The sequence below is a fragment of the Ruegeria sp. CDSC042 genome (assembly GCF_059610745.1).
The window spans coordinates 612,437-727,301 of record NZ_JBXWOF010000001.1; the positions used below are offsets into that span (position 1 = coordinate 612,437).

General features: G+C 54.8%; 107 protein-coding genes, 2 tRNA genes and 1 other RNA gene (2 of these 110 cut by a window edge). 47 read left to right on the plus strand and 63 right to left on the minus strand.

Annotation, left to right across the window (positions count from 1 at the left end; all coding sequences use genetic code 11):
- The 4 genes from phoU to AC2FHX_RS03175 all read left to right on the plus strand — a co-directional run.
- On the plus strand, positions 1-459 hold the 3' portion of the coding sequence (gene phoU / locus AC2FHX_RS03160; protein ID WP_271947126.1) for a phosphate signaling complex protein PhoU. Its footprint begins 243 nt before the window's first position; only the last 459 of its 702 coding nucleotides appear in the window; its start codon lies beyond the left edge, outside the window; the stop codon is at positions 457-459.
- A gap of 11 nt (positions 460-470) precedes the next feature.
- Positions 471-1,160: a phosphate regulon transcriptional regulator PhoB gene (phoB, locus tag AC2FHX_RS03165; RefSeq protein ID WP_142633798.1), complete on the plus strand. Its 690-nt coding sequence runs from the start codon at positions 471-473 to the stop codon at positions 1,158-1,160.
- A 121-nt stretch (positions 1,161-1,281) separates the two neighbouring features.
- A complete protein-coding gene (locus tag AC2FHX_RS03170) occupies positions 1,282-2,511 on the plus strand; it encodes an acyl-CoA dehydrogenase (protein ID WP_496700304.1) in 1,230 nt (409 codons plus the stop codon).
- A gap of 121 nt (positions 2,512-2,632) precedes the next feature.
- Positions 2,633-3,400, plus strand: coding sequence for an SDR family oxidoreductase (locus AC2FHX_RS03175; RefSeq protein ID WP_496700303.1), 768 nt, complete (start codon positions 2,633-2,635; stop codon positions 3,398-3,400).
- Here the strand turns inward: AC2FHX_RS03175 and AC2FHX_RS03180 are convergent.
- Entirely contained in the window at positions 3,397-4,266 is an 870-nt protein-coding gene (locus AC2FHX_RS03180; RefSeq protein ID WP_282021248.1) for an acyl-CoA thioesterase, read from the minus strand. The genes AC2FHX_RS03175 and AC2FHX_RS03180 overlap by 4 nt on opposite strands.
- A gap of 49 nt (positions 4,267-4,315) precedes the next feature.
- A complete protein-coding gene (locus AC2FHX_RS03185) occupies positions 4,316-5,533 on the minus strand; it encodes a serine hydrolase domain-containing protein (protein WP_496700302.1) in 1,218 nt (405 codons plus the stop codon).
- Between the two features lie 183 nt (positions 5,534-5,716).
- Here AC2FHX_RS03185 and AC2FHX_RS03190 point away from each other — a divergent pair, with 183 nt between their 5' ends.
- Positions 5,717-6,328, plus strand: a complete 612-nt coding sequence (locus tag AC2FHX_RS03190; RefSeq protein ID WP_496700301.1) for a 2-hydroxychromene-2-carboxylate isomerase — start codon at positions 5,717-5,719, stop codon at positions 6,326-6,328.
- A 6-nt stretch (positions 6,329-6,334) separates the two neighbouring features.
- Here AC2FHX_RS03190 and AC2FHX_RS03195 read toward each other — a convergent pair whose 3' ends face one another.
- Complete coding sequence (locus AC2FHX_RS03195; protein ID WP_496700300.1) at positions 6,335-7,360, minus strand: phosphotransferase family protein; 1,026 nt, start codon at positions 7,358-7,360, stop codon at positions 6,335-6,337.
- A gap of 25 nt (positions 7,361-7,385) precedes the next feature.
- Complete coding sequence (locus tag AC2FHX_RS03200; protein ID WP_496695446.1) at positions 7,386-8,204, minus strand: SDR family NAD(P)-dependent oxidoreductase; 819 nt, start codon at positions 8,202-8,204, stop codon at positions 7,386-7,388.
- A gap of 151 nt (positions 8,205-8,355) precedes the next feature.
- On the opposite strand from AC2FHX_RS03200, the gene AC2FHX_RS03205 reads away from it, so the two are divergent.
- The 3 genes from AC2FHX_RS03205 to AC2FHX_RS03215 all read left to right on the plus strand — a co-directional run bounded on the left by AC2FHX_RS03205 (position 8,356) and on the right by AC2FHX_RS03215 (position 10,676).
- On the plus strand, positions 8,356-9,351 hold the full coding sequence (locus AC2FHX_RS03205) for an NADPH:quinone oxidoreductase family protein (protein WP_496700299.1): 996 nt from the start codon (positions 8,356-8,358) through the stop codon (positions 9,349-9,351).
- Between the two features lie 123 nt (positions 9,352-9,474).
- Positions 9,475-9,915 carry a type II 3-dehydroquinate dehydratase gene (gene aroQ, locus AC2FHX_RS03210; RefSeq protein ID WP_496700298.1) on the plus strand — a complete coding sequence of 147 codons (441 nt, stop codon included), beginning with the start codon at positions 9,475-9,477 and terminating at the stop codon, positions 9,913-9,915.
- Between the two features lie 5 nt (positions 9,916-9,920).
- Positions 9,921-10,676 (plus strand): LuxR family transcriptional regulator, encoded by a 756-nt coding sequence (locus AC2FHX_RS03215; protein ID WP_142633818.1) that lies wholly within the window; start codon positions 9,921-9,923, stop codon positions 10,674-10,676.
- A gap of 394 nt (positions 10,677-11,070) precedes the next feature.
- On the opposite strand, the gene tsf is transcribed toward AC2FHX_RS03215, so the two are convergent.
- The 5 genes from tsf to AC2FHX_RS03240 all read right to left on the minus strand — a co-directional run bounded on the left by tsf (position 11,071) and on the right by AC2FHX_RS03240 (position 14,859).
- Positions 11,071-11,946 carry a translation elongation factor Ts gene (gene tsf, locus AC2FHX_RS03220; protein WP_142633819.1) on the minus strand — a complete coding sequence of 292 codons (876 nt, stop codon included), beginning with the start codon at positions 11,944-11,946 and terminating at the stop codon, positions 11,071-11,073.
- Between the two features lie 77 nt (positions 11,947-12,023).
- Positions 12,024-12,815, minus strand: a complete 792-nt coding sequence (gene rpsB, locus AC2FHX_RS03225) for a 30S ribosomal protein S2 (RefSeq protein WP_142633821.1) — start codon at positions 12,813-12,815, stop codon at positions 12,024-12,026.
- Positions 12,816-12,982: 167 nt separating this feature from the next.
- Positions 12,983-13,819, minus strand: coding sequence for a lyso-ornithine lipid O-acyltransferase (gene olsA / locus AC2FHX_RS03230; RefSeq protein ID WP_142635124.1), 837 nt, complete (start codon positions 13,817-13,819; stop codon positions 12,983-12,985).
- 4 nt (positions 13,820-13,823) lie between these two features.
- Positions 13,824-14,579: an L-ornithine N(alpha)-acyltransferase gene (gene olsB / locus AC2FHX_RS03235; protein ID WP_142633823.1), complete on the minus strand. Its 756-nt coding sequence runs from the start codon at positions 14,577-14,579 to the stop codon at positions 13,824-13,826.
- 97 nt (positions 14,580-14,676) lie between these two features.
- On the minus strand, positions 14,677-14,859 hold the full coding sequence (locus AC2FHX_RS03240; protein ID WP_008756567.1) for a DUF3553 domain-containing protein: 183 nt from the start codon (positions 14,857-14,859) through the stop codon (positions 14,677-14,679).
- A gap of 42 nt (positions 14,860-14,901) precedes the next feature.
- Between AC2FHX_RS03240 and AC2FHX_RS03245 the strand changes: the two genes are divergently transcribed.
- Positions 14,902-15,498 carry a histidine phosphotransferase family protein gene (locus AC2FHX_RS03245; RefSeq protein ID WP_282021254.1) on the plus strand — a complete coding sequence of 199 codons (597 nt, stop codon included), beginning with the start codon at positions 14,902-14,904 and terminating at the stop codon, positions 15,496-15,498.
- On the opposite strand, the gene AC2FHX_RS03250 is transcribed toward AC2FHX_RS03245, so the two are convergent.
- The 9 genes from AC2FHX_RS03250 to AC2FHX_RS03290 all read right to left on the minus strand — a co-directional run bounded on the left by AC2FHX_RS03250 (position 15,495) and on the right by AC2FHX_RS03290 (position 22,871).
- A complete protein-coding gene (locus AC2FHX_RS03250; RefSeq protein WP_496700297.1) occupies positions 15,495-16,757 on the minus strand; it encodes a glutamate-5-semialdehyde dehydrogenase in 1,263 nt (420 codons plus the stop codon). The genes AC2FHX_RS03245 and AC2FHX_RS03250 overlap by 4 nt on opposite strands.
- Positions 16,758-16,781: 24 nt before the next feature.
- Complete coding sequence (gene proB / locus AC2FHX_RS03255; protein WP_496700296.1) at positions 16,782-17,888, minus strand: glutamate 5-kinase; 1,107 nt, start codon at positions 17,886-17,888, stop codon at positions 16,782-16,784.
- Complete coding sequence (gene obgE, locus AC2FHX_RS03260) at positions 17,876-18,910, minus strand: GTPase ObgE (protein WP_496691244.1); 1,035 nt, start codon at positions 18,908-18,910, stop codon at positions 17,876-17,878. The genes proB and obgE overlap by 13 nt, the downstream gene beginning before the upstream one ends.
- Before the next feature lie 37 nt (positions 18,911-18,947).
- Positions 18,948-19,484: a GNAT family N-acetyltransferase gene (locus AC2FHX_RS03265; protein ID WP_496700295.1), complete on the minus strand. Its 537-nt coding sequence runs from the start codon at positions 19,482-19,484 to the stop codon at positions 18,948-18,950.
- Positions 19,481-20,089 carry a LysE family translocator gene (locus tag AC2FHX_RS03270; RefSeq protein WP_496688076.1) on the minus strand — a complete coding sequence of 203 codons (609 nt, stop codon included), beginning with the start codon at positions 20,087-20,089 and terminating at the stop codon, positions 19,481-19,483. The genes AC2FHX_RS03265 and AC2FHX_RS03270 overlap by 4 nt, the downstream gene beginning before the upstream one ends.
- Before the next feature lie 93 nt (positions 20,090-20,182).
- On the minus strand, positions 20,183-20,452 hold the full coding sequence (gene rpmA / locus AC2FHX_RS03275) for a 50S ribosomal protein L27 (RefSeq protein ID WP_120635433.1): 270 nt from the start codon (positions 20,450-20,452) through the stop codon (positions 20,183-20,185).
- Between the two features lie 11 nt (positions 20,453-20,463).
- Positions 20,464-21,081, minus strand: coding sequence for a 50S ribosomal protein L21 (locus AC2FHX_RS03280; RefSeq protein ID WP_271947092.1), 618 nt, complete (start codon positions 21,079-21,081; stop codon positions 20,464-20,466).
- A gap of 210 nt (positions 21,082-21,291) precedes the next feature.
- The gene (locus AC2FHX_RS03285; protein ID WP_281994622.1) at positions 21,292-22,089 is read right to left on the minus strand and encodes a DUF2059 domain-containing protein; all 798 of its coding nucleotides are present in this window, start codon (positions 22,087-22,089) and stop codon (positions 21,292-21,294) included.
- A complete protein-coding gene (locus AC2FHX_RS03290; protein WP_282021541.1) occupies positions 22,089-22,871 on the minus strand; it encodes a DUF2059 domain-containing protein in 783 nt (260 codons plus the stop codon). The genes AC2FHX_RS03285 and AC2FHX_RS03290 overlap by 1 nt, the downstream gene beginning before the upstream one ends.
- 183 nt (positions 22,872-23,054) lie before the next feature.
- On the opposite strand from AC2FHX_RS03290, the gene AC2FHX_RS03295 reads away from it, so the two are divergent.
- Positions 23,055-23,144, plus strand: a tRNA-Ser gene (locus tag AC2FHX_RS03295).
- Between the two features lie 256 nt (positions 23,145-23,400).
- Here AC2FHX_RS03295 and AC2FHX_RS03300 read toward each other — a convergent pair.
- The 7 genes from AC2FHX_RS03300 to AC2FHX_RS03330 form a co-directional block, all read right to left on the minus strand.
- A complete protein-coding gene (locus AC2FHX_RS03300; RefSeq protein ID WP_496700294.1) occupies positions 23,401-24,480 on the minus strand; it encodes a tyrosine-type recombinase/integrase in 1,080 nt (359 codons plus the stop codon).
- Positions 24,481-25,166: 686 nt separating this feature from the next.
- The gene (locus tag AC2FHX_RS03305; RefSeq protein WP_496700293.1) at positions 25,167-25,580 is read right to left on the minus strand and encodes a hypothetical protein; all 414 of its coding nucleotides are present in this window, start codon (positions 25,578-25,580) and stop codon (positions 25,167-25,169) included.
- Positions 25,581-25,590: 10 nt separating this feature from the next.
- Positions 25,591-25,965, minus strand: coding sequence for a hypothetical protein (locus tag AC2FHX_RS03310; RefSeq protein ID WP_496700292.1), 375 nt, complete (start codon positions 25,963-25,965; stop codon positions 25,591-25,593).
- Positions 25,966-26,252: 287 nt separating this feature from the next.
- Entirely contained in the window at positions 26,253-27,965 is a 1,713-nt protein-coding gene (locus AC2FHX_RS03315; protein ID WP_496700291.1) for a hypothetical protein, read from the minus strand.
- Complete coding sequence (locus AC2FHX_RS03320) at positions 27,962-29,731, minus strand: site-specific integrase (protein WP_496700290.1); 1,770 nt, start codon at positions 29,729-29,731, stop codon at positions 27,962-27,964. Before AC2FHX_RS03320 ends, AC2FHX_RS03315 begins: the two co-directional genes overlap by 4 nt.
- 224 nt (positions 29,732-29,955) lie before the next feature.
- Entirely contained in the window at positions 29,956-30,363 is a 408-nt protein-coding gene (locus AC2FHX_RS03325; protein WP_496700289.1) for a helix-turn-helix domain-containing protein, read from the minus strand.
- Between the two features lie 81 nt (positions 30,364-30,444).
- Entirely contained in the window at positions 30,445-31,236 is a 792-nt protein-coding gene (locus tag AC2FHX_RS03330; protein ID WP_496700288.1) for a hypothetical protein, read from the minus strand.
- A gap of 380 nt (positions 31,237-31,616) precedes the next feature.
- Between AC2FHX_RS03330 and AC2FHX_RS03335 the strand changes: the two genes are divergently transcribed.
- The gene (locus AC2FHX_RS03335; protein ID WP_496700287.1) at positions 31,617-32,006 is read left to right on the plus strand and encodes a hypothetical protein; all 390 of its coding nucleotides are present in this window, start codon (positions 31,617-31,619) and stop codon (positions 32,004-32,006) included.
- Positions 32,007-32,120: 114 nt separating this feature from the next.
- Here AC2FHX_RS03335 and AC2FHX_RS03340 read toward each other — a convergent pair whose 3' ends face one another.
- On the minus strand, positions 32,121-32,363 hold the full coding sequence (locus AC2FHX_RS03340; RefSeq protein ID WP_496700286.1) for a hypothetical protein: 243 nt from the start codon (positions 32,361-32,363) through the stop codon (positions 32,121-32,123).
- 76 nt (positions 32,364-32,439) lie between these two features.
- Between AC2FHX_RS03340 and AC2FHX_RS03345 the strand changes: the two genes are divergently transcribed.
- The gene (locus AC2FHX_RS03345; RefSeq protein WP_496700285.1) at positions 32,440-38,052 is read left to right on the plus strand and encodes a RecQ family ATP-dependent DNA helicase; all 5,613 of its coding nucleotides are present in this window, start codon (positions 32,440-32,442) and stop codon (positions 38,050-38,052) included.
- A 391-nt stretch (positions 38,053-38,443) separates the two neighbouring features.
- On the opposite strand, the gene AC2FHX_RS03350 is transcribed toward AC2FHX_RS03345, so the two are convergent.
- Positions 38,444-38,668 carry a hypothetical protein gene (locus AC2FHX_RS03350; RefSeq protein ID WP_496700284.1) on the minus strand — a complete coding sequence of 75 codons (225 nt, stop codon included), beginning with the start codon at positions 38,666-38,668 and terminating at the stop codon, positions 38,444-38,446.
- Between the two features lie 173 nt (positions 38,669-38,841).
- Here AC2FHX_RS03350 and AC2FHX_RS03355 point away from each other — a divergent pair, with 173 nt between their 5' ends.
- From AC2FHX_RS03355 to AC2FHX_RS03375, 5 genes are read left to right on the plus strand one after another with little or no spacing between them, the layout of a single operon-like run.
- Complete coding sequence (locus tag AC2FHX_RS03355; protein WP_496700283.1) at positions 38,842-41,898, plus strand: BPTD_3080 family restriction endonuclease; 3,057 nt, start codon at positions 38,842-38,844, stop codon at positions 41,896-41,898.
- Positions 41,895-42,623, plus strand: a complete 729-nt coding sequence (locus AC2FHX_RS03360; RefSeq protein WP_496700282.1) for a hypothetical protein — start codon at positions 41,895-41,897, stop codon at positions 42,621-42,623. Before AC2FHX_RS03355 ends, AC2FHX_RS03360 begins: the two co-directional genes overlap by 4 nt.
- Positions 42,620-45,760 carry a site-specific DNA-methyltransferase gene (locus AC2FHX_RS03365; protein WP_496700281.1) on the plus strand — a complete coding sequence of 1,047 codons (3,141 nt, stop codon included), beginning with the start codon at positions 42,620-42,622 and terminating at the stop codon, positions 45,758-45,760. The genes AC2FHX_RS03360 and AC2FHX_RS03365 overlap by 4 nt, the downstream gene beginning before the upstream one ends.
- Positions 45,761-45,763: 3 nt before the next feature.
- Positions 45,764-46,114: a hypothetical protein gene (locus AC2FHX_RS03370; RefSeq protein ID WP_496700280.1), complete on the plus strand. Its 351-nt coding sequence runs from the start codon at positions 45,764-45,766 to the stop codon at positions 46,112-46,114.
- On the plus strand, positions 46,111-48,117 hold the full coding sequence (locus tag AC2FHX_RS03375) for a 3'-5' exonuclease (RefSeq protein ID WP_496700279.1): 2,007 nt from the start codon (positions 46,111-46,113) through the stop codon (positions 48,115-48,117). The genes AC2FHX_RS03370 and AC2FHX_RS03375 overlap by 4 nt, the downstream gene beginning before the upstream one ends.
- Positions 48,118-48,515: 398 nt before the next feature.
- Here AC2FHX_RS03375 and AC2FHX_RS03380 read toward each other — a convergent pair whose 3' ends face one another.
- The 3 genes from AC2FHX_RS03380 to AC2FHX_RS03390 form a co-directional block, all read right to left on the minus strand.
- On the minus strand, positions 48,516-49,271 hold the full coding sequence (locus tag AC2FHX_RS03380; RefSeq protein ID WP_496700278.1) for a TIGR02391 family protein: 756 nt from the start codon (positions 49,269-49,271) through the stop codon (positions 48,516-48,518).
- Positions 49,272-49,441: 170 nt separating this feature from the next.
- A complete protein-coding gene (locus tag AC2FHX_RS03385; RefSeq protein ID WP_496700277.1) occupies positions 49,442-55,489 on the minus strand; it encodes a DEAD/DEAH box helicase in 6,048 nt (2,015 codons plus the stop codon).
- 21 nt (positions 55,490-55,510) lie between these two features.
- Positions 55,511-58,783 carry an STY4851/ECs_5259 family protein gene (locus AC2FHX_RS03390; protein WP_496700276.1) on the minus strand — a complete coding sequence of 1,091 codons (3,273 nt, stop codon included), beginning with the start codon at positions 58,781-58,783 and terminating at the stop codon, positions 55,511-55,513.
- A gap of 515 nt (positions 58,784-59,298) precedes the next feature.
- Here AC2FHX_RS03390 and AC2FHX_RS03395 point away from each other — a divergent pair.
- The 11 genes from AC2FHX_RS03395 (at position 59,299) to AC2FHX_RS03445 (ending at position 70,201) form a co-directional block, all read left to right on the plus strand.
- Positions 59,299-59,391 (plus strand) — tRNA-OTHER (locus AC2FHX_RS03395).
- A 344-nt stretch (positions 59,392-59,735) separates the two neighbouring features.
- Positions 59,736-60,257 carry a hypothetical protein gene (locus tag AC2FHX_RS03400; RefSeq protein WP_142633844.1) on the plus strand — a complete coding sequence of 174 codons (522 nt, stop codon included), beginning with the start codon at positions 59,736-59,738 and terminating at the stop codon, positions 60,255-60,257.
- A gap of 200 nt (positions 60,258-60,457) precedes the next feature.
- Positions 60,458-61,486, plus strand: coding sequence for a zinc-binding dehydrogenase (locus AC2FHX_RS03405; protein WP_142633846.1), 1,029 nt, complete (start codon positions 60,458-60,460; stop codon positions 61,484-61,486).
- Between the two features lie 74 nt (positions 61,487-61,560).
- Positions 61,561-62,436 (plus strand): branched-chain amino acid ABC transporter permease, encoded by an 876-nt coding sequence (locus AC2FHX_RS03410; RefSeq protein ID WP_282027411.1) that lies wholly within the window; start codon positions 61,561-61,563, stop codon positions 62,434-62,436.
- Between the two features lie 3 nt (positions 62,437-62,439).
- Positions 62,440-63,537, plus strand: coding sequence for a branched-chain amino acid ABC transporter permease (locus tag AC2FHX_RS03415; RefSeq protein WP_142633851.1), 1,098 nt, complete (start codon positions 62,440-62,442; stop codon positions 63,535-63,537).
- On the plus strand, positions 63,534-64,298 hold the full coding sequence (locus AC2FHX_RS03420; RefSeq protein ID WP_496691247.1) for an ABC transporter ATP-binding protein: 765 nt from the start codon (positions 63,534-63,536) through the stop codon (positions 64,296-64,298). The genes AC2FHX_RS03415 and AC2FHX_RS03420 overlap by 4 nt, the downstream gene beginning before the upstream one ends.
- Positions 64,295-65,068: an ABC transporter ATP-binding protein gene (locus AC2FHX_RS03425; RefSeq protein ID WP_496700275.1), complete on the plus strand. Its 774-nt coding sequence runs from the start codon at positions 64,295-64,297 to the stop codon at positions 65,066-65,068. The genes AC2FHX_RS03420 and AC2FHX_RS03425 overlap by 4 nt, the downstream gene beginning before the upstream one ends.
- 4 nt (positions 65,069-65,072) lie before the next feature.
- The gene (locus AC2FHX_RS03430; RefSeq protein WP_496700274.1) at positions 65,073-66,959 is read left to right on the plus strand and encodes an AMP-dependent synthetase/ligase; all 1,887 of its coding nucleotides are present in this window, start codon (positions 65,073-65,075) and stop codon (positions 66,957-66,959) included.
- 29 nt (positions 66,960-66,988) lie between these two features.
- Positions 66,989-68,149 carry an ABC transporter substrate-binding protein gene (locus tag AC2FHX_RS03435; protein ID WP_496700273.1) on the plus strand — a complete coding sequence of 387 codons (1,161 nt, stop codon included), beginning with the start codon at positions 66,989-66,991 and terminating at the stop codon, positions 68,147-68,149.
- Positions 68,150-68,293: 144 nt separating this feature from the next.
- Positions 68,294-68,959, plus strand: a complete 666-nt coding sequence (locus AC2FHX_RS03440) for a YrbL family protein (protein WP_496700272.1) — start codon at positions 68,294-68,296, stop codon at positions 68,957-68,959.
- Between the two features lie 153 nt (positions 68,960-69,112).
- Positions 69,113-70,201 (plus strand): SGNH/GDSL hydrolase family protein, encoded by a 1,089-nt coding sequence (locus tag AC2FHX_RS03445; protein WP_496700271.1) that lies wholly within the window; start codon positions 69,113-69,115, stop codon positions 70,199-70,201.
- Between the two features lie 102 nt (positions 70,202-70,303).
- Here AC2FHX_RS03445 and rpsI read toward each other — a convergent pair whose 3' ends face one another.
- The 4 genes from rpsI to AC2FHX_RS03465 form a co-directional block, all read right to left on the minus strand.
- Positions 70,304-70,789 carry a 30S ribosomal protein S9 gene (rpsI, locus tag AC2FHX_RS03450; protein WP_271947073.1) on the minus strand — a complete coding sequence of 162 codons (486 nt, stop codon included), beginning with the start codon at positions 70,787-70,789 and terminating at the stop codon, positions 70,304-70,306.
- A gap of 5 nt (positions 70,790-70,794) precedes the next feature.
- Positions 70,795-71,253, minus strand: a complete 459-nt coding sequence (gene rplM, locus AC2FHX_RS03455; protein WP_113790645.1) for a 50S ribosomal protein L13 — start codon at positions 71,251-71,253, stop codon at positions 70,795-70,797.
- A 147-nt stretch (positions 71,254-71,400) separates the two neighbouring features.
- The gene (locus tag AC2FHX_RS03460) at positions 71,401-71,931 is read right to left on the minus strand and encodes a GNAT family N-acetyltransferase (RefSeq protein ID WP_496700270.1); all 531 of its coding nucleotides are present in this window, start codon (positions 71,929-71,931) and stop codon (positions 71,401-71,403) included.
- 11 nt (positions 71,932-71,942) lie between these two features.
- Positions 71,943-73,346 carry an aminotransferase-like domain-containing protein gene (locus tag AC2FHX_RS03465; RefSeq protein WP_496700269.1) on the minus strand — a complete coding sequence of 468 codons (1,404 nt, stop codon included), beginning with the start codon at positions 73,344-73,346 and terminating at the stop codon, positions 71,943-71,945.
- Between the two features lie 99 nt (positions 73,347-73,445).
- Here AC2FHX_RS03465 and AC2FHX_RS03470 point away from each other — a divergent pair, with 99 nt between their 5' ends.
- Entirely contained in the window at positions 73,446-73,673 is a 228-nt protein-coding gene (locus AC2FHX_RS03470) for a DUF1127 domain-containing protein (RefSeq protein WP_142633870.1), read from the plus strand.
- 59 nt (positions 73,674-73,732) lie between these two features.
- Here the strand turns inward: AC2FHX_RS03470 and AC2FHX_RS03475 are convergent, their stop codons facing one another.
- Positions 73,733-74,176: a PaaI family thioesterase gene (locus tag AC2FHX_RS03475; RefSeq protein WP_496700268.1), complete on the minus strand. Its 444-nt coding sequence runs from the start codon at positions 74,174-74,176 to the stop codon at positions 73,733-73,735.
- A gap of 58 nt (positions 74,177-74,234) precedes the next feature.
- On the opposite strand from AC2FHX_RS03475, the gene AC2FHX_RS03480 reads away from it, so the two are divergent.
- The 4 genes from AC2FHX_RS03480 to gluQRS all read left to right on the plus strand — a co-directional run bounded on the left by AC2FHX_RS03480 (position 74,235) and on the right by gluQRS (position 78,167).
- Entirely contained in the window at positions 74,235-75,020 is a 786-nt protein-coding gene (locus tag AC2FHX_RS03480; protein ID WP_282021264.1) for an enoyl-CoA hydratase, read from the plus strand.
- Positions 75,021-75,281: 261 nt separating this feature from the next.
- A complete protein-coding gene (gene trmFO / locus AC2FHX_RS03485) occupies positions 75,282-76,622 on the plus strand; it encodes a methylenetetrahydrofolate--tRNA-(uracil(54)-C(5))-methyltransferase (FADH(2)-oxidizing) TrmFO (RefSeq protein ID WP_496730460.1) in 1,341 nt (446 codons plus the stop codon).
- A 37-nt stretch (positions 76,623-76,659) separates the two neighbouring features.
- Entirely contained in the window at positions 76,660-77,274 is a 615-nt protein-coding gene (locus tag AC2FHX_RS03490; protein ID WP_496700266.1) for a class I SAM-dependent DNA methyltransferase, read from the plus strand.
- Positions 77,271-78,167 (plus strand): tRNA glutamyl-Q(34) synthetase GluQRS, encoded by an 897-nt coding sequence (gene gluQRS, locus AC2FHX_RS03495; protein ID WP_496700265.1) that lies wholly within the window; start codon positions 77,271-77,273, stop codon positions 78,165-78,167. The genes AC2FHX_RS03490 and gluQRS overlap by 4 nt, the downstream gene beginning before the upstream one ends.
- 4 nt (positions 78,168-78,171) lie before the next feature.
- Here the strand turns inward: gluQRS and hisI are convergent, their stop codons facing one another.
- On the minus strand, positions 78,172-78,561 hold the full coding sequence (gene hisI / locus AC2FHX_RS03500; RefSeq protein WP_496700264.1) for a phosphoribosyl-AMP cyclohydrolase: 390 nt from the start codon (positions 78,559-78,561) through the stop codon (positions 78,172-78,174).
- Between the two features lie 48 nt (positions 78,562-78,609).
- Between hisI and AC2FHX_RS03505 the strand changes: the two genes are divergently transcribed.
- Both AC2FHX_RS03505 and AC2FHX_RS03510 read left to right on the plus strand, forming a co-directional pair.
- Positions 78,610-79,062: an iron-sulfur cluster assembly scaffold protein gene (locus AC2FHX_RS03505; protein ID WP_496700263.1), complete on the plus strand. Its 453-nt coding sequence runs from the start codon at positions 78,610-78,612 to the stop codon at positions 79,060-79,062.
- A 60-nt stretch (positions 79,063-79,122) separates the two neighbouring features.
- Positions 79,123-79,761, plus strand: coding sequence for a MarC family protein (locus AC2FHX_RS03510; RefSeq protein WP_496700262.1), 639 nt, complete (start codon positions 79,123-79,125; stop codon positions 79,759-79,761).
- A 185-nt stretch (positions 79,762-79,946) separates the two neighbouring features.
- On the opposite strand, the gene AC2FHX_RS03515 is transcribed toward AC2FHX_RS03510, so the two are convergent.
- The 5 genes from AC2FHX_RS03515 to sciP form a co-directional block, all read right to left on the minus strand.
- The gene (locus AC2FHX_RS03515) at positions 79,947-80,120 is read right to left on the minus strand and encodes a hypothetical protein (RefSeq protein ID WP_496676229.1); all 174 of its coding nucleotides are present in this window, start codon (positions 80,118-80,120) and stop codon (positions 79,947-79,949) included.
- Between the two features lie 62 nt (positions 80,121-80,182).
- On the minus strand, positions 80,183-82,273 hold the full coding sequence (recG, locus tag AC2FHX_RS03520; RefSeq protein ID WP_496700261.1) for an ATP-dependent DNA helicase RecG: 2,091 nt from the start codon (positions 82,271-82,273) through the stop codon (positions 80,183-80,185).
- Positions 82,270-84,396: an NAD-dependent DNA ligase LigA gene (gene ligA, locus AC2FHX_RS03525; RefSeq protein WP_496700260.1), complete on the minus strand. Its 2,127-nt coding sequence runs from the start codon at positions 84,394-84,396 to the stop codon at positions 82,270-82,272. The genes recG and ligA overlap by 4 nt, the downstream gene beginning before the upstream one ends.
- Before the next feature lie 123 nt (positions 84,397-84,519).
- Positions 84,520-85,236, minus strand: a complete 717-nt coding sequence (ctrA, locus tag AC2FHX_RS03530; protein WP_496691262.1) for a response regulator transcription factor CtrA — start codon at positions 85,234-85,236, stop codon at positions 84,520-84,522.
- Positions 85,237-85,318: 82 nt separating this feature from the next.
- Positions 85,319-85,612 (minus strand): CtrA inhibitor SciP, encoded by a 294-nt coding sequence (gene sciP, locus AC2FHX_RS03535; protein WP_281994636.1) that lies wholly within the window; start codon positions 85,610-85,612, stop codon positions 85,319-85,321.
- Between the two features lie 129 nt (positions 85,613-85,741).
- Between sciP and mnmA the strand changes: the two genes are divergently transcribed.
- Positions 85,742-86,887: a tRNA 2-thiouridine(34) synthase MnmA gene (mnmA, locus tag AC2FHX_RS03540; protein WP_142633898.1), complete on the plus strand. Its 1,146-nt coding sequence runs from the start codon at positions 85,742-85,744 to the stop codon at positions 86,885-86,887.
- On the opposite strand, the gene AC2FHX_RS03545 is transcribed toward mnmA, so the two are convergent.
- The 17 genes from AC2FHX_RS03545 to AC2FHX_RS03625 all read right to left on the minus strand — a co-directional run bounded on the left by AC2FHX_RS03545 (position 86,884) and on the right by AC2FHX_RS03625 (position 102,674).
- Entirely contained in the window at positions 86,884-87,465 is a 582-nt protein-coding gene (locus tag AC2FHX_RS03545; RefSeq protein WP_496691263.1) for a hypothetical protein, read from the minus strand. The genes mnmA and AC2FHX_RS03545 overlap by 4 nt on opposite strands.
- The gene (gene lpxB, locus AC2FHX_RS03550) at positions 87,465-88,622 is read right to left on the minus strand and encodes a lipid-A-disaccharide synthase (protein ID WP_496700259.1); all 1,158 of its coding nucleotides are present in this window, start codon (positions 88,620-88,622) and stop codon (positions 87,465-87,467) included. Before lpxB ends, AC2FHX_RS03545 begins: the two co-directional genes overlap by 1 nt.
- On the minus strand, positions 88,622-89,416 hold the full coding sequence (locus AC2FHX_RS03555; protein WP_496700258.1) for an LpxI family protein: 795 nt from the start codon (positions 89,414-89,416) through the stop codon (positions 88,622-88,624). Before AC2FHX_RS03555 ends, lpxB begins: the two co-directional genes overlap by 1 nt.
- 4 nt (positions 89,417-89,420) lie before the next feature.
- Entirely contained in the window at positions 89,421-90,206 is a 786-nt protein-coding gene (lpxA, locus tag AC2FHX_RS03560; RefSeq protein ID WP_271947043.1) for an acyl-ACP--UDP-N-acetylglucosamine O-acyltransferase, read from the minus strand.
- A complete protein-coding gene (gene fabZ, locus AC2FHX_RS03565) occupies positions 90,203-90,676 on the minus strand; it encodes a 3-hydroxyacyl-ACP dehydratase FabZ (RefSeq protein WP_496691266.1) in 474 nt (157 codons plus the stop codon). Before fabZ ends, lpxA begins: the two co-directional genes overlap by 4 nt.
- Positions 90,677-90,748: 72 nt before the next feature.
- Positions 90,749-91,231 (minus strand): OmpH family outer membrane protein, encoded by a 483-nt coding sequence (locus AC2FHX_RS03570; protein WP_496700257.1) that lies wholly within the window; start codon positions 91,229-91,231, stop codon positions 90,749-90,751.
- Positions 91,232-91,339: 108 nt separating this feature from the next.
- On the minus strand, positions 91,340-93,700 hold the full coding sequence (bamA, locus tag AC2FHX_RS03575) for an outer membrane protein assembly factor BamA (RefSeq protein ID WP_281972129.1): 2,361 nt from the start codon (positions 93,698-93,700) through the stop codon (positions 91,340-91,342).
- Positions 93,701-93,828: 128 nt separating this feature from the next.
- Positions 93,829-93,957: a hypothetical protein gene (locus tag AC2FHX_RS03580; RefSeq protein ID WP_271947040.1), complete on the minus strand. Its 129-nt coding sequence runs from the start codon at positions 93,955-93,957 to the stop codon at positions 93,829-93,831.
- A 92-nt stretch (positions 93,958-94,049) separates the two neighbouring features.
- Complete coding sequence (gene rseP, locus AC2FHX_RS03585; RefSeq protein WP_271947039.1) at positions 94,050-95,402, minus strand: RIP metalloprotease RseP; 1,353 nt, start codon at positions 95,400-95,402, stop codon at positions 94,050-94,052.
- Position 95,403: 1 nt separating this feature from the next.
- Positions 95,404-96,579, minus strand: a complete 1,176-nt coding sequence (dxr, locus tag AC2FHX_RS03590; protein WP_496700256.1) for a 1-deoxy-D-xylulose-5-phosphate reductoisomerase — start codon at positions 96,577-96,579, stop codon at positions 95,404-95,406.
- On the minus strand, positions 96,579-97,361 hold the full coding sequence (locus AC2FHX_RS03595) for a phosphatidate cytidylyltransferase (protein ID WP_281972132.1): 783 nt from the start codon (positions 97,359-97,361) through the stop codon (positions 96,579-96,581). The genes dxr and AC2FHX_RS03595 overlap by 1 nt, the downstream gene beginning before the upstream one ends.
- The gene (gene uppS / locus AC2FHX_RS03600) at positions 97,358-98,089 is read right to left on the minus strand and encodes an undecaprenyl pyrophosphate synthase (protein WP_271947031.1); all 732 of its coding nucleotides are present in this window, start codon (positions 98,087-98,089) and stop codon (positions 97,358-97,360) included. The genes AC2FHX_RS03595 and uppS overlap by 4 nt, the downstream gene beginning before the upstream one ends.
- A gap of 9 nt (positions 98,090-98,098) precedes the next feature.
- Complete coding sequence (gene frr / locus AC2FHX_RS03605; protein ID WP_142633921.1) at positions 98,099-98,662, minus strand: ribosome recycling factor; 564 nt, start codon at positions 98,660-98,662, stop codon at positions 98,099-98,101.
- A gap of 186 nt (positions 98,663-98,848) precedes the next feature.
- Entirely contained in the window at positions 98,849-99,844 is a 996-nt protein-coding gene (gene acuI / locus AC2FHX_RS03610) for an acryloyl-CoA reductase (RefSeq protein WP_496700255.1), read from the minus strand.
- Positions 99,845-99,929: 85 nt separating this feature from the next.
- A complete protein-coding gene (locus AC2FHX_RS03615; RefSeq protein ID WP_496700254.1) occupies positions 99,930-101,033 on the minus strand; it encodes a dimethylsulfoniopropionate demethylase in 1,104 nt (367 codons plus the stop codon).
- Between the two features lie 140 nt (positions 101,034-101,173).
- Positions 101,174-101,878, minus strand: coding sequence for a DUF1326 domain-containing protein (locus AC2FHX_RS03620; RefSeq protein ID WP_142633927.1), 705 nt, complete (start codon positions 101,876-101,878; stop codon positions 101,174-101,176).
- Positions 101,879-101,882: 4 nt separating this feature from the next.
- Positions 101,883-102,674, minus strand: a complete 792-nt coding sequence (locus tag AC2FHX_RS03625; protein WP_496700253.1) for a DUF2182 domain-containing protein — start codon at positions 102,672-102,674, stop codon at positions 101,883-101,885.
- Between the two features lie 87 nt (positions 102,675-102,761).
- Here AC2FHX_RS03625 and AC2FHX_RS03630 point away from each other — a divergent pair, with 87 nt between their 5' ends.
- From AC2FHX_RS03630 to AC2FHX_RS03660, 7 genes are all read left to right on the plus strand, one after another.
- Positions 102,762-103,496, plus strand: a complete 735-nt coding sequence (locus AC2FHX_RS03630) for a FadR/GntR family transcriptional regulator (protein ID WP_142633929.1) — start codon at positions 102,762-102,764, stop codon at positions 103,494-103,496.
- Positions 103,497-103,503: 7 nt separating this feature from the next.
- Positions 103,504-103,866 (plus strand): DUF4345 family protein, encoded by a 363-nt coding sequence (locus AC2FHX_RS03635; protein WP_496688002.1) that lies wholly within the window; start codon positions 103,504-103,506, stop codon positions 103,864-103,866.
- A 37-nt stretch (positions 103,867-103,903) separates the two neighbouring features.
- Positions 103,904-104,249, plus strand: a transfer-messenger RNA (tmRNA) gene (gene ssrA, locus AC2FHX_RS03640).
- Positions 104,250-104,349: 100 nt separating this feature from the next.
- A complete protein-coding gene (locus AC2FHX_RS03645; RefSeq protein ID WP_142633933.1) occupies positions 104,350-104,781 on the plus strand; it encodes an ester cyclase in 432 nt (143 codons plus the stop codon).
- Between the two features lie 129 nt (positions 104,782-104,910).
- Complete coding sequence (locus AC2FHX_RS03650) at positions 104,911-105,714, plus strand: chromate resistance protein ChrB domain-containing protein (protein WP_496700252.1); 804 nt, start codon at positions 104,911-104,913, stop codon at positions 105,712-105,714.
- Complete coding sequence (gene chrA / locus AC2FHX_RS03655; RefSeq protein WP_496700251.1) at positions 105,711-106,967, plus strand: chromate efflux transporter; 1,257 nt, start codon at positions 105,711-105,713, stop codon at positions 106,965-106,967. The genes AC2FHX_RS03650 and chrA overlap by 4 nt, the downstream gene beginning before the upstream one ends.
- A gap of 76 nt (positions 106,968-107,043) precedes the next feature.
- Positions 107,044-107,502 carry an SspB family protein gene (locus tag AC2FHX_RS03660; protein WP_496700250.1) on the plus strand — a complete coding sequence of 153 codons (459 nt, stop codon included), beginning with the start codon at positions 107,044-107,046 and terminating at the stop codon, positions 107,500-107,502.
- A 34-nt stretch (positions 107,503-107,536) separates the two neighbouring features.
- Here the strand turns inward: AC2FHX_RS03660 and AC2FHX_RS03665 are convergent, their stop codons facing one another.
- Positions 107,537-108,100: a hypothetical protein gene (locus AC2FHX_RS03665; protein ID WP_281972138.1), complete on the minus strand. Its 564-nt coding sequence runs from the start codon at positions 108,098-108,100 to the stop codon at positions 107,537-107,539.
- Positions 108,101-108,306: 206 nt separating this feature from the next.
- On the opposite strand from AC2FHX_RS03665, the gene fumC reads away from it, so the two are divergent.
- The 4 genes from fumC (at position 108,307) to AC2FHX_RS03685 (ending at position 110,760) form a co-directional block, all read left to right on the plus strand.
- Entirely contained in the window at positions 108,307-109,701 is a 1,395-nt protein-coding gene (gene fumC, locus AC2FHX_RS03670) for a class II fumarate hydratase (RefSeq protein WP_142633942.1), read from the plus strand.
- On the plus strand, positions 109,701-109,877 hold the full coding sequence (locus AC2FHX_RS03675) for a DUF4169 family protein (protein WP_281972139.1): 177 nt from the start codon (positions 109,701-109,703) through the stop codon (positions 109,875-109,877). Before fumC ends, AC2FHX_RS03675 begins: the two co-directional genes overlap by 1 nt.
- Entirely contained in the window at positions 109,874-110,089 is a 216-nt protein-coding gene (locus tag AC2FHX_RS03680; protein WP_271947000.1) for a ribbon-helix-helix domain-containing protein, read from the plus strand. Before AC2FHX_RS03675 ends, AC2FHX_RS03680 begins: the two co-directional genes overlap by 4 nt.
- 68 nt (positions 110,090-110,157) lie before the next feature.
- Positions 110,158-110,760: a DNA-3-methyladenine glycosylase I gene (locus AC2FHX_RS03685; RefSeq protein ID WP_496700249.1), complete on the plus strand. Its 603-nt coding sequence runs from the start codon at positions 110,158-110,160 to the stop codon at positions 110,758-110,760.
- Between the two features lie 6 nt (positions 110,761-110,766).
- Here AC2FHX_RS03685 and AC2FHX_RS03690 read toward each other — a convergent pair whose 3' ends face one another.
- The 4 genes from AC2FHX_RS03690 to AC2FHX_RS03705 form a co-directional block, all read right to left on the minus strand.
- Entirely contained in the window at positions 110,767-111,648 is an 882-nt protein-coding gene (locus AC2FHX_RS03690) for a fructose bisphosphate aldolase (RefSeq protein ID WP_496693197.1), read from the minus strand.
- Between the two features lie 72 nt (positions 111,649-111,720).
- Positions 111,721-113,070, minus strand: a complete 1,350-nt coding sequence (locus AC2FHX_RS03695) for a cytochrome P450 (RefSeq protein WP_496700248.1) — start codon at positions 113,068-113,070, stop codon at positions 111,721-111,723.
- Positions 113,067-114,281, minus strand: a complete 1,215-nt coding sequence (locus AC2FHX_RS03700; RefSeq protein WP_496700247.1) for a hypothetical protein — start codon at positions 114,279-114,281, stop codon at positions 113,067-113,069. Before AC2FHX_RS03700 ends, AC2FHX_RS03695 begins: the two co-directional genes overlap by 4 nt.
- Positions 114,282-114,344: 63 nt before the next feature.
- On the minus strand, positions 114,345-114,865 hold the 3' portion of the coding sequence (locus AC2FHX_RS03705; RefSeq protein ID WP_271946989.1) for a cytochrome c biogenesis CcdA family protein. 232 nt of this gene lie beyond the right edge of the window; 521 of the gene's 753 nt are visible here — the last part of the coding sequence; its start codon lies beyond the right edge, outside the window; it ends in the stop codon at positions 114,345-114,347.

A 114,865-nucleotide genomic window follows, 5' to 3' on the forward strand; every position in this document is an offset into this window, starting at 1 on the left:
CTTCGTCTGGTCCTATCGGTATTGAAGGTTTCCGCCAACCTGGAACGTATCGGCGACTATTCAAAGAACATAGCCAAACGCACGACCGTTCTGGTCAATACCAGTGAGATCAATGGCAGTGCCGCCGCCTTGCGACGTATGGCACGTGAGGTCGAGCGGATGCTCAGGGACGCTTTGGACGCCTATGTCCAGCGCGACGCTGAGCTGGCGGCGGATGTCATCGAACGTGATGAGGAAGTCGACCAGATGTATAATGGTCTGTTCCGAGAATTCCTGACTTTCATGGCAGAAGACCCGCGCAACATCTCATCCTGTATGCACCTGCATTTCATCGCCAAGAATATAGAACGTATGGGCGATCATGTGACGGCCATTGCCGAGCAGGTCGTCTATCTGGTGACCGGAGAGCGCCCGACAGAAGCGCGTCCCAAAGCCGATTTTACATCGCAATCCGTCTAGGAGATTTGAGAATGTCCGCTGATCAACCGACCGTTCTGGTTGTCGAGGATGAGCCGGCTCAGCGCGAAGTCCTGGCCTATAATCTCGAGGCAGAAGGCTTTCGCGTATCCAAAGCAGCCAATGGTGAAGAGGCCATGTTGCTGGTCGATGAAGACAGTCCGGACATTATCGTACTAGACTGGATGATGCCCAATCTTAGCGGGATCGAGGTTTGCCGCCGGCTGAAAACCCGCTCCGACACCCGGTCGATCCCAATTATCATGCTGTCGGCCCGGTCGGAAGAAATCGACAAAGTACGAGGTCTGGAAACCGGGGCTGATGACTATGTGGTCAAACCCTATTCGATTGTCGAGCTTATGGCCCGGGTACGCACCCAGTTGCGGCGTGTCCGGCCTGCGACTGTAGGAATTAGGCTGGAATTCGCAGACATCGTTTTGGATTCTGAAACTCATAAGGTCAGCCGCGACAGCAAACCACTAAAGCTTGGCCCAACCGAATTTCGCTTGCTGAGCACATTCATGGAAAAGCCGGGCCGCGTCTGGAGCCGAGAACAGCTATTGGATCGCGTCTGGGGGCGGGATATTTATGTCGATACGCGAACGGTCGACGTTCATATCGGCCGCTTACGCAAAGCACTAACGCAGTATGGTGGAGATGATCCGGTTCGCACTGTTCGCGGTGCGGGATACGCGCTGGGTTGAACGCGTGGGGCAGGTGGCTGCAAGCTATGAGTTTTACTCAAGGGTGGATGCGAAACTCTTACTGTTTTTTGACGGGCCGACGGGTTAGTTTGCCGCGAAGCTGACAAAGCGGAGACGCACCATGAATGCCCCTGACACCAAGCCGACATTACGCTCCAAAGATGCGCCTGACATGGGCCAGTTCGCCTGGGATGATCCGTTCCGCCTGTCAGACCAGCTAGACGAAGACGAGCGTATGATTGCGGCCAGTGCGCAAGCCTATGCGCAGGAAAAGCTTCAGCCGCGGGTGACAGAAGCATTTCAGAACGAAGAAACTGACCCCGAGATTTTTCGTGAAATGGGTGAAATGGGTCTGCTGGGCACTACGATCCCGGAAGAATACGGCGGGCTAGGGGGCGGATATGTCTCTTACGGCCTTGTCGCCCGAGAAGTGGAACGCGTGGATTCGGGCTATCGCTCGATGATGTCTGTACAAAGCTCGTTGGTGATGTATCCGATCTATGCCTATGGCAGCGAGGAGCAGCGCCGGAAATACCTTCCGAAACTGGCCAGCGGCGAATGGATCGGATGTTTTGGTCTGACCGAACCTGATGCGGGCTCTGATCCGGCAGGTATGAAAACGCGTGCGGAAAAGATCGACGGTGGATATCGTCTATCTGGCAGCAAGATGTGGATATCGAACGCCCCGATTGCGGATGTGTTTGTCGTTTGGGCCAAATCTGATGCACATGACGGAAAGATCCGTGGCTTTGTCCTTGAAAAAGGCCTCAAAGGTTTGAGCGCGCCGAAAATCCAGAACAAGCTGAGCCTACGCGCCTCGATCACCGGTGAAATTGTGCTGGAGGGTGTCGAAGTCACCGAGGATGCTTTGTTGCCTCATGTTCAAGGCCTGAAAGGCCCGTTTGGATGTCTTAACCGCGCACGCTACGGAATCAGCTGGGGTGTTATGGGCGCTGCCGAAAGCTGTTGGCATGCGGCACGCCAATATGGGTTGGACCGGAAACAATTTGACAAGCCATTGGCGCAGACGCAGCTTTTCCAGCGCAAATTGGCGGATATGCAAACAGAAATTGCTCTGGGTCTTCAGGCAAGCCTGCGTGTCGGGCGACTGATGGACAAGGCCGAAGCCGCGCCCGAGATGATATCGATCATTAAGCGCAACAATTGCGGCAAAGCCCTGGATATTTCACGTCATGCGCGTGACATGCACGGCGGCAACGGCATTTCGCTAGAGTTTCAGGTCATCCGACATATGGTGAACCTAGAAACGGTCAACACCTACGAGGGGACGCATGATGTTCACGCGTTGATCCTGGGGCGTGCACAGACGGGATTGCAGGCGTTTTACTAAGTTTCCAGAATTCGTGTAATTGGTATTATGTTAAAATAATTCCAATGCGCTTGGGAAACTTTTCAAATCCTCACAATACCTTACGATCTGTTCCTGACACCTACTGCATCATGAGGATCAAATGGAACTGAACGGAAAGATCGTTGTTGTGACCGGTGCCGCAGATGGCATCGGAAAAGGTTTGGCACTGCGATTTGCTCGTGAAGGTGCTACGGTTGTCTGCGCTGATATCAACAAAACCGGCGCAGACGCTGTCGCAAAAGAGATTGGCGGCCATTCATTCCATTGTGATGTTTCGCTTGAGGCTAATACAGCCGAGTTGATCGAAGCTGTAGAAAGCTCGGTTGGCCCTATCGATCTGTATTGTGCAAATGCCGGGATATTGACGATTGGTGGTTTGGAGGTTCCGGATGAAGACTGGGATCGCATCTGGAAAATCAACGTGATGTCACATGTTTGGACCGCGCGGCATCTGGTGCCCAGAATGCTCGAACGTGGCGGCGGCTATATCATGACAACGGCCTCAGCCGCTGGATTGCTGAACCAGCCAGGTGCAGCTCCATATGGTGTCACAAAGCACGCAGCCGTTGGGTTTGCTGAATGGTTGTCGCTTACATATGGGCATAAAGGTTTGCTGGTCTCGGTACTTTGCCCACAAGCCGTACGGTCCGATATGACGCGCGGGCACGAAACTTCCGTGGCTTCGATTGACGGAATGTTGGAACCTGAAGATGTTGCCGAGGCTTGCGTAAAGGCAATATCTTCTGAGCAATTTCTGGTACTGCCGCATCCAAAGGTTCTGGACTACATTCGCCATAAATCCGGAGATTATGACAGGTGGATTTCAGGAATGCAGAAGTTAAATCAAATGTTTATTGAAGAGACTTAACTTTTGTTCTGAGGGCGCCTCATCAGGCCTTCCTGGGCAACTGATGCGACCAGAACGCCATCTTCGGAATAGATTGATCCACGGTTGAAGTTGCGCCCTCGCCCGCCCCATGGCGAATCCATGGAATACAGATGCCAATTCTCGAACTTGAGCGGCGCGTGAAACCAAATCGCATGGTCCAGGCTGGCGCCGTTCACTTCACCAGTAAACCAACTTAGGCCGTGCGGGCGCATGCCCGAGCTCATGAGATACATATCTGAAGCATAGGCCAGCAACAGATGCTGCGTGACCGCATCGGCATTGGCCGCGGCGCCCATTCGGAACCAAATCTGGTTGCGGTCATCCGATTTCTCTGGGTTGAAAGGATCCAGATGGCCGACCTCGCGGACTTCGATCGGGCGCTCGCGTGTTAGTTCTCCGCGAAAGCTGGGCGGTACTTTGTCCAGATATTTCTTCTTGAGCTCTGATCGCGATGGGTAGGATTCGGGCGCTTCCATCTCAGGCATGTCGTGTTGATGATCCCAACCTTCGTCCTGAATGTGGAATGAGGCGGACATGTTTAAAATCTGCTTACCATGCTGAATTGCAACCACACGGCGCGTCGTGAACGAACCTCCGTCACGGGCCCTATCAACTTGATAAATTACGGGAATGCTTGGGTCGCCCGGGCGGATGAAATAGGCGTGCAGGGAATGACACAGGCGGTTGTCGACGGTGCGATATGCTGCGGCTAGTGCTTGTGCGATGACCTGACCGCCGAAAATTCGCATAGGTGTTTCGCCGCCCGACCCTGTTCCCCGAAACAGGTCTACTTCCAGTCTTTCAACGTCCAGAAGATCCAGAAGAACTTTCTCTGCTTCGGTCATATGCGGTACTCCGATTAATCTTGGCGAATGGGTATCAGCGCGCCGAATGTCATTCAATGATTGACCCGAGGGTGAGCGCCTTCAATTCTGCGCGGGAGGGATAAGAGCTGGATGGTGACAGTTGGGTGAAAAAGATCGCTGTAAAATCGTTCTGACGATCAACCCAAAAGAAGGTCGATGCCATACCACCCCAGCTGAAATCCCCCATGCTGCCCGGAACACAGGTTCTGCCGGGGTTAATGACGACAGCGCCACCAAGGCCAAAGCCCATGCCCTCCATGGGTTGTTCCGCAAAACTCTGCGGTCCCATCGAGGCAATATCGCCGGGTAAGTGGTTGTGAAGCATGAATTCTACAGTTTTTGGTGCAAGAATCTGTTGATCACCGAACCTTCCGCGATTTCGGAGCATCTCTGAAAATCTAGCAAAGTCATCAATGGTTGAAACCAACCCTCCGCCCCCAGAATACATTGATGCCGATTCAAAGGGCGATGCGTCGGCATTGTCGACCAGACGCAAAGTCTGCTCACCCGTACGGGCTTCGTTTAGCGCCATCGCATTGCCCGCCAAAGGCGTATAGAGCGAGGCAAACCGATCCCCTGCTCCCGCCGGAACCCTGAACCCGGTCTGGGACATGCCAAGAGGTCTGAAAATCTCTTTCGCAAGGAATTGCTCCAGAGATTGGCCAGAAATAACTTCTATCACGCGACCAATAACGTCTATCCCTACCGAATATTCCCATCGCGTTCCCGGCTGAAAGGCGAAAGGCAAAGTGGACAGCAAAGATACTCTTTCGGCCAAAGACCCTTCTTTAGGGCCGAAAACAAGATCAAGTTCGTCCATTGCCGATGCCAGGATTCCGGGGTTGAAAGGATAGCTCAGGCCACTTGTATGGGTCAGCAGCTGATGAAGCGTTGGTGCAGGTGCAGGTTCGGTCTGATCCAACCTTGTGGCGCCGGGTACCAGCGCCTGTGTTGCGGTGAAATCAGATATATATTCAGACACTTGAGCACCGAGGTGAACCTCACCGCGTTCAACAAGGATCATCAGAGCCGCAGTGGTTATCGGCTTGGTCATTGAATAGATGCGAACGAGGGTATCCCGCTCGAATGGCAGATTGTTCTCAACGCTTCTAAGCCCGCAGGAATGAAACAGAACCTCCCTGCCCTGATGCATCATCAAGAATGAGCTTCCGGCATATTTGCGATCATCCACATAGGATTGCATCCAATCGCAAATACGATCTAGCCGGGCTTGTTCGAACTTCATCTGTGTGTGCTCAACTTTGAGAAATTAACGTATCTTTCCCGGATATTGCGGGGTTAAGCGGAAAAAGGACAGCTAAATCACCTCAATCCAACGATGTCCCTGTACGCCAAAAGGGTTTTGCCTGCTAATGTGGTCGCAGATAGATTCGTGTCCGGTTCGACTCTCGCCTGATGGAGGAGAAATATGCCGCAACATATAGAATTTGTTTATGATTTTTGTAGTCCGAACGCCTTCCTCGCGCAGAAGATGATATCTGATATCGCTGCAAAGCACGAAGTCGGTGTTACATATGTTCCGGTTCTGCTGGCCACTGTTTTCAAAGCCACCAATAACCAAAGCCCGTTTAAGGCTTTTTCAGAGAACCGGCAGAAGACGGCCTATTTGACCCGCGATCTCCATCGCTTTGCGCGTCACCGTGGGTTGAGCTTTCATATGAGCCCACATTTCCCGATGAACACCAAATTCGCCATGCGCGGGGCTTTGTTAGCATCCGGTAAGTCATGGGAAAACAAATATATAGCGTCCATATTTGATGCTATTTGGGTGCATGGGCAAAAAGTGGATGATCTGGGTGTCCTTTGCGACATTCTTCAGGATAACGGCTTGCCTATACGAAAACTGCGCGAGGCCATGACCAATCTGAACGTAAAGCAAAACCTGAAAAACCAAACCAAGGCTATGGTCAAGCGGGGTGTTTTCGGTGTCCCCAGCATGTTTGTAGACACTGAGATGTTCTTTGGCAAAAACAGCCTGGCTAACCTTGAGCTTGAATTGTCGAGATTTCATGCGCCCTAGGCGGTTTCATCCTCTGCCCAATGCAGTCAGCCCTCGTTGTGCAAACTTAGGAACGTAACTACCAAAAATCTGAGCTCTTTTCGGATCAGAGGCGTTTCCGTCAAGCGCCCGCTTATAAACACCCTGCAAGATCGCGGCCATTCGGAAGAAATTGAACGCCAGATAGAACCCAAAGTTATCAATTCCGGGAAGGTCGCGGCGCTCGCAGTATTGATCAATGAAAGCCTGATCGGATGGCAGGCCGAGCGAGGACCGGTCTATACCAGCCAGACCCCGCCCCTCTCTTCCAGGTGGCATCTGCCATTGCATGATAACAGCTGCGAGATCGGCAAAGGGATGCCCGATTGTCGACAATTCCCAATCCAGTACGCCCAGACAGCGTGTGCCCTGCTTTTCGAACATCAGATTGTCGATGCGGTAATCGCCGTGAACTAGCGTTCTCTGACCATCATCCTTGGGGGTTGCGTTGGTCAAAGCCTCGATCAAGGCATCCATATCCGGAATCAGAGTGGTTTCGGACGCCCGAAATTGTTTCGTCCACCGCCCGATCTGACGCTCAAAATAGCTTCCCGGCGGGCCATAGTCGGACAGGCCAACAGAATCGATGTCGACCTTATGCAGCGCCGCCAGAACGCGGTTCATCTCGTCGATAATTGCCGTGCGGGTTTCGGTTCTTTCACCAAGCATTGTGGGTTCAAGAAAAGTCCTACCATCGAGATGCTCCATCACATAAAACGCCGACCCGATGACGTCATCATCCTCGCAAAGCAGCAGCATTTTGGGTACAGGCACATCGCTGTCGGCCAATGCGCTTTGAACCCTGAACTCGCGGTCAACGGCATGGGCGGATTTCAGCAACACTCCCGACGGCTTGCGGCGCAGGACATAGGAATTCTCAGGCGTTTTTAACTCAAAAGTTGGGTTTGATTGGCCAACCTCGAATTTTTTCGCCTCCAACGGACCCCGATACCCTTTGAGATGCGTGCCGAGATAGGCATCGACACGTTTCAGATCCAGAATTGCGCTGTCCATTTTGTGGCTCCCTTTGGCCGATGCTTCAGAGTGCTTCAGCAAAGATGTTGCCGGCGGTGACAACATTGATTCCGCCCGAAACCGGGATCACCGCGCCGGTGACATAGCTGCCGCCCAGACCGCACAGGAACAGCATACAGCCTGCGATATCCTCGTCACGTCCAACGCGACCCAAGGGCACGGATTTGCCGACTTTCTTGCGCGTCCCTTCGTCAGATGTGGCAAATGCCGTCATCCGGGAGACAAAGGGTCCAGGCGCCAGCGCATTGACGGTGATGTGATGCGGAGCAAGTTCTTTGGCCATGATTTTGGTTAGATGCAGCACAGCCGCCTTTGAAGCAGAGTAGCTATACGCACCGTCGCCCATAGGAACTTCGCCCATAACCGATCCAACATTGACGATGCGGGATGGATCTTCGGCAGTCCCGGAAGACATCAGAATCGGCAACAGTTTTTGGGTCAGTTCGAAGATTCCTGTCACGTTGACTGACATGACTTTTTCCCAGGCTTCGTAGGGAAACTGACCCATCGGTGCGCCCCAGGAAACACCGGCATTGTTCATGAGGATATCCAGCCGGTCCGTGCGCTTGAGCACTTCGGCCACCAGATTGTCGACACCCTCTTTTGATCCGACATCACCGGCAAACCCTTCGGCGGTTCCTATGGCGTCCAGTGCGTTCAATTCGGTCGCGACCGCCTCGCACGCGTCGCCTTTACGAGATGCCAACAGTACACGTGCACCCGCCCGGACCAGCGCCTCGGCCGCCATTCGGCCAATTCCGGTGGCCCCACCCGTGACCAGAGCGGTTTTGCCCTGCAATGAAAAAAGAGTTTCGGGGGTCATGACCTGCTCCTCGGTTTTTGATTTTGGCAAACTGTCTCATTTGTCGGTCAAGAGTAACGCCTAACCCGGTTGTGCCGGGTGGTTTCTTGACAACTCAGAACAGTACGCCAAAAGTTCCTCCTTACCGAATAACAGGGACATTAGCGTAAACATGCAAGCCTTACTCAGCGTCGCTCCGGGCGGGCCGGAAACATTGGAACTGACCACCCTGCCCAATCCGTCGCCAGGCAAGGGCGAATTGCTTGTTCGCGTGCGGGCCGCAGGTGTTAATTTCCCGGATACACTGATGATACGCGACCTGTATCAGATAAAGCCACCAAGACCGTTTGCCCCCGGAGGTGAGATCGCTGGCGAGGTTATCGGGCTGGGCGAAGGTGTTTCGGGCTTTAACGTTGGCGACCGTGTGCTGGCTCTGACCGGACACGGAGGTTTTGCCACACATCTGGCGGTCAAAGCGGCGACAGCTGTTAAATTCCCGAGCTCAATGCCATTTGAAGACGCGGCGAGCTTTATATTCACCTATGGCACCTCATATCACGCACTGAAGGACCGCGCTGCGCTGCAACAAAGGGAAACGGTCCTGATTCTGGGTGCCGCAGGCGGAGTTGGTACGGCTGCGATTGAGCTAGCCAATGCCATGGGGGCTCGGGTTATTGCGGCAGTCTCATCGCAGGACAAAGCAGATTTCTGTCGTCAGATCGGGGCGGACGAAACGATCATTTACGCGCGCGACATGGACAAACCGGCGCAGAAGGTCTTTGGATCGGACATCAAGGCCTTAGCCGGTGGTCAGGGCGTTGATGTCGTCTACGATGCCGTTGGCGGTGCCTATTCAGAGCCAGCGCTGCGCAGCTTGGGGTGGAAGGGGCGATTCCTGGTCGTCGGTTTCCCAGCCGGAATCCCTCAGATACCATTGAACCTCCCTCTGCTTAAGGGTTGTCAAATTGTCGGTGTTTTCTGGGGCGCCTCGGTGTTTCGCGACCCGAAAGGACATGGCAAAAACATGGAAGATTTGTTCGGGTTATACGCCAAAGGGCAGATCAAACCACAGATCAGTGCGCAAATCCCTCTGGATCAAGCCCAAAAGGCGCTAGACCTTCTGGCCAGCCGAAAGGCCCTTGGGAAAATTGTCGTGACCATGGCATAGCCAGCCAATATCTGAAACTTCAGCCTCGTGTCCTATAGGCCGCGGTTCTGACGCATGATCCAGGTTCGGTGGACATCTCTACCTGTTCACGTTTAAGAACCTTGTTATGGGGACAGTATAACAATGCATAAAGCTCTTATTCTGAATGGTCCGAACCTCAATCTGCTGGGCACGCGACAGCCCGAGGTTTACGGAAGCACAACGCTGCAAATGGTCGAGGATATGTGCCTCGAACACGGTAAGTCTATCGGGATGGAAGTGATTCATTTCCAATCCAACCACGAAGGCGCGTTGATTGATGCCATTCATGCCGCCAAAGGTGTGCAGGACGGCATTGTTTTGAACGCAGGTGCCTATACGCACAGCTCGATTGCCCTGATGGACGCAATCGCCTCGGTTGAGCTGCCGGTCATCGAGGTTCATTTGTCCAATATCCACGCGCGTGAGGAGTTTCGACACCGATCCTATATCTCACGTGTGGCTGTAGGCATGATTTGCGGATTGGGTCCGCAGGGATATGTGCTGGCGCTGGATGCGTTGCGGTTCCATTTACAGGGTGAATGATCGCTATGAAGCTTTCTGAGTATCTGAATTTCCTCAGCTATACCAAAACCCTGGAAGAGCTCTGGGATGCCCATTGCCGGCAAATGGCAGAATATGGGTTCGATCGTTTGCTGTACGGATATACGCGATATCGCACCGAAACGTCGCTGGGGGATCCCGAGGATTTTGTAATCCTGACCAATCACAGCAAAGATTACCTGGATGGGTTTCTGGGAGGCGGGTTGTATTTCCATGCTCCAATGCTGAAATGGGCTTTGCATAATGAAGGGGCCGCAAGCTGGAGGATCGCCCAGGATCTGATGACTGATGGCACCCTGACCGCAAAAGAGCGAGACGTCATCGAGTTCAACAAAACCAAAGGTGTCGTCGCCGGCTATACGGTCAGTTTCGACTCGGTTTCGGTTCGGTCGAAAGGGGCAATTTCGCTTTCAGCGCATGGATCGCGTACACAAGACGATGTGGACGCTGTCTGGGAGGAATTTGGCCAGGATATTCTTCTGATGAACAACGTTGCTCATCTGAAAATCCTCACCCTGCCCTATAACGCACCAAATCGCGCCCTGACAAAACGTCAGCGTGAGGCGCTTGAGTGGGTCGGCGACGGCAAAACAACTCAGGACATTGCGATTCTGATGGGGCTGACTTCGGCCACTGTCGAAAAGCATCTGCGTCTGGCGCGCGAGGCCCTCGTGGTCGAGACAACGGCGCAGGCAGTTTTGAAAGCATCTCTTCAAAATCAGATGTTCATCGTTGGGGTTTGACTCAGGGAGTGACGCGAATATGCGTCAATTTACCTAGGGTAAGGAAAACATGACTTTCCGAATCTAACGCTAAAGTTGCAAAGTGGTATTGTTCCGTGAGTGGTGGCTTTAGCCTGGGAACATTTGGTCGGATCTTTGCAATAACAAAGCTCTCCGATCGCTCTGACAATAGGGCGCCTATTTGTCCGCGTCTCTTTGTCGGAATTTTGGGGGGCCTCGTCCATCCCCATCTTTGCGGGGCCCCTCATTTAAACTAGGTTTAACTTGTGGACGCTTTCGGCGTCCTTTTTCGTTTCTAGGCATCATTTCTACACTAAGGGCAAAGAAAAACCGGATACGCATGGCGTACCCGGTTTCTCAGATTGATACAGGCCCTGTTCAGGGCCTGTGATGCTTAGCCCTGAACTGCTTTTGCAACTTCAGCGGCAAAGTCTTCTTTTTCGACAACGATGCCTTCGCCAACTTCCAGACGCACGAATCCGGTGACGGTCGCGCCTGCTTCTTTGGCAGCGGCCTCAACGGTCAGGTCAGGGTTTACTACGAACTGCTGGTTCAACAGGGTCGATTCAGCGACGAACTTCTTCATGCGACCAACGATCATCTTTTCGATGACCTGCTCCGGCTTGCCGGATTCGCGCGCGATGTCCATCTGGACCTGCTTTTCTTTCTCGACGATCGCCGGGTCCATGTCTGCCTCGGACAGAGCTGCCGGGTTCACAGCCGCGATATGCATCGCAATCTGCTTGCCGATGGCTTCGTCACCGCCGGTCAGAGCGACCAGAACGCCGATCTTGCCCATGCCGTTAGTGGCTGCGTTATGGACGTAAGATACAACAGTGTCGCCCGACAGTTTGGACATACGGCGCACCGACATGTTCTCACCGATGGTGGCGATCTTGTCGGTCAGCGTTTCCGCAACGGTTTTGCCACCCAGATCAGCTGCCAGCAGAGCTTCGACATTGTCGACGCCTTCTGCGGCATATGCGATCTTACCAACCATTTCCTGGAATTCGGCGTTTTTCCCGACGAAGTCGGTTTCCGAGTTCACTTCAACTGCAACACCATTGTTGCCGTTTACGTGAACGGCAACCAGACCTTCCGCCGCGGTACGACCCGATTTCTTGGCCGCTTTGGCCAGGCCTTTGGTGCGCAGCCAATCAACGGCTTCGTCCATGTTGCCGCCGGTTTCGGTCAGCGCTTTTTTCGCGTCCATCATGCCTGCGCCAGTGGTGTCGCGCAGTTCTTTTACCATTGCTGCTGTGATTGCCATCTTTTGGCTCTCCTCAATTCAAACGGAATTGGGGCAGGTCATACCCTGCCCCAGATGTCATTTACGTGACGGGCAGCTTACGCTTCGGCAGGTGTTTCTGCTGCTGCGGGTGCTTCTTCCGCAACGACTTCTTCAACCGGTGCTTCTTCGAATGCGCCAAGATCAACGCCTGCTGCACCCATCTGAGCGGTCATGCCGTCCAGAGCGGCACGTGCTGCCAGATCGCAGTACAGCGAGATCGCGCGGGCTGCGTCATCGTTGCCAGGGATGATGTAATCGACACCATCGGGCGAGCAGTTGGTGTCGACAACTGCCACGACCGGGATACCCAGCTTGTTGGCTTCGGCGATGGCCAGTGCTTCTTTTTTGACGTCGATGACGAACAGCAGGTCCGGGACGCCGCCCATTTCGCGGATACCGCCCAACGAAGCCTGCAGTTTGCCCTGGTCACGTTCCATGCCCAGACGCTCTTTCTTGGTCAGGCCTTCGGCGCCCGATTCCATGGCTTCGTCAATCTGGTTCAGACGGTTGATCGACTGGGAAACGGTTTTCCAGTTGGTCAGGGTGCCGCCCAGCCAGCGGTGGTTCATGTAGTACTGGGCTGACTTTTCAGCTGCTTCGGCGATTGGGCCTGCGGCCTGACGCTTGGTGCCAACGAACAGAATGCGGCCGCCCTTGGCAACAGTGTCACGAACAGCCTGCAGAGCCTGGTCCAGCATCGGAACGGTCTGGGTCAGGTCCATGATGTGGATGCCATTGCGCGAGCCGTAGATGAACGGGCCCATGCGGGGATTCCAACGCTGTGTCTGGTGACCAAAGTGAACGCCAGCTTCCAACAGCTGACGCATGGAGAACTCGGGAAGAGCCATGCTTTATTTCCTTTTTCCGGTTTACGCCTCGGCGGGGGTGAAAGAAGCGGATGCTCCAACCGGCGGGCCAGATAAGGATGTCTCCCCTATAAAGCCCAAACCCCGCCTGCGGGTTTGAATGGCGCGCGTATACGGCAGGTTTTCAGGCAGTGCAAGGGCCAATCGCCCTATTTTTCAAGCCGCGCAAGGCTGTGCGCCTGACGCACGGTATCTTCGCAATAGGCGGCCAGGGCTTTTCGGTTTTCAAAGTCGCTGACCTTGGCTGGCGAATGATAGATTAGCTCTACGCCACCTTGGCGACGCGCTCCCAAAGTCTTTAACAGATGCGGCGCAAAATCCATGTCACCCCACCAGCCATAAAACCGGTCAGGCTCACCCTTAGGTGCATGGTAAACGACCGACACCGGTTGAACATACATGAAATCGCGTAGATCTTCGGTGAAGAATGCCGCAAAAAGTGTTGTTTTAAATGGTAAAATCCGTAGACCGTCGGTCGACGTACCCTCTGGAAAAAACAGCAGCTTGTGACCGGCTGTCAGGCGCTCCTGAAACAGAAGTGTCTGTTCGCGTGCCTTCTTGCGGTCGCGCTCGATGAAAACAGTACCTGTCGCTCGCGCCAGCCAGCCTATACCTGGCCATTTGGCTACCTCGGCCTTCGAGACAAAATAGATCCTTTTACGGGCATTCAGCGCAAAAATATCAAGCCACGAGGAATGGTTCGCAACAACCGCACCACGCTGGGTCATAAGCTCGCCGGTTGTACGGTAGCTAATCCCGAGAATCCGGAACGCATTACGGCATACGAACTGCGTGATGAAGGGCGTGACCGGACGGTGAACCCCATAGAGCGGGCGCTCGATCATGCGAAGGATCAGCAGGACAATCAGCCCGCTGAATACAAATACAGCAAGTGGTAAACCCCGAAAGAAGACCAATAGCCAGCCGCAGACCCCCAGATTGATCGGGTCAGGTGCATCTTCACTGTGCCATGAGGCGTCACTCATCACGTTACGCTCCGCCATAGATGCGCCGTTGTCGCTCATTCATCCGCGCCGTGTCGAGGATAAGGCAAACATCGGTGGTATTGAACATATGGTCGATAAAGGCACCCTCGCCCACAAACCCGCCGAGACGCAGGTATGCTTTTATCAGTGCTGGAACCTGCACCATCGCTGCGCGCCGATCCAGTTTATCGCTATCCAGCATATCCATGGGCTGGAACACTTTGGGCTGAGCCCGAACCCGAAGGTCCGGAGGCGCAAGGTGATTGTGATGTAACATGGACAAAGGCTGAGCCAGAGCTTGAGGATCGGTTCCGTGGAAACTGGCGACGCCAAACAAGACCTCGATCTCGCGCTCGGCGACATAGGCGGCCAACCCGTTCCACAGGTGATACATTGCAGTGCCGCCGCGATAATCGGGATGTAGACATGAACGTCCCAACTCCAACAGCTTGCGTCCGCCTTGTTTCAAGATGGAAAGATCGTATTCATCTTCGGAATAGAACTGTCCGATTTCAGAAGCACGATCACCTGGTAACAGCCTGTAAACGCCAACAACTTTTCCAGATTGATCGTCAATCGCCAACATATGATCGAAATAGGGATCGAACCTGTCGCGCTCCAACCCGGCATCGTGGTCGACCATTTCCCCACCGCCGCCCAGTTCACGTATGAACACATCATAGCGTAACCGCTGTGCAGCCCGCAATTCGGTGTCATTTTCGGCGAGTTTGACGGTGAAAGAAGGGCCTGCGTCCGGCATCAGAGGTTCCGTATTGTTTCCGCGCTGATACCGCAGGTTTCAGGGGAATGGCAACATAGAGCGCTTCGATCAAACGTTAACCTTTCTTAAACCAGTTTCACGGATCAAAGACCGGCATCAGGGCGATGCGTGTCCCGTCGATTACCACTTTTCCCTGCTCGCGGAAGTTTACGGTGATCTTACCTGCGATGTTGGATTGTACCTGTCCAACGCCCCAATCGGGGAAATCGGGGTGGCGGACATACATGCCCGGTGCAAGAATGGCATTCAGATCTGTCATCAAGGGGCTCCGGTCCGGCGGCAGATACAGCAGGAGGTACGCATGAGCGACTTGGACGTCAACCTGGCCGAACTGATCGGCTCGCGGATCTGCCACGATCTGATCAGCCCGATCGGGGCGATCACCAACGGCTTGGAGCTGCTTGAAATGGTTGGCGCGGTGCAAGGCCCCGAGATGGAACTGATCGCAGGAAGTGTCGGCAGCGCCGGCGCACGCATCCGCTTTTTCAGGGTCGCTTTTGGGTCGGCCAGCGATCATCCCCTTGGGCGGGCCGAGGTTTTAGAGCTGTTGAATGATGTCGAACGCGCAGGTCGTGTTCGCGTCAACTGGAACCTGACCGAAGCGGTGCCGCGTAATCAGGTGAAACTGGCCTTTCTAGCGTTGATGTGCTGCGAAAGCGCGATGCCATTTGGCGGGGATGTAACGATCGTAAACGACGGGAAAAACTGGTCTGTGACAGGGACCGCGGACAAATTGAAGCTGGAAGCCGAGCTATGGAAGAACCTGCCCAGCGGACGGTTTACCAACAAGGTCACCCCAGCGCAGGTTCAATTTGCGCTGCTGCCGGAATCCGCATCGTCGATGGGACGGCGGGTCGCGACCGATACGGCCTCAACCCGCGTCGAAATCCGGTTCTAAGACCGAACAGTCCCTGAACCGCGCACCAGATACTGAAAACTGGTCAGTTGAGCCGCCCCTACGGGGCCGCGCGCGTGCATCTTTCCGGTGGCGATGCCAATCTCGGCCCCCATGCCAAACTCACCGCCATCGGCGAATTGGGTTGAGGCGTTATGCATCAGGATCGCGCTATCAAGCCGTTCAAAGAACCGGGCAGCTGCAGCGGGATCCTCGGTCATGATGCAATCGGTATGGTTCGACCCAAACCTGCGGATATGAGCAATGGCGGCGTCGATATCAGTCACCGGCTTGGCCGCGATGATACTATCCAGAAACTCTTTGCCCCAATCATCAGAAGTGGCCGCGATAGTGCCATCAACGGCCAAAGTACCTTCGGCGTGTACTTCGACACCTGCGGCCAGAAGCGCCGATATGACATCCCGTCCCAGCGTTTCAGCGATATCCTGATGGATCAGCAGACATTCGGCAGCACCGCAGATTCCGGTACGACGGGTTTTGGCGTTCAAAACCACCTCCAGCGTCTTTTGGGGGTCAGCGGCCTTGTCGATATAGATATGCACAATGCCTTCCAGATGGGCAAACACGGGCACGCGGGCCTCGCGCTGGACTAGCCCGACCAGCCCTTTGCCCCCACGGGGAACGATCACGTCGACATAATCGGTCATGGTCAGTAGTTCCTGAACCGCCGCCCGGTCGCGGGTTGGGATAAGCTGAACGGCATCCTCGGGCAGGTTCGCCGATTTCAAGCCCTGAACCAAACACGCGTGGATGGCTGACGAGGAATGAAAGCCTTCTGATCCACCGCGCAGGATGACCGCGTTCCCGGACTTCAGGCACAACGCTCCCGCATCCGCCGTAACATTTGGGCGGCTCTCATAAATCACGCCGATAACCCCCAAAGGTGTCCGCACACGCTGGATGTTCAACCCCGAGGGCATGTCCCATTCGGTCAGAACCTCACCAACAGGATCGGCCTGCTCTGCAACGGCGCGCAGCCCGTCGACCATGCCCTGAATGCGGGTCTCATCCAGCATCAGGCGATCCATCATCGCCGGGCTCAACCCTTTGTCGCGCCCGAATTCCATATCTTTCTTATTGGCCGCAATGATCTGTTCACGATTGGCCCAAACAGCCTCGGCGGCCCCAATCAGGGCAGCATGTTTACGCTCGGCGCTTGCAAATGCCAGCTCGGCAGCGGCGGCCTTGGCGCGTTTCCCAAGATCGGTCATCAGGTCGGGGATGCTGTCGAAATCCTTCATCTCAGGTGCCTTTCAGTCAATTTGTCAAACAGCCAGATCATCGCGGTGGATCAACACCGCGCGGCCAGGATAGCCTAGAGTGGCTTCGATTTCGGTCGATTTGCGCCCCTTGATAGCGTCTGCTTCTTGTGCGGTATAGCGGCTGAGCCCCTGCGCAAGCCGTCGCGCCTGTTGGTCCATGATCGAAACAGGATCACCGCGCCCGAAATCTCCGGATACTTCGACTATTCCTGCTGGCAAAAGGCTTTTGCCATTGCTCAGCGCCCGCGCGGCCCCCGCGTCCACAACGATCTCACCTCGGGGTTTCATCGCGGAAATCCAGCGTTTGCGGGCGGCATGCGGGTCAACTGTCGCTGTGAACCATGTGCAGTTCGCGCCGTTTTCAAGCGTTTTCAACGGGTTCAGAGGGGATCCTTCGGTGATCGCCATATCGCAACCAGCAGCCGTGGCCATTTTTCCCGCCAACAGTTTGGTCTTCATCCCGCCCTTTGATAGGCCGGAACCGGCATCACCCGCCATCGCCTCAATCTCGGGCGTGATGTTTTCGATGACGTCATACCGCCTGGCAGAGGCATCCTCATTTGGATTGGCCGAGTAGAAGCCATCAACATCCGACAGCAGGATCAGCTGATCAGCGCCAACAGTGACGGCGATCTGAGCGGCCAGACGATCATTGTCGCCATATCGGATCTCATCTGTGGCGACTGTATCGTTCTCGTTGACAATCGGAACGACTCCAAGCCCCAGCAGCGTTTCCAAGGTGGCGCGTGAATTCAGATAGCGGCGACGATCCGCGCTATCCTCCAGCGTGACGAGCACTTGTGCAGTGGTAATGTTGTGAGGCGTCAGGGCTTCTTCATAGGCGCGGGCCAGCCGGATTTGCCCGACAGCGGCGGCGGCTTGCGACTGTTCCAACGGAAGCGTGGCCATGGGCAGACCCAAAACGCCACGCCCCAACGCGATTGACCCCGATGAGACCAAAATGACGTCGGTCCCCTGCCCCTTCAGCCATGCGACGTCCTGAGCAAGCGAATGTAACCAATCAGATCGCAGCAACCCTGTGTTCCGATCCACCAGCAAGGCGGATCCGATCTTGACCACGAGGCGTTTGGCTGCGGTCAGGGTTGCCAAGGCAGTTCCTCCTCGGCGGGTTTCTGGCGCACGCGGTCATCGTCTATCCGACCGCGCAAAGCCCGCAGGACGTCGGTTACACCCAGATGTGCCACACCAGACATTGCCATTACGGAGCCTCCGACGGCCTCTTCAAGCTCGGTCTTGGCCAGTTCGCGTTCCTCGTCATCCAGGGCGTCGACCTTGTTCAAGACGGTGATGCGAGGCTTATCGGCCAACTCACCACCATAGGCTTCAAGCTCGTGAATGATCGTGCGATAGTCTTCGGCCACACTTTCCGAGGTGCCATCAACCAAATGCAGCAATACCGCGCAGCGTTCGACATGGCCCAGAAAACGGTCTCCGATGCCACGTCCTTCATGTGCGCCCTCGATCAGACCGGGGATGTCGGCCACCACGAATTCCACATTGTCGACACCCACCACGCCCAAATTGGGGTGCAAGGTGGTAAAGGGGTAATCGGCAATTTTGGGGCGTGCGTTCGATGTCGCAGCAAGAAAGGTCGATTTGCCGGCATTAGGCATTCCCAACAGGCCGACATCGGCAATCAGTTTCAGGCGCAGCCAGATCGTGCGGTCGATACCTGCCTGACCCGGATTAGCCCGACGAGGAGCCTGGTTGGTGGCCGATTTGAAGTGCAGGTTGCCAAAACCGCCATTGCCGCCCTTGGCCAGCAGGACCCTTTGGCCCACCTCTGTCAGATCGCAGATAACCGTTTCTTCGTCTTCGTCCAGGATCTCAGTGCCGACCGGGACGCGAAGAATGATGTCATCACCATCTTTTCCGGTGCGCTGCTGTCCTCGGCCAGGCTGACCGTTCTTGGCAAAGAAATGCTGCTGGTAGCGAAAGTCGATCAGGGTATTCAACCCATCCACAACTTCGACCCAGACAGAGCCACCTTTACCGCCGTCCCCGCCATCGGGACCGCCGTATTCAATGTACTTTTCGCGCCGAAAACTGACGCAGCCGCCACCGCCGGCCCCGGACCGGATGTAGACCTTTGCAAGATCGAGAAATTTCATGACTGTCCCCTACTGCAAAGGCCCCACCGGCCACAAGTCAGAGTTTTTTACTGTATGTCCAAGTGGGCACGTTCGCATCACGCGCCACCGAATAGATTTCGGCATCACCCAGGTATTCGAAACCACAATGCGTCAGCACCCTGGCTGAGGCTGGATTGTCCTGAAATACGCTTGCGAACATCGACGTGTTTTCAAGCGGATTGGCGACAACCAGTGTTTCGACCGCCAGAGATGCGATCCCGGTGTTCCAATAGACAGGAGCCACCCAATAGCCGACCTCGGATTGGTTGCGATCCAGGCGTTCCAAAGAGATCAGGCCTATCAGCTCCGGACCGCCATCCTTGGTCGCGTCCATCGCCCAGACATCCTCGCTGCGGTCTTCGGCCATGGACCGGGTCACAAAGGCCTCAACCGCGCCGGGCGGCAAAGGGTGCGCAATCCTTGTCGTCATACGCGCAACCCGCTCATCTCCGGCATAATGTTCGATGAGACCCAGATCCGACCGGCGCAGAGGGCGCAGATCGAACCGCTCGGTTTCTATGACCGGCTGGTTTATGATCGTCTCAAGTTTCATAGGTGCGTTCCTCCTCCGAACAACACAAAAAGTACAGACGCAACAGTGAGACCTGCTAACGTCCACATCAGATATTTTTCCATCGGCCGACCTTCAACCGCGTGGGCAATTCTATCCCCGGCAAATGTCCAGATTGGGTGAAGAATCACCTGACAAATCAACAAACAAGCCGCGATTGCGAGCGTTGCCTCAAAAGTTGGTGTTCCGACGGCGACAAACCCCGTGAACCCCGCAACGATCATGGCCCAGGCCTTGGGATTGAGCGGATGAACAATCAATCCAGCCAGAAACCCTGGCGCTGCGCCATCAGCCTCTTGCCGGGACAGCCGCGTGTTGGCGATCTTCCAAGCCAGCCACATGATATAGGCCGCCGAGGCGTATTTCAGAACAGCAAACACCGCCGGCGCCTGATCCGCCAATTGCAGCAACCCAAAGCCCACCGGCCAGATGATTAGCTGCTTGCCCAGAATGACGCCGCCCACAAAAGGCAGCGCTGCCCGAAACCCGTAACGCGCACCGGTTCCCAGCAGGACCATATTGGCCGGTCCCGGCGTGCCGACCTGACTGGCGGCAAAGATCAGGAAACTGGTGGTTGCGACTGTCATCGGACTGTTTGATCGAACCTGCGTTAAAACGAGAAAAGGGACCGGCATTTTCTGCCGGTCCCCCAAGAATTTTCAAACCTTATGGGTTTCGGCTTACTCTGCGGCCTCCGCCACTGGCAGGACCGAAATAAAGGTGCGGTTTTTGAGGCCTTTGTGGAACTTCACAGCGCCATCAACAGTTGCAAAGATGGTGTGATCTTTGCCAATGCCTACGCCTTCGCCCGGCCAGAACTTGGTGCCGCGCTGACGCACGATGATGTTGCCTGAAATGGCGGCCTGGCCACCATACAGTTTCACGCCAAGGCGGCGACCAGCTGAGTCGCGACCGTTACGGGAGGAACCGCCAGCTTTTTTATGTGCCATTCTCTCTCTCCTTAGCCTTTAGCAAGCTCTTTGGCCTGCTCAACCCATTCGGGTTTCACTTTGACCGTTTCGATAGCAGCAATCTGCTCGTCCGACAAGGCGGCCAGAGCGGCAAAGCTCTCGATACCGGCCTCGTTCAGCTTTTTGGCAGCGGCTGGGCCGACACCGTTCAGCGCGGTCAGATCGTCTGCAGCAGCAACAGCGGCGGGTGCCTCTGCTTTGGCTTCAGCTTTCTTGGCGGGCTTTTTCGCTGCGGGTGCAGCTTCGCCTGCCGGTGCAGAACCGGTTGCAGCTTTGATGCCCGACTTGTCAGCGCCCGACGACAGAATGTCGGTGATCTTGACCAGGGTCAGCTTCTGACGGTGGCCAACGGTACGCTTTGAGCTGTGCTTACGACGGCGCTTGACGAAGTTGATGACCTTGTCACCCTTGATCTGTTCGATCACGTCGGCCTGAACGGCTGCACCATCGACAAACGGTGCACCAACAACCGGAGCGTCACCGCCCAGCATCAGAACATCGTTGAATTGAACTTTTTCACCTGCGTCGGCAGCCAATTTTTCAACGCGGAGGATATCACCCGCCTGAACCTTGTACTGCTTGCCGCCAGTCTTGAGGACCGCAAACATGCGTCTTTCCTTTGTCTAACCCGCGTTCTGTGGTCCCCTTGCGGGTGTTTTCGGCCTCAGCCACCTCGAACAGCGCGCCCTTTTTCGGGCTGTGTGAATGACCCATGGATCAGCCCCTTGGGTCAATAATAACGATACCCGGCGCGGAGATTCCGGCCGGGATGGGCGCTTATCCAAAGATTGCAGAGGAAAGTCAACATGAAATGGCGACTAAAGATCAGAGCCCTGCAAGACAGCCGCAACCGCCTTTCCCAGATCGTAATAGATCTGATCATACATGCTGTCGAAGCTTTCGAACAGTGAGCTGTTCAGCGCTTGCCCTGTATCCGTTCGAGAAAACGCGATGTTCTTGCGCATTTGGGCGTTGCTCAAAGGGTTATAGGCCATCAACAGAAAGGAATACAGCCAGGTTTCTGTCTCTTGCTCGATCCCGTCCTTTTGCAGCAGAAGGTTGTCCAGAAGGTCGCTGTCATCGAGAACTTGGCCGTCATTTATCCCCCTGAAAAAGTTGTAATCCGCGCTCAAAGCGCTCCGCACGTTCTGTTTGATCAGGTCGTTGGCCAGTATGTACTCTTCGACCAGTTTGAACTGCATGCTGTCTTTGGTGTTTTCGAAATAGGCCTGTTTTGCCAAGTCTTCGATTGCCGGATCAACAAATGCAAGCCGTGCGGAATTCTCAAGGGAAACGATGGTCTGGCCAAGATCGCTTTCAAAAAAGGCGATGGCGCGTTCCAAATGCACTTCATCCAGGCTTTGCCGGAATCCCTGGACCAACTGATCATACATCCAATCGGGATCATAAATCGCCTCGACCCGAGTTTCGAACAGAGCGCCACCGTTGCCATCCAACAAAGTGGCGTCCATCTCTTGGCTCATCTTTCCGCCTTCGGACAGGAGGATTTCGATCAGGTTCTCCAGACGCATTGCTTGCGCCAGCCGATCCGCTTTTTCCACGGCGCCGGATGATGTGGCCCAGAAGATCAGGGCAAAAACGATCAGAATGCGCATCAGATGTCCTGTGCGGGGTGAAGCTCGGCCATTTTGGTTGCCAGGACTTCGAATTTCATAGCCATTATCTCATACTGAATGGCGTTCAAAAGTTCGTAGACTTCCTGCATTAAAGGCTGTTCCAACGCCTCGACATAGGTGATGACATCCGCATCCGAGAAATCCTGATAGGTATAAGCAGCACCGGCAAGTGCAGAAAGCTGTAAGGCCTGTCGCATCCCGGTTTCGTTCTGTTTCATCATTGCGCGCAATTCATCTGCATCCAACTGCAGTTCGATCACACCTGAAGCGCTGGCGGCGAGGAGGAACCGGATTTGTATTTCCTGAAGGGCGCGCAAAGAAGTACCGCTTGAGTCGATGGCAGTGTTCATCCTTTTTAGACTCTCAACACGTTGAGAGCCTTCGCGGACAAGTTGAGCGACTATCTCTTGCCCCTGCTGTTGTTTCGCTTCGTCATCCTCGATCAGATGGGAAGCGTTTTCAGCAGAGACCAGTCGTTGACCCAGATCTGATGCATAGAATTCTACCGCGTGATTTAGCGCCTGATCGCTGAGCGTCTGCTCTAAAATCGAAACTGCAGTTTCATGCATGTCTTTGGTATCGAAAACTTCTTCGGTCAGCCGCGCCCAGTCCGACCCGAATCCATCGGGGTCAAAACCCAGCATCTGAGGTGCCGAGGCCGAGGCCAGAGCAATACTTTCAAGGGCAACGTCGAAACCGGTTGTGGTCAAGAATGCCTCGATCCTATCGCGCCCGGCAGCGGATGCCGGGATTGGCAGCATGAATACTGTGAAAAGAAACAGCGAAAGGGCGGTGGTGATGTGGTGCGTAAAATGTCTCATGTACAGAAGCCTAGGGGTTTTGCGGCATCTGGCAACGGAAAATCCTGGGATTGCTAAATTATGAAACTTTCTGCTTGCACCCCCGGGTGTTCATCACTAAATCCCCCCCTCACAGACCCCCGCGGAGAGGTGCCGGAGTGGTCGAACGGGGCGGTCTCGAAAACCGTTGTGGGTGCAAGCCCACCCAGGGTTCGAATCCCTGTCTCTCCGCCACTATATCCCTGATAAGTAAGAATAGTTATCGCCGATGCGGCGACTCATCAGGTGCCCATGCCAGACCTCACAATCCCGAAACTTGACATACTATGTCACATTTCGAGCTCCGATTGCGCCGACTATGTCATCGGTCCACTCCAATTTTCACGGCAAACGCGTCGTTCAGACAGCCATTGCTTATCGCAGATCGACAATGGGAAACGGGCCCCGCAGATCTGCGAGACCCGTCTTCAGGTCATGAGCCAGCGAAGACTTACCGGAAGCCGTTGTCCCCATCGGAACTCGCGGCATCTTGCTCTTCCTGGGTCAGATACCGGAAGTAATAGCGCTCGGTCGTCCTCACCGACACATGGCCGATGTAGCGGCTGACCCGGTAGATGCTCCAGCCCTCCTGCAGACGTTCGATCGCGAACTTGTGCCGGATATCATGCAGGCGTGAGCCAAATCCAGTTTCTTGCCCGTATTCCCAGAACAGGTTCGAGGCATCCTTGTAGTAGCCGTGATCGCTCCGGTTCCAAAATAAATATGGGGACGAATTGGAGCGCGGAATGCGAAGGAGGATGTCGATCGCCGCTTGTCGCAATAATACGACCCGGATCTTGCCCCCTTTGGTTTTCCGATAGGTGACCTTAACGTTGCCTTCAGTCGGCTGCTCCAGTCCCTTTATGTCGGACCACTTGAGCATCGCAGTTTCGGTGACCCGCCCCCCGGTTTCGTTTAGGAACTCCGGAAAGAACGCCAGTGTTCCCGGTGCTCTGGCCCCCAATTTCCTGATTGCGTCATCCGTTGGAATTTCAATGTCTGGTAAATTCTCTTTCATTCCCTGTCGTTCATAGGACACGACTGGGTTCTCACTAACCCAACCTTGGTTTTTCATCTCAGCCATCAGGTGCCGGAACGCGGTCAGATCGCGGTTGATCGTAGACACAGTGACACCTTTGTCTTTCCTTCGCTCGACGAACTCGGATACCACGGCCGTTGTAATATCCGTTGCAAAGAGATCGCGAATATCACGGTCCTCATCTTCACAAAGCTCATCGAGGATGTTGAGTATTTGGCGCAGGCTTGTCTTGTAACGCTTGACGGTCTCGTCCGACCAAGCGGTGTCTCCCTGCCCCATTCCGTCGTAGAACTTGACGTAACCGACCTGAAACAACCAATCGTCTTCGCCCTTATCGGCTTTCGCCCGCAATTCCTTTATGCGGTCTTTCGCCTTCTTTTCCGCGACGCGCTTCGAAGTTGTTCGAAGCGACTCTCTGTGGCGGACACCGTCGATCGTGACACGGAGATGCCAGTTTTTGCTGCCCGATTGCTTGTAGATGTTGCTCGACATTTTTTGTTTCCCTCATTGAGCCAGATGTGAATTGCGTGTTGGTCAAAAAGCCAGAGACCTTCACGTTTTGTGGCGCCAGGGATTTCCTGCTTGCTTGCGAGGTCAGTGATCTTCCTTTGGGAGAATCCGCTGAGGCGCGCGACGACTGCTGTCTTGATGGGAGGAGGCCGGTTGGCCAGCCCATCAATCAGCTCAAGGTTTTCGAATGAAGCAGGGTTTCGGACTGCTCGTTTAGCCATTGTTTTCATGTCCCATTATTGTTTTTCGGGGCCCTATCCTGTGCCGTTGGTGGAAACTGAGAGGTTGAAGCGGCAGAGCTTGTGGCCAAGATGACCAACCTGGCGGAGCCGCTTCGATCACCTCGCGAACGCCCAATTAGATTCAGGCATCCCTGTCCCGAATTTTCTGGTGTTCTCTGGTGCACGAGTTTTCATTTTCTCCTCACAACTTCGTTTGGGTGTAAGGAGCAGTTAGGCGCGGCTACTCAAAGCTGGGAGATTGGTTTGAATCCCTATTTTGAGACCGAAACTGAAACGACTGGGTCAAATCCATCTCACGAAGATGGATTCGCGATGCCCGGGATCGTCGGTAAATTTCTGATTCAGCAGCCTGTGTGGAGCAATGGAGGTCGGTTGCCTGTTGGGATTTGCGAGCGGCGCAGTTGCACGGCGCCGCTCCGCATCTTGTCAGGACGATGCGCCAATCAGCAATTGCGCCTTCACCCGCGCCCTCAGGCGATTTCGGAGAAACTGAAACTGGCTCCATGCCAGAATTCGGAGACGCAGCCGCTCCAGTTCGCTGTCGATCAGAACATCTTCATCAGTGTCCATCTCGAGCACCTTGTTTCCGTAACCCGCGCACCGTGCATTTGCAGCGGAGACGAGATCCTTGCCGACCATTGCGATACACGCATCGTCCCGCTCATCGAGAACGTCGCCGCGTTCCAGCCGCTCCAGCATATGCGAAAAGCTGCGCCGCATCAGCCCGCGCGGAATTGGCCCATGCCGCGCGCAGTCGTCTGCAAAAGCGGCCGCTTGCGAGATCACGCAAGCACCCAGCTCCTCGAGCGTTTGTTCCCGGCGAATGTATTTGTAGCTCATTACGATCTCCTCACGCCGCCGCTTCAGTCTCAGCCACTACAGACGTGAGCTTTGGTTCATCAATTCTGGCGATCAAAGCTTCCAGCTGGTCAGTCAACCCGCAGATGACCAGCACCGCCGGATCTTCCGGTGAAATCTCAGCGAAAAATCCGCTTTCAATACGGTCCGGATCACCGACGTGCTCCAGAGTGAGCAGGTCGCGCAGCCATTCCAGGCCACGGCGATGCTGGACCGTGTAGGCGTTGGCAGTTGCGACCGACGCGCGCAGTCGCTGCAGGCGCATCAGGGCTGCGGATCCACCGAGCAGCAACACTGCATGTTGAAGATCGAGATCAGCAGATTCGAGGAACACGCCGACCTGCGTCAGGATTTGGTTGTTATTCATTGGGAATTACCCTGTGTTTACGCCGCCCCCATCGGACGACAAGCGCGCAGGCGGGGGCGTTCTCCTTTCACCCTGCACGTAGTTTCTGTTGATCTGAGCTCTGAGCTTTCTCTCATCTTGCTGCTCACAAAGACGTAGCAAGATGAGAGGAAGTCAGGGCCGGGATACTTCACACCCTATTAGGCACGCGACCGATCGAAGTGAGGAGTCGCCGAGGGCTATTGAGTAGATCTTGCCGCCTATGCCGCACTTGTTATCAATCTGGTGCGCGGTGAATTATATCGCGATCACGTTTGTATTGTCTGGGTCTTGCATTCTCGATCCAGCTGCGGAACCGCGTTTTCAACAAAGGCGCCGAAGGCTTTTTTGTTCGGTCTCGATTCAGCAATTTTCGCGAGGATGTCTTGCGCTTCCAATCGCCGGTAGCGATCTGCGTTCAGCTCATAGAAATGCCGGCTTGTCTCGTGGGCGTGACCGCAGAGCGCTTGCGCGACGCGTAGATCCAGATCGGGGTCCTCCACCACGGCATCATATGTGAGACTACGAGCGATATGTGGCCCGTGGCCGGTCAGTCGCCGCATGTTTTCCCATAACCAATTGTCACCGAATGGTTTCCAACCGCGAGCAGGATTGCCGAATAGTGCCGTTCCGACCCGCGCCTCATAGACGGTCCATAGATGTATGTCACCGACACCCATTAGTAGCGTCGCATCCAGGTAAGGGATCAGACAATCTGCAAGTCGACCGTTGATGAATGTTCCGGTCTTGGACGTCTCGATCTCCACGCTCCAACCTTCACTATCTCTATGGAATTCCTTACCGATCCGCCCGGTCCGCAGGTCGAGAGAGCGCAATGGCAGTTTCGCCAACAAAGCCATAGCGCCAGCAAGCGCGTAGTCCCGACGACGGGTACGGATATGATCCTGGTGAGGAGCCTGTTTAAGTCGCGCATGGGCAATTTCTGCGAGGTCAACGAGATTCAATGGGTTCTGTGCCAACGCCACCTCCTTCCGACGCAGATCAGACGAGGACTCCAGCTTCAATGCATTGTGCGTTTCCATAAGCGCCTCGCGAATTTCGCTGGGATAGTTGGCGTGTTTTGCAAAGCCCGCGAGTGCGTCGCAATAATTTGCTTTGCTTCGCGTTGTGATGTCGCTGTCGAAGACATCTTCGGCGAAGGCTTTCGCCGTCTCCATCGAAAGCTCCACTGGCTTTTGCCTGCTATTGGTGACCCGTACCAAGCGCCGCAGAGCGCAGGACAACAATTCGATCCGGGCACTGGACAGACCGTTGGGCTTATCGGACCGCGCGGCGATCCGAGCCATTTCCGTATGGAAAGGTTCCGGAAGGTCATGAAACGAGGGCTTCTTATGCGGAGGCGATATTGGGCGTGTAACCGTTCGACGTATGCGTTGACATTGTTGTAGGAGGATTGTGTCCGGGTTCTCCGGATCAATTTCCGACATCATTTCAGCCAGAAGCCCGAGGTTACGCGCGTCTGCTTTGAAGCTTTGCATTGTGGCATCATCAAGTCGAGGCACCGACTGACGCCAGCGCATCCAGCGATCGGCAAGACGGATCAGCGAAGGCTCGCAGACCTCCTGCAACTCCGATTGGATTGCGAGAAATCGCGACCAATGCGGTGCTCGAAAGACGAGTTCGAGAGGGCGGCGGTCAAATGCGCCGCTTGCGATCGCCCACTCCATGCCCTCGCCGGTTTCAAACGCGTATTTCCGAAGCAGCCCTGCCTGACTACTCAGGCTGTTTTCTTGCCATCCGTCCGCCCTCAGGCGATTAAAAAAAGCCACTCCAGTCTCCCGCGATAGCTTTTCCGCATAACCATGATGTCGCGCGGTCTCGATGAGACCGCGAAAGGCTGAGGAAAGAGCATGCCTGCTCTTGCGAAGACGTTTTGCATAATAGGCCCGTCCAGTATCGACGTCGGCGAGATACTGACGCATAGGTCGCGGCAATTCCTGTTCCGTGATCAGGTACTTCATCTGTTTTTCCCTTTTGTGAGTGCGTTGTTGACGGCATCCAACCCATCCTGGCCGCGTTCAATCGCTGCAGTTTGGTCAAAGAATGCGTAAGTCTTCGAAACCGTGGCTGGAGAATTGTTGAGAAGTGCGGCTATGACGTTCAGATCGGCGCCGGGCTGATTGATCAGGATCGAGGCGATGGCGTGACGCACCTGATGCAACTTCATGTATGAATCGGCCGATGCGGTGGCGTAACGCCAGGCATCAGCCGCATTGCTGTAACGGGCTCCCCCAAGCAGCAGATGTGGATCCGGGTTGTGAAGCCGCTTCATGAAGTATGGACGCGCTTCGTTCAGCCACCATTCCAAGACGCGACGAGGATCGACCTTGCCGCGTTTTTTGATAAACGCTGTCAAAGGTTTCTTGTTTTTCATCATTTCCTTTGGAATGGCGAAGCTGACAGTTCGCGAACCAATCGGGAAGGAAACATTGGCCTTCTCGCCAGTGACTGACAGGTTGACGAGCGTATCGACCCTCAGTGGCATAAAGGTCAAAACAGCGGCCATGGCAGCGGCCAGCGATAGCCTTACTGCACGAGCCTGATCGCCCATCAAAAGATCATTGTAGTTCTGGATCAGTGGAACAGCCTGGCAATGAAAATCACCTGCGAGCGTCAGAAACTTTTTGACACGCCGTGGTGACGTGACAAGGCGCCGACAGAACGCCTGGTTTGCCTCCGTCATTGTGTCCCAGTTTTGGAAGTACTCGGTCTCAAAGAACTCTTTTTGAACTTTTGAGAGTTCAGGGTGAAACTCACGCGCGAAGCGAAATGCTGCACCCATATTCTTCTTGAGAGTTCTGGCCCCGAGCGGCTTCCAATAGTATTCGCCGCCCACTTCCGCATCGAAGGCGGCAAACAGATTATCTGCCGTGGTCAATTCCGCGATGGATTGGCCACCGCCCAAATCCAATCGACCGAGTTCAGTGAGACAGGTGAAGTACCAGTTCAGATCGTCACCAGCAGATTTGACGGTCTGCGGCGAAAGCGGGGCGCGACGGCGGCCCGCCAAAAGCCCATCATAAGGTCGGCCAAGGCTCATCGTCGCCTGGTATTCTCGAATGGCTGACGTAACTTCGATTGGCAGTTGTGGCGTCATGCGATGGCGTGTGGCTTTCGGAATTTCACCGATCACAGCTGGCAACAGCGCTGGTTCGACTGTTTCCGGAAACTCATGCAGGCGATCCAGAAGACGCGCAGCTTTACGAACTGCGTTCTTGCGGCCCTGATCGTGACAGTCTTTCATCCAGAGGTGCAACATATCAACATTCAGCTGCGCCGGCTGTACGCCCTTGCTTCTTGCCAGGCTTGTCAGAACGGTCAGGGCAATAAGTTCTGGTGTTTGGATGTTATTTCCTTTTCTACGCGGTTGGATCAGAGCGGTCGCGGCTTTTTGGAGCTGCGACCAGCCGTCCTCCAGCCCGCGCAGACGCTTTTCCTCGGCGCGCAATCCTGACGCGTGCGCCATCAGGCTTTTTACGTTGCCGTGCCACGTTTCGAACTGCTTGAAAGTGTCGAAGCCTTCGGGCGCATCCTTGTTGGCGATGTGACTTGACCATCGCTTGACGAAGGCATCGACATCGACCGGGATCATCGCCAGCGGACAATTATACCCTGGCAGTTTCCTACATTTGTTTGCGGATCCCCGGATCTTCTTCGCGTTTGCTTGCGAATATGGGTAATCTCCGGCGTCGAGTTTTTCGACAGCTTGCTCGAGGGTCATCTGCATTAGTGCCTCCATCATTGGTGTTGTTTTTTGGCGTTAGTGACGCGGTTGTTCTTGGAAATCCGGGTGATCTTCAGAGATGCGTTTTGAGGTTCTTTTTTCGAATTTCGGCACTCTGGAAGCGAAATGAGGAAAAGGGCTCCAAAACGTATTTAAATGAGGTTTTGTGGGCGTATTCCTCACTTTTTCCAGATCTGGCAAAGGTGCGAATTGCGGTGTTTTCGGCCTCACACAACATCAAAGAGCCCCTCAATCTGGTGTTTCCGGAACCGGATCGAGCCACCGATGCGAAGGCTTGGAATGATGTTGTCGCGGGCGTAACTGCGGATGGTTGCCGGAACGCAGCCGAGTTCCTCAGCAAGGTCTTTGCCAGTCAGCAATGACTCAAGCAGCGCCGGATGTTGATCTTGATCCAGCATCTCGGCATGAGGCACGCCTTCGACCCGCCAGACATCCGTGATGGCATAGCGGGGCCGCTTCCATGGCCCGGGTGCAGGACGTATGCTGTATTCGCGCAGCACCCGGCGCACCGTGTCCGAATGCAGTTGCCATCGGTTCGATATCTGGGTCTGGGACAGGCTTGGCAGACCGGCCAGCGCCGCGGAGTGGGTTCTGAGTGTGGATAGTCGCTTCATAAAGAGCAGATGGTTCCACAACGCCGATCTGGGAAAAAATTGCCGAAACTTGTTTTGCTGCATCACGTTAAAGGCCGCCAACTAACAGTTGGTGCCTTTAGGGATCTTTACCAACTCGTCGCGGATGCAGACTTTGTAAAAACTGTTTTCGGACCACTTTGTTCTTGCGTGGCGAACACGAATGCGGACATCGGTGACGCCCGGACGTTCACCGTTTTGACAGATCACGGCAGCGTATTCATGAGACTTGAGAGCGCTCCACTTTCTCAGGAGCCGCTTCAGTTTAGGCTTGAATCCTCGCATGTCAGGTATGGGAGCGTCGCGAAAACCTTCCCAGCCACGATTATGGAGAACCGCTTTAAAGAGCGAGAACTCCGGCCAATCCATGTTTTCGTGCAGTGTCAACAAGGTGATGAAACCGGGCTCAAAATCGGTGTTCATGCGGGCGATGTCTCTGGTGTGCATGAGTGCATAGGGTCTTCGCATGGTCATCAATGCGGCGGCATAAATCGAAAACTGCCAGACAAGGACTGTTGGTTTGCCCGCCTGAACTTCCAACATGTCGAAGAGATCCGTCTTCATTCGCAGATCGTGGATCGCATTGTCGAGGAAACGAGCACTTTTGGACTTTGGCGCAAAACCCAATGTCCGAAATGTATTCAGCGTGTGGTAGTGCCGACAAAGGTACTTGTCTGAGTATTCATACCTGATCGGCTCCTTGTCGAGCACGACGGTCGGCCATTCATCCTCTTCAAGATGCTGCAGATATATCAGCGCAATCAGCAGCTTTTTTGAACTGGGTCCCAGCGGCGATAGTTTGATGTATTCAGCCATCGGACGAGAAATGATGAAGCGGCCATTGCATTCGGGCATGTCGTTCTCCGTGTTTCGTATGTCGAAAAATTCGTACCGACACGCTCGCTCCAAAGACGGTTTGATAGGTGTGTGAAAACACCGGATCGACGGTGCGCGAGACCCGGATCGTGATTTTGGTCACCCGGAGGATCGCTTCATCATCCCGGATCGATGCGACGAAAGGTTCTATAAACTACTGATGATAAACATATTTTATGACCGCGAAGTCTTGTAAGTGCCTGAAATCAGGAAATCAACAAATGGCCTGCGGCCCATTTGGATTTGGTTTTTTCGGGACTGACAATCGTCGAGCAAAAAATATCCAAAGAATTACTTCTCGCTTCCAGTTCTGATCCCACTTCCTGTTTACGAGGCAAACCGCAATCAAAGAGAAACCTATGACTTTAAAAGAGTATCTGTCGAAATCTATGGTTAATACCATTGCCAACGGAGCATTGCTCCTTGATCAAGATGGCCGGACCATTCGGTTCACACTATCAATGAATGAGTGTTCCGTTTTGGGAGTGCTTTTTTTCCGCGGCGATTGGAGCGATGACTTCGGCCGCCCTGGTCTGATGCCCGTGATTGAAAAAGTGAGCTTCGATGGAGTTGAAAACTTCTCGGTCGAACACTTCAAATTGCCGCCGGAGTTCATGAAAACCGTTTATGACGTTCTGCAACAACGTTTGGCACCCGAGAAACTCTATGTGCATGAGGAGGCAGGAGGCTGGATGTTAACATCCTTCAGTTCGAAGCCATTGGGCGGACTTGATGGAGCATTCGTTTAGCCCGCGGTTCTCCACTTCCGCCCTTTCAAACTTGGCACTATAGAAAGTGCAACTTGCCGAGGACACGATCGGCAAGTTGCTTTGTTTATTTGGATGTGACTGGCCCCAAGATTTTCACCCACCTGTTAAGCTCGACGAGCGATGCAATTGGCCTGAGGCCCAATCACCAAGACCCGCGTGGCCATCCCAAACCGACCGTTCAAAATAACCAGCATCACCGCTGCGCGGTTCCCGAAAACGGATAAAGACTAAAAGCAAAAAAATTGTCTGGTTTGTTGGAACCACACCGGCAAGGCCGTATCCAGACTTTGATTGATCGCCATCATTTGTGGCTTTGCAACCAATAGGTTTAGTCATCACTTCCCGCCCGGGTTGTACATGGTCTCAAAAAGGTATTCTCTGACTGCAATCTTGGAACAGTTGCGCATCACAAATGAACGGTCGACATAACGAGTTTCTTTCCAAATGTCTGTCCATCGATCTGGAGGTGGATCCCAAAACCTCGAAGGTATTTGCCTTTGCCGCCATCCGAAACGATGAGCAACCGGCTTTGAAATCGAAATCCAGCACGCTGGAGAAAGATCTCGACCGCCTGGAAGAGGCTATCGCAGGTGTCCCACATCCGATTGGTCACAATTTCCTGAACCACGATATGGAACACCTAATTGCTGCCAGACCACGTCTGACTCAGATCATGCGGGCACCAATTGATACACTGTGGCTGAACCCGCTGGCCTTCCCACGCAACCCGTACCACCATCTGGTCAAACACTATCAGGACGGGCGGCTGGCTGCGGGGCATATCAATGATCCAGAACTTGACGCTCGGCTTGTTTTTGAGGTGCTCGCTAATCAGTTCGATGCCTTTCAAAGCCTTGCCGACAGCGAACCAGATGCACTCGTAGCCTATCACTTCCTGACCACTCGAACGGAACAATCGGAAGGGTTCGATGCGGTTTTCAAGTACCTAAGAAAAGCCAGTTGCCCGCCGCAGGATGAAGCCGTTGCCGCCATTCGTCGGATGCTGGACGGTCGGGCTTGTAGTAAACGGGTCGAACAGGCTCTGGGAAGGCTTAGCAATCCCCGAAACGGATGGCCTATGGCCTATGCGCTATCCTGGATCACCGTAGCTGGTGGGGACTCGGTCATGCCGCCATGGGTTCGGGCGCAATTTCGCGAGGCATCTCTGATTGTCCGGCATCTCAGGGATACGTCTTGCAAAGATCCCGCCTGCCAGTGGTGTGCTGAACAGAATGACCCGGTCCGTGCGCTGAACAGGTGGTTCGGGTTCGACAGTTTCCGTCCACAGCCTGTGGACCCAGATGGTCGCCCTCTGCAGGAACGCATTGTCGGTGAGGCCATGTCCGGAACAAGCCTGCTCGGCATCCTACCAACAGGCACTGGAAAGTCCGTGTGTTATCAGGTGCCCGCTTTGTCGCGGTTCGACAAAATCGGGGCGTTGACTGTGGTCATTTCTCCGTTGGTCGCGCTGATGGCAGATCAGGTTCAGGGTATGGAGCGCGTAGGCATTTCCTGTTCCGTGACTGTGAATGGTCAGATGTCCATGCCCGAGCGGCAAGACGCCCTGGACAAAGTCCGCATGGGCGATGCGGGCATTTTGATAATCTCGCCCGAACAATTGCGCAGCACATCAATCCGGTCGGTACTGGCTCAGCGCGAAGTTGGCCTGTGGGCAATTGACGAGGCTCACTGCGTGTCGAAATGGGGTCATGATTTCAGGCCGGATTACAGATATCTGGGCAGGTTCATCAAAGAGTTCTCGGGCGATCAAGCCCCTGCCCCAATCCTATGTCTCACGGCCACCGCCAAACCAGAGGTCGTCGCCGATATCGTCGAGCATTTCCAGTCTCGCGCCGGGGTCGAGCTGCTCTCCCTTGATGGTGGAGCATCGCGGAAAAACCTGACATTTGATGTCAGGCCTACCACTAAGAACAGCAAACTAACCGATGTCCTGAACGTGATCGAAGAGCTGCTGCCCGCTGAGGGCCGATCTGGCGCCGTGATCTATTGCGCGACGCGTAAAGAGACCGAGCGCGTCGCTGAGTTTCTAAAATCACAAGGTATGGACGCGGCACATTTTCACGCTGGACTTGGGTCCGATGACAAACACGACGTCCAGGAACGGTTCCGGGTCGGAGACCTGCGGGTGATCGCAGCTACCAACGCGTTTGGCATGGGCATCGACAAACCCGACATCAGGCTGGTGGTGCACGCAGACATCCCAGGGTCCTTGGAAAACTACCTGCAGGAGGCTGGGCGCGCCGGACGCGACCGGGAAGTCGCCGATTGCGTGCTTCTGTACGCGGGGGATGATGTAGAACGACAGTTCAGGCTGTCCGCAGGTTCGCGTTTGGCACGGCATGAAATCGGAGCCATTCTCAAAGCCCTACGACGGATCGACGAGCGCACACGCAAAACTGGCAAGATCGTCGCCACTGCGGGTGAGATTGTCCGGTTCGAAAAAGATCAAGAATTTGAACGGGACAGTGCGACTGATGACACGCGCGTCAAGACGGCCGTATCTTGGCTTGAAGAAGCAACACTTGTTTCGCGAGAAGAGAACCGAGTTCGTATTTTCCCTTCGTCGCTAACAGTCCGCACACTGGACGAGGCGAAACAACGGCTTGCGGATGCGGAGATCACTCAAGCGCATCGCAAACAATTGCTGGCCATCGTGCAGCATCTGATTTTGGCCCCGGCGGATGAAGGGGTCTCAACCGATCAGCTCTGCGGCGTCAGCGGTTTGACACCCGGCGCACTGACCAAGGCGATGGCCAATCTCGAAAGCTTTGGCATCGCACGAAACGACGTTGCGATGACGCTCTTCATCCATGTCGGTGTGGCGCAGTCTTCCTCCGGGCGCCTCACAGAGGCTGCAAATCTTGAACGGGATTTGATCGCCTCGATGCGAGAGCTGGCACCGGATGCGGACAAAGAGACTCCAATACCGCTGAACCTGCAGGAAACCTGCCAGCATCTGCGCGATCAGGACCACGCCGATGCCCGCCCCGATGTCATCGACAAACTGATCCGGGGCATAGCGCGGGACGGCAAGGGACAGGATGGTGGCACCGGTAATATCAGGTTGCGCAAAATCAGCCGAAATACCATGAACGTGACTCGGGTAAGGACGTGGGACGTCATTGCCCAAACCGCTGAGGTTCGGTGGCAAGCGGCCGGGATTCTTTTGAAGTTTCTGACGGGTCGACTCGACAAAGGCGCACGCGGCAAAGACCTGCAAGTTGAAACCACTGTGGGTGACCTTCTGGCGCAGCTCACACAGGATGCTGTCTTAAAATCCAGCGGTCTGCGCGACATGACCAAGCTGTTAGAACGCTCCCTGCTGTGGATGCATGAACAGGGCGTGTTGACACTGGGCAAAGGGTTGACTGTATTCCGCCCCGCCATGACCGTATTCCTCAATCCCAAAGGTGGTCAGTTCACGCAATCGGACTTCCTTCCTCTGGAAGAGCATTACGCCGAACAGACGCTTCAGACCCATGTCATGGCAACTTACGCGGAAACCGGTCTCGAGAAGATCACAGACGCCGAACGCCTGTCTGAGGATTACTTCCTGCTCAACAAAGAGCAGTTCATGAAGCGTTGGATGCCGGGCATGGCACGTGAGGTCAAGCGACAGACAACAAGCAAGTCCTGGACCGCCATTGTCGAAGACCTGGGCAACAAGGTCCAACAGGACATTGTCGCGGACGATCGGGAACAGACCAATGTTTTGGTTCTGGCCGGCCCCGGATCTGGGAAGACCCGTGTTTTGGTGCACCGGATCGCATATCTATTGCGGATGAAGCGCGAAGACCCGCGCGGTATTCTGGTACTGGCTTATAATCGCCATGCCGCTGCCGAAATCCGCGTTCGTCTAAGGGCGCTGGTGGGCGATGATGCGGCGGGGGTTACGATCTCGACTTGCCATTCGCTTGCGATGAAGCTGGTTGGCGCCAGTTTTGCGGGGGTTCAGGCCGCGACAGAAGACTTCGACAATGTCATTATGGAGGCGGTGCGCCAGCTCAACCCCAAAGGCCTGGCAAAAGCCGAAGCAGAGGCGCAGCGCGAGAGTCTGATTCAGGGGTTTCGCTGGATATTGGTGGATGAATACCAGGACATTGGCCCAGAGGAATACGCGCTCATTTCCGCCGTGGCCGGTCGTTCTCTGGAAGATGCCGAGCTTAAACTGAGCCTGTTTGCCGTGGGCGACGACGACCAGAATATCTATGCTTTCAACGGGGCTTCTGTCGATTTCATCCGAAGATTTGAAGAGGACTATAAGGCCAGACCATCTTTTCTGATCGAAAACTACCGGTCGACAGCACATATTATCGAGGCCGCCAATCAGGTCATATCCAAAGCGCCTGAACGCATGAAAATTGATCACCAAATCAAGATCAATCAGGCGCGGCTCTCTCAACCCAGCGGCGGACGTCTGGAGGGTAAGGATTCCGTTGCCCATGGCCGAGTGCAGTTGCTGGACGTCCCAGCTGGCGCTATGCAGCAAGCTGCAGCAGCAATCGACGAGCTGATACGCCTTTCTCGTCTGGACCCCAATTGGAACTGGTCCCGCGTTGCTGTGATTTCCCGAGACTGGAAATCACTGGATGCAGTTCGGACCTATGCCGAAGCGCAAGATCTGCGCGTGGATATGGCCAACGAAGACCTTCCAAATGTTTGGCGACTTAGGGAGACCCAACGTCTGGTGTCCGGGCTGCGTGAGAAACAAGGCGCACTTCTGGGTATTCAGGACATCCTCACGGTCCTGAATGTTCAGCCTCGCAACAAATGGGTGGATTTGCTGGCAGAAGGTGTGGCGGAACTGGCCCGGGAGTTGGGCACCAAAACTATGCCGGTACCTGACATCATTGAATGGATCGCGGACTGGTCTCGGGATACTCGCGGTGAACAACGTGGACTGCTGTTGCTGACGGCGCATAGGGCCAAAGGCCTTGAATTTGACCATGTCGCCATTCTAAATGGCGGTTGGACTCGAGTGTCGAAAGAGGAGGATAACGAAGCCCCTCGTCGCCTATTCTATGTGGCAATGACCCGCGCACAGCAAAGCCTGACAGTGCTGACATCCGGAGCGCACCCCTTTCTGAAAACGGGTTCCGACTCAGTTCTGATCAGGCATGTGACGCCCGATCTCGACGAAACTTCGCTGCCTGCAACAAAATACCAGATGCCTGCGCTCGATATCGTAGATCTGTCGTTCGCCGGTCGCCAAAGGGATGCACATGAAGTGCACAACGCCGTACGCTCAGCCAACGTCGGGGACACTCTTTCCCTTGCGTTTCAACAACCTCATTGGGCTTTGTTGGACGCCCAAAAACGTGTTGTCGGACGTTTGGCCAAATCGTGGAAGCCACCCCGCGGGCATGTATTTGCGTCTGGCCAGATCGGGGCCATCATCAACTGGCGTAAGATCGATAGTGGCGAAGACTACGCCCACTACCATAAGCGCGATAGTTGGGAGACCATATTGCCAGAGTTGATCTTCCGACATGAGAATGCCGAAGCCTCGCATACTCAGCCGACACCAACAGCAGAAGAAGATGATCAGACGGGCCGTTTCAGAGACAATCCATATCGACAATCGGACCACCCTTCCGCAAAGGCATTGGATAACTCGGTTCCAGAACCCCGGGAGATTGATCGTCCGCTGAAACTCGACCTCAAAGCATTCATCCGCAAGTCTATTGACGATACACGCTCCTGGGACGATCTTTCGGCAGCGTTGAAACAGAAAGATTTAGCACTGGCGGCAAAGGGCGGCGGCCTTGTGGTCCAAAACGCCTCAACTGGCGAGGAGATCGGAAAGATTTCTGCGCTTGGTTTCAAATATATCGATCTGATCCGCCACTATAGCGAAGGTTTCCCTAATCACCCTGCTACATGGTTGGTCGAGAAAGCGTTAAACGACAATTACGTACCCAAAGGCCCAAGACGATCCAGGAAAGCAAAAAACCGTAAAAAAAAATCGGGCGATGGTGGCGATTTTTCTCTGATCGAAGACTGATCGACCTGACTAATGTTGGTATTTATGGTTTGCGACCTGACTATACCCGCTATTCACTATACCGAACATGCTCCAGTGCAGCTTTCCAAAAACGGCCGCAGGGTGAATCGTAGCATTCATGCAACCCCGATGTAATTTAACGAGACTTCGCGGTAGTAACCTTCTCTTGATAGCAAGCAGTGCGTTGTCCATCCATCTCAAGATAGCGTATCTCTAATTCGGGCGCCTTATGCACAACCCGAAATTATTCACAGGCCTCATCTCTGCCAGCCCATAACGGACACTCTGCGGCCCACTCGGATGCCGCGGTCGCCGCCCGTTTGCCTGCCACTCGATGGCGTTGCTTATTCAGAGACAGCACACAGTGCAGAACTTTTGCCTTCCAAGGCAATTAAGACTTCCCAAAATTATATTTAACAGCTTTCTCGCCGCACATATCGACATCTGCGTGAATGCGGCGGCTACAATGATGGCAGACAAACAGGGCGACCAGATTGGCGATGAAGACCGAGCCTCCCAAATCAAAGGCGACTTTTGTGTCGATTGTTCGCGAAATCGAGCGGCGAAAAAATTTTGCGTGCTTGGTTTCAATTTCCGCTTTCCATGGTGCTTCCATTTAATAACACGGCTACGACGTACTTCCGCTTACCGCACTTGGTCATTAAGCCTTGGCGAGATTGCTGGCCGGGTAATTCTCTTAATAATTGTCTGCTGTGCGAGTTGGATTCACTTGCAGTTATCAGCCTCTCCTGCTTTGTTGTCATAAAATTATCAACAGCGATTGCGGCTATGAGCTTTTTTGATCAACCCATTCTAAATTCACCATATTCTTTCCCGAACAAGCACTGGGAACTCGACGACGAAGGGCACCCCACGGACCGAGAAGTCTCCGCCAGGAGAAAGTCGGCCTTGTGGACGGCATTGCCGGGAGCGTCGTCAACATCCAACCGAATGCAGACCAGCATGGATCTTGGTGGAGAGGGCCTGTCCACTGACGCAACGGAGTTCAACCCCTCACCGATCGTAAATGATCTCCGAGCCGAATTGGATACATGGCGAAGTCTGCCTAATCCGTCTCAATGGAAAGTGACACCAATCACCCAGCGCCTCCTCCAGCACTGGCGCGCAATCCAGCAGGATGACAGCCAAACCATACGGCCCTTTTTCTGCCAGCTTGAAGCGGTGGAGGCTGCCATTTGGCTGGCCGAGGTGGCGCCGCAAATGGGCAAGCGCGGAAAGCGGTTTCTGAACTGGATCAACACGGCCAACAATTTTGCGGTCCAACCTGACGGCGCCGAGCCCTCGGAAACGAAACCCGACCTTACCCGGATCGCCTTCAAGCTGGCCACAGGCGCCGGCAAAACCACGGTAATGGCAATGCTCATAGCATGGCAGGCTCTCAATGCAGTTCGAGCGGCCAACAGCAAGCGGTTTTCCAAGGGATTTCTGATCGTTGCTCCCGGCATCACCATTCGAGACCGCCTGCGGGTGCTGCAACCCAATGATCCTGAAAGCTATTTTAACCGGCTCAACCTTGTGCCTCATGATCTAATTCCGGACCTGCACCGGGCCAAAATCGTCATCACGAATTATCACGCTTTCAAGCTGCGCGAGACGTTTGACGCTGCCACGGGCACCAGACGCGCTCTTGAGGGGCACGGGCCAGAACTCGTGACCACGGAAACCGAAGGCCAGATGATTCAACGCGTCATGGGCGATCTTATGGGGATGAAGAATGTTGTCGTCATCAATGACGAGGCCCATCATTGTTACCGCGAACGCCCCATATCCGAAGAATTGAAATTCACGGGTGATGAGAGAAAAGAAGCGGAGGCCAACAAGGAGGCTGCCCGGCTCTGGATATCAGGAATCGAGGCGCTGAACCGTCAGCAGGGTGTAAAAATAGTCTACGACCTCTCTGCGACACCTTTTTTTCTGTCGGGATCAAATTGGCCGGAAGGCACGCTGTTTCCGTGGGTCATGAGTGACTTTTCGCTCATGGATGCAATCGAATGCGGTATCGTTAAGCTGCCGCGGGTGCCCATCGCGGACAATCGGGCAGACGGAGAACAAGTTCTCTATCGCAATCTTTGGCCCGCGATCGGCAAACGAATGCCCAAGAAGCAGAAAGGCGAAACCAAGCCAGATCCTCAGAAACTTCCCATCGAGCTGAAGGTTGCTCTGGATGCCCTCTATGGCCACTACGAAAAAACCTTCCAGCTTTGGGAACAGGAAGGGGTTGGTGTTCCACCGGTCTTCATCGTCGTTTGCAACAACACGACCAATTCCGAAATGGTGCGGGATTACATCGCCGGCTACATACGCACCAATGAAAAGGATGAGGAAATCGTCGAACAGGGCGCATTGGACCTGTTTCGGAATTTTGATGACTACGACCAGAAGATGGAAAAACCCCGAACGATCCTGATCGACTCGGCCGCGCTCGAAAGCGGTGGTGAGGTCGACAAGGCTTTTCGGGATGCGCATGCTGATGAGATCGAAGCATTTCGCCGGGAGCGCGCCAAAAGAGGCGCCGGGGCAGATGAAATCACCGAGGCCGAAATCCTGCGCGAAGTCATGAACACCGTTGGGCGCAAGGGGCGCCTCGGCGAGCAGGTACGCTGCGTTGTGTCTGTATCGATGCTGACGGAAGGCTGGGATGCCAACAACGTCACCCATATTATGGGATTGCGCGCCTTCGGATCCCGCCTTATCTGCGAACAGGTCATCGGTCGGGCGCTGCGGCGTCTGTCCTACGATATCGACCCGGAAACCGGGCTCTTCCGAACCGAATACGCCGACATAATGGGGATCGACGGGCTAAATTTCGCGGACCAGGGCAAACCAGCTCCGCCACAACAACCACGCCCGATTGTTCATGTACACGCTGTCTCACCGGAACGCGATACCCTTGAGATTTCCTTTCCACGCGTCGAAGGCTATCGCGCGGACTTTCCCAAGGAACGGATTGATGTCGATCTGTCCAGGATGGAACCCTATGTCCTGACGACTGAGACGGTCAGTGCCACCAAAGTCCAAATGTCCGGTATCATTGGCGCGCGCCACGAGATCAATCTCGAGTATCTCGATGACCGGCGCCTTTCGACCATCGCTTTCCACATCGCAAACTACTGGGTTTCTTCGAAACTACGGGATCCAAATGGAGAACCCAAGACCCACCTGTTCCCCCATGCCAAGCGGATCGTTCTGCAATGGCTGAAGTCAGACCGGCTGGTGTGCAAGGATGGCACCAAGCGTGCGCAGCTGCTCTATCGGCAACTGACAGACGAAGTCTGTGATCTCCTCATGGGAGCACTTGTTGACCAGCCCGATGGGAAGGCCATCATCCGGGCAACGCTTGATCCGTTCGCGCCCGAGGGGTCGACCTCTGATGTCAATTTCACCACGTCTAAAGACACTCGCCACAAACCCCGCTCTGATAGAAGCCACGTCAATTGGATCGTCACGGACTCGGAATGGGAGGCGAAACTCGCCCAGATCCTGGACGAACATCCCGATGTGCTCGCCTACACCAAGAACCATAACCTTGGGTTCGAAGTGCCCTACAACATGGAAGGCGAAGCGCGCCGCTACTTGCCGGACTTCCTGATCCGCCTGAAATCACAGGAAGACCAGCCTGCAACCCTGGTAATCGAGGTCAAAGGGTTCCGCGGCCATGACGCCATACTCAAGGCAGAAACCATGCGCAACAAATGGATCCCGGCTGTGAACCGTCTTGAACGCTTCGGTCGCTGGGGCTTTGCTGAGCTTCGTTCGATCCACGATTTCAGGGAAGACCTCGACCTGGCAATTTCCGAGATGCTCAAAGCCGAGGTTCCGGCATGAAAGACATTCAACTATCAAACATCGTTGAAGAAGATCTTTTCCTCGCGATTTGTGAGGCGTTACGCTGGTGGCTGACCTTTGATGGGCCACAAACTGAACTGGTTAAGAGCAGGCCCACGCCTGGGCTCTCAATCAAAGACGTAAGAAATATCGCCTTCACCTATAATTTTTCCCGGAATCTGTCCGCCCATGACAGAGACGTCCAATACGTCGCCGATCGGGTAAACAAGTTTTCCGGAAGATCTTGGGATGACATGAACAGCCGTGCCGAGGAAATTGAGGAAGCCATAGCCGACATCCGGGAAAATGCGGGGCGGGATGTAAATCTCGTCTCAGGAACAACAAAGCTCTCCTGGTTCGTGACCCCCACCAACTGGACGCCGTTCGATCGGCTGGCGGCTCAAGCCGTCAGGGCAAGACACCCGAAAACGGTCAAACGGATGCGCCAGTTCTATACCATTCTCGATAATATCGGGTTTCTGAACTGTGCCGGAAACATTGAACATCACCTGGCAGACACCTTCTTCTCCAATCTGGGTGGCTGCCGGGTTCTCGACAAATTCCTCATGCTGAATGGTGAAGACGATTGGGCGAATGGCACCAAAGATTTCGCAAGATCTTTTGCAAATTCTCTTCCTGACACCATGAAGAAAGACCTATTCAGAGTCGGCGAGGCGATCCTGAGCGATCCTGCCTGCCAGCTCGACCTTGGAGCTTTGAAATGACCGACACCAAACCCATCGGCACCATCACCCATGACGAAACCCGCGCCAACATACCGACTGCCGAGCTGGAAAGCGTTTTGCACGCGGAAGACAAGGCGCCGATCAAGGTGGCCTACGAGCGGCGCAACCGGGACCTCGACCCGCAACTGATCTGGCGTGGCAAGGACATCGACCAGGAAGAGCTTACCGTCGATGCTCCGCCGATCTACATGCAGGAACAGGTGCACCCCAAGGCGCTGATCGACGATCTGCGCGCGGGCCGGGAAAAGGCCGACGATCTGTTCGGCCATTTCGGATTGACCGATGAAGACCGCGAGGCTGAAGTGGAATTCTACCGCCATTCCCGCAAATGGTCGAATCGGATGATCCTTGGCGACGGGTTGCAGGTGATGTCGTCCCTGTCCGAACGCGAAGGGCTGCGCGGTCAGGTGCAGGCGATCTATATCGACCCGCCCTACGGGATCAAATTCAACTCCAACTTCCAGTGGTCCACCACCTCGCGCGATGTGAAGGACGGTAAGATGGAGCATCTGACCCGCGAGCCGGAACAGGTGAAGGCCTTCCGGGACACCTGGCGCGATGGCATCCATTCCTATCTGAGCTATCTGCGCGACCGACTGGTGGTGGCACGGGAGCTTCTAACCGAGAGTGGGAGCTGCTTTGTCCAGATTGGGGATGAAAACGTCCACCGGGTGCGTGCGCTGATGGATGAAGTGTTTGGTGACGATAACTTCATTTCCTTGATCGCCTATCCGACTTCAATCGGACTCGGGGCTCAATTTCTTGAAAACGTAAACAATTTCATCGTCTGGTTTGCTAAAGACAAAGGGAGCGCCAAATCTAATCGTTTATTCAAAGGCCTCACACTGGGTGAAGAGGGAGCTACAAGATACACAAAGTTCAAAACTCCCGAAGGGGAACGAAAAAATGTAACGGAGTTGTCGGAAGCTGCACTCGAAAGCATGTTGAAACGCGGCGGCAGTTACTACACGGATCAAGGGCTTACTTCGAGGTCAGGCTCATCTACCACCTTGTTTCCTGTCGATTTCGAGGGCCGGCGCTTCCGACCTAAGGTGGGTGGTTGGCGAACCGCGACAACGGGTATGGACCGTGTTCTAAAAGCAGACCGCGTCCTTTCGACTACAGCCTCTCTCAGGTTTCAGAAGAATTTTGATGATTTTGGGGCCCTGTCATTTACGAACAATTGGAGCGATGTGGCAGGAGGTGTTCAAAGCCGGAATGATCCGAAAATCTATGTGGTTCAAACCGCGACAAGCATTGTTCAACGCTGCCTGCTTATGACGACCGACCCTGGCGATTTAGTGCTTGATCCGACATGCGGCTCCGGAACAACCGCATTTGTCGCCGAGCAATGGGGCCGACGCTGGATCACCATCGACACATCTCGGGTGTCGCTCGCACTCGCACGGGCCCGGATCATGGGGGCAAAGTATCCTTGGTTTCTGCTGGCTGATAGTCCTGAAGGGCAAAAGAAAGAGGCAGAGGTCACCCGCTCAACACCGGCCACCACTGCCACCCACAACGACATTCGCCACGGATTCGTTAATGAACGTGTCCCGCGAATTATGTTGAAGAGCATTGCCAACAACACCGAGATCGACACGATCTGGGAGCAGTTGCAGCCCGCCGTGGAAGAGGCGCTCAAAAAGCTGAACGATTACATGGATGCCTTTCCTTGCCGACATCCTGTCGAGCAAGGTGGGCGAAAAGGGCAGCTCATCGACTTTGTCGACCATCCGGACGTTACGCTTCCGTCCGGCGAAAAGATCGACGGCGGCACCTTCATGGAGTGGGAAGTCCCGCGCACGCCGGTAACGCCCATGGAAGGTCCCATTCTCGAAGCTTGGCATGGCGCCGTGCAGGCCCGCGAGAAGTTGGAAAAGGCGGAAAAAGGACGGGGTCGCAGAAGCGTGGATGCGGATGAGGTTTCCCGGCTCCGGTCCGGCTATCGTGAATATCTCGAAGCACTGAATGACGAGATCGAAGGCGCGGCAAATACCCTCGCCTCTCGGAAACGCGTGCAGCACTACTTCACCGAAGACGATCTCCTCGAATTCATTGACGAGAACGGTCAACCGATGCTTCCTTGGCCAAGAGAAGCTTGCGAGGCCCTTGACGCTTTCTGGACTGCCCGTATCGCCCGTCAGAAGGAAATCGACGCCTCCATCGCCGCCAAGGCGGAATTCGAATACCTCTATGACAAGCCATATGAGGACAAAAAGCGCGTCCGCGTCGCCGGGCCCTTCACCGTCGAAAGTCTCTCGCCACACCGCATGTCGCCGGTGGACGAGAATGGCGAGATCATCGATGAGGTCGATGCCGCCCGCGGCAATCGCGGCGGTCAGGAGCAGGAGGCCGAGAACTACCGCAAAGCGATCATGGAGAACCTCGCCAAGGCCGGTGTGCAGCAGGTAGGCCGAGAGGACGCCATCAAGTTCGACACGCTCACCCCCTGGCCCGGCGACTGGATTGCCGCCGAGGGTCGTTATATGGAGGGCGAGACCGAGCGCCGTGCCGGGATCTTCATCGGCCCGGAATATGGCACCGTCAGCCGCGCCGATCTGGTCGACACCGCCCGCGAGGCGGCGGACGCCGGGTTCGACATCGTCATCGCCTGCGCTTTCAACTTCGAAGCCATGGCGCAGGAATTCCACAAACTCGGCCGCATCCCGATCCTGCACGCCCGGATGAATGCCGATCTGCATATGGCCGGCGATCTGAAGGCCGGCGGTGGCAACCTGTTCGTCGTCTTCGGCGAGCCGGATATCGACCTGCAGGAGGATGGTGACAAACTGCGGGTGGAACTGTTGGGCGTCGATATCTTCAAGCCCTCGACCGGCGAGGTGGTGAGCTCCGAGGCAAGCGACATCGCCTGCTGGTTCATCGACACGGATTATTCAGGCGAGAGCTTCTTCGTGCGCCAAGCCTACTTCCCTGGCGCTGACGTGCCCTACAAGGCGCTTCGGACCACCCTGAAGGGGGAGATCGACGAGGAGGCCTGGGACAGCCTGAAACGCACCGTCTCGCGCCCCTTTGCGCGGCCGAAGTCAGGGAGGATCGCGGTGAAGGTGATCAACCACCTTGGCGATGAGGTGATGAAGGTGTTGGGGGTTTGAGCCATGGAAGTTGAAAAAATCAACAATGCCTTGGCTGAAGCCACTCGGGCTGCGTTTGAGGCAGCATGGGCAAGATCAAGATCCTCTATTGAGATTTCAAAACCCTCGATTGAAGAAGAAGGAATTGAGTATTTAACAGAGCTCTATGATCCTTTCTCGGGAACAGTTCGAGGAAGGTATATGTTTTGTTGGGAGGAGATTACCGACGTAATCCGTAATCCTTCAGATATTTCTTTTATTCATGAGTCTGTTTCCGAGTGGATTTCAGTCGAGGGAGAAACCGTAGGCGCGGGCGAACTCATGATGGACGATGACGGCAGAGTTCACTTTAGATCGGACCTGCTGGAAGAATGACCGTCCTCATCGCCAACAGTTTCACCAAATCCCTCGGCAAGTTGACCGGTCAGGAACAGTCCCAGGTCAAGATCACCGTATTCGACATTCAGACCAACCAGGAGAGTTCAGGTCTATCCATTCACCGAATAGACCGCTGTCGGGATCCAAATTTCTGGAGCGCAAGGGTGAACCGGGATATCCGGATCGTGCTTCACAAGCGCGACGGAAATACGCTGTTGTCCTATGTGGCCCATCATGATGATGCCTATGATTGGGCGACCCGACAGCGGCTGATCCAGCACCCCAAGACGGGCGCCATGCAGTTTGTCGAGGTCCGGGAAACCGTCGAGGAAGTTGTCATCCAGCGCTATGTCGAAGAGGCGGTTCGGAAGCCCCGGCTTTTCAAGGCGGAAACCGACGACACCCTCTTGAGCTGGGGCGTGCCCGAGGAATGGCTGGAGACGGTTCGCCAGGCAACCGAAGACACTGTTCTGGACATCGCCGGTCACCTACCGGATGAAGCGGCGGAGGCGCTGGTTTCAGCCGCCGTTGGCGAACGCCCAACGGTTCGGATAGATATGGCGAAGGAAACCGGTTTTGCGCACCCAGACGCGCGGCGGCGTTTCAAGCTCATCGGCGATCAGGCAGAGTTGGAAGCTGCCCTGGATGCCCCGTGGGACGACTGGGCGGTCTTCCTGCACCCGGCTCAGCGAGAATTTGTGGAGAGGGATTTCAACGGTCCGGCTCGGATCATAGGTTCTGCCGGCACCGGAAAGACCGTGGTCGCGCTACATCGGGCAATCCGGCTTGCTTCGGGCTCCAGCGACGCCCGGATCCTCCTGACGACATTTTCACCGGGGCTGGCCGAAGGGCTCTCGGAGAAACTGGACAGGCTGACCAGAGGGCATCCAGACCTTGCTGCTCGGATCACCGTAGGAACGCTGAGCGAAGTTTCTGAAGGGTTGGCGCGGGAGAGTTTTGGAGACCTGGTCGTTGCTGACGACATTGAAATTGCCACTCTCCTTGACACCGCGCGCTCTTCCGAGAACAGCCAGATCGATCCCGGATTCCTTTCAGATGAATGGCGGTTGGTTGTCGACGCATGGGATGTGCACGACGCCAAGACCTATCTGGAATTGCCACGCCTTGGCCGCAAGGTTCGCATGGCAGCGTCTCGTCGCGATGAGCTGTGGCGCATATTCTCGCGAGTGCGGTCTGCCCTCGAGGTTGCCGGCAAAGAAACCATCTCCAGCGTCATGCACCGCCTGGCGCGGGAGAGGCAGGACTTCCCGTTCTCCCATATCGTCGTTGACGAGGCACAGGACATTTCGGCACCGGAACTCGTTCTGCTTTCGAAAATGGCCGGCGACACCGCAAACGGGCTGTTCTTCGCCGGCGACATCGGACAGCGCATATTCCGATCGCCATTTCCCTGGAAGTCCGCTGGTGTGGATATTCGGGGCCGGTCCCGAAGCCTCAAGGTCAATTACCGGACCTCTCACCAGATACGCGAGAAATCCGATCAACTCCTGCCGATCCGCCTAATTGAAGCCGATGGCGAGGAAGACCGACGCCTTGGAATTACATCCGTGTTTCACGGTCCTGTCCCAGGAATCCATATTTTTGATACTCCAGAACAAGAAGCAGGTAGACTGGGTGCTTGGCTTCAAGAACGTTTACACGAAGGGTTTGAACACGAAAGTATGGCGATCCTTGTCCGATCAGAGGAGCAATTCGATCGCGCCCATCTGGCTCTGCCGGAAGGCGCCGCAATCCCAATCCTGGCAATGCATGATGCGAAAGGCCGGGAATTTCGAGCGGTCGCAGTCATGGCTTGTGATGCGGATGTGATCCCAAGCGAGAACCGGTTACTCGGTGCAACGGACGAACCGTCGTTAAAAGAGGTTTTCGACACTGAACGACATCTTCTTTACGTGGCAGCAACACGTGCAAGAGAGCGGCTTTGGATATCAGCCTGTAATCCTCCATCCGAATTTCTTGAGGACCTGATTGAGGTTTAGTGTTCGAGACGGGAAAACCCAACCCGACGAAAAAGGATACGCGCCTGTTACCAAGGGCATTTCATTGAGAGCAAACCCAGCAGGCGAACTGTGTCTATCACAAGGCGCATTACATGGAGGGTCAATTGAGCATCATCGGCTTGAGGGTTTTACTGGCCCTCAAGTCGTCGTTTCAATGCCTTTATGAAGTAAGGCCAAGCTTTCAGGCTTCAGCCTTCAGGCCTCGAAAGATCAAGGTTGGTCTCCTCTGAGACATCCACGAGTGCATCGGCGACAAACAAATGGCCATGTCGAATCTGAGCCCTTATCAGATCAATGTGGATAAGCAGTTCTTCTCTGAGCTCGTCCTCGACATTTTTTTCACCCGTCATCGATGGATATCTCCCTTATGGTCCATATCAATTACTCCCTGCCGGTCGACGGGCATCGACGATGCGCAGAAGGTGGCTGGCGAAAGTGACGATTTCGATTGCCTCGCCGGCATCCTCCATGGGGACGTTTCGGTGCGAGTGCGGATTTTTGTAGGAGCCCATGGCACCGATGAAGAGATGCATGAGTCCGTCCTCCTCCGCAGCATCGGCCTCGAAATCCCGGAGCGGACCGGCCTGACCAAAGGCAGCTTGCATGAGCTTTGTGCCGACCTGTTTCTGCGCAAAGCCTCCTGCCTCGCGCACAGCGACCTCCACCGCGCGCATCGAGGTGAAGACACCCTCTGCGAAATCGCCGCGCACGAATGCCAGCCAGACCTTCTCGGAGATTGCCGGGTGCAGAAGATCACGGTTCAGCCGCCGGGCCACCTCGAAATGTCGGAAATCTTCCTCCGTTTCAATCCGCTGTGCGCGCCGGCTTAGCATGCGACCTTCCGCGCGATATTCGGCTGGGAAGGGGATCAGCAACCCCTGTGCTTCCAGCCAAGAGAAAGCCTCTGTCAATGCGTAGGCAATTTGAACCCGATCGTCCCGTGGGTAACCCTCTCCTCCCTCTTCCGGAGTTGGTTCCGTCATCACCTCAGTAATGAAACTTGTCGGTTGGAGTTGATCAGGCTGTATTTCGAAGCGTTTTCGCATCAGAAACAAAAGTTTTGCTGCCAGTTCTTCAGGCTCGAGAGCAAGAATGGCGTCGGAGCTGGGGATGGCTGCGTGTAGTTCTTTCATGTTCTTTTCAATTAGCTCGTCTTGTCGGACATCAAAAAACACCATCGTGAGAGAGTGATTTCTTTTCGCGGCCCCTCTTTTGAAGGTGGATTTTCATCGCACCTCATACAGCCATAGCTTGGCAAACCATCACTTATGGCTAAATCTCTTTCAGATCGCGTCCGCCTGTCCTACCAACTCAGGATCAAAGGGGAAGGAAACTTTCCTTTCTCCTGGATTTCTATCTGCGTCGCTACTTTCTGAATCTCTGCGGCCTGGCGTATAGCCGATTTATCTCCATCGAAATCGTTGCGCCGCCCAGTTGCACGCCATGCACCAAACCCCTGATCTAAAGTAACTTTCAGCTTCTTCCCGCCTTCGAATTCCAGACGAAGCGATCTTGCATGAGGACACATGTGTCTCTGGCGGAGGTCGATCTTGGCGCCAGGAAACAACTCTCTCATGACTTCGGCGCGAATCCTCGGGTCCGGCCAGTTGTTGTGGAATGCCATGTACGAGTATGATGACGGATCGCTGACCTCAGATATGATCTGAATTTCACTGCTTGCATCCATACCGGGCGCCTTTCGCACGACCTCCCACAGCAACCGGAGGGTCAGTGGGTTCTTCAAATACCGATCTTCATAGGCCAAGCTAAGAATCTTGCTTCCCGGAGGAATTGCCTGTGGCCGAAGGCGTTTGATCTCCCTCCAGAACGCCGTCCCAAATTGGCCAATAGGACCGTCAAATTGGTGGATGATGTTTTCTTGGATTGAGTTTCCTTCTCCATGAATTGCGACTTTTTCGGCAGAAAGGCGTGGCGAAATGCGGACGGCGGAGATCTCACCACAAAGTGCTGGGCTTTCTCTCACTGAACCCCACTCCGGTCCTATTCTGGCGGCCCTGGGCGTGGATGTGGCGACGCCGACATGACGATCGGATAGCTGTAGTTGAGCCAACAACAAGCTTGAGCCCAGATCAGGTAGGTCTTCATGGAAATGCAGGCCGGAATCGCCACGAGACAGGACCCGAAGGAGATCCAGTTTTTGTGACAACTCCATTTCCAATATGGCTGACTTTGGAATAGCAAGTTTTGTGGAAACGCCGGAGCGCGCCGCATTAGCCAGAAGTCGGCTACCTGCCCACTCGCTCAGATCCCATTCACCCACAGGTTCGCCAAGAAACAAGGTCATTTCTTTCAAATCATCTGCAAGGATCATGCGGTTCACGTAATCTTCTACGGGTTCTGTGATTGCGTGAGTTTCATCACCGAAAATCTTGAGATCATCAGGCAGAGCCAAATGAGCCAGGACATGCTCTTTCAGGATTGAGTAGCCACCGGGTCGATCCAGCTTTTCTCGGTCAAACTGAGTGTCCCGGCGCAAAATGCACTCAGGGCATCCGTGTGCACAGCTTGCCGGGCATTCGAGAATCTTTGCAGCGCGCTCGATCAGTCCTGGTAAGTCCTGGGCGGCAGCAACGGAAAAGCCCGACCCACCTGACGTCTTGTCGAAAAGAAAGAGCGAGTGTCGCCGTGACCCGTCGCTGCGTTGGCTCGGAGCAACAGCGAAACCCATGTTTTCCGCATCGACACCAAGACGGGTAGCAACGGCTTCTCGCAATGCAGCTGCTATTGCCAACGCGTGAGATCGCCCGTTCTCCGTCGCTAAGAGACAATCGAGTTGAAGTTCATATACGTCTGTTTCGCTCTCGGTTCCCAGTTTGACATGGCGCCGGATTTTCCTGGCACCTTCATCATTTCCAGGGCAACGACCATCATGCCTTGGATTTTCCCTAAGTTTCTGTAGAGGAAAATGGTGTTTTAACCCTGGAAGAAGTGGGGCATTGTCTTCCCCTGTCACTTCTGCTTCCGCTCTTCCGCAGGCAATACAGATAGCATACCCAAACCCGTTGCTTCCTGACGCTGTTGTAAGCAATCGCCCTTGCCGGCTTGTTCTATGTCGGCCGATCGCCGGGTTTGGGAGAGATACCCAAGGATCATTGTCCGCTGAAACTCTCGGAGCGTCAGGGGGAACATAATCGAGCTTTTCATAGGCGCTATGCGGTTGCTTTGTGCCGAGAAATCCCGCTGGGCGAAGAAGCTCGCCAGACGAAATGATTTCACCACAGGAAGGGCATTCCTCAGGCGTGATCCTCGATGTGCCGAACGCGTTACAGGCACGACATGTCCAAAGTGTGCGAAGGTCCTCGATCGCACTTGGATCGTTTCGATTGCCCCAGCTTGGGCGGATGCCATCGCTTCGATGAACCAAACCGTCTATGACAACTTCGGCCCCAGGCGAATAATCTCGGATGGCAATATCCATAGGTCGGGAAGGACCTTCTTCACCTTTGCGTGCACCAACATGATCGAAGGTCACCACATCGACAGGAAAGCCATACGCTGGCGTAAAACCTCTGCGAGCCAGCTCCGTCATCATGAAATCTTCGCGCATTCTTCTCGCACGATTTCTGTAGAAATGATGGGCCGCGTCTGCATCAGGATAGGCGGTTTGCGCAGTCAGAATCTGTTCGTATTCCTGACGCCAGAGCCTTTGCATTCTTTCGAATGCTCGAAGCGTTCGTGTCGTCAACCCGAATGCATCCTGCAACGCCGTTCCCATGACCAAGACTTCCAATGCTTCCGCGACAGCCTCCTGCTCGACCCATTCTCCCTGCAGAGCGAGGAGAAATCCTTCGGCAGGATTTCCGGACAACCAGGGAGCAGTGGGATCATCTGTCGCCCCAAAAAAGGATCCGATGGATGTTTTAACATTTACCCCCCCTTGCTCGCGCAAATAAATGCCAAGAAGCAAGGCATTGACGTGCCTTTGAACAAGTGTTCCGCTGTCCATCTGCACTTGAGGGGCTTGAACTTCCGCTTGTAGCAAACTTGGCGGATTGCGGAAGATCATCCTATCAAGAGGCAATTCCTTACAGAAAGTAAATGCCATTGCCCAGGGTTCACCGCGGCGCCCTGCACGGCCTACCCGTTGACGGTAATTCGCTGGCGCGGGCGGAACGTTTGTATTTACCACCATTCCGACGTCTGGGATGTCGACGCCCATTTCCATGGTTGTCGAGCAGTTCAGGATATTGATTTGCCCGGCCTTGAAGCTTTCTTCATAGCGCTGCAGACTTCCCCGGTCGATCTGCGCTGAATGTTCCTGCGATCGAAGGAAGGGACTGAATTCTGCAACGCGGTCGTGCAAATCGGTCCATAGACCACTTTCTCTTAGGGCTTTGACAGTTCCGTCGCTCTTCAGCCATTCCCTGATGAGATTTCGATCTTCTCGACTTGGCCCTGTTGGAAATGCCTTTGGAAGCGAAGGCATATCAATGGTGTCGACTCTTTGCTCGGTTTCGATCGCATTCATCGAAATTCCAGCGGGAGCAAATGGCAAAATCCTCTGGGTGACAGGGCATCGAAAAGCTCTCTCCATCCCAACTATTTCGGCCTTGGAAATATCCAAACGCCATGCATACGGTTCGCTGCGCTTGATGGTCCTTGATCGCTCCAGGTTGGCCCAGATTGCACTCAGAACCGTTTGACAACGTTCTTGGTCGATTTCAGTCTCCGGCGAGCCGCCAATCAGCCGATAAATGAGGCGCACAAGATTGCTCGTCGATTTCGCTGTCGGGAAGCGGGAAATTTTCTTTCTTTCGCCGACATGGTCTGGAGGGGTGTTCGCCTCCAAGACAACCGAAAGCGCACTCTTAGGCGTTATCCAGTGGCGCATGTCCACGGGATCCGTGGGCAAATCGATGGCAAGATTGGCACGAAACACAATGTCCAACCCTGCGTGCATGAGGTCACTCCAGGCCTGTGCATCATGGCCTGCTTCTTTCAAAGGAGCTGGGACCTGCAGACCGGCCAGCTCGTCCAAACCAGAAAACACCAGGCGAGCGAGACCCAGTGTCTCAGCATTATTCTGCATTCGGGGTCTGCGAAAGAGTTCCCGCAACAGGAAAAGCTCTGCCAAGAGAACAGGATCGTCAGCCAGCTCGTCCCCTCCTCTCGGTCGGCCCCGCCACACCTCGCCTGCGAATTTTGACAGCTCGAAGTTTTTGGCGAGCAGCGATTTCATATCGCTCCATGAAACTCGACCAACTCCGGACTCAGCTGCCGACAGGTCGGAACGAAGCTTGTCCAAAGTTGGTTTGAGGTTTGGCGTGGTCTCTACCACAGTTTCCAAAGCCTGAACTTGCTTACGAAGGCTTTCTGCGGCTTCAGGGTCTCCTCCACCTGCCGCCTGGACCGCATGATAGATGGCCGCACGCGTCAAGGAGCGTTCGGCGTCCTGCTGAAGTTTCGCGGAAAACCGCGCCGTGCCTTGACGGCTATCGGTGAAGGATAGCAGTCTGCGCCCGCCACTCGGTCCATCAGGCGCTTCTTTGTTGATTGGCAAGGACTGAAGAAGCGCAGGCATTGCATTACCCATAAGGAATGGTGCGCCGAAACGTTGTGGAACCATGTTGGCAATATGGGCTCGATCACAGCAGTTGCGATCCTTGATGGCCTCAATCAGCTGAATTGGCGCGCATTTCTGACCATCCGTAACACTGGACAGAATTTCTGCACGATCAAATCGAAGGAACATTCCTCCATCCGCAGGGCCAATCAACACTTCATCCGAGGGAGTGCTCACAGCGCTCTCATCGGTGTCATCCGGTTCTACTTCGAGAACATATTCATCCTCGTCGTCGGTTCGCTGCGCCTGACGCAGATACTCGTGAGGGCCTTGAAAAAAGCGACTGGCTTTCAACCACGGCGTCCCACACTCACCGCATCCCGCCACCTCGAAAACAGGCGCACCGCAATCACAAGTTTCCCTTTCCTCAGTCCAAATCTGGCCGAACGGCCAATCTGATCCCTCGGCTGACAATTCCGGATCCTGATGCGTGCATTTATCATCGATGCACGCCCAATAACCGGGTTGAGCTCTGTGAAAGACGTGTAACCTCCAGGGTGCAAGCTGGAGTCCGCTGTCAGGGTCAACTGCCTGTGCGGCCGCCTCAAGAAGCCTCGTCGTTCGTTTGCGATCTTCCGAGCTCGTGGAATCCAAACCAAAAATTCTTGCCGCTTCGGAAAGCGTCAATCCACCTTCTCGCATCCTCTGTCGCGCCGATTGAACTTGAGGCAGCACTGCAAGTTTGTACCACAGTTGATCCTTTTTTTCAGGAATGTCCTCAAGATCGAGCACAGTCTCCGAAGCTGCAGGTGGAAGAACGGGCTGTTCCTCCTCGCCTTCAATGATTTCAACTTGATCACAGGAAATACCGCCAAGGTCGGCAACAAATTTCCTGAGAGTCTCGCGAGTATCTTCACCCTCACCGATCGTTGCAGAGGTTGCCGCGATGCGGACATCCTCAGGTTTCACACCGAAGGCCTGACGAACTCGTCGCAAAAGCAAGGCCATTTCTGCGGCTTGTGCTCCCACATAGCTATGCGCCTCGTCCAAAACGATCCACTTGAGCGTGCCCTGAGACTTTTCAAGAATCGGTTGATCCTGCGCCCGCATAAGAAGGTATTCCAACATGGTCGTGTTTGTTACGAGAACCGAAGCTGGATCTTCTCTCAGACGCTTACGATCAGGGACCTGCGCGCCACCCGGCCATTGATGACGCGGTAGTTCCTGCTTCATATGCCGATTGTAGAGCGCGTAACTCAGCCGCCCTGAAAAAGGCGCCATCCATTCCCCAAGTCGTTCCTTCTGGCTCTCGATCAGAGCATTCAGCGGATAAAGCACGATGGCCTGGATTCCATTGGCCTTGCGACCCCCAGATTGTTTCAGGAGGTCATTGAGCATGGGTACCATGAAGCACTCAGTCTTCCCGGATCCTGTGCCGCTGGTCACCATGTAGCTCTTTCCCTCTCGAGCAGCCTGCCAAGCCAGAACCTGATGATGATAGGGTGCAACATGCTGTGAAGTCTGACTGGGGCGCCGCGGCCATCCTTTGGTCGGAGCCTCATCAAGGGCGCTAACCAGTTCCTCCTCAAGAAAGCCCCCGGCCAGATCATCAAGCGTATTTTTGGATCTGCGCCAGACGCGTGCGGCCTCGAAAACAGGGTCGGCGATAAATGATTCACCCACCCCGGGTTCAACAGACAGTCTTCGGGACAAGGCCTTCCTCGCCGAAGATGACCGCAAACGGCCTTGCGAAATCACAGCAGATGCTGCTCGCTCAGAGACGAGGGCCAGAGATTCAGCAAATCCAGATGTAGAAACTTTAGTCATTCCACTATTTCCGTAGTCTTTTCAGGCATCAATCTTCGCGCCTTGCATCATTTTCCATGCCATGGCGGCCGGCAGGGCTTGTTCGTAGATGCCACTGTCCAAGTAGCGCGCTTGTAGCAATTGAACCCTCTGACGAAGTGTTGGAGGGGGTCTTTGTCCGAACGCAATCTCCGCAACAAATAGAGGCGCCTCGATCAACCCTCGCAAGTCCTCATCAAAGCCGGAAAAACGCTGAGGAGACGACCGAACCAACAAATCAGGCAAAGTCATTCCGTATGTTCCGTGACGCCGGACGATTTCCGTGGCTAAATCATTCAACGCCTTTTCCGGGTTTCCGAAACTCGCCGGCAAGCTACCAAGCCAATCAACGATTTCTCCAAAGCCGCACAGTCCGCCTCCCAGCAGGCCCAGCGCAACATGTCCGGCCAAATCAGGTCGCAGTCGCAGGATCTCTTTTAGTCGCATTGCCAGAGTTTCTCGCGCCTGAAAGTCCGCGCCTTCCGCCAAAGCAGGGATGGCGGCAAGCTGTTCAGAAACACTGGCAATATGAGCAACGAATGCAACTCCCCAATCTGCTGGGGATATGAAATCCCATCTCGGAGAACCATGAACTTCAAGCGACAGACGATCGAATAGGCTGTCAGATGCACATCGAAGTAGAAGCAAGACCGCCGATTGAGGCTGAGAATTCAACGCATGAATCGTATCAAGCACCGCCGGACTGATTCCCTGGCTCAGTAGCCAATCGATGGTAATCTCCAGAACCTGAAGATCCGCCTCAGCAGGTTTCACAAGCAGGGCTGAAAAGGCACCAATTCGATCTTCCCGCCTACGACGTCCTGAAGCGGAAATCATTTCAGGAGACGCAAGCGGCCCGATGGTTTCGATTTCGGCACCATCTGTAGGACTCGAGAGCGGCGGCGGTGGGCGCAGGGGCACATTGCCAATTTTAGGAATGAGGAACCACCGCCCGGGACCCAATCTGGAAGACAGGTTCGAGTTTTCTGATGCAGTCAGCGCCTTCTGTCTTTTCGGCGCATCCAAATCAATGGCCGAAATCACAAGGTCTCCCTCAATCTCCTCGAGAGATCCGTCGTGCCTGACGAAAAGCCGATCTTTTTCCAGAGCTGTTTCCTGCAAGTATCTTCGAACAACCAGTCTTGGAGACTGCTCCACGCCACACAAGGCTCGAAGTCGCAATTCTGAATCTGGTGACCCAAGAGAGAGAAAACTTTCAACGGTATTGCGGAACCCGGATAACGGTGTCGTTGCCGGGACATCGAAAGCAATCCTTGCGCCTAAACCGGAGGTGCTGCGGCCAAGAAAGTTCATTCCAAGCGATGATCGCCCATTTCCGCTCGCAACAAACTTCCACTTTCGCAAAGTCTCGATGGTTATGGATTCGTTCTGATTCAGAATATCGCCATCGAGATTAGAAAAGTCCGAGCGCGCTCGCGGCAACACCAACCACCACTCGAGTGTTTCGCGCCGATCAGGTGAAGACAAAACAAGCCTAAGTCTTTCCTTTTGCCATGCCCCATCTGAAAGGGTGATTTTGGTTTCGCCAATATCGCGGATGCACACCGGATCACCCTCTTCGACCCTCAGAAGCCAGCCTGCCGGAAACTCAAAAAAAGAAATTGTGTTGTCACGCCCAACAGACACTCTACCAAGCTCCGGCACGATCCTGGCTGTGACACGCGCACCTATTCCCCCATCTTCTTCAACAGCCACATCAAGAGTTCCCAAGAACGGCTGCGTCGGAACACGTCTTAGCCAGACGTGCGTTCCTCGAGGCCGGTATCTGACGGATCTTGGACTCGGAGCGTGGAACGAAAGGCCTGCCTTTCGGAACAAAAGATTTGGCATCCCGCGATAAACAGGAAGACCACTATTGTCACGTATCATGGTGCTCAAAGGACCATAGGCAACCAACTCATCGCGATCGGTGTTGTCCGCCTTTGTCTCTATCGCAGCATTCCAGTCTCGACTGGAAATACGACCTTTGCCTGAAACCCGCCAGAGCGTGCCCTCAAGAGCCCTGTCTTCCTCCACGGCTTCAATGCCTTCTCCATGGTTCAGCGGGAAGCCATCGGGAACATGAACCCAAATGTGGTCATCCAGTGATTTGAGGTTCGCATTACCTGCATGCTCCAACCTGATGGGTATACCATCCTCACCGCTTTCGGCCATCAGCCAAAGACTCGGCATCTGATGCGTTTGTATCGCCGCGCCACCCGGCAATTCGACCTGATTGAGAAACTTCCCGTCAGCCATGGCTACGAACTCGAGCGGTGTATCCAATGGGTAGGAAAACTCAGCGCTTCGACGACCGCTGATCCGCTTGCAGGACCACTGTCGACGATCAGCATCTGACTCAACCGACAACATCAGATCTGGGCAGACCTCTGCCAGCTTTCCCATACCAGAAACGCGAAACCTTGTCTGGTTGGACGTTTCAAGCTGCAGCAGGTTAAGTGGCAGGCTCGAACTGTCAGCGATAGAAACATGACCAACCCAGCCACCTTGGCTCCCCTTCTTGAGCTGCCGAAGAATGGGTGCATTGACCCTACCGATCGAAATGCTTTGCGCCAGAGCTTGCGAAAGCAGGCTCCTGGCCGCGGTTTCGTCCAGCCTCAGAACGAGGTCGTTACGCCAGCCAGGGCGCGTGTTGTCCAGCCAATTCTCAATTCCATTCGTATCGAGACCATCGGGCGCCTGCTGACGCAGCCCTGAGATTTCTCGTGCAAACTCAACGAAAAGATCCAGAAATTCTTCGGTGCGATACCCCAAGGGCAGCTTCAAAGTGCGACGCGAAGCGAACGCCTTTGCCTCCTCGTGAGGACATCCCGCTCCAAAGCGGTCCAAATCTGAAACCAACCCAAGAAGTGCCTGGCGATACCCACCTTTCTGAGAGAGCAGATGAATAGGGATTCCTCCCTCGGCAGCCAGCGCCCTCAGGTATTGGATACCACCGCCGGTCTTGAAGGGAGGTGGACGGCGAAAATGCCGGAGGCCGACCTCAGTCATTCCCCGGAGTTCAGACTGATCGATCGAGACGCACAGGGCATCGGTCAGGAAATGCCAGGAAAACGCGCCGCCCTCGAACTCGCGCCTGTATTGTTCCGACGCCCAGAGAACAAATGAAGGAGCTGCACTTCTGTAGTGCCTGCCCCTCAAATCTCGCATCAAGGAAAGATGAAGCCGGTCAAACAGTGCTTCTGAAATCCGGTATCGATGCAGTGGGCAACCGTCAATTTCAATGTCTGCAAGCGCGGAAATACCAAAATTCATTGTGAGATTTATACCTTAATAAGGGACAAAGCATATCATCCCAAAATAGTCTTTACCACAAAGGAATACACGTTCAGAGAGCGTTTTCAATTAGAAAAACCCTTGTTTTTTCAGCGCTTGCGCGAGGAAATTGTCAAATGCCAAGAAGAAAAATCTGGGGGCAAAGATACATATTTTATGACGTGAGACACAACTCCATGTAAACCGACCCCTCAGGGAAGCGAACGGCCACCTGGTCGGCTTCGGTTGCGCATCTTCCCCTCCTCTGAGAGGACCGCGTTCAAGCCCTTGGCATCGCCAGAAGTGAAGGGGCGGCAGACTTTTGGATCCAGCTCCTGCTCGACCTGATTGTCCAGACACTCCGGTCTAAAACAGTAGACTTTTGGTATTCCGAGAAACGTGAAATCCCACCACCATTGAAAGGTTGCAGAACTATGCTGTTTTTCTATGCCAACCTATGCCGCGGACCATACCGATTTTGCTTTTGACAGAACCGCCCTGCCCCTTGTTTTACTGGAGTCAAACTCACTGACAATCTGGCAAAAACGGTCTCGAAAACCGTTGTGGGTGCAAGCCCACCCAGGGTTCGAATCCCTGTCTCTCCGCCATCAGCCATTCAGCGCATGATTGGCAACCAGCTTTCCGGAATTTAGCTCAAGCACCTGAAATGCAGGCCTTTGTCGCCTTATTCGCTTTGCGCGCCTTCCTACGAGAATTCTTAGCCTCTGTGCTTTCCTGTCGAACAGGCATTTGTGCGACCCTGTGGGTTAGTTGACAAGAATGGCATCTCGGCCACTGGTTGTTCAACGTTGGCGTGTTATTGCCATGGGATCGGCCCAGATCGGCGTACACTGGCTCAATCCCTTGTTCTGAGAGGATGTTCCACGAATTCCCCTTTCCAGTCCGCTAGTTTCCCCCCATCTCGGCGACACATATTTCAAAGGAGAATCCCATGTCGCGTATAATCTTGCTAGGGGTCGTCGTCGCCGGCGTTGGCGCCGCAATCTATTACTATCTGAATCAACCTGCCGCTCCGGTCGAACAGCCGCAAGCCGCCGCTGAAGAAACCGGAAACGCTGTGTCCGAAGCCGTAGAATCGGTTACTGAACAGGCTAGCGAAGCTGCGTCTTCCGTTACGGAACAGGCGGCTGAAATCGTCGAACAGTCCAGTGAAGCCGCGTCTGACTTAGCCACTCAGGCTGGTGAAACAGCGACTGAGCTGGCCGATCAGGCTGGAGAAGAGGTCGCTGCCCTCACCAACCAGGGGCAAGAGCTGCTGAATTCCTGGGTTGAGAGCGGCGCTATGAGTGTTGATAACTTTGACTATGACGCGATGGTGGCCTCAGTTCAGGAAAGCACACTGGCAGAAGAACTGAAGGTAAAAGCGGTTGGTATTCTCGATGATATCAAAGCCTCACCTGCAACAATCGCGCTGAAAATTCAGGAACTTCAGGCCCTGTTGACTGGTCAGTAAGAATTAGAAAGACCGCCGAAAAGGCGGTCTTTCCCTACGTCAAAGAATAGTTCGATTGACGCGCCTTTGGCCATTTGCTTGGCTGATCTGAACACATATGCCACGGTTGATGTCGATCATGGCCATTATTTTCGAAATTGTTGGTTCGATGCAGTCAAGCAGGACCCGACAGTTTCCTATCGTTCAGAAAAGGTACGCTCATGACCCCCCTTCCCACTTCCATGTTTGCGATCGTTCAAACTCATCATGGGTATTCGGGCAAAGCCACTGGTCCCAGCATCCAAAATGCGTCTGATTGGCTGGCCGAAACGGAAATGCCTGTGCCCGAGCCGGGCGCAGGACAGGTTCTGATCCGCCTGAGGGCATCATCGGTTAATCCGTCCGACCTGCATTTTATCAAGGGTGAATACGGGCAGCCTAGGGTAAAGGGGTCTCCGGCCGGGTTTGAGGGATGTGGAGACGTCGTCGCCACCGGTGCCGGTGCCGAGGGTTTGCAGGGACAGCGCGTGGCATTCATGGCCACTCATTCCGGTGCCTGGGCCGAGTACGCTCTGACCGATGCACAAATGTGTATTCCACTGCGCCCGGATATCTCGGATGACGATGGGTCAGCACAGATTGTGAACCCGATGACGGCCATGGCGATGGTCGATCTGGCGCGTCAGGCCGGAGATGCTTTTATCGTATCTGCCGCAACCAGTCAGTTGGGCAAGCTTATGTGCAGCCTCGGTCGCGATCTTGGGCTTAAGCCGATTGCGATCGTGAGACGCGCTGAGACCGTTGCTGCATTGAAAGAGCTGGGCGCGCATGAGGTGCTGGTGACATCAGACCCCGACATGCTGCAGAAATTTTCAGCGCTTAGCAAAGAGCTTAAACCTCGGGTCTTTCTGGATGCCGTCGCCGACCAGATTTCCGAACAGATTTTCTGTGCGATGCCGAATGGTGCGCGCTGGGTGTGTTATGGCAAGCTCAGCCCTGAACTGCCCAAACTAACGCAGACGGGACAGCTCATCTTTATGGGTAAGAAAATCGAAGGGTTTTGGCTGACACAATGGATGACAGCGACGCCTCGCGAAGATGTGGTACGTGTCGTTGCCGAGGTTCAGGCCCGCTTTGCGGACGGGCGTTGGAAAACAGATGTTTCAGAAAAGCTCACATTAAAAAATGTTATGTCCGGGCTGGTCGATGCACTGCAAAAGAGTGACGGAAAGGTAATTATCACGCCATAGTAGTACAAACCCCGGGCTAAGGAGGAGGCCCGGGATCTAAATGAACCCGGAGCAACCGGTATAGGGAGGTGAGTTTGGATAATGCGCAGCTGCTGATTAGCGGGCTGGCGAATGGCTGTGTCTATGGGCTGATCGCGCTCGGATTTGTTCTGATTTACAAGGCGACCGAGGCAGTGAACTTCGCACAGGGTGACCTCATGATGCTGGGCGCCTTTGTTACCATCGGGCTTACAAATGCCGAATATATGGGGCTGCCTTTTTGGCTGGCCTTGCCGATCTCGTTGGGGATCATGGGCGCGCTGGGGTACTTGCTGGACCGGTTGATCATTCGGCGACTTTTCGGGGAAAGCCAGACGGCCGTGGTCATTCTGACCATCGCCCTGGGCTTTGTAATCCGCTTTGTGGCCGGTCTGATCTGGGGGCACGAACCGCAGACGCTACAGAATCCACTGGCCGGAAAAGAAGTGCATTTCGGCGGCCTTGTACTGGGGATGGAGGACGTGGCGGTTATCGTCGTGACCGTTCTGCTGACCTGGGGGCTGTACCAGTTCTTCAGTCGCACCAAGCTTGGGCTTGCAATGCAGGGTGCCTCACAAAATCAGCTGGCGGCCTATTATATGGGAATCCCGGTAAAACGAGTGCAGGGTTTCATCTGGGCGTTGGCCGGCATGGTTGCGGGTATCGCAGGCATTTTGTTTGCCGCCAAAGGATCCGTGGACCCGGCAACCGGACTTCTGGGCATTAAGGCCTTCGCCGCTGCGGTCATTGGCGGATTCGGAAGTTTACCTGGAGCATTGGCTGGAGGTTTGATCGTTGGCGTAATCGAACCGTTTGCCAGTCGCTATATCGCTGCTGGGTACAGTCAGATTGCACCTTATGCGCTGTTGTTGGCTGTCCTAATCTTTCGCCCCAATGGGCTGTTCAGCCAAGTTAGGGTCAAAAAGGTTTAAGCCATGCGGATCATTTTCAAGACCAGTTACATGCAAGATATCCGGCCTTGGAAAGACCGGTATCAACTGAGCCTATACCTGATCCTTCTAGGCGTCGTGATCGCCGCTCCATGGTGGTTGGACGCATTCTATCTGGGTGAGCTGACAAATGTTTTGATCTGGGCGATTGCAGGTCTTGGGTTGATGATACTGACCGGCCATACCGGACAGGTCAGCCTTGGGCATGCGGCTTTTCTGGCTTTTGGGTGCTATGCGAATATCATCTTGATTGAGGCAGGCTTGCCATTCCTGCTGGCCTTCCCGATCGCCGGTATCCTGACCGGGATAGCAGGGGTGACCGTTGCTATCCCCGCCCTGCGCCTGCACGGTATCTACCTGGCAATCTTTACCATGGCCCTATCGATCCTGATGGATGACGTGATTGTCCTGGCCGAGCCGATCACCGGCGGGGTCGCCGGTAAATATATCGGCGGGGTCGAGATATTTGGATTCATGGTCGATCGCTGGGCTACGCCGGTCCAATTCTTTTGGCTGGTGCTTGCAGTCGCGGTTCTGGTCACTCTGGGCTATATCAACCTGCTGCGCGCACCGCTTGGGCGCAGTTTCATCGCCGTGCGAGATTCTGAGGTCTCAGCCCAGGCGATGGGTGTTGATATTGCGCAGACCAAGATGATCTCATTTGCCCTGTCCTGCGCTGTGACCGGCTGGGCGGGTGCTCTGATGGGGATGTTCTCGGGCGCGTTCAATAACGAGACATTCAGCGTCCTAATCTCAATTCAGTTGCTGATGATGATCGTGATCGGTGGTCTGGGCTCAATCCACGGGGCATTCCTGGGCGCTGTCGTCATAGGGTTTCTGCCGCAATTTTTGTCGATCGCAAAAGAGTATGTCGGCGCAGTTTTCGGGGGCAGCACCGTCGCAATTCCGGGATTGGAATTTGGAATCTTCGGCATGATCCTGATCGCCTTTATCCTGTTTGAGCCCATGGGGATGTATGGACGTTGGCTGAAGATCCGGACATGGTTCGAACTGTTTCCCTTCTATCGCAAGGACATGTTCAAACGTCAGAAATCCTATCTCAAGACGGAGCGTCTGAGATGAGCCTGCTTGAATTTAAGAATGTCACCTTGAAATTTGGTGGCGTCACGGCTGTAAACGACCTGTCCTTTTCAGTCGAAGACGGCGAGGTTTTTGCCATAGTCGGCCCCAATGGCGCGGGTAAATCGACCGTTTTCAATCTGATCTCGCGCTTTTATGAACCAATAGAGGGTTCAATCCGGTATGACGGGCATGACTTGCTGCAGGTGAAACCGTCCGGCGTTGCAGCATTTGGTGTTGCGCGGACGTTTCAGAATATCGAACTGTTCGAACACGCCACTGTTCTGCAGAACCTGCTGGTCGGGCGTCATCGGCACCGCAAGACAAAACTTTTGTCCGAGGTGCTGTTCCTGCCGTCGGCCCGGCGGCAAGAGATCGAAAACCGTGAAAAGGTAGAAGAGATCATAGATTTTCTTGATTTGCAGGCCTATCGCGACAAGATGATATCAGGCCTGCCCTACGGTGTGCGCAAAGTGGTTGAAGTTGCCCGCGCCCTGGCCACCGATCCCAAGTTGTTGCTGCTGGATGAACCGGCCTCGGGGCTGTCGGTCGAGGAAACGACCGATATGCGCTGGTGGATAGATGATATCCGGCGGCAGATGGGGATTACGGTGCTGATGGTCGAACATGACATGGCTTTGGTCTCGGGCGTCTCGGATCGGGTCCTTGCAATGGCGGATGGGGCAATGCTCGCACTGGGAACCCCTGCGCAGGTACAGTCACACCCGGCAGTGGTTGAGGCCTATCTAGGGAAAGTGTCATGAGCGATCCGATCCTGACCATTCGCAATGTCGAAAGTTTTTACGGGCCAATCATGGCAATCCGGGGCGTGTCGCTGGATGTGCATCCGGGTAAAATCGTGTCGATCCTTGGGGCCAATGGGGCCGGCAAGACAACATTGATGAAAACCGTGTCCGGCGTAATGGACCCGGAAAAGGGCAAGATCAGCTTTGACGGGGTCGAAATTCAAGGGGCCGAGCCACATAAAGTTGTGCAGAAAGGCGTCGTCCACGTACCCGAAGGGCGCGAAGTATTCCCCCTTTTGACCGTGGATGAGAACCTGAGTCTCGGGGCCTATACCTCGTCGGACCGGGGGCAAATTGATCATGATCGCGATCTGGTTTTTTCATACTTCCCGATCCTGAAAGAACGCCGCAATCAAGAGGCGGGGACCTTATCCGGAGGCCAACAACAGATGTTGGCAATCGGGAGGGGGTTGATGGCAAATCCAAGGATCATGTTACTGGACGAGCCCTCGCTGGGCCTGTCTCCTTTGCTTGTGCAAGAGATTTTCGGCATCCTGAAACGCCTGAACGACGAGCAGAACATGACGATGATGCTGGTTGAACAGAACGCCAATGCTGCGCTGGAACTGGCGCATCACGGCTATGTCATGGAGGTCGGGCGCATCGTCATGGATGGCCCCGCGGATGAGGTGATGCAGTCAGAAGACATCCAGAACTTCTATCTGGGTGTGCAGGAAGAAGGTGCGCGTGAAAACCGCCGCTGGAAACGCAAGAAGACATGGAGGTGAGCGCATGAACATAAGCACCTTGCCCTCTCAGATCATGATCAACGGTGTTCAGTACAACGCAAATCCCGGTCAGCGACCGGTCTATGTAGATGAATGCACAACCATCGGGCAACTTTTTCAAAAGCGTTGTGCCAATTTGGGCGCGCGTACCGCGCATCGCGAGAAAGATTTAGGTATCTGGAAATCCTATTCATGGACGGATTACTGGCAGCACGCGAAATGGATCGGCCTCGCCCTGCAAAAGCTGGGATTGAAACGCGGTGAGGTCGTTTCGATCCTTTCCGAAGACCGAAAAGAATGGGCCTGGTTCGATATGGGCATTCAGGGCGTCGGTGGGATTGCCTCGGGCATCTACACGACGGATGCGGCCGCCCAGGTGAAATACCTGATCAATGACAGTGACAGCCGTTTCCTGGTGGTCGAAAACGAAGAGCAGTTGGACAAGTTCCTCGAGGTCGAAGGGGATCTGCCGACCCTTTTGAAGGTCATCATCCTCGAGGATGAAGGCCTGCATGATCTGGACCACGACCGCTGCATGATGATCAGCGATCTTTATGAGCTGGGCCAGCATGTCGAGATGGAAGAGCCCGACCGCTTTGAAGCGGAAATCGCGCTGGCATCCCCGCAGGATACCGCTCTTCTGGTTTATACATCGGGCACGACCGGCATGCCAAAAGGCGCAATGCTGAGCCACGAGAACATCCTTGCCGCAATCGAAGCCGGCGCTCATTCCTTGCCCGCATTGGAAACAGATGAACAGCTGTGCTTTTTGCCGCTCTGCCACATCCTCGAGCGTGATGTTTCCATATATTTCCCGCTTGCAACGAAATCTGTCGTCAACTTTGCCGAAAGCCCCGAGACTGTTTTCGCAAATCTGCAAGAGGTTTCTCCTTCGACGTTTACGGCGGTCCCGCGTGTCTGGGAAAAGATCTATTCTCAGGTTCAGATCATGGCCCAGGATGCAACCTCGACCGGGCGCGCGTCCTTTGAAATGGCGGTAAAGGCGGGTCTGGCACGTGCCGAATATATCCTGGCGGGCAAGCCGGTCCCGGCCAGTGTTGCCGCGCAGTACTGGCTTTGGGACCGTTTGGTTCTGCGTAACCTGCGCCGGATGCTGGGGTTGGACAATATGCGGCGCGGTGGAAGCGGCGCCGCCCCGATTTCGGCGGACTTGCTGAAATGGTACTGGGCCATTGGTGTACCTCTGGTCGAAGGTTTTGGTATGACCGAAACATCGGGCCTGGCGACATTGAATACACTTGGAAACAACAGGATCGGAACCATTGGAAAGGCTGTGCCCGTTAATGACGTCCGTATTTCCGAAGGTGGAGAGATTCAGCTTAAAGGGTTGAACATCTTTCAGGGTTACTGGCGAAACAACGCCAAAACAGCCGAGACTTTCACTGCCGATGGTTGGTTGCGTACTGGTGATATGGGCCAGATCGACCAAGACGGTTTCGTGACCATTACGGGTCGCCTCAAAGATCTTATAATCACGGCGGGCGGCAAAAATATCGCCCCGGCCGAGATTGAAAGCCGTCTCAAGTTCAGCCCCTTTATCTCGGACGCAGTTGTAATTGGCGATAAGCGCAAGTTCCTGACTGCACTAATCATGATAGATCAGGAAAACGTGGAGAAATTTGCGCAGGATCGAAAGGTCCCCTTCTCGAATTTCGCCTCTCTTTGTGCCTCCGCCGAGGTTCGGGACCAGATCAAAGACGAAGTGGGGGCCGCAAACAAGGATTTCGCACGGGTTGAGCAGATCAAGGATTTCCGCCTGATAGATGTTCTGCTGACGGCAGATGATGACGAACTGACGGCCACAATGAAGCTCAAGCGCAGCTTTGTGGAAAAGAAACACGAACATCTTATTGAAGACATGTACAATTAGACAAAACGTTATCCAAAGGGAGGATTATAATGAGGAATCTGATTAAACGGCTGTCCGCTGCCACAGTTTTGACGGCTGTCGCGACACTCTCCAGCGCTCAGACACAGGGTGTTACGGATGATGAGATCGTAATCGGCTCGGTCAATGATCTGAGCGGAATCTTCGCCGCTGTTGGTGTCCCAGCCACCAAAGGCGCCAATGTGGTGTTCGACCGCGTGAACGCTGCAGGTGGTGTTCACGGTCGGACCATCCGTTTTGTGGTTGAGGATAATGGCTATCAGATGCCGCGCGCGATGCAGGGCTACAACAAGTTGCTGAACCGCGACAAGGTGTTTGCGATGTTGCAATCTCTGGGTACGCCGATGAACCTGGCCGGATTCAAACTGCTGGATCCCAAGGGCATTCCGAATGTCGCGCCTTTGACGTCGTCGCAGAAAATGCTGCAAGAACCAGTGCGCAACAAATTCACGTCCTTTTCCACCTATTTCGATCAGGCGCGTGTCGGCGTGAACTATCTGGCCAGCGAATTCGGATCGCAAACAGTCTGCACCATGTATCTGCCCACCGATTTCGGCGAGGAGATTCTGGAAGGCAGCAAGGCGGGTGCCGAAGAGGCTGGGATCGGTTTTGGCACAGAAACCACCCACAAGCCCGATGAGACCGATTTCGTGGGCTCTCTGAGCAAGCTCAGAGATGAAGGCTGCGACATCGTCACCATGGCCCTTGGGGTTCGGCAGGCGATCACTGTGGTTGGCACCGCCAAAAAGATGGGTCTAACGGATATGAAATTCTTGGGAACATCAGCCAGCTTCCTGACCGTCGTTGCCCAGGTGCCGGGTAGCGTGACGGATGGTTTTTATGCCGCCGCCTCATGGCTGGACTTGTGGGCCCGCGCGGATCAACCGGCCCCTGCAGCCTTCATCGAAGAGTATAAGGCTGCAACAGGCGAAGACCCCGTTGGATTTGCGATGTTGGGCTATTCTGCGGCTGAAATGATGGTTAAGGCGCTGGACGCCGCCGGCCCCGATCTGACTCATGACAGCTTTATCGCTGCGATGGAGACACTCGACTACAACGACGAACTGGTTGGAAATCACATCTCGTTTTCTCCGGACGACCACCAAGGTGCTGACACGGTGTTTGTGAGCGTTGTTGAAAACGGTGCTTGGAAGCTGGTCCACGAAGAGTAACGTCTGAAAAACAGAGTTTGATCAGCATTCAGGCGTTAGAAACCAAGAGCCGTCCGTTCCAATACGGACGGCTTTTTCATTTTGTTTTGGGCTATCCACCTGCGGATAATTGGTTCCAATGCAAAACCGCTATAGTTAGGCGAAATGGAAAAAACTCGAATCGAAAATCTGTTGTCGTTGAAAGATCGTAAGATCATCGCGCAGGGTAATCGGCAATTTGTCTATCAACACCCTGATCTGCCGGACACTCTTCTGAAGATCCCGCAACCTCAGACGATAGATGACGAAGCTCATCTTGTGACGGATACCTGGTTTGATCGGATGTTTCGACGCTCGACGGCGTTCAAAGGATTTCTGCGCGAGTTTCACGAGTCGTTTGATCTTATGGTGCGTCACCAGAAATCCGCTGCTCCTATCCCCGTATGTGAGGTGCGAGGTGTGGTTCAGACGGACCTGGGTCTGGCGCTCATGTACGAGCGGATTTCCGAGCCTGACGGACAGCTATCGCCCAGCCTTATTGGTTTGGTCCAAAGCCGTCGCCTTATGCCGCATCACTTGGATTCTTTGAACGCGCATTTTGACATTTTGGTCAAAGAGAACGTTTTGGTCAGTAACCAGAACCCCGGCAACATCGTCTATCAGACGTTGGCCGACGGCTCAGGACGATGGGTCTGGATAGACAGTTTCGGAAATAAGCAGGCGATCCCAGTTCGCAGGTGGTTCCCAAGCCTGAACAAACGAAAGATCGACCAGACTCGGCAGAAATTCCTTGCTTTGGCTCAACAGGCTTTAGGACGTGAAGCGGACTGACAAATCCGTGTTGGAGTGACTTTCTTTTCGTCTCACGCTTGACGTGTGCGGGCTGTTAATCTCAACATTCAGAAATGTTTTTTGTGCGTCCTCGTCATTACAACGATAACGGGACCAATTCGGTAAATGGTATTCTAGGTAGTTAGATAAAAAATGCGGTCAAAAATTCTGAACTTTCTGATCATCGTGATGATCTCTGCAACGCTTCTTGCTGGTGTGGAGCTGGGCATCCGTTGGCTGTCACCACAAGGCGTTCTGACAACATATCCAGAGGGTGGTCCACTTGGATTAAAGGACCCGGTCGTCGGGCATACGAACAGGCCAAACACTGTCGTCGCCATCAATGCACCAGAGTTCACGGTCGAGTATAAAGTCGACGAAAACGGGTTTCGTGAAACCCGCTTTCCAGCCAGTGCATTAGACGATGGAAAAACCATCAAGATCCTGTTGCTGGGAGATTCCTTTACCTTCGGCGCATCAAATGAGCTGGGCGATATCTGGCCAGAACTCTTGGCCCAGAAGTTCCTGGATCAAGGCATGCCTGTTCAGCTGATCAACGCAGGTGTTCCGGGATATAACACATCTCAACAGGCGCTGTATCTCGAGCGGTTAAGCGAAAAATATGACCCTGATATCGTGCTGGTTACCTTTCTTCCCAATGATATGTTCGCAAATGAGCCCATTCGGACCGTTGATGGCGTTGATGTCGCCTTTAGCGATGTCAGCTCGGTTGTAGGCTCGGGGAATATCAAGAAATCCTCGCTACACTCGGTTACGCTGTTAAAGCGAATGCTGATGGCGAACGATCAGACCTATACCCAACTGTACCTGATGACGCCGCGAAAGGCCTTTTTCACCACCCCGATGAGCGATCTGTTTCAAGCCAAAGTCGAGACGACAAAGCAGGTGTTTTCCCGCATGGCAGCCTTCACTCAGTCGCAGGGATCCGAGCTTGTGGTCGTGTCTGTCCCACAGTTGTTTCAGGTTCTTCAGGCCGCGAAAACATCTTCCGATCCCGAGGTCGATCCCGGCCTACCCGACCGCCTAATGGAGGGTGTGGTGGCCGAGCAAGGATTTCAGTGGCACGAAGCGCTGCCCTACCTCGCCGAGGAATACGGCACCAAGGGTGAAGACCTGTATTTCCGATACGATGGCCATCTGAATGCGGACGGCAACAGGGTTCTGTCCGAATTCATGTTCCAGATTCTGGCCCCGCTGATCGAAACCAAAACAGCCGGCTGAGTTCGACAACAGATTCGGCACCCCAAATCCTTATCAACAAAAGAAAAACGGCCGCAACATTGTGCGGCCGTTTGAAACAGTCTTAAAAGTTCGTACGAGCGATTAACGCTTGGAGAACTGGAACGAACGACGCGCTTTGCGCTTACCGTATTTCTTACGTTCCACAACGCGGCTGTCGCGGGTCAGGAAGCCAGCGGCTTTCAGTGCGCCACGCAGGCTGGGATCGTACAGCTGCAGCGCTTTCGACACGCCGTGCTTGACCGCACCGGCCTGACCGGTCAGGCCACCGCCTTTGACGGTTGCGACAACGTCGAACTCACCTTCTACGCCGGCAACCTGGAACGGCTGGCGCAGGATCAGCTGCAGAACGGGGCGTGCAAAATATACGTCCTGGTCTTTGCCGTTCACGGTGACCTTACCGGAACCCGGCTTGATCCAAACACGGGCAACAGCGTCTTTACGCTTGCCGGTGGCATAGGCACGACCCAGTTCGTCGCGTACGGGTTCACGCACGATGACTTCTTCGGCCACAACTTCAACGCCTGCTACGGCGCTCAGCTCTTCGAGAGTATTGATCTGATCAGCCATGGTCATTAGCTCCGGGTGTTTTTCTTGTTCATGGATGCAACATCCAGAACTTCGGGCGCTTGCGCCTCATGGGGATGCTCGGCACCGGCATAAACACGCAGGTTGGTCATAACCTGACGCGATAGGCGGTTGCCCGGCAGCATGCGCTTGACCGCCTGGGTCACGACGCGCTCGGGGTATTTGCCCTCGAGGATCTGCTGCTTGGTGCGCGACTTGATGCCGCCCGGGTGGCCAGTGTGCCAGTAGAAGTTCTCTTCGCGCTTCTTGCCGGTCATCTGGATTTTGTCAGCGTTGATCACGATGACATTGTCGCCCATGTCCATGTTCGGGGTGAACGACGCTTTGTGCTTGCCACGCAGACGCATGGCGACGATCGAGGCAAGGCGGCCCAGAACAACGCCCTCGGCGTCGATCAGGATCCATTTCTTGTCGATGTCTGCAGGTGTTGCAGAAAAGGTTTTCATGGCAGGATAGTCCTGTTTGATGTGAAAGACCGCCCCCATACGGAGCGGTCCGAATTCGATGGATGGGGTTTAAACCCACGCGAATGGCGGGTCAATACACGCAAATCAGTTTTAACTTAGCAAAAACAATGTATTACAAAATAGGTATTATTTTACCCCATGTTTTTGCCAATCTTTTTCCGTCAATACCCAACGCATCCACTTCCCAGCCCCGGTACCAAGAACAAGTTGCTGGGTATCAATGTACCGCGCCCCAAGTTTCGCGGTCCCTTTTTGTGATCGCAAGTTGGTTGGGTCGATATGAAACCAGACCTCATCCAGTTCGCCGAACACCTGATTTACCATCAGCGATTTGATCGCCCGATTGCTGGCTCCGCCCCAGTGATCACGGGTGATAAAGCTGTATCCGATGCCGATGCCCCCGGGAACTTCGGGAGGCTCATAATAGCGAGAGCACCCGATGACCCGGCCTGTCGCCTCTTCGCGTACTGTCACTGACCCACCTGCGCTCAACAGAAAATCGAAATAAGGGGCGAAAACTTCTTTCTGATGGCGGGATTTGGCGGGATGCCCGGCCCAAATCAACGGATCGCTGGCTGCAAGGTGCAGGTCTTCGAAGTCACTTTTGAGCATAGGTGTGACGACAAATCCCCTGCCCCGCATTTCCCGAATATCCATTAAGCGTCCCCTTACACCGAAATCTGTTCGGGTGGATTATCCAGCAGACGCCTGAGACGCTGCATTGCGTCTTCGAATTGATCCAACGATACATGCCCGTTCATGGCTATACGAACCGCATTGGGTGCGCGCCCGTCACGCAAAGCAAACTCATCGGCAGACCGCAGTTGAATTCCCTCTCGCTCGGCTGCGCGGCTGAACGCAGCTGCTCGCCAACCAGAAGGCAAGTTCAGCCAGACAAAAGGTACATCTGAGGCCCAGTTCAGGTCGAACCCACCCAGGGCGTTTACGGCCACGCGCACATATTCCCCCATCCGGGTCCGGACATCTTTTGCGATTTGGCGCGTCCGCGGATCAGACAACATCAGCCGCGCCAGTTCGGCAAGCGGCTGAGCAAGGCCAAAATAGCCATATTCCGCTGAACGGCGCAGATCAACGCTGCGCTCGCGCGGCGCTATGGCAAACCCGACACGCAGTGCGGGCGTCAAGATCTTCGAGATCGACGACACATGCCATCCCCTTTCCGGCGCCAGGGCGCGATAGCTGGGCGCTCTTGCATCACCCATGCGGTAGCAGTCGTCCTCGATTATCTGGACGCCGAACCGCCGCGCGATTTCCACAACTTCTTTGCGGCGTTCCAGTGGCGTATGTGAGCCGGTCGGATTTTGAACCTCGGGTGAGACACATATGGCCTGCGCCGCCGACTGGCGAAGGACATGCTCCATAGCGTTGGGATCCACGCCCCATTTGTCCATCTTTACGCCAATGACCTCTGCACGCATCAACTCACCGGCCCGTCGGAACCCTGCGTATGACAGATCCTCAACCAGAACGATCGGCTTTGGTCCGCGTAATATTGTCTGAAATACAAGGCAAAGGCCGTTTTGTCCGCCGTGGGTCAGAACGATATCGTCCTGCGAAATTGGTCCCAATGGCAAATCGGAAAGCCATTCTACAACAGCCTGTCGCATAGGTTTATACGCATCGCGGGTTGGATAGTTCATAAACAGGCGTGGATCGGATTGTGCCACTTTCTGCATACATTCGCGGATCAGGGCCACCTGCCCCATATCGGCGAGCCTTGGGCTGAACAGGCTGACATTGGCTTCATATTTGTCATCTCTGAGATGAAGTTGCCGAGCCCAGACATCATCGAGCAGAGGCGCCTTGGGCGGGGCCACAAATGTACCACGTCCTACTTCGGCGCTGAGCAGACCTTCGTCTGTGAGTATCGTATAGGCGCGCGCAACGGTGCCGGGTGTGATTTGTAACCTATAGGCAAGTTCCCGCACCGGCGGCAGCTTTGTACCGACTTCCAAAATATTGTTATCTATAGCTTTTCGAATTGTATCGGCGACCAGTGTATATTTTGGCCCTTTGGATTTAGGCAGTGACTCTGGCCAAATTGTATCCATTACAATTCTTCCTTTGATTGCAGAACAATTCTGAATGTATCAAGTGTTTATACCGAACATATAACGTTTGTGTCAATACAATTTGAAAGGAACCCCAAGATGACACGCGCAATGCACAACCCCGCCCTGATAGCGCTTAACGACAGCCCCCGGCTGCCGCTGATTGCCGCACTGGCCGTGCGGTTTGCGGCGACGGTCACAAAATGGGAGCGGCAACGCCGCAGCCGAATTAACTTGTCCAATCTCGATGACAGGCTGCTGAAGGATGTGGGCCTGACTAATTATCAGGCCAGACGAGAGATCGAACGCCCTTTTTGGCAGGGCTAGGTAATCCCCAGTCCCTATATGGGACCTCTTCCTTGGCCGGGTTTATCCCGGCCATTTTTTCACCCAAAAGCTGCCGCAGCTGACCCCTCTGGTGGTAAAGAATAGGTCATCGTTGCGCGTGCGACGGGTTTGTCTGACCCTTCCGAAAATATTAGAACGTCACCTACGGCAAGGGTTTTTCCTAGCTTCAGCAAGGTGCAGTGCGCAATCAAATTTGCATTTCCATTCGGTTTACGCATGAAGTCCATTGAACAACCGGTTGTCACGGCCAGAGACTGCTGGCCCCTGCGCGCCAGGATCAGTGCGTAAACGCTTACATCAGCTAATCCAAACATAGACGGCCCCGAGACAGTCCCACCGGGGCGCAAATGACGGTCGCCAACGGCAAGTCTCATGACGATGGACTCTTCGGTCAGATCCTGGACCGAATAATCCTGACTGACCTGGGGGAAGATTTGGCTCATATAATCTTCCAGTTCCTCCCGATTCATTGCCAATGACATACTTCCCCTCCTGGATTTGCCGACCTAGAGTTGGCCTCACATCAGATCGGAGGGCAAGATGGGAATTCTGGAACGAAATGACGCAGACGCCGTGGCTAGGCTTACAATGAATGCGCCAGACCGACTCAACGCCCTAAGTGACGAAATGCTGGCTGCGCTACAGACTGAACTTGATGCCCTGCGCGAAGACAGTTCCATCCGGGCGGTGATCCTTTCTGGTAAAGGCAAAGCTTTTTGTGCGGGTCATGATCTGAAACAGATGACAGCTGGGCGCCAATCTGAAGACGGCGGCAAAGCCTATTTCCAGGACCTATTCAATCGCTGTGCGAAAATGATGCTTTCAATTCAGTCGCTTCCGCAGCCGGTTATTGCCCAGGTGCACGGCATTGCTACGGCGGCCGGATGCCAGTTGGTTGCAACCTGCGATCTTGCTGTAGCTGCTGAAGGGACGCGGTTTGGCGTAAACGGTGTGAATATCGGGCTGTTCTGTTCGACCCCAATGGTTGCTCTTAGCCGAAACATTCCACGCAAACACGCCTTCGAGATGTTGACGACTGGAGATTTCATTCCGGCGTCACGAGCTGCTGAGCTGGGTCTTGTCAATCGTGTGGTGCCAGAAATGCTGTTGGAGCATGAGGCTGTTTCACTGGCCGAGCAGCTTGCCTCAAAACTGGGATCTGCCGTGAAAGTCGGAAAACAGGCCTTCTACCGCCAGTTGGATATGCCATTGGATCAGGCCTATTCCTATACCGGCGAGGTAATGGCTCAGAATATGATGCATCGGGATACCGAAGAAGGAATATCTGCATTTATCGGAAAAAGAGATCCAAATTGGAGCCAATAAGGAATTTGTCATGCATATTTTTCCGCAATGTCGCCATTTTTGGACTTTTCAAATGGGCGTTACTGTGGCAATGCTGAGACGAGGCTAAGGCCTTGAACACTTTTTGGGTCGCCGTGGGCGGAAGGTCCCTCCGAGCTGGTTTCTCTCACTGGCGCAGACATTCCCGCATCGGCGACCCCAAAAATCCCTTGAAAACATGATTTCCCGTGCGCCATCGCTGCTGTGTTGCGTTGCGATCTTCTGTGCCCTATGTGGCAGCTTATGACACAGAAATTGCATATCGTGGGCGGCGGCATGGCCGGGTCCGAGGCTGCCTGGCAGGCGGCGGAAATGGGCGTCGAGGTCGTGATTCACGAGATGCGCCCAAAAGTCGGAACTTTTGCGCATCAGACCGGCAACTTGGCCGAGATGGTCTGCTCGAACTCATTCCGGTCGGATGATGACGAACAGAACGCCGTTGGACTGCTGCATTGGGAAATGCGCGAGGCCGAAGGGTTGATCTTGAAAACGGCAGATGCGCACCGACTTCCGGCCGGGGGCGCATTGGCTGTGGATCGCGATCCGTTTGCGGAATCTGTGACGGCCAAGTTAAAGGCTCACCCCCTTGTCGAAATCACTGGCGAAGAAGTGACCGCCCTGCCCGATGACGGCCAATGGATTTTCGCCACCGGCCCACTGACGTCTGCTGGATTGGGAGAAGCAATCCGCGCGGAAACCGGCGCCGAGTCGTTGGCGTTCTTTGATGCCATTGCACCGATCGTCTACGCAGACAGCATCGACATGAGCAAAGCGTGGATGCAATCGCGGTATGACAAGGGCGAAACCGAAGAAGAGCGGACCGCTTATCTGAATTGCCCGATGGACAAAGACCAGTACGACGCCTTCATCGACGCCCTGCTGGCCGCCGATAAGACCGAGTTCCATGAAGGAGAGACCGCAGGCTATTTCGATGGCTGTCTTCCGATAGAGGTTATGTCCGAGCGCGGTCGTGAAACGTTGCGCCACGGACCGATGAAGCCGGTCGGCCTGACGAACCCGCATCAGCCCGAGGTAAAGCCTCACGCGGTGATTCAACTGCGCCGGGATAACGCGCTAGGAACATTGTTCAACATTGTCGGCTTTCAGACCAAGATGAAATACGGAGCCCAAACCGATGTGTTCCGCATGATTCCGGGGTTGGAGAATGCCAGTTTTGCGCGGCTGGGCGGTATTCATCGCAATACGTTCATCAATTCTCCGACATTGCTGGATTCCCAGATGCGACTGAAATCAAAGCCCAATATCAGGTTCGCTGGTCAAATTACCGGTGTCGAAGGTTATGTGGAAAGCGCCGCGATGGGTCTTTTGGCCGGACGTCTGGCTGCTGCCGAGATGTTGGGCCGTACCGTTCCCGAAGTTCCGCAGGACAGTGCCATGGGCGCTTTGATCCACCACATCACTGGCGGTGCCGAGGCAAAGACATTCCAGCCTATGAACGTGAATTTCGGTCTGTTCCGTCCTGTCGATGGGTTAAAAGGCGGTCGGCGTGGCCGAAAAGACCGCTACAAGGCCTATACTGACCGGGCCAAGGAAGAATGGACCAAGTGGTTGGCGCATTGGTGACTGGACGGGTCCGGCCCCGACGTCCTAACATATCGGTATGAGCGATAAATTCCTAAAGGATGTCTATGGGCTGGATTCGCCTCAGGCGACCAAAGCACATTATCAAAAATGGGCCTCGTCTTATGATGATGAGGTTGGGTCAAACGGTTATGCGACCCCGGGACGTATCGCCCGGGCTCTCTGGTCGCAACTGCCCGAGCCCAAAACCCCAATTCTGGACTATGGCTGCGGTACCGGCCTGTCAGGTGTCGCGCTGAACGCGGTCGGGTTTGAGGTCGTCGATGGAATAGACCCCACCCCGCAGATGTTAGAGGGCGCCAAGGCCAAAGGGGTTTATCGCAACCTGATTTGCTTTGACATCGCAGATCCCAATCCGCTGCAGGCTGGCGCGTATAAGGTCATCACGGCGATCGGGGTTATCGGCGTCGGCGCCGCGCCACCTGAGACTTTGGATATGCTCATCAACGCTCTGCCGTCGGGTGGGGTTATTGCTTTTTCCTTCAATGATCATACACTTGAAGATCACAGCTATACCGTTCGCCTCAGTGATTGGCTGGATATGGGCGCGGCACGATTGCTATTCCGCGAATACGGCCCGCACCTTCCGGGAATGGACATGAAGTCTGACGTTTATATTGTTGAAAAAGTGTGACTTTAGTAACCAGATTTGCACCATCACCTACAGGACCGCTGCATCTTGGCCACGCTTATTCGGCAATGTTGGCCCATGATTTTGCAAAGTCGAAGGATGGCCAGTTTTTGCTGAGGATCGAGGATATCGACCGCTCACGCTCGCGTCCAGAATGGGAAACTCAGATTTACGATGATTTGCGCTGGCTTCGCCTGTCGTGGCCGGAACCGGTGCTCCGCCAATCCACACGAGCTGCCACCTATGATGTCGCGCTAGACTATCTGTGGTCGCGGGGGCTGCTGTACCCGTGCAGCTGCAACCGAAAAGACATCGTCAACGCGGCCAGCGCTCCCCAGGAAGGAGCCCCACTTCTTGGCCCGGACGGGATTATCTATCCGGGGACGTGTCGCACACGTTGGAAACAACAGGGTTCATCGGGTCAACCACGCCCGCTGAATATTCCGTTGCGATTGGATATGGCCGAAGCTTTGCAACAAACATCCAGCCTGTTTCAGATCGATAAAAACACTGCATGGTTTCAAGAGATTGGAGAAGGTCCAGGCGCTGAATCCGGCTGTGTCCTGTTCACACAGGCAGAGATGTTGGAAACGGTTGGGGATGTCGTTCTGTCGCGCCGGGATATGGGCACGTCGTATCACTTGTCGGTCGTTCTGGATGACGCTGCACAAAAAGTTACGCATGTGGTTCGCGGTCAGGATCTGTTCGAAGCCACACGTATCCACGTTCTGCTGCAGACGCTGTTGAGTTTGCCGACACCGATCTACCTGCATCACCGCCTGATACGCGATCAGGCCGGCAAACGGCTGGCTAAACGCGACGATGCGCGTGCCATTGCCAAGTTTCGCGAAGAAGAGGCGACGCCCGAAGATATTCGGGCGATGGTGGGGCTTTGACCAATCAGGTCATGGGGGTCATGATTTCGACCTCGTCCCCGTCTCTGACCGCTGTGTAGAAACAAGATCGACGGTTGGTGTGGCAGGCCGGGCCGGTCTGGCGCACAAGGACAAGCAGGCAATCCCGGTCGCAATCCACGCGGAGATCAACCAATTCCTGCACATGGCCCGAGCTTTCGCCCTTGATCCAGAATGACTGGCGCGAGCGGGACCAATAGGTAACGCGTCTGGTTTCGAGCGTCTTTTCAATGGCGCTCTGGTTCATCCAGGCCATCATCAATACCTCGCCCGTATTTTCGTCCTGAGCGATGGCTGGAATCAGCCCGGCCTCGTTGAATTTCAAACTCGATGCATCGAACGCGACTGAGGAAGACATGACAAAAACCTTTTGCATCCCGGTGGATGGCCACTATGTATTGGGAACATTCAACGAGGGAAAGCCATGTCCGGCGAGAATGACCTGATAAAGCTATACTCTGGCCGAATTCTGGCCCTTGCTGCTGACATCCCACATCTAAGCCGGCTTGATGACGCTGACGCTACGGTGAAAAAACGCTCGCCCCTATGCGGGTCGACCATCACGGTTGATGTCAAAGTTCAGGATGGCCGGATTGCAGAATTCGGTCAGGACGTGAAAGCCTGCGCCCTGGGACAGGCCTCTGCTTCGGTCGTTGGCGGGGCGATCGTCGGCACAACGCGTGCTCAGGTCGAAAAGGCGCGCGAGCAACTATCCGCGATGCTGAAAAAGGATGGATCGGCACCCGAGGCCCCATTTGATGGGCTAGAGGTTTTGATGCCCGCACGGGAATATAAGAACCGCCATGCCTCGATCCTGCTGGTTCTTGATGCAACCGCAGAGGCGTTTGAACAGGCGGAACGCGCAAATTGCGCCTAAACATGGTTTTGACGGGCAAAACGTTATAGCCTTTCGGAATAAACGAAGGGAATTTCAGTTTTGAACGGTTTACTTGAGCATTTTGTCACGCTTTGGGTTGTTATTGATCCGATTGGAACAATCCCGGTCTTCATCGCCGTTACTGCAGGGCTTGGGGCCGCCGCACGCCGTAAGATGGCGCTTGTGGCCTCGCTTATAAGCGCCGGGATTCTGTTGTTTTTCCTGGTCTTCGGGCAACTGCTAATCGAGGCGCTGGATATCGGCCTGAACTCTTTTCAAGTCGCTGGCGGCATTATCCTTTTCCTGTTCGCGCTGACCATGATTTTTGGCGAGCCCAAACAGGAAGTCGAGCAGCGCGCCGCCAAGGACGACATTAAAGACGAACTCCACAAACACAACCCAGCGATCTTTCCTCTTGCCGTCCCCTCGCTTGCCTCACCAGGTGCGATGCTGGCCATCGTCATCTTGACCGATAACAACAGGTACAGTGTTGCTGATCAGGGGATCACTGCTTTGGTCATGCTGTCGGTTGTTGCGATTGCCTTTGTCCTGATGTTGCTGGCCGAACCGATCATTCGGCTGATCGGCCATTCAGGCGCCGCCATCATCAGTCGTGTCATGGGGATGATCCTGGCATCGGTCGCAGTAAACTCGGTTCTGTCGGCGTTGTTGGAAATTATGAAAACCGGCCAGCTTTAAAAAAACCGCCGCTCCTTTCGGGCGGAAAGGGCGGCGGCAGGTAATGCGTTTCTCATGTGGGGTCCGGATATCCGCGCGGGGCCGAGGCATGGCCCTTCAAGGGTATTGGGACAGGCAGGTCACCCTTGATTGAAATGGGGATGACAAGCGCGGCGTGATCGGCACGAGATCGCAGGCAGAAAGACTTAATACGTTCCGGGAAGATGAAGTGCGACCATAAGTATGACCACCAGTGCAACCGCACCTGCTGCGTCCTGCAGCAGCGTCGACTGGGAACGACTTAGGGTGGTCTTGATCTGGGTCAGCATATGGGTACCTCCGGTCAGGGTTTTAATCCTTTGTTGACCTTTTGTTCTCATATTTTGATGTCCTGGTAAAGAACTTTTTGAGAACATTTGTGAACTAATGTTCCTCTTTTCGTCTAACCAACTGATATCAAACGGATTGCCTGATCCTGTTTCATCAGCCACAAAAGAACACGAGCCGCCTTGCCCCTTTGCGTTTCAAGTTTGGCGTCCACGCCCAGCAGAGCCCTTGCGTCAGACTGCGCAATGGCCATCAAACCGGCCTGCCTTTCCAAATCGGCGATACGGAACTTCGGCAGACCTGACTGCGCGGTACCGATCAGATCGCCCGCTCCACGCATTTGCAGATCCGTCTCTGAGATTCTGAACCCGTCTTCTGTTTCGCGCAGAACTTCCAGCCTTTTGCGCCCCCCTTCGCCGAGGGGTGGCTGATACATCAGCAGACATGTCGATTCTGCCTCGCCTCGCCCAACACGACCGCGAAGCTGATGCAGCTGCGCCAGGCCAAAAATCTCGGCCCTTTCGATGACCATGATCGAGGCATTTGGAACATTCACGCCAACCTCGATTACCGTGGTCGCCACCAGAACTTTGGTTTGCCCCTGCTGAAATGCCTTCATCGCTGCGTCTTTGTCGGCGGGCGGCATTTGGCCGTGAACCAGCCCCACTATCCCGTCCCCCAAAATGGCACGCAGCCTTTTGAACCGTTCCTCGGCAGCGGTCAGATCCGATACTTCGGATTCATCGACAAGCGGGCAGACCCAATAGCATTGGCGGCCCTCAGCAATAGCTTTTTGCAGATGCGAGACAACTTCTTGAATCCGTTCAGTGCTCACAACCGCTGTTTTGACAGGTTTTCGCCCCGGCGGCTTTTCATCAAGCACGGACACGTCCATGTCACCGTATTGAGTCAGGGCAAGACTGCGTGGAATAGGCGTTGCTGTCATGACCAAAACGTCCGCCCCCCTGCCTTTTTCCGACAGCTCCATGCGTTGACGGACCCCAAATCGGTGCTGTTCGTCGACGATTGCCAGCCGTAATTCCTGAAACGCGACATCGCTTTGAAATACGGCGTGAGTGCCCACCAGAATGTGAATATCACCCCGTTGAAGCGCCAACAGCTTGGCACGCCGATCCGCCCCCTTGTCGCGACCGGTCAGGATTTCCAGAACCACGCCCGCCTCTTCGGCGAGGGGGCGCAACCCTTCCAGATGCTGCTGAGCGAGTATCTCGGTAGGGGCCATCATGACGCCCTGCCCGCCCGCCTCGACCGCGACCAGCAGTGCCATGAACGCAACCAGAGTCTTGCCGGACCCAACATCCCCCTGAAGCAATCTGTTCATGCGCGTATCGGAGGCCATATCCCCGGCGATCTCTTGAATAGCGCGCTGTTGGGCGTTGGTGGGCTTGTATGGCAGGTTCGACAACACACGGGATTGCAGCTTGCCCGTACCAGCGCTGGCGATCCCCTTGACCCTGCGCTCTCGTTGGCGGGCCAATGCCAAGGTCAGTTGATGCGCGAACAGCTCATCATAGGCCAAACGCTCATGCGCTGGAGAAAAAGACGCTACATCATCCGCACCCTGCGGATTATGCGCTGCATGTACAGCGCTCAGCCAGTCTGGCCAGTTCTCTTTTGCGACCTGCGCGGGATCAATCCATTCCGTCAATTCCGGCGAGAGTGCAACCGCGCTACGCGCCGCCTTGAAGGCAGTTTTCTGGGTCAGCCCCTGGGTCAAATGATAGACAGGTTCAAACTCAGGGATATCCTTCGCATCCGCTGGCGGCAGCATGTGATCCGGGTGGACCATCTGAGCGATCCCGTCGAACAGCTCTAACTTGCCAGAAATCACCCTGCGCGCGCCCTGAGGGAGCACTTTTTGCAAGTAATCGCCGCGGGCATGAAAGAACACCAACTGAAATTCAGTCTGGCTGTCTTCAACATGGACACGATACGCACCTCCCTTGTTTCTAGGGGGGCGATGGATGCCAACGGTGACTTCTACGGTCAGCGTCGAGGGCAAATCGACGCCTTGAATGGTATCGCGCCTGCGCCGATCAATCACCGCATAAGGCAGCCCGAACAAGACGTCGCGCGGGGTCTCGACACCTGACTGCGCCAAGACCTGAGCCGTTTTCGGCCCCACGCCGTCAAGCGTTTCCAGCCGCGAAAACAGCGGGAACAGAGATTCGGGCCGACCACTCATTTGCCGTCGATCAGCTGCAACCAGCCATCTTCGTCGAGCGTCTCGATCCCAAGCTCAGCCGCCTTTTTCGCCTTTGATCCAGCGCCCGGTCCTGCAACCAAAAGATCGGTCTTTTTGCTCACTGACCCCGACACTTTAGCGCCCAGTGCCTCGGCACGTGCTTTGGCTTCGGCGCGGGTCATCTTTTCAAGCGTTCCCGTAAAAACCACTGTCTTTCCTGCAACAGGGCTGCCCGAGGTATCGGGCCGTTTCGCGTCTTGGACATCAAGCTGAGCCACAAGATCGTCGATGCTCTGCCGTTCGGCAGGTTGGGCGAAGGCTGAAACCAATGCGCGGGCCATAACCTCACCAACACCGTCAACGTTCAGCAGCTCATCCCATTCTGACCCGGTCTGACTATGCGCTATGGTAACCGCTTTTTCCAGCTCATCCCATGATCCGTAATGCGTTGCGATTAGGTTCGACGCTGCCTCGCCGACATGTCGAATGCCCAGTGCAAACAGCAACCGACCCAGTGGAATAACTCGTTTTTCATCAATCGCTTGCCACAGATTGGTGGCGCTCTGCGCCCCCCATCCCTTGCGATTAGCCAGCCTGTTCAGGTTTGCACTATCTCGTTGTTTCAGAGTAAAAATGTCAGCCGGGGTCCGAACTGGCAGATCGGGATCGTCATAGAACATCTCAATCTGCTTTGCTCCAAACCCTTCGATATCAAAGGCCTTGCGTGAGACGAAATGCTTCAATTTCTCAACGGCTTGTGCAGGGCAGATAACGCCGCCGGTACAGCGACGGACCGCGTCACCTTCCTCGCGGATCGCATCGCTGTGACATTCAGGGCATTTTTCCGGGAAGATGAACTTTTCGGCATCATCCGGACGTTTCGAAATGTCGACATCGGCAACCTTCGGGATCACATCGCCGGCGCGATAAACCTGAACCCAGTCGCCGATCCGAATGTCTTTGCCTTCGCGTATCTCGCCGCCTTTTGCGTCTTTACCAGAAATGTAATCTTCGTTGTGCAACGTTGCGTTCGACACGACCACACCGCCGACAGTAACCGGGTGCAGCCTGGCCACCGGGCTCAGCGCGCCGGTGCGGCCAACCTGAATGTCGATCGCTTCAAGACGGGTCCAGGCAAGCTCGGCCGGAAATTTATGCGCAATTGCCCAACGTGGTGTGCTGGACCGGAACCCAAGCCGTGATTGCAGCGCAAGATCGTTTACCTTGTAGACCACACCATCAATGTCATATCCAAGCGTCGCGCGCTGCAGCTCGATGCTGCGATAGTGATCCAGAATCTGCTTTGTATCCGCGCATAAACGGGTTAGCGGGTTGGTTGAAAATCCGAATTCCTTCAGGCGCTGTATGGCTTCGTATTGGGTGCTTGCCAGAGGCTCAGACAGCTCCCCCCAGGCATAAGCAAAAAACTTGAGGGGACGAGAACGGGTAATTGCGGAATCCAACTGACGAAGGGATCCTGCGGCGGCATTTCGCGGGTTGGCGAAGGTTTTTTCGCCTTTCTTGGACTGGCTCTCATTTAGACGATCAAAGTCGTCGTGAGACATATAGACCTCGCCGCGAACCTCAAGGATGTCTGGTGCGCCGGTGATTACCTGTGGAATATCCGATATGGTTAGCGCATTTGCGGTAACATTTTCCCCGACTTCTCCGTCTCCCCGCGTGGCCGCCTGGACAAGCCTACCCCTCTCATACCGAAGCGAAAGGGAGAGACCGTCGATCTTGGGCTCAGCCGTATAGCTCAAACTCGTCTCGTCATCCAACCCTAGGTATTTTCGGACGGACCGATCGAAATCAGAGACGTCTTCGTCTTGAAAAGCGTTGCCCAAAGACAGCATGCGCACGGCATGTGAAATCTTGGAGAACCCATCGGCGGGGCGGGCACCAACGATATCCGATGGGCTGTCAGATCGCTTGAGTTGCGGAAATCGCGACTCGATTTCTGAGTTTCTGAGTTTCAGCGCATCATAGTCGGCATCAGAAATCTCGGGGGCGTCTTTCTGGTGATACAATGCGTTCGCATGATGTAAAAGCCCAGCCAGCCGCGCCAGTTCATTGCGTGCCTGATCTTCCGTCAGGTCTGATACAGAAATGGAATTGCTCATGCCCTCGCCCCGTCAAATGTTCTTGGAGTTCAGTGATAGGGCGAGGGCATGGCTAGGTCCAGACGTGCTGTTCAGTGAGCGAGGGTGTCGCCCCGGACCCTTGGCGACGAAAAACTTGCGCGCCTAGGCGCCAACCGCAATGCGAGGTTCATCGACGCTGTTTTTCTGAGGATCTCGCAACACATATCCCCTGCCCCAGACGGTCTCGATATAATTTTCGCCGTCGGTGGCATTGCTAAGTTTTTTGCGCAATTTGCAGATAAAGACGTCAATGATTTTCAATTCGGGCTCATCCATTCCCCCATAGAGATGGTTAAGGAACATCTCTTTAGTCAGGGTTGTTCCCTTTCGAAGGCTCAGAAGTTCGAGCATTTGATATTCTTTGCCGGTCAGGTGAACAGCCTTGCCTTCCACTTCGACGGTTTTCGCATCCAGATTCACTGCAACGCGCCCGGTGTGGATTATGGATTGAGAATGCCCTTTTGAGCGGCGAATAATGGCGTGAATACGTGCAACCAATTCTTCTCTATGGAATGGTTTGGTCAGATAATCGTCAGCACCAAATCCGAAGCCTTTAATTTTACTTTCTGTATCGTCGGCCCCCGACAGGATCAGGATCGGCGTTTCCACCCGCGCAACCCGCAACTGGCGCAGCACTTCATGCCCGTTCATATCCGGAAGGTTGAGATCAAGGAGGATCAGGTCGTAATCGTAAAGTTTTGCGAGGTCGATCCCTTCTTCGCCTAAATCTGTCGCATATACGTTCAGATTGGCATGTGTCAGCATCAGTTCGATGCTTTTGGACGTGGTTGGATCATCCTCGACAAGAAGTATACGCATTTACTGCTCCAATTCAGCTCAATTTACCGATTAAAATCGAGCCTGCTCAAAAATGGTTAATCTGACGTTACCGTTGAATCATTTATTCACACTCTCCTTTAGGTTGTCGATATTTTTTTATCGTGGTGACCTTTAAAGCGTCCGTTCCGTGTTCTGCGACCGCAGAAACCCAGGAATTAAATTCTTCATCGCTGAGGCCATATTGGTTTTTGGCTTCTGAAAGCGTAATCAATCCGTAAAGAACGCCACGGACTACAATCGCTTTACGGGATGCCACCCAGCGGGTTGTCTCTTTTGGCGGCAGATCAGCCCGGGATAAAACCGTTCCATCCGGCAGGGTTACCGACCTGGGCCCCTCTACTTTGTGCAAATACATCTTTCGGTCCTCTTCGTGCTGCGACAAAGCTGACACCATGCTACTTAATGTGTTGTGAAACCGCCCCTTGAGAGTATCTAGAATTTTCCTATATTCTGCCGGTCTTTCTTAACCCGTACTGGAACCGTCATGGCCCTCGACACCGAGACACCGCTGAACTCTCTTGGCTTTGCCAAGCCCCCGTCTGAAACGCGGGTGGTAGTTGCCATGTCCGGAGGCGTGGACAGCTCGGTCGTGGCCGCGCATTTGGCGGATCAGGGGTATGACGTCATCGGCGTCACCCTGCAGCTGTATGACCACGGTGCTGCGCTGGCCAAAAAGGGGGCCTGCTGTGCAGGTATCGACATTCACGATGCGCGCCGCGTGGCCGAGGAACGCGGGTTTCCGCATTACGTTCTGGATTATGAGAACATCTTCAAGGACGCCGTGATCGACGAATTCGCCGACAGCTATCTGGCCGGTGCGACGCCGGTTCCCTGCATTCGCTGTAACGAACGGGTGAAATTCAAGGACCTGCTGGAAACCGCCAAGGATCTTGAGGCTGATTGCATGGCCACCGGCCATTATATTCAGCGCAAGACAGGCCCCAACGGGCCAGAGTTGCACAGCGCCGAGGATGCCAACCGCGACCAATCCTATTTCCTGTTCTCGACCACCCCGGAACAGCTGGATTTCCTGCGCTTTCCGCTGGGCCACCTGCCGTCCAAGGACGCGACGCGCGAAATGGCGGCGCAATATGGGTTGGCTGTTGCCGACAAGCCCGACAGTCAGGACATCTGTTTCGTGCCCAACGGCAACTATGCCAGCGTCATCGAAAAGCTGCGCCCCGGCGCGGCGGAACCGGGTGAGATCGTTCATGCGGATGGTCGTGTGCTGGCCCAGCATAACGGGGTAATCCACTATACCATTGGTCAGCGCCGCGGGCTTGGTATCGGAGGCCTCAGCGACCCGCTTTACGTGGTGAAGCTGGATGTCGACAAGAAACAGGTTGTGGTTGGCCCCAAAGAGATGTTGGCCACCCGCACTATTCCGGTGCGTGAGATCAACTGGCTGGGCGATGAGCCGTTTACGTCACGCGATGAATGGCACGTCCTGGTCAAGGTTCGCTCGACCCGACCCCCGCGTGAGGCCATCATCCGCCCGCTTTCGGACACTACGGCCGAAGTCGAATTGCTGACCCCGGAAGAAGGTGTGTCACCCGGTCAGGCCTGTGTTTTCTATGCGTCCGATAGCAGCCGTATCTTTGGCGGCGGCTGGATCTGGCGCGGATATTAAACTGCGTCAGTCCACGAGTTGCTGAGAATATAAAGACCAGCGCAGATCATCACGTAAGGAACAAGCATCTCAAGCTTGCGCGCGATGCGACCACTGATGAGCGGAGATTTGGCGCCCAGCAGCGCCAGCGTGGCCAATCCTACCACGGCAAGCCCTGCGCCGAAGGCTCCGGCGATCCGAAAGCCTGGCGTTGAATCCGCCAATAACGGCGCCAGAACGGCCAAAGTGTCCATCGACAGGCTGGTAAACAGTAAGGTTGTCACCAAAATTGATGCTCCGGCTTCGAGATGCGCAGGAGTGTCGACGCCCTGCCCGCGCCATTGGCGGATGGCGGCCAGACAGCCCAGTGTCAGCGGGATCATCCCCAGATACCCGGCCCAGCCCGGTATTACGCCCTCGATCCCCATGGCGAACAGCAAGGACGCCGAAATCACCAAGGCCTGTGCGAACAGAAAGCCAAAGACGGCCCGTATATCCCCTGACACCAAGATCAGCGCCACCAAGGCGGCAAGATTATCCAGATTGGTCAGTATCAATGCCAGAAAGGCCGAAAAACCAAAGAGGATGAACTCGGCCATCAGGACGGCATTCTGGCCAACACGGCCTTTGCGGCTCTGAAACCAGGGGCGTCGCCGCCACGGCCCAGGCGCTCCATTGTCAGATCCATCGCGTTGCGCTGCGCGTCAGGTTTCAGGGCGACCTCTCGTAGCGCTACGGCAATCTTGTCCGGCAGGCAGTCATCCAGCAGGCATTCCGGGATGGAACGCGTTTCCGAGACAAGATTGACCAATGTAACCGTGTCCAGATTGACCATACGTACTGCCAGTTTCTGGGTCAGCCAGCTGAGGCGGTAGGCAATCACCATGGGTGTTGCTTGAGCTGCAAGTTCAAGCGACACGGTACCCGATGCCGCCAGAGCAAGGTCCGCTGCGGCAAAGGCTGCGCGTTTCTGCTGAACCGCCTCTTCGGTCGGAACATTGCGCGGGTCGATCACGACGGGATTGCCTGGCCATGTCTGCAGATGTTCGGTTACGGCCTCGACCATATGCGCAACCGCCGGAACAATAACCCGCGTACCCGGCCGGTCGGCTACGAACTGCCCCAAGGCCTGACCGAATACAGGGGCCAGACGGTCAACCTCACCCTTGCGCGACCCCGGCAAGGCAAGAACCAGCGGAGCTTCCCCAAGATCATAGGCGGCGCGAAACTCCTGGATATCGCGATCAGACGCGATGGGTTCGCTTGCAACCGGATGGCCAACAAAATCACATTCCATCCCGGCGCGTTCCATATAGGGCGGCTCAAACGGAAGCAACGCCAGCACATGGTCGATGACCTTGGCCATCTTATCCGCACGCCCCGGTCGCCAGGCCCAAACGCTGGGGGCCACATAGTGGACGGTTCGAGTATCGCTTGCTGCTTTGACCAACTTGGCAACGCGCAACGAGAAGTCCGGACTGTCGATGGTGATCAATACGTCAGGTTTGGTGTCCAGAACGGCCTGCGCTGTCTCAGATATCCGGCGCTTGAGGTGAAAGAATTTTGGCAATACCTCGATCAAGCCCATCACTGACAATTCGGACATCGGAAAGCGGCTGTTCAGACCCTGGGCCTGCATCAATGGTCCGCCGACCCCGTCGAATGTAACATCTGGGACAAGGGCACGTAGCCCTTCCATCAACGCGCCGCCCAATCGATCGCCCGAAGGTTCGCCGGCGACCAGAAACACCCGCATCAGTTGGTTCGCTCACGCACATAAAGGAACAAACCCAGGCGATCGCACTCAGCAATTACACGTTGTCGCTGCAATACAAGCACCCCGCCCTTTTCGATCACGATCCCGGACAAACCAGCTGCGACGGCGCTGGAAATGGTTTCAGGTCCAATAGCTGGCAGATCCGCGCGAAAGTCCTGATCAGGCTTTGGACCCTTGAAAAGCACCCCACCCCCCGCATCGGGCCGTTGAGTCAGAGACTCGAGCATCCATGCGGTGCCAAAAATTCCTTCGATCGCCAAAGCCTGCCCTTTGGAAACTGCACAGGCCTGGCCGATATCAGCTGCCCCCATGGCACGCAGGATACTGGATGCCCGATCCGCATCTGCGCGATCCGCGTCTGAGGGCTGTGCTTCTGTCAAACAACCAAGCGGAGGCAGCAGTTCAGGCGCAATCTCATGCGCGGCACGGACATTCAGGCCTGAGTTTTCGAATATCCCAATGACAGCCCGTAATGCGCCGTCATCGCCGGATTGAATCGCCTGCACCAGAATAGGCACCAACGGCATCGTCGCGGCATCAATGCGCGACGGGTCAACGGCGGGACGTTTAACCGCTCCGGCCATACAGATTTCAGTTACGCCACGGGTTTTGAGATCCGCGATGAATGATCCAAGCTGTTCCAGCGGGAAAACGATGTCAGCAGACAGAGTATCCGGGGCAAAGCCTTCCATCGCGCAGATCAAGGGCCATTCAGCCAGACAGGAAACCACTTCGTCCGGCAACACACCTGTTCCCGCGATCAGTGCCAACATGATGTTACTTCCTCGGTGTCAGAAAGGACCGATCCGAATCGCCGGTTACGAAATTGACGATTTCGCGGACATATTCGCTTTCGGCATCTTCACCCAAGCGCTTGGCGCGGTCCATAAAAGTTCCGTCACCATCGGACAATTCGCGAAACGCTGCGCGTAAAGCTGAAATATCAGCCCGTGCGACTCCGCGCCGTTTGAGGCCAACAAGATTCAGGCCGTCCAGCTCGCCGCGAGGCGCTTGAACAAGCCCATAAGGAATCACGTCGTTGGGCACCATCGTCAGCGCGCCGATAATCGCCCCTCGGCCCACACGAACCCATTGATGCAAACCCGAAATCCCACCGACGATAACATCGTCTTCGATAATGCAATGTCCCGCGGCACCAGAATGGTTCACCATGATCACGCGATTGCCAATCTGAACGTCGTGAGCCACGTGAACACCAGCCATCAGCAAACAGTCATCGCCAATCCGGGTTACACCGCCACCGCCGTCTGTTCCAGAATTCACTGTTACATGTTCACGGATACGGTTTCGTTTGCCAATTTCCAGCCGCGTATCTTCACCGCCGAACTTAAGGTCTTGCGGGATTTCACCGATGACCGAAAAATTGAAGATTATGGTGTCTTCATCCACCTCGGTGTCACCAGTAACAACAACATGCGATTTCAGTTCTACCCGGTCTTTCAACCGCACCCTTGAACCAACAAAACAAAAAGGGCCGATGACACAGCCCTCTCCGATCTGAGCACCGTCTTCGATGATTGCGCTAGGGTGAATGCCACTCATGTTGTCTTTTCCATGTCCCAATCAACATAGGCTGAGAACTCAGCTTCGGCTGCGACCTCTCCATCAACCGTGGCCCTGCCAGAGAACTTGAAAATCTTGCCACCCTTCTTGCCGCGCACAGTTTCAACATGCATCTCGAGCACGTCACCGGGCACGACTTTGCGGCGGAACTTGCACTTGTCGATATTCATGAAATAGATCAACAAGTCGCTGTCGATGACATCCATCCCAACGCCAAGCATAACACCTGCGGTCTGCGCCATTGCTTCAACAATGGTCACACCAGGCATGATCGGTGTACCAGGAAAATGGCCCTGGAAATGCGGCTCGTTCATAGTGACGTTCTTGATGCCGACCGCTGACTGATAGCCTGAAATCTCGACCACCTTGTCGACCAGCAGAAACGGATAGCGGTGCGGCAATATCCGTTGAATCAGCTGAATGTCGGCGCTTTTGGTGTCCGTGCTCATAGTTCTGATATCCTGTTCTGGATTTCTCTTTTCAATGTGGTTAGCAACACCGCGACCCGAGGGCAAGCAAACCTATTCGCCTGTACCTTCGTCAAGTGTTGTTCCATCACCAATGGCTGTATCAATTCGGGTGATGGCGGCATCTGTCACATCGGACAGATCCGAACTGAGAAACACGCTGGAGCGTTGAATAATGACCGAGGCGCCAGATTCGCGCAAAAGATCGATCAATACTGGGCGGGCGAGTTCAAAAAACATCTGTTGTGCATCTTCACTGCGACGAGCAAGGGCATCAAGCTTGGCGCGCTGCCCTTCTCGGTGGTTCTGAACCTTTCTGTCGAACGCCTCTGCGAGGGGACGAAATTCTTCAGCAGACAGAGAGGTGCGCTTTTCGGTGAGGTCCTTCTCCTCCGCGCTGAGCTCTGCAACGATCCGCTCGTTCTCAGCAGCCAGCAGAGTCCCCTCTGCTTCGATCTCACTGAGAATGCGACGTCCAAACGCCGAGTCAGAAAACAGCCGTTCGCTGGAGATTGTCAGGACGCTGGCTTGTGTCACGCCAAGCTGCTGTCCGGTAACCGGTCCTGCCAGGGTTAAGGTCAGAAAAAGACACAGGGCCCGAATGGGGCCCTGCATATAGGTTTGAAGACTACCTCGCATCCGAGATCAGAACCTCGCCTGAATGGTCAGGTCGAAATTCTGTTCCTTGTCAAAGTCCTCTTTCTTGAGCGCTTGCGAAAAGTTAAAGCGCAGTGGGCCAAACGGTGTTTCCCATAGGACTGCAACACCCAGAACATGACGGATAGACCCATCCGCACCAACAATGTTGGCACCCGAAGTGTTTACATCGTCGATATTGTACAGGTTACCGAAATCATAGAACACGCCTCCACGCAGGCCCAATTCTTCGGGCAGGCCCAGAGGAAAGTCCGACTCCAGACGCGCGACCCAATAGTAATTCCCGCCGATAGCGTCATCCTGACCATTTGACAGATCCCGTGGCCCCAAACCCGCTGGCTCGAACCCGCGGAATTTATTGGGGCCCAACACAAAGCGATCCAACGTCCGGCTGAAATCGTTGCCAGTCCAGTGCATTGCACCCATTTCAAGCGATGCACGAAGAACGACTTCTTCACTCAGAACGCGTGTTTGGGCAATCCCGCGTGCGCTGGTTTTGTAGAACTTGTTGTCCCCACCCAGCCCAGCGGCATCCAGGCCAACCTCAAACAAAACACCGGCATTGGGGTTAAGCCCACCAAGGCGGCTGTCATATACATAGGACACACCCAGAGAACTGGTCGTGCGTTCACCCTGATCAATCTCAGAGGCGATGACCGCGCCGTTTGCCTCGTTGTCCTGCTGCTTCATCTCGCTGTTTTCCCAGGCATAGCGTACGCGCAACGAAGACAGCTCTCCGATCGCATAGCTCAACTGAGGGTTAAAGAACACACGCTCGGTGTTATAGCTGGCAAAACTGGAGTCGGTCGACGCCAAACCCAGACCAAGATCAAAGCGAAGCTTGCGGCCCAAAAGATAGGGTTCGGTGAAATTCAGGGAGTACTCTTCTGAATCCTGTGCGGTCGAAATCGTAACCCCGACGGTCTGTCCACGGCCTAGAAAGTTTGACTCACTTAGGCCGATCGCAATGCCGAAACCGTCAGAGATCGAGTAGCTACCACCGAGGCTGAGCGAGCCTGTTGGCTGTTCTTCGACGTCGACATCCACGATCACTTGGCTGGGCGTCGAACCCTCGCGCGGTTCAACATCAGCGACGGCGAAATAGCCCAATGCCCGGATACGTTCAGCCGCCTGCCGGATTTCACGCGGGTTGAAAGGATCACCCTCGACGGTGTCGAATTGACGACGGATCACGCGGTCAAGCGTGGTGGTGTTGCCCTCGATGTCGATACGCTCGACAAAGATACGCGGTCCTTTGGTCAGAACGAATTCAACATCCAGCGTCAGATCACGTGCATTGCGCGTGACGCGCGGCTCAACCCGCAGAAAGTCCACCCCTTGCCGAATGCCCAAACGCTCTTGCCTGGCGATAGAGTTTTCGACCAGTGAAGGAGAATAGGTGACACCCGGCTTGACCTTGAGTGCGGCCTGATATTCGGCCGCATCCACACCGGGTATTTCGCTCACGGTGGTGATCTTGCCGAATGAGAATTTCTGACCTTCGGTTACATTCATCACCAGGAAAAACGCGTCGCGCTCACGCGTGAATTCAACATTGGCGCTGTTGACGCGGAAATCGACATAGCCACGCGACAAGTAGAAATCACGGATGACTTGTTTGTCGAACTCGATCCGGTCAGCGATAAAAGTATCGCCCCGCAGGAACGTACGCAGGAAATTGGCTTGCTTGGTTTCAAGCACACGGCGCAGACGCCGGTCGGAATAGGCCCGGTTGCCAACAAAGCTTACGCGCTCAACCTCGATCGTCGTACCTTCGGAGATTTCAAAAACGAGGTCTACCCGATTGTCGCTGCGGCGGATGATTCTGGGGATGACGGTTGCTGCAACACGTCCTTGAGCCAAATAGATTTCGGCAATCATGTCTGCGTCAGCTTCAGCGACCTGAGGTGTAAAGACCCGGCGGGGCTGAGACGAAACGGCATTGAGCAACAGCTCATCCTTAAGCCTCTTGTTACCCTCGATGCTGATCTGGTTGATCGTAGGATATTCCTGAACTTTGATGACCAAAGTGCTGCCACGAGGGGTCAAATCGACTGTTTCAAAAACACCACTGTCAAGCAGCCGTTGGAAGGCATCGTTGAGTTGTCCAGCTGTCACCGTCTGCCCAGGTTCGATTCCCGAACGTGCAATGATTGTCGATGTCTCGATGCGCCTATTCCCCTCTACTTCGAACGAGTTGATGGTGTAGCTTTGCGCCTGAGCAGCCTGCGGCAGTGACAGCAAACTAACTGTGGCAAATAAGAAAAAGAATGTTAGGGCCTGCCACAAAATCTTGTTTACCGGCTTTTGCCCCCCGCAGGATGTGCCTGCGCCTCGCCTGTCGGTCATATTTTTCTCTACCCAGAATTTTAAGACTTTAAAGCTGAGTAACGGGATTGTCTGGCCTTGTCAAAAGCCGAAAAACAGAAAGCGGCCCATTGGGCCGCTGTTCAGCAAATAAAAAGAAAGGAACAGAATCACATGGTGATCAGATAAGCGCATCCACCCATAGCCAACGCAGTCGCGCCGAAAAACAAGATCGAGTCCCAGTTCAGCGCAAGCAGGAAGCTAAAGCTGCGATATGATTTTTTGATAGCATTCGCCATGATCGCCTCTGACAGACAAAATTATGAAACGAACACATCCTATGAGGGAATTGGGGCGGAATTGCGACTAGATTGTGCAAGCTCCGCCCAAATCAACAGAACAGGTCATTTGAGACGGAAAACAGCATCAGAGCCAGAATGATTGACACTCCGATGCCCATCAAAATCCGCAGCGCTTTGTCGCTGGGTGGTTTCCCCGAGATGGCCTCATATGCGTAAAATACCAAGTGTCCTCCATCCAAAGCCGGAATCGGAAACAGGTTCAGCAAACCGACAGCAGTTGACAGAACGGCGATAAAGAAGATGAAGTTCTGCGCTCCCTGGCTGGCCATCGCACCCGAGGTTTCGGCGATTCCGATCGGGCCGGACATGTTGCAGGTGCTGATCGCTCCGGTCACCATGTGCCAGATACCTGAAAGAGACCCGTCAATAATTCGCAATGTTTGTCGCACACCGCCGCCAAGAGATGTCAGGATGCCCGCCCTTTCGGTTGCAGGTTCTAGCATCATGCCGCCGACGATCCCGATCCTCCAATGCGTTACAAAACCACCATCAGACTGCGGCTCATCCGTGCGGCGTGGAGCCAGGGCAAACTCCAGTTCCGCTCCGTCACGCCAGACATTCAACAGCAGTGGCCGCCCATCAGAGCTTTCCACATGGTCCTTGAGCTGTTCAAAGGCATAAACCGGGTCACCATTAACCGCTGTTATGACATCCCCCTGTGCCAGGCTGATATCCATTGCTGCGCTGCGCGGAACAACCTGTTGAATCAGGGGGGGGAACAGCCAAGGTGCGGAAACGTCTAATGTGTCACCGTCACGAAGAACTGTGTAATCAAGAACGGGGTCAACGGGCAAAGAGTCTACGAACTCGCTCCACGATCCTTCTTGTTCGAAATCTGGCAGGTCAATACCTGCAATCGCGAGGATTTCATCACCTTCACGCAGCTCTTGAATTGTCCCCGGCAGAGGATGCAGTGACCCAACGGTCAGAGGGTCTCTGGTTGCGCCTTGCGTAAAGAAAATTAGGGCAAAGACCAGTATCGACATTGCGAAATTAAAGATTGGCCCTGCCGCAACAGTTGCCGTCCTGGCCCAAAGTGGCGCGCCATGCATTGTGCGGCGCAGCTCCTCCGGGCTTTGCTCAGAAATTTCAGACATAGCCGCTTCATCTTTGCCGGATGCGGCATTGGCGTCACCCAAAAACTTGACATACCCGCCGAATGGAAGCGCTGCGATCTGCCAGCGCGTTCCTCTTTTGTCGATACGGCTCCAGAGTACGGGACCGAAACCGATTGAGAACACTTCGGCGTAGATGCCGGACCAACGGCCAACGATGTAATGCCCGTATTCATGTACGGCTACGATGGCGGATAACGCGATCACAAAGGCGAATATGGTGTAAATCAAATTGCCGAACTGTGGGATCAGTGAGAGTACGTCCAATTTATTTTCCTGCTCGTTGCGCAACGGCGTTATCGACCCATATACGTGCCAGATGGTCGGTTTGCAGCACGTTATCAAGGGTCATTGGGGCGTCAATATGGTTGTCTTGTGCATCGAAACGATCCAAGACGGCGGCCACGATGTCTGCCATATCAAGAAAACCAATGCGACCTGCAATGAAATGGTCGAGTGCACATTCTTTGGCTCCGTTGAAAACCGCTCCGGACAGCCCGCCCCGCTCCATGACGTCGCGCGCTAACCGCAAAGCCGGATATCGGTTTTCGTCTGGTTCCTGAAATCGCAACTGTCCCAGCTTTGCAAGGTTCAGCCTTTCGACCGGAAGGGTCTGACGTTTTGGCCAATTCAGGGCATATCCGATCGCGTGGCGCATATCTGGCGCGCCCATATGGGCCATAACCGCTCCATCGTTAAACCCGACCATCGCATGAACGATGGATTCCGGATGCACAATCACTTCGATCATATCCGGGGATATTCCGAAGAATTCGCGTGTTTCGATCACCTCGAGCGCCTTGTTAAACATCGAAGCGCTATCAATCGTGATCCGCTGCCCCATATTCCAGTTCGGGTGGCTCGATGCCTGCTCAACCGTGGCCGAGGCCAATTTGCTCAGTGGCCAATCCCGGAAGGCGCCGCCGCTGGCAGTGATGATGATACGCTCGACCGATGCCATATCTTCACCGACCAGAGCCTGAAAAACGGCAGAATGTTCGCTGTCCACCGGTAGCAATCGGGCATTGTGCTTTCGGGCAGTATCCAGAACCAAAGAACCCGCGCAGACAAGCGTTTCTTTATTCGCCAAAGCCAGCGTCGCGCCCTGTTCAAGCGCCGTCAGCCCTGGTTGCAACCCCGCAGCCCCAACGATGGCAGACATGACCCAGTCAGCCGGTCGCGCCGCAGCTTCGGCCAGAGCATTCGCCCCGGCGGCGACCTCGACATCAGAACCGGCCAAGGCCACTCGCAGGTCCTCAAGCCGGTCTGGATGGGCTGTAATCGCGATATCCGCCTTCAAACGTTTGGCGTCACGCGCAAGTTGTTCGATATTGGCTCCACCGGTCAGGGCGACAACATCATACGCTGATGGATTTCGGTCAATCAGATCTATCGTGTTTTGCCCGATAGAACCCGTCGCGCCAAAAACAGAGATTTTGCGCATCACATGGCTCCGGGGGAATAAATCAACCCCACAAGCAGAACGAACAGAGCGGCCCCCATCATCCCATCGAATCGATCAAGGAAGCCGCCATGGCCGGGAATCAGGTTCGAACTGTCCTTGACGCCGAATTTTCGTTTGGCCGCGCTTTCGACAATATCGCCGGCCTGGCTGGCCATTGACGCCAGAACCGAGATCACGATGAACCAAGTTCCGAAGCCGCCGTAAGCCGCAAAGGCTAAGCCAACAATGGCAGCCGCTACCCAGCCTCCTGCTGTTCCCGACCACGTCTTTTTCGGGCTGACTCGTGGCCAGAATTTGGGTCCACCCAATGCCTTTCCGACAAAATACCCGGCGACATCCGTGGCGACGACGACCGATATCAGCCAGACCATCCAAACAAATCCCATATTCGTCCGGATTGAGATAAAGCCCAGTCCCGCGGCCGCGATCCACAGCGCAAATAGGGTATAGATACCCCGGTACCGGCTGACCTGCCCTGCCCCGACCAGCGCCGGAGCAAGCAAGAAGGGAAGTTTATAGAGTGCCGGAAGATGGTAACTCAGCACCACCGCAAAACCGGTCAATATGGCAAGCTGGATCGCAACAGCTTTCCTGCCCGGGTCGATCATACGGACCAGTTCCCAGGTCATCAGCCCGCAAGCAATGGAAATGAAGGCTTCGAACCACAGACCGCCCAGCCAGACCTCGACAGCGCCAACGGCAACAAGGACACCCGCCGACAATACGCGGGCAGTCAGGTCGGACCAGCGCCCGTCACTCATGCCGGTACAGCTCCGAACCGTCGGTCGCGGCTGCCATAGCTCCGGCACAGGCGCTCAAGCTCTGCCGCAGTGAAGTCTGGCCAGAGCGTGTCGATGAATTCGTATTCCGAATAGGCGGATTGCCATAGCAGAAAATTGGAAATACGCGCCTCGCCGCTGGTTCGGATCACCAGATCAGGATCGGGAAGAACATGTGTGTCCAGATATTTCGGCAGCGTTTCTTCGTCTACATCATCAGGATGCAAGCGCCCGTCAGCGACATCCTGGGCCAGACGTTTGGTAGCCCGCGCGACTTCATCCCGACCGCCATAGTTCAACGCAATGGTAAGGTGAACCAGATCATTTCCCTCGGTCTCGGCCTCAAGCGTATCCATCAATTCGATCAGTTTGGCATCCAACCTGACCCTGTCACCGATGAAACGCACCCGAACACCCGAGTCTCGGAGCGTCCGGGTTTCCTTGATAATATAGCGCCGAAACAAGCTCATCAGACCGGCAACTTCGACCTGAGTGCGTTTCCAGTTCTCGGTCGAAAACGCAAAAACAGTCAGATACTTAATACCGAGCCTTGGGCAGGCCTCGACCACATCGCGCACACGTCTTGCCCCGGCGTGGTGGCCAAACAGGCGAGGTCGCCCGCGGGCCTGCGCCCAGCGACCATTGCCATCCATGATGATCGCGACATGCTGGGGCCCTCTTTCGGGCATGGTATGCGAGGAAGAGGGCATCACCCGGTCTCAGACCTGCATGATTTCTGCCTGCTTGGTCTCAAGCGCGGCATCTACTACCTTGATCATCTGGTCGGTTAGATCCTGCACTTCGCTTTCCCAGAACTTCTGGTCATCTTCGGACATACCGTCAGCCTTGGCCTTCTTGATCTGATCCATCCCGTCGCGGCGCACATTCCGGATCGAGACGCGTGCGTGTTCGGCATATTGCCCGGCGACTTTGCCCAACTCGCGACGGCGTTCTTCGTTCAGTTCCGGGATCGGTAGCATGATGATCGTTCCGTTGAGCTGAGGGTTGATGCCCAGCCCACTTTCGCGGATCGCTTTTTCCACTTTGCCGACCAGCCCTTTATCCCAGACATTGACCGTTACCATACGCGGCTCGGGCACATTGACCGTTCCCACCTGGTTGATCGGCGTCATCGAACCATAGGCATCGACCATCACCGGCTCGAGCATCGAGGCCGAGGCGCGCCCGGTGCGCAGCGATGCAAATTCGGTTCTGAGGTTTGACATTGCGCCGTCCATGCGGCGTTTCAGGTCGTCTGTGTCCAGTTCGAAATCGTCAGACATTCTGCTCACTCCCCGTCTTCAGGTACTGTTTGAATGGCTCATAAGCCATTCAATTTGGGATGTATAGCAATGATGATCCGTATTTACGCCATTGACCAGAGGTGTTTGCCGGATTTTCGCGAACCTGCAGCTACAAAATTAACCGACCGCAAATCAATGCGGTCGGTCAGACATATTCATTCCGGATCAGGCGTTTACGTCTACGACAACACGACCTTTAACCTGACCTTGCAGGATATCCGCCCCTAATTGGGGCAGATCGCTCAGCTTTGCGGGATGGATCATCGCCTCAAGCTTGTCCATCGGAAGGTCGGTTGCTATCCGCTGCCAGGCTCGCAGCCGGTTTTCATAGGGCTGCATGACGCTGTCGATCCCCAACAGGTTCACGCCGCGCAAAAGGAACGGGATAACAGTTGCCGGAAGGCCCGCGCCGCCAGCCAACCCCACGGCCGAGACCGAGGCACCGTATTTCATCTGCCCCAGAACGCGTGCCAGCATTGCGCCGCCGACCGCGTCCACACAGCCAGACCATGCCTCGCTTTCCAGGGGGCGCTTAGTTGTCTCGTTCAACTCTTCGCGTGGCACAATGGTCGTGGCGCCCAAAGACTTCAGGTAATCGCTGGTTTCCGGTCGTCCGGTGACGGCTGCCACTTCGTATCCCAAATTGGCAAGAATCGCCGTCGCGACCGAGCCAACACCACCTGCTGCCCCTGTGACCAAAACCGGACCCTGCCCCGGTTTCAGCCCATGATCCTCAAGTGCCATAACCGCCAGCATCGCGGTGAACCCAGCGGTTCCGACGGCCATCGCCTGGCGGGGCTCCAACCCATCGGGCAGCGGAACCAACCAATCGGCACGGGCATTGGCTTTTTGTGAGTACCCACCCCAATGCGCCTCACCGACACGCCAACCGGTCAGGACCACTTTGTCACCCGGTTTATATCGCTCATCCGAAGACGACTCGACCGTCCCGGCATAGTCGATGCCAGGAACATGCGGATAGCTGCGTACCAGCCCCCCGCCTTTGGGCGACAGGCAAAGACCATCCTTATAATTTACCGTTGAATACTGGACCGCCACGGTAACCTCACCCCGCGGCAGATCCCCTTCCGAAAGCTGTTGAACCGAGGGGCTGGCCAGCCCGCTTTCCTCGTCTTTTTCCATCACCAGTGCGTTGAACATCAAAATGTCCTCCTGTTTTGGACGTCAGAGTACAGCCCCGACCCCGTGTAATAACCTGTTTCTGAACCCGATACGCCGCTTGCGATCATATCCAGAATTTTTCCCTTACAGTCGCCTCACGCATACCGTCGGGCGTTTCGACCTCTATCTTCGTGCCTTCGTCCCAATGGCTGAGCTTGAGCATCCCAATGGAAACATTGGTGTTGAAATCCGGAGACCAAGCGGCAGAAGTGATTTGACCGACCCGTTTCCCCTGAGCGTAAACCGACCATGGAGCAACGCAGGCACCAACGGCCGGCCCAGCGATTTCAATCGGACGGATTTGCTGGATCGGCCCTTCTTTTGCGACCCGCAACAACGCGTCCCGGCCAATGCACCCAATCGCCGTGTGTGTGTTACAGAACTTTCCCAGGCCACATTCATGTGGGGTGTTGTCGTCGGTCATATCGTTTCCGTAGGACAGCAACCCAGCCTCAATGCGTTCGATCAGGTTGGGACAACCTGCGCGTACGTTCAAATCCTTGCCTGCCGAAAACAGCGCATTCCACAGCGTCATTCCGATATCGCTGCCCTCGACATAAATCTCGAACCCGCCCTGCTTTGAATACCCTGACCTGGCGATGGCCAGATCGCGGCCCGCAAACTCGAACATGTCGAACTTGAAAAACCGGATGTCTTTGACGCGCTCGCCAAATACGCGAGACATCAGTTCATCCGCCATGGGCCCCTGTACCGCCAAGGGTGAGACGTCTGGCTCATCCACCAGAACATCCAGCCGATAGCCGTTTGCGATTCCTTTGACCCATAACAACAAATCGCTATCCGCGATGGAGATCCACCAGCGGTCCTCGGACAGTTTCACCGCAACCGGATCATTCAACATGCCACCGGTCTCATCAACGATAGGGACGTAATAGCATTGGCCGGGCAACATGCCTCTCAAATCGCGTGGCGTCAGCATTTGCATAAGGCGTGCCGCGTCGGGACCTCTGAGTTCGACCTGTCGCTCACACGAGACATCCCAGACCTGCACATGCTTTTTCAAGTGCCGGTAATCAGCCTCGACGCTGTCGAATACAGTTGGCAATAGCATCCGGTTATAAACCGTGAATGCCTTAACGCCTGCGGCTTCGACCCCTTCGGAAAAAGGTGTGCGCCGCAACCGGCGAGAGAAGGAAATATTGGCCACTCAAGCCTCCTCGGGCATAATGCCAGATCACAATTCGAAGCCTGCGGTCCCGTCAGCATCTGGTGCAGCAGGCCGCGATGGCGTGTCTGGCGATTGAAAATTTGGATCACGTATTGCACGTAATCCTTTGTGATTTCGTATTATTTCGGCCCCTGCCAGTCGATTGGACAAATTTCTGCGGATTTTCCACCGAAATCCCAGACCCGACCGTAATCGCGGACCTTGGATTTGGTGCCGCGCGCCACGATAATGTCCGGTCCCATCCAGTATTTCGAGTTTGAGACCATCACCGGATGCTCGGGGTCTTTGCCCGCCAACATCTCGATTTCGCCCTGGATTTTCCGACCAATCATGATGCGGCGCTTGGTCCCGTCGCGTTCGATCTGAACCGGGGCACGTTCGGCCCCGATAATTTCGCTGACCAGCATGGTAAACAAGCCAGTCGTGCCCCCGGCCTGTCCGCTGAAAATTTGGAGCAGTCCGTTATAGGCCTTACCGCTGGCTCGTTCGTCGACATAGGCGGCAACTTTCCACTGCCCCTCACCCATGCGACCCGGAATATCGACCAGAAGGCCAACATTGAGGCCCGACAGGTCCTCGCCCTCGAAATGGCCTTCATCGATGACAATTCCCATCCAGGCATGACAATGACCCTCGGTCGGAGGATGCGCGCCAAGCGATACGACACAGGGGCAGAACAGATCGCACGAGCAGTTAAGGATCAGCTCTCCCTTGATCGCCCAATTCGTCGGGCTCATCTCACGCCGCTTGGGGTTGGGCATGCGGCTGTCGATACGTTGGCTGATCGGCAGGCGATCTGCCTCTGGTTTTTTGTTCTTAGCCAATAGCTTATCCTCCATAGATAAAGGGGTATACGAGCAAGGCACAGCCGCCCGCGATAAGAGCAAATCCCAGCGGCCGTGTAATCACGTGACCGATCTGGGGTAGTTTTTCGAGAACCATAAAAAAGGTCGCCAGACCCATCCACAGCAGACTCATGACGCCGCCCACAAAGCCGAGCGCCATAAAGCCCCAGCAGCATCCGACGCAGAACGCACCAAGGCCAAGCCCCATGCGAAAACCGCCTGAAAAACCGGTTTTCCAATGGCCGAGAAAATAGGTCATTGGGGCATGGCAGACCCCATGGCACAGCTCTTTGGCGCGGGTGAATTGAAAGGCGCCGACGGCGATCATCAACCCGCCCGCAACAAGCCCGGATTTCGCAATGCCCAGCATGTCGACAACGCCGCCAAACAGCAGAACCAGTTGCACCCCGGTAATGAGCGCGGCAAACCCGACCCAGACCACGAAATAACCCACCAAGACACCAATCCAGCCGGAGCGTGTGCCATTTGCACTGCGGATTAGATCGTCGTAGCTGCGCAGAGTTGGAATAATGGTCGGCAACATCATTGCGGCCATCATGATGGCCCACATCCAAAACAGCGGGCCGAACTCTGCCATGGGCATATACATGTCCATCCTGGGGTCCATGGCGCGCATCGCCTGCCCCATTGCTCCGGGACGGCCGATCCAATCCAGATCCATGGCGCGGTTCATCACGAACATCATCCACCACGCCCACAGGATCAGAGCGTAGAATCCCAGCCAAAACCCATTACGTAGAACTGCGCGACTCACTTGTTCCTCCCGACTCAGTCCTTGCAATTCAAATGTCAGACTTTTAAATGTCAGACAAATGAAAATTTGCCTGCGGCCCTGCTCAAAATGAAAATCGACCCCAAGAAACCTGCTGACCTTTCGGTTCAGATCGCCCAATCAATCCGAGATGCGATCATATCGGGTCGGTTGATTGTAGATGAACGCCTGCCTTCTGAGGCGGAACTGTCCGACCAGTTTCAGGTGTCCCGACCAACCGTGCGTGAGGCCCTTAAACGCCTTGCGGCACAGTCCCTGATCCGCACCCAACGTGGCGCGACCGGCGGCGCATTTGTCAATCGGCTGAGCTATCAGGATGCGTATTCCCAACAGATCACCACATCCACGTTGCTGCTGTCCATGAACGCGGTCAGTTTTGAAACGGCTTGCGAGGCTCGGTATTCGCTGGAACGCGCCTGCGCAACTTTGTCAGCCGAACGCAGGACGGCGGATCATCTGGCGACGATGCGTGCCGAGATATTTCGGCAGGCTCAACCCGGGCTGACAGACGAAGCCTTTTGCGCCTCGGATGTGACCTTTCACCGGGCATTGGTCGATGGGGCCGGCAATCCGGTGTTGTCCTATCAACTGGCCGGCGCCGTCGAGGCGATGCAGCCTTTGATGAACATGATCACGTTTACGGCGCGGTCCCGAGAAGAGATCATCGTATTGCACAACCAGATTGCCGATGCTTTGGATCGGCGGGACGCTGCTGCGGTAGATTCAGCACTGGTGGATCTCGAAGCTTATACCCGTAAGCTTGCCCTGGACGTCGCCAAACAGCGGCGCAAACCAACCGAATGAGGGTACAATGACGTCGATTTTGAATATTGCCGCGGCGGTTCTGACAATCGGTTTCGGCCTCTTTGGGTTTCTAGCACCCGCTTGGACCGCGGCCTCGCTGGACCTGGCGCCTACGAACAGCACCATGGGGTTAAGCGAATTGCGCGCTTCGGTCGGTGGGCTTTTTGTTGTCACCGGAATTGCGGTCATTTGGCTGAACACTCCCATGGCCTATGCGATGTTGGGCGTTGTTTATGCCGGCGCAGCCTTGGGCCGGTTTGTTTCCGTCATTCTGGATCACCCCCCTTTGATCAAAGCGATGACATTTGGGGGAATCGAGCTGATATTGGCGCTGTGGCTGATCCTGGCAAACATTAACCGAACAAGCTAAGACGTTATTATATAATCCGTCTTTTCGTTGAAGTATGGGGTTTGCTTTCCCCTTGTGGCTCACCTATATAAGGGATGTCCTTCGGGACTATGGACATAAACGCGCTCGTAATAAGCGGATCGGACCCGGGGGCGGTACCCGGCGGCTCCACCAACATCCTTCATTTGAGGATCGCGGGGCCGAAATAGGATCGACGAACGTCTAAAGGGGTTAGCTTTGTCTCGGCGGGGTGCCACCGTACCGGCCCAAACAGTACAATTGCAAATGACAATCGTGCTCCGGTTGCAGTTGCTGCGTAAGCAGTAGCAAGACCGAAACTTAAGCCCTTGCGCCTAGCAGCGTAAGGCGGGGTTCGCAGGTACCTGGCAACAGAAACCTGCATTTTCCCTTAAATGTCTGCTGTTTAACCCTGTCTGTGTTCACGTTCAGAGTTTGTTCACTCATTCGCGTCATGCTCGGCCCGTGAGGAAAAGGAGAGCTGGGATGTCACACGCAGATATACTCAGAGAATGGTATTCAGAGGTTTGGGAAAACGGAAATACCGATGCGATTGATCGGTATTTCGCGCCGGAAACGACAGCCGAAGGACTGATTCCGGAAATGCAGGTGGGGGCCGATGATTTTCGGGATCTGGTCATGGCGTTTCGCCACATTCTGGGCGATATCCATGTTGAGCTGCCCAAAATCATCGAAAATGGCGATTGGGTATCGGCGATATTGCAGGTCAGCACAACACGCGCCGATAACGGCGCACCACTGCAGGCCTCTGGCAGTATGATTGGCCGCATTAAAGAAGGTCGTATTGTCGAGGCGTATAACCAGTTTGACTTCATTTCCTTATTTGAACAGCTTGGTCAGTTTCCCAAGGACACCCTGCCCGTATGCATGACTGGTCAACGGCTGGACTGGGCCTAGGAAATGAGCTCGCAATCTTGACCCCGACCGGCCTGTCGCGGTAGCAAAGCCTATGGGGTAAGATTGCGAACGCCCCGTGAGGCGACAGCCCAAGTTTCGCATGTATCCGTCGATCACAGGAGACATGCCATGCCTGCGCCTAATGCTATCACACCGAAACAACTGTTACGTCTGATCGGAACGTCCCGGGCGCCTGTTCTAGTGGACATCTGCACTGACACCGATTTTGAACAGGATCCTTATCTGATACCTGGCTCGTTTCGCCATCCGGCGAAGGATCTGGATGGGCTAAAGGGGATCATAGAAAACGTTCCGTGCATCATCATTTGCCAAAAGGGCAAAAAGCTGAGTCAGGCCGTTGTTTCCTGGCTGAGGAGTGAAGGCGTGGCCGCTGAGTATCTGGAAGGCGGCATGTATGCTTGGCGCGAGACGCCCGATGCACCGCGCATCCCATTTGCAGATATACCAGCGTCTCCTTCACTCTGGGTAACGCGCCATCGGCCTAAGATTGACCGCATCGCTTGCCCCTGGTTGATCCGCCGGTTCATCGACCCCAACGCACGTTTTCTGTTTGTTGCCCCATCCGAAGTGGCAAAGGTATCCGAAGTCTTTAACGCCACCCCGTTCGATGTTGAGGGCGTCTGCTGGAGCCATCGAGGGGATAACTGCACATTTGATGCTTTGGTAAAAGATTTCCAACTCGCCACGCCCGCAATGAACAGGCTTGCGACAGTTGTCCGGGCCGCGGATACGAACAGGCATGATCTGGCGCCCGAAGCAGCCGGGCTTCTTGCGGTTTCAGTGGGGCTATCGCGCCTATATAAAGACGACCATCAGGCCATCGAGGCCGGGATGCATCTGTACGATGCCTTGTATCTCTGGGCCCGCGACGGGTTTGACGAGAAACATGATTGGCCGGCAGTCGAGAAATGAGCACACCAACATATCCTGAACTCATCCGAGTGTTTGGCCGCATTGGATTGCTGTCCTTCGGCGGCCCGGCAGCCCAAATATCATTGATGCATCAGGAACTCGTCGAAAGGCGTCCCTGGCTGGACGAAGAAACCTATCTTCGGGCTCTGTCGCTGTGCATGTTGCTGCCCGGCCCTGAAGCGATGCAGCTTGCAACCTATTCCGGCTGGCGTCTGCGCGGCGTCTCGGGCGGTATGATCGCAGGCAGCCTGTTTGTTCTGCCCGGTGCGATCATTATCTCAGCATTGGTGGCACTATACGCGGCCTATGGCGCGCTTCCTCTGGTGCAGGCCGCGTTTCTGGGCGTGAAAGCTACGGTGATCATCATCGTGCTACAGGCCCTGCGAAACCTGTCCCGCAAAGCGCTGTCGGACGTCTCACATCGTGCGATCTCGGGCCTCGCGTTTCTGGCAATCTTTCTGTTCGACCTCCCCTTCCCCGCGATCATCGCGGCGGCAGCCCTTTGGGGGTATCTGAGCTTCAACGGCGTCGCCGCCCGACCGGTCGACACCCCCACCCCGCGCCTAAGCGAAGTGCTGCGGAACGCGTCGATCTGGTTGGTTCTGTGGCTTGGCCCGTTGTGGCTGTTAAGTCTTTCTGGTCAGAAACTTCTCAGCGATCTTGGCTGGTTCTTTGCCCGCCTCGCAGTTGTGACATTTGGCGGGGCCTACGCTGTTCTAGCTTACATGACGCAGACCGTTGTGGATCAGTATAACTGGATATCCACAGATCAGATGATCGACGCGCTTGGTCTGGCGGAAACGACACCGGGGCCTTTGATTTTGGTAACACAATTTGTCGCTATGCTGACCGGTCAGATCTCGGGCGGATCGATGCTGGCCATCGCCGCAGGTATCGTTGCACTTTGGGCAACATTCGTTCCCTGCTTTCTGTGGATATTCCTCTCAGCCCCCTATCTTGACCACATCGCTGCGCGGCCCCGGTTATCGGCGGCCCTGCAAGGTATTACCTCTGCTGTAGTTGGGGTGATTCTCAACCTATCCGTGTGGTTTGCCCTGAATGTGTTGTTTTCAGAACTGCCAAATAAAACCTTTGGACCAATCAGCCTGCCCTGGCCTGAATTGACCTCATTGGATGTGAAAGCCGCTGTGCTGACTGTCTTCGCCGGAGCGTTGATTTTTAAACTTAAATTCGGCATGGCGCTTACGTTAATGGTTATGCTAGCTGCTGGCACCGGCCTGTTTTTTCTCTGAACAGTCAGCGTGTAACCGGCCTTTCGTTTCCAAAGGAATCCCTTATGCTGAGGGAAGCCACTTTTGAGGATGACACATGTCGCAAGACATCGACTATGGGAACCTGATGCACACCGCCATGCGCGGGCTGATCAAGACGGTTCTGACCAGCGTTTCAGAAACTGGCCTGCCGGGTGCGCACCACTTTTTCATTACGTTTGACACCAAGTGTGACGGCGTGGAAATTGCCGACTGGCTGCATGATCGTTATCCGGAAGAGATGACTGTTGTGATGCAGCATTGGTTCGAAAATCTTGAGGTCGGCGAAAGCGGATTTGCCATCACGCTCAACTTTGGCGACGCGCCGGAACCTTTGTACATCCCCTATGCCTCGATCAAAACATTCGTCGACCCCTCTGTGGAATTTGGCCTGCGTTTTGAAAGCCCGGATGAAGAGGATGACTTTGATCCGATGGACGATGAGATAATCGAGGTCGAAGAAGAACCGCAACAGCATGACGCTGATGTCGTGTCGCTGGACAGCTTCAGAAAATAGTATATGCGCTCGTAAGCCTCGCGGTTCGCGGGGCTTACTCTTTCGTCAGGAACGTCTCTACGGAACGTGATTTGGTACCGTTGCGGAAACGGGAAAATGACAGGTTCAGACCGCCTTCTGCCAGCGTTCTGTCATATTGCTGCAGCTCATAGCCGCCATTTTCTGCAATGAACAACGAAAACACGGTCAGAGTTTGACCCTCAATCCGGCCCCAGACGAACGGTTCCCCCTGCATCGGGTCAAGCGGAACTTCATGGCCGAATACATTGCGCTTCATGGCCGCGGAAAAGATGTCCGATCTGTCCGAGGTCTGAAAATCAATCGAGAATGCCTGTTCCTTGACGCGGCCATTCAGTTTGTAAGTTGTCGTCTTCCAACTAACATTGAACCCGTTCTTCAATTCCTGGATTGACACACTCATATCACGAGGTGTTTCGGTCCCGTTTGCATCGACAACATTGGCAGACCCAACGTAGCTGCCAACAAAGGGCTCAATATCTGCCGCATGAAGCGGATTTACCGCCAAGGAGGCCCACAGAACGGTGGCAAAGGAATAGATAATGAATTTCAGGCAAGTGGTCGGGTGATTCAGACGCATTGCGGCCTCCGGCGTGCTCTGACTCTATAGTAGCTCACCCACCGGCGCGTACAATGGCGGTGATGGCGATTGCGACGAGAAAAATGACGCAGCTCTGCGCCTATACCTTTGTCAGGCATAAGTTTATGGTGCGCGCAACTGGCCGATTGCACCGCGACGCTGCTGACTGTAATTGGCATGCAATGGTATACATGACGGAGTGACCGATGTCTCAAACCCGCACCGAATCCGACAGCTTTGGCCCGCTGGAGGTTCCCGCAGACAAATACTGGGGTGCACAGACCCAGCGTTCGATTATGAACTTCCCGATCGGATGGGAAAAACAGCCTGTGGCCATCGTGCGGGCATTGGGTGTGATCAAAAAAGCCTGCGCCATGCAGAACAAGTCGACAGGGAAACTGGACGCGCGGATTGCGGATGCGGTGATTCAGGCCGCGGGTGAGGTTTTTGAAGGTAAGTTCGATGACAACTTTCCGCTGGTCGTCTGGCAAACAGGATCCGGCACCCAGTCGAACATGAACTCTAACGAGGTTATTGCGAACCGGGCTATCGAAATCCTGGGTGGTACAATCGGCACAAAAGACCCGGTTCATCCGAACGATCATTGCAACATGGGCCAGTCCTCGAACGACACGTTCCCGACAGCCATGCATATCGCCACAGGTATGAGCGTTCGGGACGTTCTGCTGCCGGGTCTGGAAAAGCTGGCCTCGGGGCTGGAGCAGAAGGCCGAAGAATTCAAAGACATCATCAAGATCGGCCGGACCCATACGCAGGATGCCACGCCGCTGACACTGGGTCAGGAATTTGGCGGCTACGCCCATCAAATTCGTCAGGGTATCGCACGGGTCAACGCCGCGATGCCTGGAATTTACGAGCTTGCCCAGGGCGGAACTGCTGTTGGTACTGGCCTAAACACTCAATCCGGGTGGAGCGAAGCGGTCGCTGCGAATATGGCAGATATCACCGGCCTGCCCTTTGTTACCGCTCCGAATAAGTTCGAGGCGCTCGCCGCCCATGATGCGATGGTTTTCCTATCGGGTGCTTTGGCGACCATTGCTGGCAGCTGTTATAAAATTGCAAATGATATCAGACTTTTGGGATCTGGACCGCGTTCCGGTCTGGGCGAATTGATCCTGCCTGAGAATGAGCCCGGATCGTCCATCATGCCAGGCAAGGTAAACCCAACACAAGCCGAAGCACTGACACAGGTCGCAGCACACGTCATGGGCAACGATGCCGCCATAAAATTCGCCGGCAGCCAGGGGCATTTCGAACTGAACGTCTATAACCCTATGATGTCCTACAATCTTTTGCAGTCGATCCAGTTGCTTGGTGATGCCACAGACAGCTTTACCGAGCGGATGTTGCTAGGCATTCAGGCCAACGAACCACGCATCGAAAAACTGATGAAGGAATCGCTGATGCTGGTCACCGCGCTGGCGCCAACCATTGGGTACGACAACGCAACGACTGTTGCCAAGACCGCGCATAAAAACGGCACCACCCTTAAGGAAGAGGCCATCGCGCTTGGCTTTGTCGACGCCGAAACCTTTGACGCGGTTGTGCGCCCCGAACAAATGATTGGACCCAAGGACTGATGGCAAAGCCGGTCAATCTGAACCGGTACAGAAAAGACAAGGCGCGGGCCGAGAAAAAGGCCCGCGCGGACCAAAACGCCGTGTCATTCGGGCGCAACAAAGCCGAGAAAGACGCCAGCAAAAAGCATCTGGATAAGTCGCGGCGCGATCTGGACGGACATGAGATCGACAAATGAGCGGACGTCCCATCAAACGCTCATTGACGCTTAAGGGCCATCGAACCTCGGTATCTCTTGAGGACGAGTTTTGGAAAGCCTTTCGTGCCATTGCAGCTGATAAGGATATGGCAATCAATGCCTTAGCTGCGGAAATTGATTTTAACCGTGACCCTGAGGTCGGATTGGCTTCGGCAATACGCGTTTATATTCTGAACTGGTATCGCGGCTGACTTTCCGTTCTTGATTTGGCCTCTGGAAAATGCCTATGCTCATACCAGAACAAAAAGGGAACTTAGTGATGAGCGAAACAGTTACCGGCCCAGACGGTCAACCGCGTTGTGCATGGTGTCAGTCTGCGCCAGAGTTTTTCGACTATCACGACAATGAATGGGGCTATCCGGTCAGCGACGATCAGCGTTTGTTTGAGAAGCTGTGCCTTGAAAGCTTTCAGTCCGGCCTCAGCTGGCGCACCATTCTTTCCAAACGCGAGAACTTTCGAAAAGCATTTAAACATTTTGATTACAACGCAATAGCGAAGTTTGATGAGGCCGATGTCACCCGTCTTTTGCTGGATGCAGGCATTGTCAGGCATCGCGGAAAGATCGAAGCAGTCATCAACAACGCCCGGCGCGCCCAGGAGCTGGTGGCAGCTGAGGGGTCGATTGCAGCTTATGTCTGGCGCTATGAGGCCAGTTCACCGCCAGCGCCACAAACAGCCTCAACTTCGGCTGAATCTATTGCCATGTCCAAAGACCTTAAAAAGCGGGGATGGAAGTTTGTGGGCCCGACCACGGTTTTTGCATTCATGCAAGCCATGGGTCTTGTAAACGATCATGCGACCGAGTGCTCTATGCGGGAAAAAGCGGCGCAGATGCGCCGCGATTTCACTAAACCGGAATAGCGCAGCTTAGGCAGAGGCGCGAGAAATCTTATCGATATTGCTGCCGAGGGCCGTGTTGAATTCGGCATCTGACTGCTTTTTCGACAGTCCTTCGGTCAGCGCACGAGAGAAAGACGCAATCATCTTGCTATTCTGCGCCAGCAGATCACAGGCTTGTTCGGTCGAATATCCGCCGGACAGGGCTACGACCCGCAAAACTCTGGGGTGGTCAGCCAGATCGTCATACAGATTAGCCTGGCTGGGAATGGTAAGCTTAAGCATGACATCCTGACCATCATCCAACTGATCCAGGTTCTGCAAGATTTCCGATTTTAGAATTGCTTCGGCTTCGGCTTTGGTGGTCGAGTTGATGTTCACCTCGGGCTCGACAATCGGAACCAACCCGGCGGCAACGACTTCACGCGCCACATCGAACTGCTGCGCGACAACGTTTGCGATGCCTTTGGCGTTGGCCTCATGAATCACGGAACGTTCCTTAGTGCCGAAAACGCCTTCGGCTTTAGCCAAAGTGTCGGCCAGACCCGGGATCGGTTTCATGACCTGAACGCCATTGGCCTCATCCTCGAGGCCCTTGTCGATCTTCAGAAACGGAACAATGCCTTTTACGTTCCAAAGAAAATCTGCGACTTTACGGCCATCAATCTCTTCGCCGAGCGTGCGTTCGAACAGGATCGCGCCGATGACTTTGTCGTTTGTGAAGCCATCCGCCAGAATGATACGCGCGCGCATCTTCTGGATTTCGCCGAACATCTCTGCGTCCGAGCCGTATTCTGACGCGTCTACCCCATAAAGCGCCAGCGCCTTGGGGGTCGAGCCGCCACTTTGGTCCAGTGCAGCAATAAAACCGGCACCGTTGGACATCTGCTCGCGCTGTTGTGTTTTGGACATATGACTTTCCCGTTCGAAATGATTCCGCGTTTTTCAACCGCATACAGCATGGAGCATGCCGATGGTAGTTTGTTAGCGCTCAACCAGGCGCAACCAAATTCCATCTTTGGATCTGACGGTCAGATGAGCCACCGGAACCGGCTCTGGCATGTCCGAGATTTCGAACCTGAACTTCCGCAGTAGTGACGACAGCAATAGCGGACCTTCGACCATTGCAAATCCGGCACCGATGCAAATGCGCGACCCGGCCGAGAATGGGATGAAAGCCTCTCTGGGACAACTTTCGTCATTGCCCTTGGCCCAGCGGGACGGGTCGAACCCGTCGGGGTCTGCCCACAGACGTTCGTGCCGATGCAGGTGCCATGGGCTGATGACTATCTGCGAGCCCGGTTTAATCGCCCGGCCCCTGAAGGTTTCCGGGCATGTGGCCTCTCGCACCATCATCGGGACCGGAGGGTACAATCGCAGCGTTTCGCGAAATACATCGCGGCTGAGTCTCAACAGCGATACGGAGGTAAAATCGGATAGGTCCAGGCCTTGCGCCTCGGCCGCCAGCTTGTCCTGCCAATCCGGGTGGGTCGCCAAAAGGTACAATGCCCAAGCCAACGCAGAAGCGCTGGTCTCGTGGCCTGCCAGAAAGAAGATCGCCACCTGATCAACCATCTCCTGCGTGTCAAAACACTTGCCGGTCTTGGGATCAGCCGTTGTCATGATCTTTGTTGCCAGATCATGCGGCGCCTGCCCGGCCTCAATCATCCTCGCGCGTTGAGCGGTCATTTCGGTGATCAGCGTCCTGATTTCACGCGCGGTCTTGCGAGTTTTTCTGGAATGTAGCCGCGGCATCCATTTGGGCAGAGGCAGAAACGCCGCCAAATTCAACAGCGGTTGCTCTCTTTGATAGGTCCGGAATTTCTCAAAAACCTGAGACGCAACGCGGTCTTCAATCGGTACAGAAAAAAGCGTTCGAAAGATCACATCCGCGGCGACGTGACTGGTGACCTCTTCGCACTCGATGACAGAAGCGGCCTGCCCGCGCAGACGCGCGACGCAGGCCTCTGCCGCCTGGACCATGGCCGGATAGGTATCTTTCAGGCGCCCGCCCTCAAACGCCGGGTCGATAACCCGGCGCTGGCGTTTCCAGTTTTCACCATTGGTCAGAAAGACCGAATTCCCCAGCAACGGCCGCAGACCCTCGCCAATACGGTCTGATTTCGGAAAATCATCGGGGCGTTTTTTCAGAACGGTTTCAACAAGTTCTGGTTGGTTCGTCAGGTATGATCGAAAGAACGGCGTCTTAAACTCGGCCATCCATGCGCGGTACAATCGCTGCGGCTGTGCCGACAGGATGTCCTTGCGAAACAACCTGAAATAGCGCCACAGCGAAACCCTGTCTGGCCGCGATGTGGGTTTTGGCGGGGTCATGGCTGCACCGATACATATTTGGACACGGATTGCGCAATCCGTGATCCCGAGGGTTTACGCCCTGCGAACCGATGCCCAAGCGACAGAGGCCCGGCAGTCACGCGGAAATAATCGTACCTGTCCGGGTGATCAAAGGCGCAGAGATATTGGAAGTGCAGTCTGAAAAACCGCCACCTCAGGGCGCGCCACCGTTCTGCTGACAGCGTTTGCGTAAACGCGGCAGATAACACCAAGGGCCAGCGCTGACCGGCATCGGCTACCCCGCTTACAGCGACAGGATCACACAGAGCAAATGCGCAGCCGTCCCCGGGTGCAGAAATGTCGACCCAAGCCAAGTCTTCGCGTTTCGAAAGAAACCCCAGGTCCGCGCGCAGATCATATGCGTTGGGCAGGAACGAGACCATGGGAACCACCTGCCCCAATGTCAGAAAGGACAGCTCAGGCCCGTCTGTGCCCACCCGTCCGGATCGGATCAGATCGGCCAGAACCGTGACACCCAGATGAGCGCCGGAACTGTGGCCGACGATCAGAACCTCATCCGTCTCATCGGTAAGAGCTGCGGCAATCGCATTTGTGAACTTCGATAGGCGTCCGGCCAATTCAGGAGGCGTTTTACCGCCTGAAGCCGCTGAATAGGCGTAATCGTGCATCAGGTAATAGACGAACAGCTTGTTGTCGATTTTCCGGAACCACAGCATCAGCACATAGGCAACACCAATAGACAGAACCAACGCCACCAAAGACAGGACCGGCGCAAGCAGAACTGTCAATCCGATGACCACAGCCATTGCGACCAAAAGCTGTGCGATCAGCATCACGATCGGATAAAGCGCGGCTATCACCGGACCTTTGCGCAATCGCATCAGGCGCCATAACACGCCGGTAGAGATATAGATCCATGCCGTACGCAGCATCTGCAGATAGGTGGCCGCAATCGAATTCGACATGCTGGTGCGTACGATGTCGGACCAGACCAGCACCTCGACATCTGTGTGAACTTCAGCCCCGTCCTGAACCGAATGGACGTGCCATCCATACAAGCCCTCTCCGGTTTTGGGTGAGACCGAGATTTCATACCCTGAAATAGCCGCCTGTCTTGCGCTTTCACTGCGGTAAAGCTCGCGATAGCGCCGTGGGGGGATCGGGTCATATCCGGGAATATAGAATACCCTACGCCGTTTCACCCGAGGCTGATTTGTCTGACTGCTCATGGTCTTACCTTCTGCGACGCAGGTTAGCGCAGCATTACAGCCAAAGTAAGTCAGATAAGAGGGTTACCCAAAGTTTGCCAGCGCGGGGAAGGCTTCCAACAGCCACCAGCTGAACTCAGTGAACAGGCCGGTGATCAGCATGATACCAACAAACAGCAACAGTCCACCCATGATCCTCTCGATCAGTGCCATATGGGGCTTTATTCGGTTCATCACCGACATGGATCGGTTCAGGAACATCGCGGCGAGCAGGAAAGGTATGCCAAGACCCGCTGCATAGACGCCCAGCAACAATGTCCCACGTGCGACGGATGCCTCGGAGGCAGCCAGCGACAGGATCGCACCCAGTTGCGGGCCGATACAGGGCGTCCAGCCAAAGGCGAACGCCAGACCCAGAATATAGGCCCCAAAGACAGACCCGCCGCTGTCGCCGGCTTCGATCCGGGCCTCACGGTCAAGGAATGGGATGCGGAAAACGTTCAGGAAATGCAGGCCAAAGACTATGACAACCGCGCCCGAAATCTTGGCGAACAGCACCTGGTTCTGCAGCACGAACGCCCCAAACGCAGAGGCTGTGAAGCCAA

Excerpts from the sequence above, each read along its gene's own strand:
- ctrA (WP_496691262.1), bottom strand. The coding sequence starts at position 85,236 with ATGCGTATACTTCTTGTCGAGGATGATCCAACCACGTCCAAAAGCATC.
- AC2FHX_RS03645 (WP_142633933.1), top strand. The coding sequence starts at position 104,350 with ATGTCACACGCAGATATACTCAGAGAATGGTATTCAGAGGTTTGGGAA.
- AC2FHX_RS03375 (WP_496700279.1), top strand. The coding sequence starts at position 46,111 with ATGACCGTCCTCATCGCCAACAGTTTCACCAAATCCCTCGGCAAGTTG.
- phoB (WP_142633798.1), top strand. The coding sequence starts at position 471 with ATGTCCGCTGATCAACCGACCGTTCTGGTTGTCGAGGATGAGCCGGCT.
- rpmA (WP_120635433.1), bottom strand. The coding sequence starts at position 20,452 with ATGGCACATAAAAAAGCTGGCGGTTCCTCCCGTAACGGTCGCGACTCA.
- AC2FHX_RS03480 (WP_282021264.1), top strand. The coding sequence starts at position 74,235 with ATGGGAATTCTGGAACGAAATGACGCAGACGCCGTGGCTAGGCTTACA.
- AC2FHX_RS03250 (WP_496700297.1), bottom strand. The coding sequence starts at position 16,757 with ATGAAGGATTTCGACAGCATCCCCGACCTGATGACCGATCTTGGGAAA.
- AC2FHX_RS03505 (WP_496700263.1), top strand. The coding sequence starts at position 78,610 with ATGTCCGGCGAGAATGACCTGATAAAGCTATACTCTGGCCGAATTCTG.
- tsf (WP_142633819.1), bottom strand. The coding sequence starts at position 11,946 with ATGGCAATCACAGCAGCAATGGTAAAAGAACTGCGCGACACCACTGGC.
- AC2FHX_RS03665 (WP_281972138.1), bottom strand. The coding sequence starts at position 108,100 with ATGCGTCTGAATCACCCGACCACTTGCCTGAAATTCATTATCTATTCC.
- AC2FHX_RS03270 (WP_496688076.1), bottom strand. The coding sequence starts at position 20,089 with ATGACAGTCGCAACCACCAGTTTCCTGATCTTTGCCGCCAGTCAGGTC.
- AC2FHX_RS03175 (WP_496700303.1), top strand. The coding sequence starts at position 2,633 with ATGGAACTGAACGGAAAGATCGTTGTTGTGACCGGTGCCGCAGATGGC.
- AC2FHX_RS03405 (WP_142633846.1), top strand. The coding sequence starts at position 60,458 with ATGACCCCCCTTCCCACTTCCATGTTTGCGATCGTTCAAACTCATCAT.
- AC2FHX_RS03330 (WP_496700288.1), bottom strand. The coding sequence starts at position 31,236 with ATGCCCGAATGCAATGGCCGCTTCATCATTTCTCGTCCGATGGCTGAA.
- AC2FHX_RS03425 (WP_496700275.1), top strand. The coding sequence starts at position 64,295 with ATGAGCGATCCGATCCTGACCATTCGCAATGTCGAAAGTTTTTACGGG.
- AC2FHX_RS03515 (WP_496676229.1), bottom strand. The coding sequence starts at position 80,120 with ATGAGAACAAAAGGTCAACAAAGGATTAAAACCCTGACCGGAGGTACC.
- frr (WP_142633921.1), bottom strand. The coding sequence starts at position 98,662 with ATGTCTGACGATTTCGAACTGGACACAGACGACCTGAAACGCCGCATG.
- AC2FHX_RS03200 (WP_496695446.1), bottom strand. The coding sequence starts at position 8,204 with ATGACCCCCGAAACTCTTTTTTCATTGCAGGGCAAAACCGCTCTGGTC.
- olsA (WP_142635124.1), bottom strand. The coding sequence starts at position 13,819 with ATGAGTGACGCCTCATGGCACAGTGAAGATGCACCTGACCCGATCAAT.
- sciP (WP_281994636.1), bottom strand. The coding sequence starts at position 85,612 with ATGTATTTGCACAAAGTAGAGGGGCCCAGGTCGGTAACCCTGCCGGAT.
- AC2FHX_RS03320 (WP_496700290.1), bottom strand. The coding sequence starts at position 29,731 with ATGCAGATGACCCTCGAGCAAGCTGTCGAAAAACTCGACGCCGGAGAT.
- AC2FHX_RS03415 (WP_142633851.1), top strand. The coding sequence starts at position 62,440 with ATGCGGATCATTTTCAAGACCAGTTACATGCAAGATATCCGGCCTTGG.
- AC2FHX_RS03300 (WP_496700294.1), bottom strand. The coding sequence starts at position 24,480 with ATGTCGAGCAACATCTACAAGCAATCGGGCAGCAAAAACTGGCATCTC.
- AC2FHX_RS03180 (WP_282021248.1), bottom strand. The coding sequence starts at position 4,266 with ATGACCGAAGCAGAGAAAGTTCTTCTGGATCTTCTGGACGTTGAAAGA.
- AC2FHX_RS03365 (WP_496700281.1), top strand. The coding sequence starts at position 42,620 with ATGACCGACACCAAACCCATCGGCACCATCACCCATGACGAAACCCGC.
- AC2FHX_RS03360 (WP_496700282.1), top strand. The coding sequence starts at position 41,895 with ATGAAAGACATTCAACTATCAAACATCGTTGAAGAAGATCTTTTCCTC.
- hisI (WP_496700264.1), bottom strand. The coding sequence starts at position 78,561 with ATGCAAAAGGTTTTTGTCATGTCTTCCTCAGTCGCGTTCGATGCATCG.
- trmFO (WP_496730460.1), top strand. The coding sequence starts at position 75,282 with ATGACACAGAAATTGCATATCGTGGGCGGCGGCATGGCCGGGTCCGAG.
- uppS (WP_271947031.1), bottom strand. The coding sequence starts at position 98,089 with ATGCCCTCTTCCTCGCATACCATGCCCGAAAGAGGGCCCCAGCATGTC.
- AC2FHX_RS03195 (WP_496700300.1), bottom strand. The coding sequence starts at position 7,360 with ATGGACAGCGCAATTCTGGATCTGAAACGTGTCGATGCCTATCTCGGC.
- AC2FHX_RS03700 (WP_496700247.1), bottom strand. The coding sequence starts at position 114,281 with ATGAGCAGTCAGACAAATCAGCCTCGGGTGAAACGGCGTAGGGTATTC.
- AC2FHX_RS03370 (WP_496700280.1), top strand. The coding sequence starts at position 45,764 with ATGGAAGTTGAAAAAATCAACAATGCCTTGGCTGAAGCCACTCGGGCT.
- AC2FHX_RS03660 (WP_496700250.1), top strand. The coding sequence starts at position 107,044 with ATGTCGCAAGACATCGACTATGGGAACCTGATGCACACCGCCATGCGC.
- fabZ (WP_496691266.1), bottom strand. The coding sequence starts at position 90,676 with ATGAGCACGGACACCAAAAGCGCCGACATTCAGCTGATTCAACGGATA.
- AC2FHX_RS03650 (WP_496700252.1), top strand. The coding sequence starts at position 104,911 with ATGCCTGCGCCTAATGCTATCACACCGAAACAACTGTTACGTCTGATC.
- AC2FHX_RS03380 (WP_496700278.1), bottom strand. The coding sequence starts at position 49,271 with ATGAAAGAACTACACGCAGCCATCCCCAGCTCCGACGCCATTCTTGCT.
- recG (WP_496700261.1), bottom strand. The coding sequence starts at position 82,273 with ATGAGTGGTCGGCCCGAATCTCTGTTCCCGCTGTTTTCGCGGCTGGAA.
- AC2FHX_RS03285 (WP_281994622.1), bottom strand. The coding sequence starts at position 22,089 with ATGCGCATTCTGATCGTTTTTGCCCTGATCTTCTGGGCCACATCATCC.
- AC2FHX_RS03355 (WP_496700283.1), top strand. The coding sequence starts at position 38,842 with ATGAGCTTTTTTGATCAACCCATTCTAAATTCACCATATTCTTTCCCG.
- AC2FHX_RS03580 (WP_271947040.1), bottom strand. The coding sequence starts at position 93,957 with ATGGCGAATGCTATCAAAAAATCATATCGCAGCTTTAGCTTCCTGCTT.
- AC2FHX_RS03350 (WP_496700284.1), bottom strand. The coding sequence starts at position 38,668 with ATGGAAGCACCATGGAAAGCGGAAATTGAAACCAAGCACGCAAAATTT.
- AC2FHX_RS03305 (WP_496700293.1), bottom strand. The coding sequence starts at position 25,580 with ATGAGCTACAAATACATTCGCCGGGAACAAACGCTCGAGGAGCTGGGT.
- rpsB (WP_142633821.1), bottom strand. The coding sequence starts at position 12,815 with ATGGCTCTTCCCGAGTTCTCCATGCGTCAGCTGTTGGAAGCTGGCGTT.
- AC2FHX_RS03445 (WP_496700271.1), top strand. The coding sequence starts at position 69,113 with ATGCGGTCAAAAATTCTGAACTTTCTGATCATCGTGATGATCTCTGCA.
- mnmA (WP_142633898.1), top strand. The coding sequence starts at position 85,742 with ATGGCCCTCGACACCGAGACACCGCTGAACTCTCTTGGCTTTGCCAAG.
- AC2FHX_RS03630 (WP_142633929.1), top strand. The coding sequence starts at position 102,762 with ATGAAAATCGACCCCAAGAAACCTGCTGACCTTTCGGTTCAGATCGCC.
- AC2FHX_RS03465 (WP_496700269.1), bottom strand. The coding sequence starts at position 73,346 with ATGGATACAATTTGGCCAGAGTCACTGCCTAAATCCAAAGGGCCAAAA.
- AC2FHX_RS03170 (WP_496700304.1), top strand. The coding sequence starts at position 1,282 with ATGAATGCCCCTGACACCAAGCCGACATTACGCTCCAAAGATGCGCCT.
- AC2FHX_RS03430 (WP_496700274.1), top strand. The coding sequence starts at position 65,073 with ATGAACATAAGCACCTTGCCCTCTCAGATCATGATCAACGGTGTTCAG.
- AC2FHX_RS03420 (WP_496691247.1), top strand. The coding sequence starts at position 63,534 with ATGAGCCTGCTTGAATTTAAGAATGTCACCTTGAAATTTGGTGGCGTC.
- olsB (WP_142633823.1), bottom strand. The coding sequence starts at position 14,579 with ATGCCGGACGCAGGCCCTTCTTTCACCGTCAAACTCGCCGAAAATGAC.
- AC2FHX_RS03290 (WP_282021541.1), bottom strand. The coding sequence starts at position 22,871 with ATGCTGCCAATCCCGGCATCCGCTGCCGGGCGCGATAGGATCGAGGCA.
- AC2FHX_RS03390 (WP_496700276.1), bottom strand. The coding sequence starts at position 58,783 with ATGAATTTTGGTATTTCCGCGCTTGCAGACATTGAAATTGACGGTTGC.
- AC2FHX_RS03685 (WP_496700249.1), top strand. The coding sequence starts at position 110,158 with ATGAGCGAAACAGTTACCGGCCCAGACGGTCAACCGCGTTGTGCATGG.
- AC2FHX_RS03435 (WP_496700273.1), top strand. The coding sequence starts at position 66,989 with ATGAGGAATCTGATTAAACGGCTGTCCGCTGCCACAGTTTTGACGGCT.
- rplM (WP_113790645.1), bottom strand. The coding sequence starts at position 71,253 with ATGAAAACCTTTTCTGCAACACCTGCAGACATCGACAAGAAATGGATC.
- bamA (WP_281972129.1), bottom strand. The coding sequence starts at position 93,700 with ATGACCGACAGGCGAGGCGCAGGCACATCCTGCGGGGGGCAAAAGCCG.
- aroQ (WP_496700298.1), top strand. The coding sequence starts at position 9,475 with ATGCATAAAGCTCTTATTCTGAATGGTCCGAACCTCAATCTGCTGGGC.
- obgE (WP_496691244.1), bottom strand. The coding sequence starts at position 18,910 with ATGAAATTTCTCGATCTTGCAAAGGTCTACATCCGGTCCGGGGCCGGC.
- AC2FHX_RS03310 (WP_496700292.1), bottom strand. The coding sequence starts at position 25,965 with ATGAATAACAACCAAATCCTGACGCAGGTCGGCGTGTTCCTCGAATCT.
- AC2FHX_RS03690 (WP_496693197.1), bottom strand. The coding sequence starts at position 111,648 with ATGTCCAAAACACAACAGCGCGAGCAGATGTCCAACGGTGCCGGTTTT.
- AC2FHX_RS03400 (WP_142633844.1), top strand. The coding sequence starts at position 59,736 with ATGTCGCGTATAATCTTGCTAGGGGTCGTCGTCGCCGGCGTTGGCGCC.
- AC2FHX_RS03205 (WP_496700299.1), top strand. The coding sequence starts at position 8,356 with ATGCAAGCCTTACTCAGCGTCGCTCCGGGCGGGCCGGAAACATTGGAA.
- AC2FHX_RS03245 (WP_282021254.1), top strand. The coding sequence starts at position 14,902 with ATGAGCGACTTGGACGTCAACCTGGCCGAACTGATCGGCTCGCGGATC.
- AC2FHX_RS03385 (WP_496700277.1), bottom strand. The coding sequence starts at position 55,489 with ATGACTAAAGTTTCTACATCTGGATTTGCTGAATCTCTGGCCCTCGTC.
- AC2FHX_RS03335 (WP_496700287.1), top strand. The coding sequence starts at position 31,617 with ATGACTTTAAAAGAGTATCTGTCGAAATCTATGGTTAATACCATTGCC.
- AC2FHX_RS03240 (WP_008756567.1), bottom strand. The coding sequence starts at position 14,859 with ATGACAGATCTGAATGCCATTCTTGCACCGGGCATGTATGTCCGCCAC.
- fumC (WP_142633942.1), top strand. The coding sequence starts at position 108,307 with ATGTCTCAAACCCGCACCGAATCCGACAGCTTTGGCCCGCTGGAGGTT.
- lpxA (WP_271947043.1), bottom strand. The coding sequence starts at position 90,206 with ATGAGTGGCATTCACCCTAGCGCAATCATCGAAGACGGTGCTCAGATC.
- AC2FHX_RS03635 (WP_496688002.1), top strand. The coding sequence starts at position 103,504 with ATGACGTCGATTTTGAATATTGCCGCGGCGGTTCTGACAATCGGTTTC.
- AC2FHX_RS03460 (WP_496700270.1), bottom strand. The coding sequence starts at position 71,931 with ATGGATATTCGGGAAATGCGGGGCAGGGGATTTGTCGTCACACCTATG.
- AC2FHX_RS03475 (WP_496700268.1), bottom strand. The coding sequence starts at position 74,176 with ATGTCATTGGCAATGAATCGGGAGGAACTGGAAGATTATATGAGCCAA.
- lpxB (WP_496700259.1), bottom strand. The coding sequence starts at position 88,622 with ATGCGGGTGTTTCTGGTCGCCGGCGAACCTTCGGGCGATCGATTGGGC.
- AC2FHX_RS03185 (WP_496700302.1), bottom strand. The coding sequence starts at position 5,533 with ATGAAGTTCGAACAAGCCCGGCTAGATCGTATTTGCGATTGGATGCAA.
- AC2FHX_RS03675 (WP_281972139.1), top strand. The coding sequence starts at position 109,701 with ATGGCAAAGCCGGTCAATCTGAACCGGTACAGAAAAGACAAGGCGCGG.
- AC2FHX_RS03215 (WP_142633818.1), top strand. The coding sequence starts at position 9,921 with ATGAAGCTTTCTGAGTATCTGAATTTCCTCAGCTATACCAAAACCCTG.
- AC2FHX_RS03265 (WP_496700295.1), bottom strand. The coding sequence starts at position 19,484 with ATGAAACTTGAGACGATCATAAACCAGCCGGTCATAGAAACCGAGCGG.
- acuI (WP_496700255.1), bottom strand. The coding sequence starts at position 99,844 with ATGTTCAACGCACTGGTGATGGAAAAAGACGAGGAAAGCGGGCTGGCC.
- AC2FHX_RS03190 (WP_496700301.1), top strand. The coding sequence starts at position 5,717 with ATGCCGCAACATATAGAATTTGTTTATGATTTTTGTAGTCCGAACGCC.
- dxr (WP_496700256.1), bottom strand. The coding sequence starts at position 96,579 with ATGCGCAAAATCTCTGTTTTTGGCGCGACGGGTTCTATCGGGCAAAAC.
- AC2FHX_RS03680 (WP_271947000.1), top strand. The coding sequence starts at position 109,874 with ATGAGCGGACGTCCCATCAAACGCTCATTGACGCTTAAGGGCCATCGA.
- AC2FHX_RS03280 (WP_271947092.1), bottom strand. The coding sequence starts at position 21,081 with ATGTTTGCGGTCCTCAAGACTGGCGGCAAGCAGTACAAGGTTCAGGCG.
- chrA (WP_496700251.1), top strand. The coding sequence starts at position 105,711 with ATGAGCACACCAACATATCCTGAACTCATCCGAGTGTTTGGCCGCATT.
- AC2FHX_RS03340 (WP_496700286.1), bottom strand. The coding sequence starts at position 32,363 with ATGACTAAACCTATTGGTTGCAAAGCCACAAATGATGGCGATCAATCA.
- AC2FHX_RS03345 (WP_496700285.1), top strand. The coding sequence starts at position 32,440 with ATGAACGGTCGACATAACGAGTTTCTTTCCAAATGTCTGTCCATCGAT.
- AC2FHX_RS03440 (WP_496700272.1), top strand. The coding sequence starts at position 68,294 with ATGGAAAAAACTCGAATCGAAAATCTGTTGTCGTTGAAAGATCGTAAG.
- AC2FHX_RS03325 (WP_496700289.1), bottom strand. The coding sequence starts at position 30,363 with ATGAAGCGACTATCCACACTCAGAACCCACTCCGCGGCGCTGGCCGGT.
- ligA (WP_496700260.1), bottom strand. The coding sequence starts at position 84,396 with ATGAGCAATTCCATTTCTGTATCAGACCTGACGGAAGATCAGGCACGC.
- AC2FHX_RS03490 (WP_496700266.1), top strand. The coding sequence starts at position 76,660 with ATGAGCGATAAATTCCTAAAGGATGTCTATGGGCTGGATTCGCCTCAG.
- rpsI (WP_271947073.1), bottom strand. The coding sequence starts at position 70,789 with ATGGCTGATCAGATCAATACTCTCGAAGAGCTGAGCGCCGTAGCAGGC.
- AC2FHX_RS03595 (WP_281972132.1), bottom strand. The coding sequence starts at position 97,361 with ATGAGTGACGGGCGCTGGTCCGACCTGACTGCCCGCGTATTGTCGGCG.
- AC2FHX_RS03315 (WP_496700291.1), bottom strand. The coding sequence starts at position 27,965 with ATGAAGTACCTGATCACGGAACAGGAATTGCCGCGACCTATGCGTCAG.
- AC2FHX_RS03695 (WP_496700248.1), bottom strand. The coding sequence starts at position 113,070 with ATGACCCCGCCAAAACCCACATCGCGGCCAGACAGGGTTTCGCTGTGG.
- AC2FHX_RS03555 (WP_496700258.1), bottom strand. The coding sequence starts at position 89,416 with ATGTTGGCACTGATCGCGGGAACAGGTGTGTTGCCGGACGAAGTGGTT.
- AC2FHX_RS03545 (WP_496691263.1), bottom strand. The coding sequence starts at position 87,465 with ATGGCCGAGTTCATCCTCTTTGGTTTTTCGGCCTTTCTGGCATTGATA.
- AC2FHX_RS03470 (WP_142633870.1), top strand. The coding sequence starts at position 73,446 with ATGACACGCGCAATGCACAACCCCGCCCTGATAGCGCTTAACGACAGC.